This is a genomic window from Arthrobacter sp. ISL-85 (genome assembly GCF_018613675.1).
GTDB lineage: Bacteria > Actinomycetota > Actinomycetes > Actinomycetales > Micrococcaceae > Arthrobacter.
The window spans coordinates 1-112,865 of record NZ_JAGGPQ010000017.1; the positions used below are offsets into that span (position 1 = coordinate 1).

The window sequence follows — 112,865 nt, forward strand, 5'->3', positions numbered from 1 at the left end:
TCACCGCCGCCCTGTCCTCCCTGAACGCCGGGCTCTACTCCACCGGCCGGATCCTGCGCTCCATGTCCGTCAACGGCTCCGCCCCGCGCTTCGCGTCCCGCATGAACAAAGCAGGCGTCCCCTACGGCGGCATCGCCATCACCGCCACCGTCTCCCTCCTCGGCGTCCCGCTGAACTACCTCGTCCCCGCCGAAGCCTTCGAAATCGTCCTGAACATCGCCTCCGTCGGCATCGTCATGACCTGGGCCACCATCGTCCTCTGCCAAATCCAACTCAAACGCTGGGCCGACAAAGGCTGGGTCGAACGCCCCTCCTTCCGGATGTTCGGCGCCCCCTACACCGGCTACCTCTCCCTGCTCTTCCTCGCCGGGGTCCTCATCATGGTCTTCATCGACTCACCCCTGACCATGCTCGTCACCGCCATCGCCTCCATCCTCATGATCGCCGGCTGGTACGCCTGCCGCACCCGCATCCGCCAAATCGCCGAAACCCGCGACGGCTACACCGGAACCTCCCCCGTCATCGCCAACGCACCGGCTGACACCTTCAAGAAGTAACTGCCTCAAAACGTCCGACGGCGGCACCTGGGCTCTGGAATCCGCAGAGCCCAGGTGCCGCCGTCGGGGTTTAACGGTGGTTCCTGCCCGTCACTTCGACGGCTTGACCACCACAGCCGATCCGCCCCCACGCCTGACCGGCTCGGCTGCGGCCAGGGTCCGCCCGTCCTCCAGGAACTCGATGGCGGTGGCTGCCCCGATCTCCGAGGCGGACGTGAACGAGTCGCCCGATGGCGTCAGCGTGTGGCCGAAGCGCGATGTCAGGGCCTGTCCGTACTTGTCGATGAACGCCGGCTCAGCAGTGACGCTGGCAGTGTTGCGCTGGGACGCGCGGGGCGCCGCAATGGCGTCGGGGGTGCTCATGCCCAGGTCAATGCGGTTGACGATGGTCTGCAGGACGGTGGTGATGATGGTGGAACCGCCCGGGGAGCCCAACGCCAGGAACGGCTTGCCGTCCTCCAGCAGGATGGTGGGCGACATGGATGAACGCGGCCGCTTGCCCGGCTCAATCCGGTTGGGGTCCGTGGCGCTGTAGACCGTGGAGAAGTCGGTGAGCTCGTTGTTGAGGAGGAACCCGCGGCCGGGAACAACCATCCCGGAGCCGCCGGTCTGTTCAATGGTCAGCGTGTACTCCACCACGTTGCCCCACTTGTCCGAGACCGTCATGTTGGTGGTGGAGATGTTCTCCGTGTCCTTTTCATCGGCGAGCGCGGCCGGTTTCGCCGGGCAGGTTCCGTCGTAGGAGCTGACGTTACCGGCCTGCACCGGCTTGGTTGCCGCGTGGTTGGGGTCGAGCTCGCAGGCGCGTTCCTTGCCGAAGATGGAATCAGTCAGGGCCTTCGTGGGGACCTTCACGAACGCGGGGTCGCCGACATACTTTGCGCGGTCCGCGAAGGCGAGGGCGCTGGCCTCCAGGTAGTGGTGCAGCACGGCCGGCTGGTCGGCCTTCAGTGCCGGCAGGTCGAACACGTCCAGGATGTTCAGCGACTCCCCAACGGTGGTGCCGCCGCTGCTGGAGGGCGCCATCCCGTAGACGTCATAGCCGCGGTAGTTCACGTGGGTGGGGTCCTGGTCCAGCGCTTCGTAGTCGGCCAGGTCCTCCGTGGTCATGGAACCTTTGGGGACGGGGAGGGTAGTGTCCTTGGACTTGGGCGGGTTTTGCACGGTCTTGGCGACCTCTTCCGCCAGAGGCCCGTTGTAGAACGCGCCCATGCCCTTATCCGCCAGAAGCCGGTAAGTGTCGGCGAGGTCGGGGTTCTTGAACACCGACCCCACCTCCGGGAGCTTCCCGTCGTGCAGATACAAGTCCTTCGTGGATGTAAACGCTGCGAAGCGCTTCTGGTTGTCCGCCGTCTGCTGGCGGAACGTATCATCCACAACAAAACCGCGGTCAGCGACCTCGATGGCGGGTTCCAGGGCCTTCTTCAAACTGAACTTGCCCCAACGCTCCAAGGCGCGCTCCCACGTTGCGGGCGTACCCGGAACGCCCACGGAGACACCGCTGGTGACGAGCTCGGGGGTAAACGGGTAGGGCTTTCCAGTGGCGGGATCGATGAACGCATCGTGCTTGATCCCTGCCGGCGCCGTTTCCCGTCCGTCGATGGTACTGACCTTCCCGGACTTGGCGTCGTAGTAGACAAAGTAGCCGCCACCGCCGATTCCGGCGCTGTACGGTTCGGTGACTCCGAGGGTGGCTGCCGCGGCAACGGCGGCGTCGACGGCATTTCCGCCATGCCTGAGGACGTCGATGGCCGCCGCTGACGCTTCCGGGTCTACAGTGCTGACGGCGCCGCCGTAGCCGGTGGCTGTGGGATTCTTGCCGGTGTGGCGCTCGTCGCCTTCATGCTGATTTGTTGCAACGGCAGGGCTCACGGCCCCGGTGGTGACGCTTATGGCCAGCGCCGCAGTAACAGCTGCGAGCCGGCGTCCGAGGTGTGGCATGGTGGCTCCTAAAGGGATGTCGAGTGATGTGGGCCACGCTACTCTTCGGGTATGACACACTCAACGAACACCGGAAAGGAAGGGCATCATGCCAGGATCCAAGCTCGCAGTGGTGGGCGCCGGGAGTGTCGGGACCTCGTTGGCATATGCCGCCCTGATCCGCGGTTCGGCCAGCAATATCGCGCTCTATGATGTCAACACCCCAAAGGCGGAGGCGGAAGCCCTGGACCTGGCGCATGGCAGCCAGTTCGCAGCGGCGTCGGCGACCGTCACCGGGGGCGGGGATATCGCCGTGACGGAAGGTGCCGACGTCGTGGTCATCACCGCGGGGGCAAAGCAGAACCCCGGCCAGAGCCGCCTGGACCTTGCCGGCACCAATGTGCGGATCCTTGAGCAGCTGATGCCTCCGTTGCTTGAGCGGGCACCGGACGCCGTCTATGTCCTGGTAACCAACCCCTGCGACGTCCTGACCGTGGCCGCCCAGCGCATTTCCGGCCTGCCCCCGCAGCGGATCTTTTCCTCCGGCACGGTGCTGGACACGTCCCGGCTGCGCTGGCTGCTGGCCCGCCGGGCCGGGGTTTCCGTCACCAGCGTCCACGCCAGCATGGTGGGCGAGCATGGCGACACCGAGTTCCCGCTCTGGTCCGGCGCCACCATTGGCCCGGTACCGATCCGCGACTGGACGGCCGACGGCGAGCGGATCTTCACGCCCGAATGCCTCGCCGACACTGCCAAGGAAGTGGTGCAGGCCGCCTACAAGGTGATCGCCGGCAAGGGGGCCACGAACTACGCCATCGGCCTGTCCGGTGCCCGGATTGTGGAGGCGCTGCTCCGCGACGACAACGCCGTCCTGCCCGTCTCCACCGTACTGTCGGGGCTTCACGGAATCTCCGGGGTGGCGCTGTCCCTCCCCAGCGTGGTGGGGCGGGGCGGCGTGCACCGCGTCCTGGAAACACCCATGGACGACGTCGAGCTGGCGGCGCTGCGGCATTCCGCGGACACCCTGCGTCACACCATGGACGCGCTGGGCCTCTGAAAGACCCCCATGCAACGCCGCTGCAACCCTTCCGGACGGCGGCTTCGCATAAGCTCACTTCCACGTGCCAAACGCTGACCCGAACACGGCTGGCTCAACGACGAACCAACAGGAGCAAGCATGACCAACTGGCGGATCAGGGATTTCCATTCGGCCGACCTGGACGGCATCCTGCACCTGTGGGAGACGCTGAAGGCCAACAACGTAGAACCGGTCTATGCCCTGTCCGAGGTCCTCGCCTCGTGCGAAAAAGACCACGCCGTGGTGGCGGTACAGGGTGACCAGGTGGTCGCTGCCGCCGTCGGACGTGCCGCGCACGACCAAGGCTGGATCGTGTTCCTTGCCACCCTGCCGGAGTACCGCGGCAGGGGCATCGGCACCTCACTGCTCGCCGCCGTCGAAAACCGCATGGCCCCGCACGGCCTGAACAAGCTCTCGGCACTGATGCCGGAATCCGAAACCCGGGTGGAGGCGTTCCTGGGCCGCGGCTTCGCGCTCAAGAAGAACCTCCGCTACTTCGAACGCACCATCCCGGTCCAGCGGCAGGAACTCGGCGCACTGGGGCAACTCGGCGGCCGCGTCCTGGCGCGCGACCTGTGGGAAAACGTCGCTGGCATGCGCAAGGAAAAGGAACTGCTCGAACGCCGCCTGGTGCTTCCACTCGCCGAGGCGGACCTGGCTGACGAGTTCGGCGTGGTGCCTCCGCGCGCCGTCGTCCTTTTCGGCCCGCCCGGGACCGGCAAGACCACCTTCGCCAAAGCCATCGCGTCGCGGCTGGAATGGCCTTTCGTGGAAGTGTTCCCTTCCCGCCTGGCCGGGGATCCGCAGGGGCTGGCCGGGGCGCTGCGCGAAACATTCCTGGAGATAGCCGAGCTGGAGCACGCCGTCGTGTTCATTGATGAGGTGGAGGAGATCGCCTCCCAGCGTGCCGGTGATCCGCCGTCGCCGCTGCAGGGCGTGACGAACGAGCTGCTCAAGATCATCCCGGCGTTCCGCGAACAGCCCGGCCGCCTCCTGGTCTGCGCCACCAACTTCATCCGCGCCCTGGACTCCGCGTTCCTGCGCCATGGCCGGTTCGACTACGTCATCCCCATCGGGCTGCCGGACCGGCAGGCCCGCGAGGCGATGTGGCAGCGGTTCATCCCGGCGGCCGTAGTGGATGCCGTGGACGTGGAGCTCCTGGTGGAACGCACCGAGGGTTTTTCCCCGGCGGACATTGAGTACGCTGCCCGCAGTGCCTCCCAGCGGGCGCTGGAAAAAGCGGTGTACGACGACGGCGGGCTGGCCTCAGGAGGCGAAGTTTCCGTCCGCGAGGCGGTGCGGAAGGGTCCCTCCACCCAGGACTACATCGATGCCATCGGTGACACCCGGACTACCGTGAGCCCCGAAGTGCAGGCGGATTTCCTGGAGGACATCGAGTCGCTGGGGCGGGTCTAAGCCCCGGGGCCGGCGTCGTACCGGAGGTTTTCGTAGTCGGTATCGTCCGCCTCGTCCAACTGCGCATCGAACTCCTCCAGCAGCCAGGGATTGACGCGGGCCAGGATCTTGCGGATCTCCTCCACTTCAACGGCGGCGTAAAGCACCGGCCGGGCATCCGGGTACTTGGTGACCGGCGGCTTATCCGGCCACTTTTCCGCCAGCGCCTGGACTCGCTCGGGCAGTGAGTTATGCGCATTGTCAGCGATCTTGACCAGCGCGGCATCATGGTCCTGGGCAATCTCGTGAATCCCCGACAGGTAGTCATCCGGGTTGCTGTGCAGCCGGTTGGTGACCCGTTCAATGATGTCCACCGAGCGCTCGGGGACGCCCATCTCCAACAGGGCCTGCCGGGTCATGGGTGTATCCTCGGCGATGTCGTGAAGGTATCCCGCGATGCGGATCTCATCGTCGAAGTCCGCCAGGGCGTCACCCACAGCCAGGACGTGTTCGCGGTACGGCCGCTTGAGCTTGTCCTTTTGGCGGTTGTGCGCCACCTCCGCCAAGACCTTGGCGGTCTCCACGGAGAACCTGGGGGCAGCGTTTTGATCCGGAATGTACTCGTCTGACATGCACCAAGCCTAAAGCTTGGGCTGGGCCGCTCCAGCCCAGACCCAGGGTTTCGCCGGCAGGCTAGTGGGGTCAAAAGCCGTCAAAGCGTGGTCCAGAGTTCCGGGAGGCAGTCCCAAGGAAGCGAGCAGCCGGTCCCGAACCTCCGCCAGCGGTGTTCCCGTCCTGGCAAGGTCCGCGAGCGTGACGGCACCGTCGCGTTTGGCCAGCCGCGCGCCGTCGCGGTTTACCACCAGGGGAACATGCGCATATTCCGGTACGGGAATATTCAGGAGGGACGCGAGATAGGCCTGCCGCGGGGTAGACGGGAGCAAGTCATCACCGCGGACCACTTGGTCTATGCCCTGCTCGGCATCGTCGACCACCACGGCGAGGTTGTAGGCGGTGACGCCATCGTTCCGCCGCAGCACGAAGTCGTCCACGACCCCGGTGAACTGGCCGTGGAGGACGTCATGGACGGTGAACTCAGCGACACCGGCGCGCAGCCGGAGAGCCGACGGGCGGATGGAGCGCTTGAACTCCAGCTCGGCGCGGCCCAGGTTGCGGCAGGTTCCGGGGTAAGCGCCCTGCGGGGCATGGGGCGCCGACGCCGCTTCCTGGATCTCCCGGCGTGTGCAGAAACACTCATAGGTCAGCCCGGCCGCCTCGAGCCTGGCGATCGCCTCAGCGTAGAGGGGGCCGCGCGCCGTTTGCCTCACCACGTCACCGTCCCCGGTCACGCCGATGGCGGCCAGGTCCCGCAACTGCTCCGCCTCCGCTCCCGCTCGGGCCCGGTCAAGGTCCTCCACCCGCAGCAGGAATTTCCGGCCGCTGGAGCGGGCGAAGAGCCACGCAAGGATGGCGGTGCGCAGGTTCCCGACATGCAGCTCCCCGGAGGGACTGGGAGCAAAGCGGCCGGCGGAGGTCATGGCACCACCTTAGGCGGAAGAACACAAGAGCCCCTCAGCTACCGAAGACTTCGTCAGATCCGACGCGTCGGTAGCTCAGGGGCTCTTGCCGTGTTTGCAGAGTGAGTTGGTGTGAACAAGCCTCAATCAGCGGCGGCCTCCTTGCGGGAAGCGGTGTCCAGCGCCCCGGGTGGTGTGCCGGGAACCTGTAGCCTGCGGGACCAGCGGTAGCTTTTGTCCTTGTTGCCACTATTCCAGCAGACCTCATACAGTTGGAACAACAAGCAGGGCTTGGATTAGTCACTCTGATCAAATCCTGCCGTAGAGCCAGGCAGGAAGTGATCAGATTGCAGGAGCTGGACGCCACGGACAAGCGCATCCTGAACGCCCTGGATGCGGACCCTCGCGTCCCCATCATGGTGCTGGCCCAGAAACTGGGCCTGGCACGCGGAACTGTACAGTCGCGCCTTGAGCGGATGACGGCGTCGGGCGCCCTCCGCCCCAACAGCAGCCGGGTACTGCCTTCTGCGCTCGGCCGCGGCGTGGCTGCAGCCGTCAGCGCAGAGCTCGACCAAAGCCACCTGAACGAGGCCATCGCCGCGCTGCGCAAGATCCCCGAAGTTTTGGAGTGCCACGCGCCGGCCGGGGACACCGACCTCCTCATCCGCGTGGTGGCCAAAAGCCCGGACGATCTTTACCGGGTGTCCGAGGAGATCCGCCTCTGCCCCGGCATTGTCCGCACCTCCACGAGCATGTTCCTCCGTGAGGTCATCCCGTACCGGACTGCCGGGCTGCTGGACAGCTGAAGACAGAGCACCGCCAAGGCTACACCGGCGGCCCGGCGTTGGACTTCAGGTTCTTCATGACCAGCGTTGACGTCAGCCGTTCCACGCCGGGCAGGGACGTCAGTTCGCTGTCATAAAAGCGCTGGTAGGCCGGCAGGTCTTCGGCAATGACTTTCAACAGGTAATCCGGCGAACCAAAGAGACGCTGTGCTTCCACGATGTTTGGGTTGTCCGCCACCCGGTTCTCGAAGATCTCCATGGTGGGCCGGTCCACCTGGCGGAGCGTGACAAAGACGATCGCCTCGAACCCCAGGCCAACAGCGGCCGGATCAATGTCAGCCTTGTACCCACGGATTACTCCGGACTGCTCCAGGTCCCGCAGCCGGCGGTGGCACGGCGCAACCGTCAAACCCACCTTCGCGGCAAGGGCGGTAGCCGTCATCCGGCCATCCTCCTGGAGGTGGCGCAAAATATTTCTGTCGATTCCATCAAGCACGCAATAAAGATACTGCCTCCATCGCGGTGGGAGCGAAAACAGGACAGCACTTTTGGCCGGATTCTTTCTATGGTTGCTCCTGAGAGCCCTTCGACAGGAGAAACCCCATGAATCCGCAGCTGTTCCTGGCCTTTTTGGTGGTGGCCGCAGCCCTTGCCTGCACGCCGGGAGTGGACTGGGCGTACACCATCGCGGCCGGCCTCAGGCAGCGCAGTTTTGTCCCCGCGGTCGCAGGGCTCTGCGGCGGCTACGTCCTCCACACCGCCCTGCTGGTGGCAGGCCTGGCCGCGGTGCTGGCCGGAATGCCCGGCGTCCTGGGCTGGATCACCCTCGCCGGCGCCGGCTACCTGCTGTGGCTCGGCGTGGGAACCCTGCGGTCCTGGCGCGCGGCCAGCTTCAGTGCGGACGCCGCCGTCGGTCCTGGAACGCAGCTGCGCACCTTCCTGCAGGGCATGGGCACCAGCGGTATCAACCCCAAGGGCCTGCTCTTCTACGTGGCCCTCATTCCGCAGTTCGTCAGCGCCGATGCCTCGCTGCCCGTGCCGGTGCAGTCAGGCCTGCTGGGGATGACATTCGTGGCGCTGGCCGGGGTGGTCTACACGGCGGTGGCCCTGCTGTCCCGCACCTTGCTGCAGAGCAGGCCCGGGGCCGCGCGGGCAGTGACCCTGGCCAGCGGCATCATCATGGTGGCGCTGGGAGCCGTGCTGCTCGGCGAGCAGCTGCTGCCATTCCTGGCCGGACGCGCCTAGCCTGCAGACGGTCCCCTAGTCGCCGCTGAGTTCCTTCCAATCCTGCTCCCAGATGCGCCGCATCTCCTCGTCCTTGCGGATGGGCACGGGCGCCTCGAGTTCGCGCTGCCGTTCCGCATCCCCGCGCCGGCGTCCCCAGTCGCGCGGGTTGAGGGACCGGCGGCTTGATTCCAGCACCAGCAGCGCCCGGTCCGTCAAAGCATCGTTGCGGAGCGCAAGGTGCGTCTTTCGCCGGCGCAGGACTTCGGCGATCGCCTGGTGCGCCGCGTCCAGCCGGCCTTCCCTGCGCAGGGCGCGGGCGCGGACCAGCAACAGGGCGGCGGAGAGATCGTCCGCGTTCAGCAGACCCTCCGTCCAGTCGATGACGGTGCGGCTTCGGCCAAGGCTGAGGGCCAAGGAGCACCGCGCCAGCGCCATGGGGAGCGACGGCGGCAGCCCGGTGAGCGCGTCGAGCGCGGCTTCCGTGCGTCCGGTCTCGCGTAACGAGTGGGCCAGGGCAAGGAACACCGATTCCTCGCTGAAGAGCACCGGGACCTCCACCCGCTCGGCAAGCTCGATCCGGGTGACAATCCGGGTGAGGTATGTGGATGAGTACCGATTCGCTTCGTCATCGTTCCTGGTGGTGAGCCCCCGCTGGAGGAGCTCGGAAGCACGCAGGTAGCCGCCGTGCTTGTACACCAGAAGCCCGGCCATCAGATAGCAAAGGCCGGCCCAGCCCGGGTAGGCACGGGCCAGGGTGATCAGCCGCTCCGGTTCGCGGCTGGTGAAGACGGCTTCGTGGACCACCTTGGCCGGCTTGGGCAGCAGCCGCTTGAGCCGCGGCACCTCGCCGTCGATGGACAGCAATGCCGGGTTGCGTCCGCCCAGGACACCTGTCAGCAGGCCGCCCACTCCCCCGGCAAGATCGTGGACAGGAGTGCGCAGCTGGGCCTGGCCGAAGGGGGTGAGGTCGCGGCTGTCCCAGTAAATCGGTGCGGTGTCCCCGGCGCTCATCCTTCCATGCTAACCGGCAGGGGTTCACAGCTGGATGCCCCGTGTCCCGGACGCATGAACGCCGAAGGCCTTGTCCCCGGCGTCATTTTCGGGAAGGGTGGCAAGCATCCTTAGTAATCACTGCGGTGAAGGAGAAACCCATGCAGATCGACAAGAACCAGATCCTCGAACTCCTGCGGTCGCAGGGAGACCAGGAAAAGGCCTCGCAGGCGGAGTCGGAGCTGCCGGACCAGGTGGACACCGAGCAGCATGCGGGACTGCTGTCCAAACTCGGCATCAATCCGGCCGACTTGCTGTCCAAGCTTCCCGGCGGGCTGGGGGACAAACTTCCGGGCGGCCTGGGAGACAAGCTCGGCGGGCTGGGCCTCTAAGCTACTGGGGCTCTGAGAGTCAGCCGTTGGCGGCGGCTATCCAGACCCCGATGACCCAGGTGCTGGCCGCCAGGCAGGCGAGCCCGAATTCGGCGAGCATCCCCAGGCCGGTGGCCTTCAATGCCGCCAAACTGGACCGCGCCGCCGTCGAGATGTTCCGCGTGCGGAGAAATTCGCTGGCCAGCAGGCCCCCGGCGAAGCCAGCAAAGAGCCCCACCACCGGGATGATGAACATCCCCACGACGCCCGCCACCAGGGCCACTGCGATGCTGCGGCCGGGAATGGCGTGCTGCTTCAGCTTCCTCCCCGTGAGGACAGCGCCGGCAGTCATCCCCGCGGCGACAAAGATCATGGCCACCGCGAAGACCACCCACCCGGCCGTCCCGGCACCGCCCCAGATGGCCCACGCCAGCAGGCTCACGCCGATCAGGACACTTCCGGGCAGGACGGGGATGATGGTGCCCGCCACCCCCACCAGGATCGCCAGGCCGCACAGGATGGTCACCACGGTCTCGGAGCTCATGGTCCCCAGTCTAGGGTCCGGTTCAGCGCCTTAACGCCCGACGGGAAGGGAGTCCTACTCCGCTTCCACCGCCGCGGCGACCGCGGCGGTGACGGCCGGAGCAACGCGCGGGTCCAGGGGGCTGGGCACGATGTAGTCGGCAGACAGGTCCTCAGCCGCGAGCTCTGCAATGGCGCGCGCCGCTGCAAGCTTCATTGCCGGGGTGATGCGGCGCGCACCGGCGTCAAGAGCACCGCGGAAGATGCCCGGGAACGCCAGGACGTTGTTGATCTGGTTGGGGAAGTCGCTGCGGCCGGTGGCAACCACCGCGGCGTACTTCACGGCAACCTCGGGCAGGACTTCGGGGTCCGGGTTGGACAGTGCGAACACGATGGCGTCCTGGTTCATGGTGGCCAGGTGTGCCTCGTCCAGCTTTGAGGAGGAGACGCCGATGAAGACGTCAGCTCCGGCCAGCGCCTCAGCGGGGCCGCCGGTGACGGCGCGGGGGTTGCTGCGGCCGGCGATGTCCGCCTTCTTGCTGGCCGGATCAGCCGCCAGATCGGGGCGGCTGCTGTTGATGACGCCGCGCGAGTCCAGCAGGACTACGTCGCTGGTGCCGGCTGCGAGCAGGATCTCGGCGACGGCGATTCCCGCCGCGCCGGCGCCGGACACCACTACCTTCAGCCCTTCCAGGCTGCGGCCGGTCACCTTGGCGGCGTTGGTCAGTGCGGCGAGGGCAACCACGGCGGTGCCGTGCTGGTCGTCGTGCATGACCGGGCAGTCAAGGGCTTCGATCAGCTTTTCCTCGAGCTCGAAGCAGCGCGGGGCGGAGATGTCCTCAAGGTTGACCGCGCCGAAGCTGGGGCGAAGGCGGACCAGGGTTTCCACGATCTCGTCCACATCGGTGGTGTTGAGGACCAGCGGGATGGAGTCAAGGTCGCCGAAGGTCTTGAAAAGCGCGGACTTGCCTTCCATGACGGGCAGCGATGCGCTGGGACCGATGTTGCCCAGGCCCAGGACGGCGGTGCCATCGCTGACCACCACCACCAGGCGCTCGGCCCAGGTCAGCGTGCGGGCGAGTTCGGGCCTGGCATGGATGGCGCGGCTGACCTCGGCCACACCAGGGGTGTAGGCGATGGACAGGTCCCGCTTGTTGGACAGCGGAACAGTGCTGGTGACGGACAGTTTGCCGCCCTGGTGTGCGCCAAAGATCTCGTCTTCGGTCAGGGCCGTGGCTGCTGAATTGTCGGTGGCTGTGGATGCGTCAATGGACACGTCATTGTCTCCTGGTGCTGGCCGTGGGCGCACGGCACATGGGGCTGGAGCCCGGGTGGGCCCAAGCAGGGAAGTAGTGCGACAGGAAACCCAGGGGTGGCGGGTCCGTAGGAACGCCGGGGATGTTTCCGCCCTGCCGCTCCGGTGCCTCCATGGTAGGCAGCCCCACATGGGCTTGTGGGCACGTCTTGAAGGGCACGGCACGCGACAAAACGTTTAGGCGGGGGAGATTGTGGCCCGCATCACGTGATTATGGCGGATTTAATACAGATCCGGTCTAGACCAGTTACGCGGATCGGCCCTCTGTTAACCGGATTCGGCAGCCGGGGAGAGACGGCCGCAGGCCTTTTTGAGGTCTTCCTCGGCTTCGAAGAGGGAGAGCCGGCGGTTCCGCACGGACTGGACCAGACCAGTGACCGTCAGGAGGAGGACTCTTGCGCCGACTGCGTCACCGCAGGCTCCGGCCACCAACTTCTCACTGAGCGCATCAATCTCGCGCAGGAGTTCAGTGGTGTCCTTTTCCGGGAGGTACACGCCCCGGCTGAGGCACTGCTCCACCGCGGGCTGCATGACCCGCATGTGAAAAATCTCCATGAGCAGGCCGGAAAGTGCGCGGCCCCGGAAGCGCTGGGACGAGCCACGGGAACCCGCCTGCAGCTCGTCAAGCTGCTGCCGGTACAGTGCCAGCATCAGATGGCTGGGGGATGGAAAGTAGCGGTAGAGCGTGCCCAACGGAACGTCTGCCTTTTCTGCGACCTCGGAGAGTTCCACGGCATCCAGGCCCGTGCGGGCAAACCCTGCAGCGGTGTCCAGGATCCGTGCGTAGCGGAGGCGCTGGCGTGGAGCGGACGGCCTGGCGGCCATGGGCGGATGGTCTGAAAAAGTCTCGGGCATCAGCATTCCGGGGTTGTGTCTTAGGGACTGCGGCCAGGAGCGCCCCCACTTCCGTACCGCCCTGCAGCCCGGCTCAACTATACGGCACCGGTCCATGCCCCAATTAGTCAGCGGCCTTATCTTCAGGTACCCAAAGCGTCAGTCGACGCCCCTGATCTTCACCACGAAGACCGCGCCCAGCAGCCCAATGACCGCTGCGGTAAGGAACAGTGTCCGGTACCCTCCCCCGTAGTTCACGGCCAGCAGCGCCAGGGCCGGAGCAACCACCTGCGGCAGCGAGTTGGCGACGTTGATGACGCCCATGTCCTTGCCCCGGCTGACGGCGAAGGGCAGCACCTGGGTCAGCAGCGCGAAGTCCACGGCCAGGTAGGCGCCGAACCCGATGCCCAGGACGGCAGCGCCGGCGAGCGCACCGGGCCACACGGGAAAGAACGCCATGATGGCGCCGGCCATGGCAATGGTGGCGGACGAGCCAATAACGAAAGGCTTCCGCCTGCCCACCCTGTCGCTCCAGGGTCCGGCAAGGACGGCAGTGATCATCACCATCACCGCGTAGATGCCGGTCAGGACCAGCACCCCGGCGGCTGGGTCCTCGTGGTGGATGATGTCCCGCAGGAAGAAGAGCAGGTAGACGATGGTGAGCTGGTTGCCCACGTTGACCAGGAAGCGGGTGAGCCAGGCCCAGGCGAAGTCGGAGTAGCGCCGGGGGCTGATCCAGAAGCCGCGCAGGAAACTGCCGATCCGGAACCTCGTGGGCGCGTCCTTCGGCAGCGCGGGGTCGTTCCGGTGCAACAGGTACGGCAGCACGGACAGCAGCAGAGCGCCCGCGCACAGCCAGTAGCCCACCATGAAGTTGCCCGACACCACCGCGCCGAAGACGGCTCCGGTAAGGATGCCAAGGGTCTGCCCCATGGCAGCGAGCCCGCCCACTCCCCCGCGCTGGGCCACGGGAACCCTGTCCGGGACGGCCGCCGTGATGGCTGCATAGGCGGCGTTTGCACCAAGCTGCACCAGGCACCAGAAAAGCACCATGAGCGCCACTGCACTTGAGAAGGACATGGCCAGGAGCGCCGCTGTGGCCAGCACAGCCCCGGCCAGCACCCATGGGGCCCGGCGGCCGAAATGCGAAGTTGTCCGGTCAGAGAGTGCGCCGAACAGGGGATTGGCCACCAGTGAAACAGCGGCCCCGCAGGCAGTCACCAGCGAGAGGATGGCCTCCTTGGCGGGAGCATCGATGCTGATGGCCTGCTGGCCGATGAAGACGTTGATGGGGCCGAAGAAGGCTGCGTTGATGCCCACGTTCACCAGCACCAGGCCGGTGACCCAGCGCGCGGTGACCTTTTCCCTGGGCTCGGCGAGCGCCGACGTCGTGCCTTCCCCTGCGGAGGCGCGCTCCAACGGCGCAGGCGTGTCGGACAGACTCATGGCGGGCTCCCCCTGGTGCGGCCGGTTTGCGGTGGGATCAGACTATCGTGGGCGGTACCTGGCCGCGCCGCGCCAGGTGCCGGATGTGCATAACCCACCACTACTGCGAGGAGAGCCCAAGTGAGCACAACAGCAGGAAACGGATCCGCTGCAACCGTGAACACCGCGGACCTCTATGATGAGCGCGGCGACGGGCTGGCATCGGTGTCCCTGCAGTTCCAGTCCCTGGGCGGCCGATCCCACTTCAGCGGTCCGGTCCGGACCATCCGCTGCTTCCAGGACAACGCCCTGGTGAAGTCCACGCTCAGCTCGCCCGGGAACGGGGCGGTACTGGTGGTGGACGGCGGCGGCTCGCTGGGCACTGCCCTGATGGGGGACATGATCGCGGAAAGTGCCGTGGCGAATGGCTGGGCCGGAGTGATCATCAATGGCGCCATCCGCGACCGGGTGGCCATCGCGGAACTGGACCTCGGCGTCAAAGCCCTGGGGAGCAACCCCAGGAAGAGCCACAAGGCCGGTGCCGGCGAGGTGGACGTGGACGTGGTGATCGACGGCGTGACCTTCCGTCCCGGAGCCGCCGTCTGGTGCGACCCGGACGGGATCCTCGTGGAACCCTAGCGAACGGCGGCCAAAGCTTCGCGGCGAAAAACGCGGAGCGGGGAATGGAAACAGCCGGTAAGATAGTTACTGAAAGCAACTATCGCTGCTTATATCCTTTTCTTCCCCTTGGAGCACCCATGTCCAAAGCCGCTGCCGCGCCACGCACCGGAGAAGTCCTGACACAACGCCAGATCGTCACCGTGATGGTCGGCCTGATGCTGGGCATGTTCCTGGCATCCCTTGACCAGACCATCGTCTCCACCTCCATTTACACCATCGCCAACGACCTGGACGGGCTCTCCCTGCAGGCGTGGGCCACCACCGCGTACCTGATCACCTCCACGGTCAGCACCCCGTTGTACGGCAAGTTAAGCGACATCTTCGGACGCCGCCCGCTGTACCTGACGGCGATCCTCATCTTCCTGGTGGGCTCGCTGTACGCCGGGTCCGTGCACTCGATGACCGAACTTGCCGTTGCCCGCGGCATCCAGGGCCTGGGCGCCGGCGGCCTGCTGGCCCTGGCGCTGACCATCATCGGCGACATCGTCTCGCTCAAGGACCGCGCCAAGTTCCAGGGCTACTTCATGTCCGTGTTCGGCATTTCCTCCGTCCTGGGCCCCGTGGTGGGTGGTGCGTTCGCCGGTTCCGCCAACATCCTGGGTTTTGACGGCTGGCGCTGGGTCTTCTTCATCAACATCCCCATTGGCCTCGCCGCGTTGACGGTGGTGTTCCTGTTCCTGCACCTGCCCGCCAAGCACCTGAAGCAGAAGATCGACTACTGGGGCGCTGCCGCCATCACCGTGGCCATCGTTCCGCTCCTCCTGGTCGCCGAGCAGGGCCGCACCTGGGGCTGGACCTCCCTGAACTCCTTCCTCTGCTACGGCCTGGGCGTGGTGGGCATCGCCTGGTTCCTGCTGGCGGAGAAGCGTGCCGGCGACTACGCCCTCATCCCGCTCCGGCTCTTCCACAACATCACGTTCGGGCTGTCGTCGCTGCTGAACTTCATCATCGGCATCGGCATGTTCGGCGCCATCGCCATGCTCCCGATGTACCTCCAGCTGGTGAAGGGCCTCACCCCCACCCAGGCGGGCCTGATGATGATCACCTTCACGGTGGGCATCCTGTTCGGTTCCATCACGGCCGGCCGAACCATCTCGGCGTCCGGGACGTTCCGCATCTTCCCCATCATGGGCACCGGCATCCTGACCGCGGCCGCCCTGGTCATGGGTTTCTCACTGGGGGTGGACACCGAACTGTGGGTTCCCGGACTCATCGCCGTCTTCTTCGGCGTCGGCCTGGGCTTCTGCATGCAGCCGCTCACCCTGGCCATGCAGACCTCGGTTCCGCCGCGGGACATGGGCGTGGGAACCTCCTCCGCTGCGTTCTTCCGCTCGATGGGCGGCGCGGTGGGCACCGCCGTCTTCATCTCGATGCTCTTCAGCCTGGCCGCCAACCGGATTGCCGACAGCATGAAGGCCGCCGCCACGGATCCGGCGTACCTGGCCGTCCTGAAGGATCCCGCCGTGGCGTCGGACCCCGCCAACGCCAAGCTGTACGACTTCTTCAAGAACGGGGCGTCAAACGATTCCCTGAATGACACCAGCTGGCTGCATACCGCCAACAGCACCCTCACCAGGCCCATTACGGACGGTTTTGCCACGTCCATCGACACCGTGATGCTGACGGCGGCGGCGCTGACGGGGCTGGCGTTCCTCATCAGTTTCGCCCTTCCCCGGAAGAAGCTGACCGACCAGAAGGCGTCCCCACAGGACAAGGACAGCGTGGAGATCCCGGCGCACTAGCCCGGGAACGCATGGGTCAGACGACGACGGCGGCACGGCCCGCCGTCGTCGTCTTCTTTGCGCAGGTCAACGGGGCGGCGGCATTCCCCCAGGTGGATCGAGGGGCCGCGGCATGGAACACTTGCGGGAGCACACCGGGCAGGTACCCGGTTCCGCAGCCGACGACGTCCGCGCAGAATCCACCACACCAAGACCCAGGGAGAACCATGCCCACTGCACAGGAGCAGACCAATACCGGGATACCACAGCGGGTGATCTGGCTGGCCCTTGCGGGGGCGGTGGGCGGATTCCTCTTCGGTTTCGATTCATCAGTGGTCAACGGTGCGGTGGACGCCCTGAAGGGGGAATTCGCCCTGTCCGAGGCCGTGACAGGCTTCGCCGTGGCCGTCGCCCTGTTGGGCTGCGCGGCCGGCGCCTTCCTTGCCGGCAAGGTGGCGGACCGGCATGGCCGCATCCCCGCGATGAAACTTGGCGCGCTGCTCTTCCTGGTCAGCGCCGTGGGAACCTGCTTCGCTTTCGGCGTCTGGGACCTGGTGTTCTGGCGCCTGGTGGGCGGCCTGGGCATCGGCCTGGCATCGGTGATCGCCCCGGCCTACATCTCGGAGATTTCGCCACGGCAGGTGCGCGGCCGCCTGGCCTCGCTGCAGCAACTGGCCATCACCACCGGTATCTTCGCCGCCCTGCTGTCTGACGCCCTCCTGGCCACCAGCGCCGGCGGGGCGGACCAGTCATTCTGGCTGGGCATTGAGGCGTGGCGGTGGATGTTCCTCGCTGCCGCCGTCCCCGCCGTCGTCTACGGCTGGATTGCCTTCACCCTGCCGGAATCCCCGCGGTTCCTGGTGTTCAAGGGGAAAGAGGATGAGGCCCGGAAAGTCTTCACCTCCATCGCACCCGCCGAGGACACCGACCGGCACATCCGCGAGATCCAGGAAGCCATCGAAGAAGACAAGGCGGCCGGCCAGAAGGGCTCGCTGCGCGGCAAGACCCTGGGCCTGCAGGCAGTGGTCTGGGTTGGGATCATCCTGTCCGTGCTGCAGCAGTTCGTGGGCATCAACGTGATCTTCTACTACTCCACCACCCTGTGGAAGGCTGTGGGCTTCCAGGAGAAGGACTCCCTGGCCATCTCGGTGGCCACGTCCGTCACCAACATCCTGGTCACCCTGGTGGCCATTGCCCTGGTGGACCGCATCGGCCGCCGGCCCATCCTGCTGGCGGGCTCCATAGGCATGGCCGTCTCCCTGGGCACCATGGCCCTGGCATTCTCTTCCGCCACCGGCTCAGGCGAGGACATCACCCTCCCGGGCGCATGGGGTCCCGTGGCACTGGTAGCCGCCAATGTGTTCGTGGTCAGCTTCGGCGCCTCCTGGGGACCACTGGTCTGGGTGCTCCTGGGCGAAATCTTCCCGTCCCGGATCCGGGCCCGGGCCCTGGGCCTGGCCGCTGCCGCGCAGTGGGTGGCCAACTTCGTGATCACCCTCAGCTTCCCGGTGATGGCCTCCGCATCGTTGCCGCTGACCTATGCCATGTACGCCCTGTTCGCCGCCGCGTCCTTCTTCTTCGTCATGTTCAGGGTGCCGGAGACCAACGGCATGTCCCTGGAGCAGGCGGAGACTCTGTTCGTGCCGAAGGGTTCGGCGAAGGCCAAGTAACGCCCCATCACTTTCCGCTTCTTTCCCCGCGACGCCCCATCACTTTTCGCAGGAAAACAACAAACCCTCCATCACAAGTCGTGATGGAGGGTTTGCTGATTCTTGCCTGACGCGCAGTGCTTACACCACGTGCGGTTCGTGCGAGGACAGGTAGCCACGGCCGCCGAACGCGATCAGGATGGCGATCACCATGGCCACGGCGCCGGCGAAGAACGGAACCTGCGGGCCAAAGTGCTCACCAAGCTGCGCCGCCAGGAACGGTGCCAGGGCGCCGCCCATCCAGCGGACAAAGTTGTAACCGGAAGATGCCACCGGGCGGGGCGAGTCCGAGACACCCATGGCCAGTTCGGTGTAGATGGTGTTGTTCACGCCCAGCAGCGCCCCGGCAGCGATCACCAGCACGACGACGGCAGGCACCGAGTGCCCCGCTGCCAGTCCCAGCCCGGCCAGGTCCAGCATGAGCAGGAACAGCGTGCCGGTCAGGACCTTGACGGCACCGAAGCGGGCCTGCAGCGGCGGCGCCACGAAGACGGAGAACACCGCCACAGCCACGCCCCAGCCGAAGAAGACGCCGCCGATTCCATACGCGTTCATGCCCAGGATGAACGGGGTGAAAGCCAGGATGGTGAAGAAGCCGTAGTTGTAGAACAAGCCGCTTGCCGCCGTCGTCCGCAGTCCCTTGTGGCCCAGGGCCAGCAGGGGATCGCGCAGCCGCACCTTGCGCTCAGGCAGCGGGGTCTTGGGCAGCAGGGCGAACAGGGCGATGAAGGCGGCGGCCATCAGGACGGCGGTGCCGAAGAACGGCGCGCGCCACTGCCAGCCGCCCAACAGGGCGCCAAGCAGCGGGCCGAGGGAGATGCCCAGGCCCAGGGCGGCCTCGTAAAGGATGATGGCAGTGCCGGCGCCGCCGCTGGCCACGCCCACGATCACGGCGAGGGCGGTGGCCACGAAGAGGGCGTTGCCCAGCCCCCAGCCGGCGCGGAAGCCCACCAACTCGCCGACGCTGCCGGACAGGCCGGAGAGCGACGAGAAGACGACGATGACGGCCAGGCCGATCAGCAGGGTTTTCTTGCCGCCGATCCGGGACGACACAAACCCCGTGATCAGCATGGCCAGCGCAGTGACCAGGAAGTAGCTGGTGAAGAGCAAAGACACCTGGCTGGGGCTGGCGTCCAGGTTGGCGGCGATGGCCGGGAGGATGGGGTCCACCAGCCCGATGCCCATGAAGGCGAACACTGCCGCGAGCGCGGTTGCCCACACTGCTTTCGGCTGCTTCAGGAATGAGGCCTTTTCCGCCTGCAGGGTTGATTCTGGTGCTTGCAGTGATTCTGCGAGCTGGCCGTCCATGGAGGGTACTCCTAAGTATGTGGCTGGTTTATTTCTGGAGGGATGCGTTGATCTTGTCGATGACCGGCAGCGCCTCCGCCAGGGCCTTGCGGTCCTGGTCGGTGAGGGTGCTGAGGATTTCGGCCATCACTTGGTTACGGCGCCTGTTGGCGGAGTCGACGGCGGCCCGGCCTTCGGGGGTGAGGATCACCCGCACAGCACGGGAGTCCGCCGGGTCCGGCTCGCGGCGGGCCAGGCCCGCGCGTTCGAGCTTGATGATCTGCTCCGTGGCGCTGGGCACGCGGACCCCGAGATTCCGGGCGATTTCGCCGACGCGCTGGCCCTCGCCGAGCAGCATCTTGAGGGTGCTGAGCTGGGCGGCGCTGAGTTCGCCGTCCGCGTCGAGGCGCCGGACCAGGTAAACACTGTGGCGAAGGGCTTCGCGGAACCCGGTGGCAAGTTCCTGCAGCTGGGGATCGGTGGTGTTCATCGTTAGGTAGCCTAACATTTAGGGTCCCTAACGGTCAACGGTTTAGAGGGGCAGCTTCATCCCCACGTGACTGGCCTCGAATCCCAGCCGCTCGTAGAACCGGTGCGCGGCTGTCCGGCTTTTGTGGGTGGTCAGCTGCATCAGTGTGCAGCCGCGTCGGCGGGACTCCGCGATGGCCCAGCCCACCATCAGCGCGCCCATGCCCTGGCCTCGAAGCGACGTCCCCACTCGGACGCCCTCCAGCTGCGAGCGCCAGGCCCCCTGCCGGGAGATGCCGGGAAGAAAGCTCAGCTGGAACGTGGCAACCACCGGTCCGGCCTCCCCGGCGGTCGGCACTAACTCACCCACCACCAGCAGATGTGACGGGTCGGCTTCAATCGCCGCGAAAGCTCGCTCGTAAGGCTCCATGTCCTTCGCGGTTTCGCGCCCGGCACCCAGGGCGTCATCGGCCAGCAGCCGGACCATGGCGCCCAGGTCCGCGCGGGTGGCGTGGCGGAGGCGGAACGTGCCGCCAGCGACGCCGGCAGTGAACAAGGCGGGAGGGACACCGTCGGTGGAGATCACCTGCCCAGCTTTGCACAGGATATGAGCGGGCGTTTCAGGAAAACACGCCAAACGTGAGCGGGCGTTTCAGGAAAACACGCCAAACGTGAGCGGGCGTTTCAGGAAAACACGCCAAACGTGAGCGGGCGTTGCCGGAAAGGGCGCCAAACGTGAGCGGGCGTTTCCGGGCCGGGAACGCACCACGCCGGCACCCGCCACTGGATGCAAGTGGTGGATGCCGGCGTCGTGGTTTATCCAGTACGTCGGTAAGTCCGGAAGGCGGAGCCGGTCAGGCGGGGGGGCTGGCCATTTCCGCCTGCCGCTCCTCCACCAGGGTGGCAACGGCATTGAACAGCGGATGGTCCTTCTCGAGTCCGGTGATCTTTGCGGTGGCATCGGCCGGGCTGGCCGAACCCAGGATGCCCGCCAGCTCGGTAGCTTCGGCATCCGCGGGATCAGTGAAACGCAGCGCGGCGGCGATGGCACCCAGCAACGCCTCCGGCACCACGCCACGTTCCGCCAGTTCGGCAGCCGGACCAATGAACCGTTCATGCCGGCTCAGCTTCCGCAGCGGAGCACGGCCCACCCGGTTCACGGTGTCCGGAAGGTACGGGTTGGAGAACCGGACCAGGATTTTCTGGACGTAGGCTTCCTGCTCGTCGTTGCTGAACCCATGCTTGGCCACCAGGAGCTGCTTGGTTTCCTCCAGCACCGCCCGTACGTCCTCGGCCACATCCTGGTCCGCCATGGCATCGGAGATCTTCTCCACGCCCGCTTCGAAGCCCAGGTACGCAGCAGAGGCATGTCCGGTGTTCACCGTGAACAGCTTCCGCTCGATGTACGGCGAGAGGTCGTCCACGAAGGTTGCGCCGGGAATCACGGGGGCGGAATCGCCGAACGCGCTGCGGTCAATGACCCACTCGTAGAAGGTCTCCACGGTAACGTCAAGGCCCTGCCCGGGCTCCTGGTTAGGCACGATCCGATCCACCGCGGTATTGGCGAACACCGCCTTGCCGTCGAGCACTGCGGCGGTGGCTCCCGGCTGGGAAGCCACCTCCTTGGCCAGGATGTCCGTGGCATTGATGGCGTTTTCACAGGCCATCACCTGCAGGGGCGCCAGGCCGGGCTCCCTTGCAACGATGCCCTTGGCGATCACGGGCGCCACGAACTTCAGGATGTGCGGACCCACCGCGGTGGTGACGATGTCCGCCGTCGCGATCTCCGAGACCAGCTCCGCTTCCTGCGCGTTGGAGTTCAGCGCCCGGAAGTTGTCCACCGTGCGCACGGCCGGGGTCTCCCCCACCTCGTGCACCGCGTAGCTGCTGGCCCCGGAGAGCCGGGTGATCAGTTCCTCCGCCACGTCGGCGAACACCACTTCGTAGCCGGCATCATGCAGGAGCAGGCCCACGAAGCCGCGGCCGATGTTGCCGGCACCAAAATGTACTGCCTTCACTATGCGTTGACCTTTCCGAAGAGGTCCAGGACTTCATCCACCGAGCCTGCGGCTTCCAGCCGCGCCACCTGCTCCTTGTTGGTGAAGACCTTGGCGATGGAGGACAGGATGTGCAGGTGCTCGTTGTTGATGCCGGCGACGCCCACCACGAATTTGACCTGCTTGCCGTTCCAGTCGATGCCCTCCGGGTAGCGGATGACCGACACCGCCGACTTGCGGATGTGGTCCTTGGCGGCGTTGGTGCCGTGCGGGATGGCCAGGAAGCTGCCCATGTAGGTGGACACAGATTCCTCGCGTTCGTGCATGGCAGCGATGTAGCCCTCGTCCACGGCGCCCCGGGCCAGCAGCAGCCGGCCTGCCTCGTCAATGGCGGCGTCGCGGGTGGTGGCCGAACCGGCCAGCACCACGCTCTCCCGGGCCAGGATGTCCTGGGAGCCCCCGGCGGAGGCAGCGGCAGCACCCGGCGCCGCGTCAACCCGCGCGTCGGCGGCGTGGGCACCGTGGGTGGTGCCGGCGCCGGACGCTGCCGCGGTTGCGGGCCCGGGCGCGGAGGCCCCGCCAGGCGTGCCCGCTCCTGCGTCGGGCCCTTCGGTTGCCGCGGCACCTTCGGTGTTGCTTTCGCGGACCAGCTCAACGATCTCGTCGTAGCGCGGGCTGTTCATGAAGTTGTCCACCGAGTAGTGCATGGCACTTGAAGTGACCGGCTTGGCGCGTTCGGTCAGGTCCTGGTGGGTGACCACCACATCGTAGGTGTCGCTGAGGCTGGCGATGGAAGCGTTGGTGACCTTGACGTCCGGGAAGCCGGCCGCCTTGATCTTGTTCCGCAGCACCGAAGCGCCCATGGCACTGGAGCCCATGCCGGCGTCGCACGCAAACACGATGTTCCGGACGGGCCCGGCCAGCACGGCCACCCCGCCGCGGCCAGCGGCGGCAGCACCTGCGCCGGCACCGGTCAGCGTGGAGGCAACGGAGCTCTTCTTCCCCTTCATCGCCTCCATGCGGGCCGTGGCATCGCCAAGGTCGGCCTCGTCGCTGTGCTTGGTGGTACGCAGGATCAGTGAAGAGACGAGGAAGGACACCGTGGCAGCCAGCACCACGGAGAGGATCACGCCGAAGTAGCTGTCCCGGGAGGTCTGTGCCAGGACGGCGAAGATGGAACCAGGCGCCGCGGGGGCCACCAGGCCGGAATTCGTGAGGGCCAGGGTGGCGATGCCGGTCATGCCGCCGGCGATCGTACCCAGGATCAGCAGCGGGCGCATCAGGACGTACGGGAAATAAATCTCGTGGATGCCGCCCAGGAACTGGATGATCGCAGCGCCGGGAGCCGATGCCTTGGCGGCGCCGCGGCCGAAGAACATGTACGCGAGCAGCAGGCCCAGGCCCGGGCCCGGGTTGGCTTCCAGCAGGAACAGGATGGACTTGCCCTGGTCCAGCGACTGCTGCACGCCCAGCGGGGTGAGCACGCCGTGGTTGATGGCGTTGTTCAGGAACAGCACCTTGGCCGGTTCGATGAAGATGCTGGTCAGCGGCAGCAGTCCGTTGTGCACCAGGAACTGCACGAAGTTTCCGGCGGCCGTGCTGAAGGCGGTCACCAGCGGTGAGATGCCGTAGAAGCCCAGCAGGGCCAGCAAGGCGCCCCAAATGCCGGCGGAGAAGTTGTTGATCAGCATCTCGAAGCCGGGGCGGATCTTGCCGTCCCACAGCATGTCGAGCTTCTTCATGGTCCAGCCACCCAGCGGGCCCATGATCATGGCGCCAATGAACATCGGGATGCCGGCGCCGACAATCACGCCCATGGTGCCGATGGCCCCCACAACGCCGCCGCGGACGTCATAGACGTTCTTGCCGCCGGTGTAACCGATCAGGAGGGGCAGCAGGTAGGTGATCATGGGGCCCACGAGGCCGATATTCGGCTTTCCGTCCGTCTCGCCGAAACCACCCAGCTGCGGAACGGGCAGCCACCCCTTCTCGATGAAGAGGGCGGTGATGATGCCCCAGGCGATGAACGCCCCGATATTGGGCATGATCATGCCGGACAGGAATGTCCCGAACTTCTGGACGTGCACGCGCGCGCTGGTGCGGGGTTTTGCAACTGTCTCTGTTGCCATGTGATTTCCTAACCGTCACTCCTGCTGCTCCGCAGGATTGGTCCGATGATTACGACGACGTACTGCTGGGTGATGCGGGTTGTGGGCTAACCGGCCGGGCTGGTGGAGATCCGGTGCAGCCATTCGAGGAAAAGCTTGAGTTCCGAGCTTGAGAGCTGGTCAGAGTGCGAAGCCTGAAGTGCGGCGTTCAGGGCGATCGCTGCCACCACTACCGAGGATTTCCCGTTGCCGCCCGGGGCCGGGCCGCTTGCCGGCTCGGCGGACACCGCGAAGATCATGGCGTCCCGGGTCATGGTGGACAGTTCAAGGTTGCGTTCGGAAGCGGGCTCCGCAATCAGCATCAGCGTCACGCCCACGTTGGCGGCCAGGATGGACCTGGCCGCTTCCCGCGGCTGGACATTCAGCTGGCCCGCTGCCGCTGCCTTGTTCAGCATCTCCTCCATCAGCGCCTCGGCATCCGCCACGATGGCGGGCCGGCTCTCCGGGCGGATGTTGCCGAACATCACCAGGTACAGCTCGGGCTGGTTCAGGCCGAACTGGACGTGGTTGTCCCACATTCTCCGGATGTCCTCAAGGGGCTGTCCGGAAGGGGCAAAGTCCCTTTCGCCCGCGACATATTCCTCGAACCCGGCGGCGACGACGGCATCGAACAGACCTTCCTTGTCACCGAAGTGGTGGTACAGCGTGGGAGCCGATACACCCGCCCGCTGGGTGATCTGGCGGGTGGAGACGGGAGCTCCCGCGGATTTTGCCAGCAGTTCCGCGGCAGCACGGAGCAGCCGCATTTTGGGGGGAAGCTGGCCATCCAAACTCATAACCGCTACCCTAGCACCTATAGCGTTGCTATATGAACTGAATCACATACAATTTTTTCAGGCACGTTTCCTGCCCTTGGACGTAGCAGTCCTCCGGCGGACCCCGGCAAGGCGCCGGAGAACCAGGCGGGCCTGTCTACCGGCAGAGAATGAGGACCTTCAGTGCAGAACTTCCCAGGAGTAGGCGTCAGCCCAGGCCGCGTCATCGGCACCGTCCGGCAGATGCCCAAACCCATCAGTGAGCCTCCCGCCGGTGAACAGCTGGCTCCGGACACCACTGCCGAGGAAGCCACCGCAGCGCTGAAGGCAGCCGCCCAGGCCGTGCACGATGAACTGAAGGATCGCGCCACGCATGCCACCGGTGACGGCAAGGCAGTCCTGGAAGCCACTGCACTGATGGCCAAGGACACCATGCTGATCAAGGGAGCGGCCAAGCTGGTGGCCCGGGGCGTCTCTGCCGAACGCGCCATCTGGGAGTCCGGCTCCTCGGTCTCCGAGATGCTGCACAACCTGGGCGGCTACATGGCCGAACGCGCCACGGACGTCCTTGACGTGCGCGCCCGGATCGTGGCCGAGCTGCGGGGCGTTCCCGCGCCCGGCATCCCCGCCTCCAACACCCCGTTTGTCCTGGTGGCAGAGGATTTGGCCCCCGCGGACACCGCAACGCTCGACCCCAACAAGGTCCTGGCGCTCGTTACGGCCGGCGGCGGCCCCCAGTCCCACACCGCCATCATCGCCCGTTCCCTCGGCCTTCCGGCAGTCGTTGCCGCCGTGGGCGTTGACGAACTGCGGGACGGTACCGAGGTGTACGTGGACGGCGCAGCCGGCAGCATCACCGCCGACCCCGACGAATCCCTCCGCTCAGCAGCGGAAGCCTGGGCAGCCACCGCGTCACTGCTGGCCGAGTTCACCGGCACGGGCGCGACGGCGGACGGCCACCAGGTGCCGCTGCTCGCCAACGTCGGCGGCGGCAAGGACGCTGAAGCGGCCGCAAAGCTCGGAGCCCAGGGTGTAGGCCTCTTCCGCACCGAATTCTGCTTCCTGGAACGTGACACCGAGCCCTCCGTGGAGGAGCAGGCGGCTGCCTACAAGAGCGTGTTCGATGCCTTCCCCGGCAAGAAGGTGGTGCTGCGCACGCTCGACGCCGGCGCCGACAAGCCGCTGCCGTTCCTGACCGACTCCACGGAACCCAACCCAGCCCTGGGTGTCCGCGGCTACCGCACCGACTTCACCACCCCCGGCGTCCTGGACCGGCAGTTGGAAGCGATCGCGCTGGCCCAGCAGCAGTCGCAGGCCGATGTCTGGGTGATGGCCCCCATGATCTCCACGGCGGAGGAAGCATCACGCTTCGCCTCCATGTGTGCAGATGCCGGCATCAAGACCCCCGGCGTCATGGTGGAGGTCCCCTCCGCGGCCCTCACCGCCGAAGCGATCCTCCGCGAGGTCGGCTTTGCCAGCCTTGGCACCAATGACCTCACGCAGTACGCCATGGCCGCCGACCGCCAGCTCGGCCCGCTGGCCAACCTGAACACCCCGTGGCAGCCCGCGGTCCTGCGCCTGGTTGGATTGACCGTCGAGGGGTCCCGCGCGGAGGGCCACGGCAAGCCCGTGGGAGTCTGTGGTGAGGCTGCCGCCGATCCCGCCCTCGCCGTCGTCCTTACCGGCCTTGGCGTCAGCACCCTGTCCATGACGGCGCGTTCACTTGCCGCGGTGGCCGCAGTCCTGAAGACGGTGACCCTGTCCGAAGCCCAGGAGCTGGCCAAGCTGGCCCTCTCCGCGCCGAGTGCCACCGAAGCCCGTGCCTGGGTGCGGGAGAAACTGCCGGTGCTGGAGGAACTGGGGCTCTGACGCCCCCGCGGGCACGCCGGCTGCACTGGGATAGGCTACGGCCATGGCACTGATAGCCCCCCGCGTCACGGCCGGCCTGCCCGCCGGTGAGGCCCGCGCCCTAACCCGCGCCTTTGAGGACAGCAATGACATCACCGTGTTCGTGGACGGCACCGTCCACCGCCTGCCCGGGCAGGCACGTGACGCCGTCGTGGATCTCCTCGCCAGGCTGGGCCGCGGTGAAACGGTGACCGTGAGCAGCGTGGAGGAAATGCTGACCACCTCCCAGGCTGCCGAGCTGGCGGGGATTTCACACACCTACCTGCGCAACATGACCGACCGCGGCGAGATCCCGGTGGAGTACCGCGGCTCGCACCGGCGCATCCGGACAGCCGACATCATGATGTGGCTCGAGAAGCAGAAGCTTGCGGAACAAAAACGCAAGCAGGGCAAGAACGCCGGGGACAACGCCGGCGCGGGCGAATAGTGCGGGCTGGCATGGCGTGGCCGCGGCGCCGCAAAGACGTTGCGCTTCACTCGGCCGACGTGGAAGCAAACGGCTCAAAGGGCCGCATCCTCTGGGCTGACGGGACGCCCGCCCCCGGACCGGACGCTGCGGCGGCCCCGGCAGCACCTGCCTACATCCTCATCCACGGCATCGGCGTTTCCCACCGCTACCTGCGGCGGCTCCATGGCGAGCTCGCCACCGCCGCCCCCACCTACTCGCTGGACCTGCCGGGCTTCGCCGCGACGCCCAAGCCCCGCACGCAGCTGTCCGTGGCGGACTACGGCGCTTTCATCGCCCAGGCGCTGAAGGCGAGCGGCATCAATTCGTACATCCTGGTGGGGCATTCAATGGGCGCGCAGTTCGCAATCGAGGCCGCGCTCTACGCACCTGCGCAGGCACGGCGGCTGGTGCTGATGGGACCCGTTGTGGACTCGCGGCACCGCAACGTCCGGCGGCAGGGCCTGGCCCTCTTCCTGGACGCGCTCCTCCGCGAAAATGCGTCCTCCAACTGGCTGGTCTTCTCGGACTACTTCCGCTGTGGGCCGCGCTGGTACTTCACCGAGCTCCCCGTCATGATGGCCTATCCCACAGAGTCGCGGCTGGCAGGAGTGAACATTCCCGTCCTGGTGGTGCGGGGCAACCACGACCCTGTGGCTGGGGCCGATTGGTCGCTCCGGCTCTCGCAGGTAGTGGCGCAAGGGAGCTTCGTGGAGATTTCCCGGGCAGGGCACGTGGCACAGCACCTGCGTCCGCAGAAGGTGGCCGCGGCCATTAGATCCTGGGCCTCGCCGCCCACCGCCGCATCTTGAGTGCGGCGTGCAGTTCCAGCCGGGGAAGTCCTTTGAGGGGGTCCACTCCCAGGAGCTGCCGGATCCGCCCCAGCCGGTTGTAGATGCTGCTGCGGTGCAGATGGAGCCTGCTGGCCACGTCCTGGACCGATCCATCGTTGTCATAGAGCAGCTCCAGGACCGGGATGAGTTCGCCGTTGCGGTCATGGTCCTCGAGCATCCGGAAGTACACCGATCCCGAGTCCGCCCAGGCCCCCACACCTCCCCCGGCCGATGCCAGGAGCTGGTACACGCCGGTTGACCTGCAGTCCACCAACTCGCCCAGCTGCGGATCCACCGCCGCCGCCTGGGCTGCCACCCGCGATTGCCGGTAGGCCTCGGTAAGCTGGCGGGTCTTGGCGAAGCCCTCGCTGATGCCCAGGATGATCCGGTGGACGGGCCGGCCGGAGCGCTTGGCCAGCTCCAGCTGGTAATGGACCAGGACCTGGGCATGGTTGGCGCGGCCGGTCGACTCGCGGAACAGCACGACCGAATGGGTTTCAGTGCCGGCGCTGAAGAGGGCGGCATCCATGCCCACCGTTGCCTGCAGCGCGGTGGAGCGGTGGATCAGGGTGGATGCGATGGGGTCGGGGCCGCTGGCCCAGCCGTCGGCATCCAGTACCGTGACCATCTGCCACGGCCCCCGGCCCTGGACTTCCTTCCAACCGGCCACAGCTGCCACCGCGTTGGGTTCTCCGGAGCATGCCAGCAGGAACTCCCGTTCGCGGCCCCGCCGGAATTCGGATTCGGCTGTGTTTGAGTCGAGCAGGAGGCCGGAGAGCAGCTCAAGCTCGTGGTTGACGCCCGGCAGCTGGGTGAGGATCGCCGTCGGGCTTTCCTCCGCCGAGTCCTGCTGCACCCAGAGGTAGCCCACCCGGAAACCCCGGACCATGAGCGGGACGCAAACGCGGCCCAGCATGCCGAGGTCCGGATTGGCGGGCACAACAACCGGCCGCACGGCGGTGGCAATGCCGTGCGAGAGCTGCCACGCACTCACGTCCGCCGGGACCTTCTTGCTCAGCAGGAAATTCACCCGCACCCTGTCCGCGTGGGACTGGTTGGAGCTGTAGGCGAGGAGCAGGCCATCCAGGTCCTCAAGGGACAGGCCACGCCCCAGCTTCTGCGCCACCTGTTCGACGAGCTGTTCCACACCCTGCTGCTGCATGGGCCAACAGTACTGCCCCCACGGGCACCCGAACGAACGGACACGAGGCGACACCTGACGCTCCAGCGCTCGACAGATGTCGACTTCCGGCGGGCGAGAACCCCGGAATCATGCGGTTCCACAGTTCGGGCACCAGCACTCACATGTCGCCTGGCTCACAACGGGATTTATCGTTGAAACACGAAAACCCTTCCGCCTTTCCGGCCCACCGGCCCCAAAAACTGGAGCAGACGATGATCATCGGCGTCCCCAAAGAAATCAAGAACAACGAATTCCGCGTGGCCATCACCGCCGCGGGCGTGCACGAGTTCCTTACGCACGGCCACACCGTGCTGGTGGAGCGCGGCGCAGGCTTGGGCTCGGGCATCACCGACGAGGAATACTCCATTGCCGGCGCCGAAATCGTCAACGAAGCCGATGACGTCTGGGCCCGCGCCGACATGGTGATGAAGGTCAAGGAACCGATCGCCTCCGAGTACCACCGCTTCCGGAAGGGCCTGATCCTCTTCACGTACCTGCACCTGGCCGCCGAGCCGGAACTGACCAAGGAGCTCATCAACTCCGGCGTCACCGCCATCGCCTACGAAACCGTCCAGGAAGGCCGCTCCCTCCCGCTGCTGGCCCCGATGTCCGAGGTCGCCGGCCGCCTCTCCGTCCAGGTAGGCGCCACCTCCCTCATGGCACCCGCGGGCGGCAAGGGTGTCCTTCTCGGCGGCGTGCCCGGCGTGCGTCCGGCGAAGGTGGTTGTCCTTGGCGCCGGTGTGGCCGGCACCAACGCCGCAGCCATGGCCCTGGGCCTGGGCGCCGACGTCACCATCCTGGACATCAACATCAACCGCCTGCGCGAGCTGGACGCCCAGTACCAGGGCCGGCTGAAGACCGTTGCGTCCAACAAGTACGAGATCGAAAAGTCAGTGGTGGACGCGGACCTGGTGATCGGTTCCGTCCTGATCCCCGGCGCCAAGGCTCCCAAGCTCGTCACCAACGACCTCGTGGCCCGGATGAAGCCCGGCTCGGTCCTGGTGGACATCGCCGTGGACCAGGGCGGCTGCTTCGAGGACACCCACCCCACCACGCACCAGGAACCCACGTACAAGGTGCACAACACCATCTTCTACTGCGTGGCCAACATGCCCGGCGCCGTGCCCAACACCTCCACCTACGCACTGACCAACGTCACCCTGCGCTACGCCGTGTCCCTGGCCAACCTGGGCATCAAGGCCGCCTTCGACCGCGACCCCGCCCTCGCCGCCGGCCTCAACATCGCCGCCGGCCATGTGGCGCACCACTCCGTGTCCGAGGCCCACGGCCTGCCCCTCGTTGCCGACTGGCACGAACTGGTCTCGGCGTAGTCCCTTTCATCGATTGCTCCGTAACTGTCCTTTTGAACGCTCAGAACGGCACTTACGGAGCAATCGATGATTCTTTTAAGCCACTTCACGTGCCTTTTCGATGATCTTCAGAACCTCGACCGCGTCCTCCGGGTTTACTGGGAGGGGAAGGTTTGAGGCTGCTCCGCCGTCGAGGATCTTGTCTGCCAGGAGCCGGTAGAACTCCGGGTATGCGCCGCGCTCGGTAGGTAGGGCATCCAGGTGGCCGTCGCGGCCCAGGAGCCCTGCCCACTCGGGTGCCTCGACTCCGTACTCCTGGTCCAGGGGGCTCCCGCCGGCCGCGATATAAGGCTCCTGCGGGTCCACGCCGTTCTTGGTGAAGCCGCCAATCGAGCCCAGCACACGGAAGCGGGGCCCTTGCTGGGCGCACAGCATGTTCATGGCCAGGTGGCTGGTCACTCCGGAATGGTGCCGCAGGACCAGGAAGGCGTCATCCTCCGCGCGCTCGTCGGACCGCCGCGCCTGCAGGTCCGCGTGGAGGACATCGGCCGGGCCGAACAGCTGAAGCGCCTGGTCGATCAGGTGGCTGCCCAGATCGAACAGTACGCCTCCCCCGTCGGCAGCCCCGGCCCGCGCCTTCCAGGCCTTGGCGATGGCCGGAGACCAGCGCTCGAACCGCGACTCAAAGCGGGTCACCTTGCCCAGGGCCTGGGCGGCCAGCAGCTTCCGGAGGGTGAGGAAGTCCCCGTCCCACCTGCGGTTGTGGAATACCGTCAGTACCCGGCCAAGTTGCCGAGCCAACGTGATGAGTTCCTGGCCCTGCGCGCTGGTGACCGCGAACGGCTTGTCCACCACTACGTCCAGCCCCGCCTCCAACGCAGCCCTGGCGACGGGGTAGTGGGTCATGGGCGGCGTCGCCAGGACCACAAGGTCAAGGTCAGCTGCGCGCCTCAGGACGGCGGCGCCGTCGCGCACTACCTCCACTCCGGGATTCCGGGATGAGGCAGCCGCCTGCCGCCCGGCGTCGGACGTTGCAATGACCTCCAGCGAGTAGCTGGTGTCGGACGCCAGAAGCGGCGCGTGGAAGACGCTGCCGGCCAGCCCGTAGCCGACGACGGCGGTGCGGATGGTGCGGGGGGCGCCTTCTGTTCCGGTCATGGAAGCAACGCTACCTCCGGTCCCACGCGGTTAAAAGAGGCCGGCACCCTTGGTAAACCAGGGGTGCCGGCCTTCCACTATGCGGGCAAGCCCGCAGGAGCGGTGGCTACTTCTTTTCCCAGCCGAGGGTGGTCCAGTCCGGAACCTGGGACAGGCTCTGGAACAGGGACGGCCCGTAGTTGGCCAGGCCGGTGCGGACGAAGGAGATCTGCGGGCCGTTGAAGACCACGCCCATGGAGTAGTACTTGGCCATGTGCTCCTTTTCTACGTCCATTGCTGCCTTGTTGCGGGCAGCGTTGTCCTCGATGGAGGCGAGGTCGGCAATCTTCTTGTCCAGCTCCGCGTCGCCCAGCTTGTTCTCGTTGGTCTTGGAGTCGTAGTACTGCTTGACCGCATCCGTGGCGTCCGGGCCAACGGTGTAGCCGGAGATGCTGAGATCGAACTCGCGGCTGCCCAGGACCTTGCCGAAGTCGGCGGAGGCACGCTGGTCAATCCCGACGTCCATGCCGCCGGCCTGGAGCTGCTTCTGCAGGGTCTGTGCCACTGCCAGGGTCGTGGGGTCGTCACCGAAGTTGCTGATCTTGAAGGCGGCAGGCTTGCCGTCCTTCTCCATGATGCCGTTGGCGTTGGCCGTGTAGCCGGCATCGGTGAGGACCTTCTTGGCAGCGTCCGGGCCGGTTTCCTTGACGGGGTAGTTGTCCTGGTAGTACTCGGAGAACGGCAGGAGCATCATGGAGCCTGAGCTGGGCTCTTCCCAGTTGAGGCCGTTAAAGCGGACCTTCCGCAGCGCTTCACGGTCCACGGCGGCGAAGATGGCCTTGCGGACGTTGACGTCAGAAATGCGCTGGGCGTTCAGGTTCAGGCCGCCGGCAAAGAGCCGCTGGCCGCGGCGGATATCAGAGTCCTTGGTGCCGTCCAGCTGCTTGTACAGCGAGATGGTGTTGGCGTTCATCGCATCGATCTCGCCGTTCTTGAACGCGGCGATCTGGGCGCTGGTTTCCAACTGGCGGAATGTCACGTTGGACAGGACCGGCTTCTGGCCCCACCACTTGTCGTTGGGCACCAGGGTCACGGTCTTTGCAGCGGTGTCGTACTGGTCCAGCTTGAACGGACCGGCCATCCACTCGGGGTGCAGGTTGCCGTTGAAGCCCTCATTGAAGATTTCGGGGGTGTTGACCGCGGGGTGGATGAGGCCGAAGAAGAGCGAATCCACGGGGAAAACCGGGCGGCTGGTCTTGACGATGACCTCCTTGTCGTTGCTGCCGGCCTCGACGGAGTCAACGAACTCATAGGCGCCCGAGCTGACGATGTCGTAGCCGGCATCCGGGCTCTTGAGGATGTTCCAGGTGTTCTTGAAGGCCTTGACGTCGATGGGGGTGCCGTCGTTGTAGGTGGCCTTGGGGTTCACCTTGATGGTGATGGTCTGTTTGCCGTCCTTGACTACGCTGTCCACGGATTCGCAGAAGTCGGTGTTGGGCGTGACCTTGCCCTTGAAGTCCACCTTCCAGCAGCCGCCGATGCCGCCGCTGTTCATCCCCACGGGGTTCATGGGAACCTGCAGGGCGGAGTTGTCCGCGCTGTTGCCGTTGTTGGAGAACCCGTTGAAGTCCGGCCCAATGTTGCCCAGCGGAAGGGTGACCTTGCCGCCCTGCTGGAGATCGGCTGCCGGCTTCTCATTGATGCTGATCAGCTTGGAAAGATCGCTTCCCGAGCCCTGCGCCTTGGCCGTTTCGGGGCCGCTGGCACCGCCGCCACCGCAGGCGGTCAGCGCCAGGGCCGCAGCAACGGCTGCAGCTCCGCCGATCCTGTTCAGTTTCCTCATGGTTTTCCCTTCATCGTGGTGCGGGTGGTGATGCATGTGGGTCGCGAAGTCTTAGGGCGCATGGTGGTCCACGGTTTCGTGGACCACCAACATGTCCTCATCCAGTTCGCCGTCCGGGTAGAAGCAGGCGAACTGCTGGTCCCTGGAGCCCGTTGCGGCTTCCAGGGGCGGTTCGAGGGTGCGGCATTTTTCCTGCTTGGCCGGCGGCAACGCGGCGAAGACAGGACAACGGGTGGCAAAGTTGCAGCCCTTCGGTGCCTGCAGGGGTGAAGGCAGGTCGCCTTGGAGGATGATGCGTTCCCGGGTGCGCTCCAGCTGCGGGTCCGGCACGGGGATCGCGGAGAGGAGTGCGCGGGTATAGGGATGGCGGGGGTTATCGAACACCCGGTCCACAGCGCCGATCTCCACGATCTTCCCCAGGTACATGACGGCCACGCGGTTGGAGATGTGGCGCACCACCGAGAGATCGTGCGCCACCAGCAGGTAGCTCAGACCCAGTTCGGCGCGCAGGTGGTCCAGGAGGTTGATCACGCCGGCCTGGACCGACACGTCGAGGGCCGAGACGGGCTCGTCCAGGACCACCAGCTTGGGGTTCACGGCCAGTGCGCGCGCAATCCCGATCCGCTGGCGCTGGCCGCCGGAGAACTGGTTGGGGAAGCGGTTCACGTGGTCCGGCTGCAGGCCCACGAGCTTCATCAGCTCCATGATCCGCTTTTTGATGGCCGGCCGGTCCATGCCGACGTTCTGGAGGGGCTCGGCAAGGACTTCGTATACCGTGAACCGCGGGTCCAGGGCACCCGTGGGGTCCTGGAACACCATCTGGAGTTCGCGCCGCATCTTGCCTTTAGTCTTGGCATCAGCTGCCTGCTTGTTGCTCAGGCCGCCGATCACCACCTCTCCGTCCTGGTCTGGATGGAATTCCAGGATTTCCAGGAGCGTGGTGGTCTTTCCCGAACCGGATTCGCCCACGATGGAGAAGCATTCGCCTTCGCGGATATCGAAGCTCAGGCCGTCCACGGCCTTGACGGTGCCGATCCTGCGCTTGATCAGGGCCCCCCTGGTCAGCGGGAAGTGCTTCCGAACGTCCTTCAGCTGCAGTACCGTGGACCGCTCGGCCCGGGGGATCGCGTCGAAGCGGGACACCGCCACCGGCGGGGCGGCGAACACGCCGTGGACGTCCACGCTCCCGCCCAGGGAGCCGGACTTGATGCAGGCAGCCCTGTGCAGGGCTGCGCCGGCCACCGGTGCCAGTGCGGGTTCGCCGTCGAGGCAGGCGTCCGAGGCCAGGGGGCAGCGGGGCGCGAACGAGCACCCAGTGGGAGCGTGCAGCAGATTGGGCGGCATGCCCTCAATGGGAACGAGCGACGCTTTCTCCGCCACATCCACGCGGGGCACGGCCCCGAGCAGACCCATGGTGTAGGGCATCCGCGGGTTGTAGTAGATGTCATCAACGCCACCGGTTTCCACCGGTTTACCCGCATACATGACCATGATGTCGTCCGCCATCCCGGCCACCACGCCAAGATCGTGCGTGATCATGACGACGGCGGCGCCGGTCTCCTCCTGTGCCGTGTGGAGCACCTCGAGGACCTGGGCCTGGATGGTGACGTCCAAGGCGGTGGTGGGCTCGTCGGCGATCAGGACGCGAGGGTTGTTGGCAATGGCGATGGCGATCATGACGCGCTGGCGCATGCCGCCGGAAAATTCGTGCGGGAAGGCCTTCAGCCTGTCCTTGGGGCTGGGAATCCCCACCATGGCCAGAAGCTCGACGGCGCGGGCTTCTTTGGCTGCCCTGCTCATGGTGGGGTGGTGGATGGTCAGCGCCTCGATGATCTGGGTGCCCACCGTGAAGACTGGCGTGAGGGAGGAGAGGGGGTCCTGGAAGACCATGGCCAGCTCGTTCCCGCGGTACGCGCACATGGCTTTGTCGCTCAGTCCCAGCAGTTCCTGGCCCTTGAGCCGCACGGAGCCGGAAACCTGGGCCGTGGGCGGGAGGAGTCCCATGATGGCCAGGGAGGTGACTGACTTGCCGGAACCCGATTCACCCACGATTCCCAGCGTCTTGCCCGGCATCAGGTCGAAGTCGACGCCCCTGACGGCGTGGATCACGCCGTTCTCGGAGTTGAAGCGGACGTTCAGGCCTCGGACCGACAGGACTGCGTCGTTAGGGGCATGCAGTCCTGCCACATGCAGGCGCTCCACGCCATGCCGTGCGGGTTCGGTGGCTCCAGTGGTGGTTTCGCTGCTCATGCCGTCTTCTTTTCCGCGGTGATTTTCCGGGCCCTGGCCTTTTTGGCTTTGCCGGTGGAACTGGAGCTGGGGTCAAAGGCATCGCGCAGGCCGTCATTCATCATGGCCAGTGATCCGGTCAGCAGGAACATGACGGTGAGCGGAACCCAGAACATCCAGGGGAAGGTTGAGACCTGGGAGGTGGCCTGGCCGATCAGCACGCCCAGGCTCACGTCCGGGACCTTGATGCCGATGCCGATGAAGGAGAAGGCCACTTCCGCGAGGATGGCAGCGGTGACGCCGCGGGTGATGTCCAGGATCAGCAGCGAGCCGATGTTCGGCACCAGATGCCGCCAGACGATGCGGCGCGGCGGAACGCCCATGTACTGCGCCGCCTTGACGAAGTCACGCTGCATGAGGGACATCGACATGGAGCGGATCAGCCGGGCCGTGCCCATCCAGCTGAACACCAGCAGGACGATGATAAGCAGCAGCCACGAGGGAAGGTCGCGTTTCAGGCCCGCGGCTCCGCCGCTGGTGGCGACCGCAACTACCAGGAGCGCCGGCATCATGATCAGCGCCTCCAGGATAAACAGCATGACCTTGTCCGCCTTGCCGCCGAAATAGGCCATCGTGCAGCCGTAGACGGCGGCGATCAGGACCGATACCAGGCCCACCACCAGGCCGATCAGGATGGAAATCCTGGTGCCCTCCACGGTCATGGCGTACAGGTCGATTCCTGCCTGTGACGTGCCGAGGTAGTGGTCAGCGGACGGCCGCATCCCGATGCTGAAGGGATCGATGGTTTCCTTGTCCCACTGGGTGAAAAACCCCCCGATGAACGAGAAAACGGTCAGGGCCAGGAAGATGGCCAGGCCAGCCACAGCCGTCTTGTTGCGCAGGAAGCGGCGGAAGATGATGGTGGTTTTGCCTATGACGACGTCGGCGCTTTCCAAGTGCGCATCCTGCGCCACTGCTGCCGGGTCAACGGCGTTCAGGTTGGTCATGGCTACTGCACCCGCACTCTCGGGTCGACAAGCGTGGTGGCGAAGTCCGCCAGGATGGCGCCGAGGGCGAAGATCACGGAACCGTAGGCCAGCGTGGCCGTGGCCGCATTGACGTCCTGCAGTGAGATGGCATCGATGCTCCAGGACCCCACGCCCGGCCAGGCGAAGATCTTTTCGGCGAAGAAGCCTCCGGCGAAGATGGCCGGGATGGTGAAGGCGATGCTCTGGGCCACCGGGATGAAGGAAACACGTAGCGCGTGCCGGGCGATCGCCTGGTTCCGGGTCAGTCCCTTGGCCCGTGCGGTGCGGACAAAGTCCGCGTTCACGTTGTCCAGCAGGTATTGCCGCTGCGCAATCTGGTATGCGCCCCAGCCCACCAGTGTGATGGCCACCGTGGGCACCACGTAGTGGGCCAGCATGTCACCGAACTGGGCCCAGCCCGGCGCGAGGCCTGGGGTGGAGATGCCGGTGACGAAGAAGATCCGGTCCCCCACGGATTCGTTGATGTTGATGGCGCCCAGCTGCACCAGGAAGTAGGCGATGGGCGCCGGCACGATGTAGGCGAGGTAGCTGTAGGACGTGATGACCCGGTCCTGGACCTTGTACTGGCGTGCTGCGGAATAGACGCCGAGCGCGACGCCGATTACCAGGGTCAGGATGATGGACGCCAGGAAGAGCCGGGTGGAAATCCAGACCCGGTCCCCGAATTCGGCATTGATGTACGCGCCGTTGGGGCTGCGGCCCCAGTCCCAGCGGGTGACGATGCCGGTGAGCCAGTCAACGTAGCGCTCCCATGGGCTGAGATCCGGGTCCAGGCCCTTCAACCGCATCGAATTGGCAACCTGTTCCGGGGTGGGCCGGGGGATGCGTTCCTGCTCGAGCAGCGCCGGCTTGAGCGAGCTGACAGCCAGGAAGTAGCCGGCGGACGTGGTGAGGAAGATCATCACCACATAGGTGATGCCGCGCTTCGCGAGGTACTTGAGCATGGGCGCTGCTGGATCCTTCCGTCTTCCCCGGACGAGCTCGGGTTGTGCCGCCTCACCGGGTCCTGCGCCAGCGGGTAGCTGGTCTCCCGCAGCCCTCAGGGCAGGTCCTGGTGGACTATGTTGCGGGTCACATTCCAGAGGAAACTATCACAAGCCCCAAGCCGAAAAGCGCGGGAATCCCCTGAAATTGGACACGCCGTATCAGATCGTTATGAATAGTTCTGTGAAGTTGGTGTGACTGGACCCGGCTGCGCTCCGCCGCGGACCCTACGCGTCCGTGACAATCCGTGTCACAAGGTCGCGCCAGGACGCTGTCAGCCGCTCGGGTGTGACGCCGTGTTCACGGATGAGGTGCAGGAGCCGTTCGGGGTCGAGGGTGGCATTCAGGGATCCCGCCAACAGCCCTGGTTCCGGGGAGTCGATGCCGCCTTCGCGCAGCAGCATGTCCACATGCCGGTTCCAAAGAGCGGCGGCCGGGACTTCGAACCTTCCCCGGGAAGCATTGCCGGCCGCGAGGACCAGGTCCCCGTATTCCACCACGTAAGCGATCCGTTCGGCTCCGAAGGCGATGAGCCTCTCGAGTGGCGCAGCGCCTGGCCCCAGGGGCGGGGGGCCGAACAGGAAGCGGGCCTGGAAGGCGGCCTCCGAGTCGTTCAGCAGTGTCAGCATCAGACCGGCCCGGCTGCCGAATCGGCGGAAGACGGTGCCCTTGCCCACCCCGGCGTGCTCCGCCAGGCGGTCCATGGTGAGGGACGCGGCGCCGCCGTGCTCAATCAGTTCCCGGGCAGCCAGCAGGAGGCGTTCCCGGTTCCGGGCAGCATCGCTGCGTTCGGCGGCCGTTACCGGCGTCATTCCCGGCCGCACTGGGATGGAACTCACAAGGACAGTGTAGCCACGGGGAATACAACCGGACTACGGTCCGTTTACTCTGGTGAAGGCTCCACGAGCCCGAAGTTTGACCGAACGCGGCCCCGCCGCTTCCCCTAGCCAGGAGTTCCCATGACCAAGAGCACAGTACTCACCCTTGTCGGCAGCCTCCGCGCCGAGTCCACCAACCAGAAGCTGGCCGAAGCCATCCAGCTCAACGCCCCGGAGCAGGTGGACGTGGTGATCCACGAAAGCCTCGGCAACATCCCGTTCTACAACGAGGACCTCGACGTCGAAGGCCAGGTCCCGGCCGCCGCAGCAGCCCTGCGCGCCGCAGCCGAACAGGCCGACACCGTCCTGCTGGTCACCCCCGAACACAATGGCACCGTACCCGCCGCCCTGAAGAACGCCATCGACTGGCTGTCCCGGCCCTTCGGCGCCGGCGCCCTGGCAGGCAAGCCCACCGCCGTCGTCGGCACCGCGTTTGGCCAGTATGGCGGCGTCTGGGCCCAGGATGAGGCCCGCAAGGCCGCCGGCATCGCCGGTGCGCAGATCCTGGAAGACGTCAAGCTCGCCGTCCCCGGCTCCATGGTTCGTTTCGCAGAGGTCCACCCCAAGGACGACGCCGAAGTCGTGGAGCAGATCAAGGGCGTTTTCGACGCCCTCGCCGCAGCAGCTCCGGCAGCCTGACCCCGGCGACGCAGCGCCCGGCACGCGGTTTGCGTGCCGGGCGCTGCTGCGTCCAATCGCCGCCGTGACCAAGTCTTGTCCCAACCGGTACCGTGCGGACATCTGCCCCGGCAACGGCCGCCGTAGCGTTAATCCACTGGACCTACCGGATCGGATTGCGGTGCCGCATGGCAAAAAGATGGAGCTTGGGCGGGTATCGACGCGGCACCTTGGCCGTATCGGCCGCGGTTTGCCTGGCGCTGCTGCCTGCCGGTTGCACCCTCCCGGTTCCCCAGTCCGAAGGGTCAAGCGCAGCCCCGCTGGCCCTCCTTCCCGCAACGATGCCCGGCGATTCCCCTTTGGCGGAGGCCGGAAGAGCGGGCGGGAAAACCGAAGATCCACCGGCGGCGGCTTCGCCGGTACCGGACAGCAGCGCCGGGCCCACGGCGCCGCCGGTGACGGCATACTTCGTGCTGGTGGGCGACGGCGGACGGAACGGCGTCCGCTTTGGCTGCAATGACAGCCTGGTTGGCTACCCTTGGCCAGGAGGCACCGGGGATGCGCGGCTCCGGGCGGCGGTCGGTGCCCTGCTGGGAGACGGCCGGCAGCCCGGGAGCGCCTACAACGCCCTCGGCGCTTCGCGGCTGAAGTTCCTCTCTGGAAGCTTCGACGGCACCACCGTGACCGTCTACCTGTCGGGCACCCTGAACCAGGGCGGATCCTGCGACCTCCCCAGGATCGAGGCCCAGCTTACCCAGACCGCCCTCGAAGCCGTGGGTGCCATCAGGGCCGATATCTACATCAACGGCGAATCCCTGGCGGATTACCTAAAGCTGAAGTAACAGTCCCCCGGTGAATCAGGAATAAACAGGTGTTGCTTTCTTGGCAACAGCTGGTTGTATCCTGACTCTGTGACCCACGAAACACTTGACACTTCTGCCGGAACGCTGCCCGCCGAAGCCATCGACGCGATCGAGCGCGCGGCCACATCTGCCCACCGCCACGAGGAACTGTTCTCCGAGCGCGCGGCGAACATCCGCCAGTCGGCCGTCAGGGACGTCTTCGACATCTCAATGCGGCCGGGACTCGTTTCGCTGGCGGGAGGAAGCCCGTACCTGCAGTCACTCCCCCTGGACCGCCTGGCAGCGACAGCCGCGAAGATCATCGGCGAAGACGGACTCACGGCCCTGCAATACGGCGCAGGGCAGGGCACCGCGGAGCTGCGGGAACAGATCTGCGGCGTCATGGCCGCCGAAGGCATCCTGGATGCCCTGCCGCGGAACGTGGTCATCACTGCGGGCTCCCAGTCCGCCCAGGACGTGGCCACGAAGCTCTTCTGCAATCCGGGCGACGTGGTCCTGGTGGAGGACCCCACCTACGTCGGCGCACTGAATACTTTCGAGGCGTACCAGGTTCAGGTTGAAACGGTGGAGATGGACCAGTACGGCCTGGTTCCGGAACTGCTGGAGGCACGCATAGCGGCGCTGCAGCTCGCCGGCAAGAGCATCAAGTTCCTCTACACCATCCCCAACTTCAACAACCCCTCGGGCATCACCCTGGCCAGGGAACGGCGGCAGCAGGTGGTGGACATATGCCGCAGAGCGAATATCTTGGTTCTCGAGGACAACCCCTACGGGCTGCTCCGCTTTGAAGGTGAGCCATTGCCGCCCTTGCGGGCGGCCAACCCGGATGACGTCATCTACCTGGGCTCCTTTTCCAAAATTTTCGCGCCCGGACTACGGATCGGCTGGGCCCTTGTTCCCGAACACCTGCAGCGCCGCTACTACCTTGCCGCGGAATCCGTGACGCTCTGCCCGCCCGCCCTGAACCAGATGCTGGTCTCCGCGTACCTGCGAGACTACGACTGGACAGGCCAGATCGAAACTTATCGAGGGCTGTACGCCGAGCGGTGCCGCGCGATGCTGGCCGCCCTGAAGGAAAACATGCCGGCAGGAACCACCTGGACCAGCCCGCAGGGAGGCTTCTTCGTCTGGGTCACCCTGCCGGAAGGCATTGACACCTACCCGCTGCTGCACAAGGCAATCGACGCCGGTGTGGTGTTTATCCCCGGCGCCGCCTTCACGCCGTCGGACAATCCCTCCAACAAGCTGAGGCTCGCCTTCAGCGCCGTCCCACCCGACGCGATCGCTGAGGGAGTGCGCCGATTGGCGCCGGTGCTGCAGGAAGCCATGGCCGCGCTGTAGCGTAAGCCACACGAACGCCGAAAACCGAGCAAAGGAGCATGCATATGGGTGGAATCATCGTTGTAGGGGTTGACGGCAGCGAGACCGCGAAGAAGGCGGCCGAGTCGGCCAGGGACCTGGCTGCGGGGCTGGGCGCTTCACTCCACGTCGTGTCCGCCTTCGACAGCGACCGGACCGAAGTGTTCGGCAGCGGCAGCGACCGGTGGATCGTGTCTGACGCGGATGCCGCGGAGCAGGTGGCGCGGACAGTGGCGGAATCGCTGGGCCGCGAGGTCACGGTGACGTATTCGGCAGCCCGCGGACGGCCCGCCGACGCACTCATCAAGGAGGCAGGCCGCATGGACGCCCGCATCATCGTCGTGGGAAACCGGCGCATGCATGGCATCGGGCGGGTCCTTGGCAGCGTGGCCAACAGCGTGGCCCACAACGCCCCGTGCGACGTGTACATAGCCAACACCTACGACGCCGACTGAGCCGCCCAACCGGCTGAGGTAACGCAGGACACCCCCTGTGGTGGTGGACATCGCTGCGGGGGGTGTCGGTTCTCACCGCGATTTCGCCGTTTCAGTTGCTGGCGCAACGATAAAATTGGATGGGCCCCCAAAGGCGTGGACACTGACGAATCCACCCCAGCGAAGGGCTCCCCTTGATCACCATGCAGCGCCGCCAGCTTGTTGGCCACGACATCCTCCTGGCCCGCCACGGCAACCACATCAGCTCCATGCGGCTTGACCGCAGCAATGACAGGGTGGTTGCCCTGCTCGATGATGGCAGCCTGGACAGCGCACCGAACCTCATCTCTCCCGGCCTCCAGCTTCCCCAGACCGTGCGAAGCGTCCTCCGCGAGGACTGGAAGCTCCTGAGCGCCTGGGCCGGCATGGCTGCGCTCACGGGTGGCCTGATGACTGCCGCCGCGGTTGCCTTGGGAACCACCGCGGATCCGGCCATACTCGAGGCCTTGACCGCGTACGCCGCCAACTAGGCCACCAGCCCGCTGCCCGGCGCGAACGTTCAGCCCACCAGCCAGCCCTGCAGCAGCCACCAGATCCCGGCCATCACCACGCCGCCGAAGAGCGAACCGGCCACCACCTGGGCCAGGGAATGGGCCCGCAGGACCACCCGTGACCAACTGACCGCCGGGATCAGGAGCAGCAACGGAGCCCACGCGGCGCCAAGCATCAGCACCACGACGACGGCGGCGCAGGACGCGGCAGCGGCGTGGCCGCTCATCTTCCAGAACGGGCTGACCACGGCCAGTACCGCGACGCCGCCCACCACCGCCAGGACCATCGCAACGACGCTCGCCGGCGCGTCCACCGCACCCAGCACCAGCAGCCCTACAGCGATGCAGCCCAGCGCCATCAGCAGCACAGGTGCGCGCTGCTTCCGGTCGCTGACATGGTGGTCCGTGACCTTGCCCAGCCTGACCAGGACCAGCAGCACCACCAGTGGAAGCACGCACACGAAGAGGGCTGCCAGCGCTCCGTAGCCGATGGTTCCCGGGAATCCTGCCTGGGCCACGGGGCTGATCAAAAGCTGCAGGGAGACCACCACAGGGGGCTGGAAGACCTCCGTCAGCCACTTGGCCGCCCGGTTTTTGACCCGGATCGACCCGTTGTTTTCCACCACGTCCGGACTCAGCACACCTAGTCCAGGAGGAGCGCCGGCTCTTCCAGGATGGCCGCGACGTCGGCCATGAAGCGGGCTGACAGATCACCATCCACCACGCGGTGGTCGAAGGATCCCCCCAAAGTGGTGATCCAGCGGGGAATCACCTCTCCGTCCAGGACCCAGGGTTTCTGCTTGATGGTTCCGAAGGCAACGATGGCCACCTCTCCCGGATTGATGATGGGCGTGCCTGTGTCGATGCCCAGGGCACCGATGTTGGTGATGGTCAGCGTACCGCCCTGCATTTCCGGGGGCTGGGTCTTCCCGGCCCTGGCGGTGGTAGCCAGGTTGTTCAGGGCCAGCGCGAGTTCCTTGAGGGACAGGTCCTGGGCGTTCTTGATGTTGGGCACCATGAGCCCGCGCGGGGTGGCTGCGGCGATGCCCAGGTTCATGAAGTGCTTGACCTGGATCTCGGCTGACCCGTCTTCATTGTCCACCCAGGAAGCGTTCACGCTGGGGTTCCTCGCGGCGGCCCAGATGACCGCCTTGGCCAGGATGAGCAGCGGAGATACCTTGATGCCCTCGAAGTCCCGGGAGGTTTTGAGCCGCTTGACGAATTCCATGGTGCGGCTGGCGTCGACGTCCACGAAGATGCTGACGTGCGGCGCTGCGAACGCCGATTCCACCATCGCTTTTGCCGTGGCCTTGCGGACGCCCTTGACCGGAATGCGCTCCACGCGCTGGTCCTGCGGCTTGCCGGCCTTGCCCCAGAAGCCGTCCGCTTTATCCAGCTCGGCGTCGCGCTGCGCCTGGTAGCTGACCAGGTCCTCGCGCGTCACCTCGCCGCGGGAACCGGTGGCAACGACGTCGGCGAGGTCGATGCCCAGGTCGCGGGCAATCTTGCGGACGGGTGGCTTGGCCAGCACGCGGTTGACCAGGCCCGTGATGGTGCCGCCAAGGGTTGGCCGGTTGTCGACGGCGGCTGTATGGCCGGCGGTGACCTCGGCGGCCGTGCGGGGCTGGACAGGTTCAACTTCGGGAGCGTTCACGGTCACGGCGGCCGCCGGTGCAGTCTTCCGGGGACGGCGCTTGACGGCATCGGCTTTGGGCCCCGAACCCACCAGGGGAGCATTGAACGGGGCACCGGCGGTGTCCTCCCCTGCGTCCACGGGCAACTTGCCGTAGAGCGGCTGGGCGGGAACATCAGGGGCAGCCTGGGGCGGGCGGACGTCGGCAGGCGTTGGGTCGCCGGTAATTTCGTCGCTGACGCTGATGATTGCGGTCCCGACGTCGACCGTCACGCCTTCCGCCACCAGCAGTTCGGTGACGGTCCCCGCAAAGGGGGATGGGAGTTCCACGATCGACTTTGCGGTTTCGATCTCGCAGATGACGTCGTTGATGGCGACGGTATCGCCTGGCTTGACCTTCCAGGAGACGACTTCCGCCTCGGTGAGGCCCTCGCCGACGTCGGGCAGATTGAACTTGTTCAGGGTCATGGTGTCCTCAGTAGGAGAGGGCGCGGTCCAGCGCCTCCAGGATGCGGTCGATGTCCGGAAGGTAGTCTTCCTCCACCTTGGCAACGGGGTAGGGCATGTGGAACCCGCCGACGCGGATGACGGGCGCCTCGAGGGAGTGGAACGCCCGCTCGCTGATCCGGGCCGCGATCTCGCCGCCGATTCCGCCGAACGTGGGGGCTTCGTGCGTCACGATCAGCCGGCCGGTCTTTTGGACCGAGGCGGTGACGGTGTCGAAGTCGATTGGGGAGATGGACCGGAGGTCGATGACTTCGACGCTCCTGCCGTCCTCCTCCGCAGCGTTGGCGGCCGCCAGCGCCACGGGCACCAGGGGGCCGTAGGCCACGATGGTGGCATCGGTGCCTTCCCGGAGTACGTGGGCCTTGAACGGATCCTCCGACGGCCCGGGCGTCTCGACATCAACATCGCCCTTGAGCCAGTAGCGGCGCTTGGGTTCGAAAACGATGACCGGGTCCTGGCACTCCACGGCCTGCTGGATCATCCAGTAGGCGTCGTGGGGGTTGGACGGGGTGATGATGCGCAGGCCCGCCGTGTGGGCGAACAGTGCCTCCGGGGATTCTGAGTGGTGTTCAATGGAGCCGATGCCACCGCCGTACGGGATCCGGATGACCACGGGCACGCTGAGGTTGCCGTTGCTGCGGGCATGGATTTTGGCGAGCTGGGTGGTGATCTGGTTGAAGCCGGGGAAGACGAACCCGTCGAACTGGATCTCGCAGACCGGGCTGTACCCCCGCAAGGCCAGGCCGATGGCGGTGCCGATAATTCCGGACTCGGCCAGCGGGGTATCCACCACACGGTCCGGGCCGAACTCGCCGATCAGTCCGTCGGTCACCCGGTAGACGCCGCCCAGGGGCCCGATGTCCTCGCCCATCAGCAGCGATTTGGGATTGGCGGCCAGGGTGGCGCGAAGGCCCTCGTTGATGGCCTTCGCGATGGTCATGGTGGTCATCAGTGGCCTGCCTCCTCTACCTGCCCGGCGTACTCTTCCCCGCCGGCGAATCCTGCGCTGTATTCCTCGAACCACGCCAGTTCCTCGGCCACCAGCGGGTGGGCCTCCTTGTAGACGTTGGCGAAGGCCTGCCGGATATCCGGGTCTTCAAGATCGTGGGCGGTGCGCCGGACGTAGGCGGCCAGCTCGTCGCCGTCTGCCTTGACCTTGGCGAAGTAGGCATCGTCCGCCAGGCCCTCGGCCCTCAGGTACTTCTCCAGCCGTGCCAGGGGATCCTTGGCGCGCCAGGCATCCTCCTCCGAAGACTGCCGGTACTTGGTGGGATCGTCGGCAGTAGTGTGGGCCCCCACCCGGTAGGTGAAAGCTTCGATGAGGACCGGCCCCTTACCTTGGCGGGCGTGCTCCAGCGCCCACTCGGTGACGGCGTGCACGGCGATGACGTCATTGCCGTCCACGCGGATGCCGGGGAAGCCGTAGCCCTTGGCGCGGTTGGAGAGCGGTACGCGGGACTGGACGTTGGTGGGCACGGAGATGGCCCAGTGGTTGTTCTGGCAGAAGAACACCACAGGAGCTTTGTAGGAGGAAGCGAAGACCATGGATTCATGGACGTCGCCCTCCGAGCTGGCGCCGTCGCCGAAGTAGGCGATGACGGCGGCATCCGGCTGCTTGCCTGCTGCATCCGACGCGGCCGCTAGCTTCTGGTCGCGCTGGATTCCCATGGCGTAGCCCACGGCGTGAAGGGTCTGCGCGGCCAGGACCAGCGTGTACAGGTGGAAGTTGGTGTCCTTGGGGTTCCAGCCGCCATTGGAAACACCACGGAACTGGCGCAGGAGTTCAGCCAGGTCCACGTTCCGGGTAAGGGCAACCCCGTGCTCCCGGTAGGTGGGGAAGATGTAGTCCTGCGGCTGGCTGGCCCTGCCCGAGCCGATTTGCGCTGCTTCCTGCCCGGTCAGCGGTGGCCACAGTGCCAGTTGGCCCTGGCGCTGGAGGGCGGTCGCCTCGACGTCGAACCGCCGGATGGCGGCCATGTCGGCGTACAGGCCACGGAGGTCCTCCGGGGTGAGTTTGTCCGCGTAGTCGCTGAAGACCGGATCAGTGCCCAGCTTCCCGTCAGGGCCGAGCAACTGCACCATTTGGGCAGCGGGCTCGCCCAAGACGGCTTCAGCATCAGCTTCCCGCTGGTCGTCTACCGCTGTTCCGTCGAACTCGGTGGAAGGCAGATGAGTGCCCATACCGTTCTCCTTGCTTGCCGCATCCGGATGCAATGCAATGTCGCTGGGATATATGCCGCACGAGGAATACATTCCCGGCACGGCATACATTGGCTTATTGATCCTAACTTTATCTTCGGTAAGTAGCAGGAGGGCTACTTGTTAAGTGCTAGGAAGTTGCCGGTGCCTTTGTATAGTCGGCACACAATTGGAGGAACCGGGTGTTGGCCTCGGGTTCCCCGATACTGACCCGTACGCCTTCTCCCGCGAACGCCCGGACGGAGAGCGCGCGTGTCCCTGCCATCTCCGCGAAGGCCGCACTTTCAGCACCAAGGGCAAGCCAGACGAAGTTGCCTTGGGCATCAGGGATGGCCCAGCCGAGGTCCCGGAGCCCGGCGGTCAACCGCGCCCGCTCGTCCACGAGCTTTTGTACCCTTTCCACAACCTGCCCGTAATTATCCAGGGAAACAATTGCTGCCTTTTCAGCTATCTGGGATACGGCGAAGGGGGTTGCGGCAACCCGCAGGTACTGAGTCAGTTCGGGGTGGGAGACGCTGTAGCCAACCCGGAGCCCTGCAAGGCCATGCGCTTTGGAAAAGGTCCGGAGCACCACCACGTTGGGGTATTTCCGGTAAAGGTCGATCCCGTCCACGGCGTCCCCGGCCCGCACAAACTCCTGGTAGGCCTCATCGATGACCACCACCACGTCTGCCGGAATGGATCGGATAAAAGCTTCGGTTTCGCCAGCGGTAAGGGCCGGGCCGGTGGGATTGTTGGGCGTGCAGAGCAGGATGACTTTGGTGCGCGCGCTTACGGCGGCGGCCATGGCGTCCAGGTCATGGCGCCCGTCGGCGGTCACCGGGATGCGAACGCTCTCGGCGCCTGCCAAACCCACACTTATGGGGTACGCCTCGAAGGAGCGCCACGCATAGATGACTTCGTCCGCCTTGCCGTCCTCGTTCTGGCCGGCAAAGGCGGCCAGAATCTGGTTCAGGGCGCCCAGACTTCCCGCTCCGGTGACGATGTCGGCGGCCGGTACGCCCAGGAACTCCGCGAGCGCCGCGCGGAGCTTGCTGCTCAGCGGGTCCGGGTACCGGTTGAAGTCTGTTTGGCCGGCTATGGCCTCAAGCACGGCCGGGATGGGCGGCAGCGGGTTTTCGTTGGAGGAGAGCTTGTAGCTGGCAAGACCGCTGACGGCGGCCGGCGGTTTTCCTGCCGCGTAGCGGGGCAGGCGGTCCAGCACCGGGCGCGGTGCGATCCCGCCCGCCCTGGTATCAGATGAAGTCATGGCTCCTAGCCTACGTCCAAGCCCCCATGGGAATCCGGGGAGCGAACCGCCAAACACATCAGGTCTAACCGCCATCCACCCACGAGGGAAGGTATGGAAGCATGGTGCCATGGGTTCATTCATCCTTCGGGTCATCGTCAATGCCGCAGCCCTTTGGGTGGCCAGCTGGATCCTGCCGGGAATGGACATCTCGAGCACGGCGGCATCTGATGTTGTGGCCAGGACCGGCATTTCGCAGGACACCGGGACCGTCGGCATTATCCTGGCCTACCTCTTTATCGGCCTCATTTTCGGCGTGGTCAACGCCTTCGTGCGGCCGCTGGTACGGCTCCTCGCGCTTCCCATTACCGTCCTGACACTTGGCCTGTTCGCCATCGTCATCAATGCCGCCATGCTTTACCTGACGGCCTGGATCAGCAGCTACACGCCGGTGCACCTCACCATCGATTCCTTCTTCTGGACTGCGCTCCTGGCCGCGATCATCATCTCCCTGGTGTCACTGGTGGCGGGTTTGCTGCCGGGCGGCAGGCGCTGACTTCCCGGAACCGTTGCCTCCCTGTCGAGTAGGCCCTCCCTCCCAGGAAGCCCTCCCACCCAAGTAGCAGGGTGGCAGTGGGCAGGTACCCTTAGGTGCCGTTCCCCGGAACAGCAGCAAAAACTTCAGTACCCACCACCCATGACCCCTCCCGGACCAGCCGCTTAGGCTGCAAATCGGGCCCCAAAAGGCCCCTTGCTGTCAGTTCCGGAAAACGGGGGCCCAAATGAAGCCCATAAAATTGCTGCTCGCTGCCTGCCTGCTTTTTACCTTGCAGGCCAGCCCCGCGCACGCAGATACAGAGCCGACGCCGCTGAGCTCCGTTGGGCTGGGCAACGACATTTCGTGGCCTCAGTGCGGGCGGGTTCTTCCCGCGCCCCCGGCCTTCGCGATCGTGGGCGTGAACGGGGGACGGCCGGACACGGTTAACCCGTGCCTGGCTTCTCAACTGGCGTGGGCGGACCAGACCGCGGACGGAACCGCCGGCACACCGGCGGCGGTCTACGTCAATACCGCCGCAACGGGACCTGTGCCGTCCATGTGGTGGCCGGCAGACAACACCTACGGGGGCGCTGATGTCACCAACCCCTATGGTAGGTGCGACGACGCCGCGTCTCCGGCCTGCGCCTACGTGCACGGCTACGGCATGGCCGCCACTGCCGCCGATGTCCTGCAGGAAACCGGGCACAGTGTGGCACACCGTATGTGGTGGCTCGATGTCGAGTTCGGAAACAGCTGGTTATGGGACAGGACAGTCAATGCAGCCGAGCTGGAGGGCATGACGGCGTATCTGCAGGGCGCCGGAGCAGAAGTGGGCATCTACTCCACGGGGTACCAATTCAGCCAGATTGTGGGCGACGTCGGTCCCGGCAGCAATCTCTACAGACTTCAAAACTGGCTGGCGGGCGCCTATTCCGCAGAGTCAGCACAGGAGTATTGCGGGGGCGCCCCCTTGACGCCAGGCGGAACTGTCACCACGACACAGTTCACGGAAAACGACCTCGACTACAACTACCGGTGCCCCGCCGCCACCGCCCCGGCACCGGCTCCACAGCCCACTCCGCAGCCCACGCCACCACCGGAAAAGACTCGCTCGAATCTCTACGCTGAACTGCACGCCGCCCAGATTTCATGAGTCCTGCAAAGGGCGGGGACAAACGCCGATTCACTTGGCACCCGGTTGCGCTTGCCCCGAAAAGGGATCCCTCCGGTCCATCCGAGGAGTGGGTGGTGAAGGCTTAGACAAGGAAAAGCGGGTGGCAACAGCAGCACCGCCGGTTCCCAAGACCCCACCCAGCACGGCGGTGGACTGCACCAGGGACGGATCCTTGCTGGCGCCCACCAGGCGCGCCGCATCCTCATAGCCAGTGAGGCGGTGTCCAGGCCCCAGGCCTGCATCTTCTCCCCCGCGCACGTAAAGGTCATCAGTCACGGTCACGGTGACTTGATTCCGGGCGTCCTGGTTCGGTAGTCCATCACTGCCCGGCACCCAGTCCGTGCGGTGTTCCAGGTGCAGTGTGCTGACCTCCGGCGGAGGCGTTATGCGGGAAACGGGTGACCCGGCAGTCAGGACATATTTCATGCGGTACTCCCTGAGGAAGTCCTCATCTGCCGCCAGATTCATGGCGTGGATACCGCCCTGGCTGTATCCCACGGCCACCACGTCCGCTCCCGGTTCCGCGCCGGCAGCCCGGAGGGCCTGGAGAACGGCGGCATTCACCTGCTCCGAATTGCTGCCCATCCCGTCAACAATGCCGGAAAGATCGAAAGGATTCGTGCCTTCGTCGGCGTCGTTCACCTGCGTCCCGGGAACCACCACGATGTATGCCCTGCCGCCACTGGTGTCCACCTCGATGATTTCGATGTAGCCGCTGCCCCGCTCCTCGATCAGCCTGACCCGCTCCAGCAGCCCGGCAGGAGTGGCGTCGAGATCGATGGGCATACTTTCTTCCCGACTGACCGTCACCGGACCGGGGCGCAGCGAGGGGATGAGCAAGCCAACCCCCGGTTTGATCATGGGAAGGACCGCCACGGCATTGCCCAGCAGCGATTCAGTGGCATCACCGTTGAGGAAGCCTGTGCGCCAAAAGTCGACGTGCTTCTGAAGCTCGACCGCTGGTTTCGATAGGCCGGGCATCCACTGCATGTGGGCAGTGGATTCGGCCACCTCGTAATCCCACCTGCAACTGCGCACCTGCCCGCTGATCCGCTGCAGTTCCTTGCGCACTTTCTGGACCGCATCCCGTGCCTCCCCGACAGCAATAAGCGCGGCTGTTCCCGTGGAGCGGGGTTGATTCTGGTACGAACCAAGCTCCTGCCAGGCGCCGAAAAGCTCCGACTCGACGGCGCCGAGCCGTCCGGCGAGTCCATCAAGCTTCGCGGCTCCCGCCTCCAGTTCCTCCAGCTGAACGGTTATGCCGCCCACGCCTCCGGAAATTGTCAGGATGCCATCCGGGGGTGGCGGCGCAACATGGAGGGGACCGCCTGATCCGGAGGGGGTCGCGTCAGCCATCAGATCCGTCCGTCAGCCGAACAATCAGCTGTCAGTGCTGCGCGCGCGTGGACGGCCACTGCCGCGGAAGCCTCCCGGATCCGGTCCAGCGCGCGCCGTACCGCCACCGCCTGCAGGCTCACGGAATCACGGTATGCCTGTCCAGCCGGTGATTCCCAGTCCACCAACTGAATTGCGTGGAATCCCGCCAGAACCTCTTCAGTCCTGTCGGAACACTGCGCCACCTTTCTGCCCACCTCCTGGACTCCAAGGCTGGCGCCCAGCCCGCTACCCCATATCCCGTCCATCGGATCGTTCCCCATGCCAGCTTCCCCTCACAGCCTCCCCGGCCGGATAACCGGCCCACCTTTGCCGCTCCCCACGCTAGGCAGGCGCCCGTACCCGGGTAAGCGCCGCCGTCGGCTATGTGGACAAGTAACCTGGACGGCGCACTTAAGCCGCCGACAGACTTCATGAAAGAATCAACACATGCCTGAAACTGCCGCCACAGCTGATACCCGTACGCCCTCAGGACGCCTGGCCCTCGCCGCGTCACCGGAAAGAATTGCGCTCGGACCCCTCGACGGCCGTTACCAGCCCACAGTCGCGCCCCTCGTGGACTACCTGTCCGAAGCCGCGCTCAACCGGGACCGCGTGGCCGTCGAAGTCGAATGGCTTATCCACCTGACCAGCAACAACGTCCTTCCCGGCGCCGGTCCTTTGAGCGAAGAACAGCAGGAGCAGCTCCGCGCCATCGTCACCGAATTCGACGCCGCTTCCGTGGCGGAACTGGCTGAAATCGAAGCCGTCACAGTCCACGACGTCAAGGCGGTGGAGTACTACATCGGCCGCCGCCTCCCCGCCATCGGCATCGAAAACCTGACTGCCATGGTCCACTTCGGCTGCACATCCGAGGACATCAACAACCTCTCCTATGCGCTGGGCGTCAAGGGCGCCGTGGAGGACGTGTGGCTGCCTGCAGCCCGCGCCCTCGTGGCCCAGATCAGCAGGATGGCGGAGGACAACCGGGCTGTTCCCATGCTCTCCCGCACCCACGGCCAGCCGGCCACGCCCACCACTTTGGGCAAGGAACTGGCCGTCATCGCGCACCGCCTGACACGGCAGCTGGACCGCATCGCCAGGACCGAATACCTGGGCAAGATCAACGGCGCCACCGGCACCTATGCGGCCCACGTGGCCTCCGTCCCCGGCGCCGACTGGCAGCAGGTTTCCAGGTCGTTCGTGGAGGGCCTGGGCCTCACCTGGAACCCCCTCACCACCCAGATCGAAAGCCACGACTGGCAGGCCGAGCTCTACGCCGACGTGGCCCGCTTCAACCGCATCCTGCACAACGTCTGCACTGATGTCTGGAGCTACATCTCCATCGGCTACTTCGCGCAGATCCCGGTGGCCGGCGCAACCGGCTCGTCCACCATGCCGCACAAGGTCAATCCCATCCGCTTCGAGAACGCTGAGGCCAACCTCGAGATCTCCAACGGCCTGCTGGACACTTTGGCTGCCACCCTGGTGACCTCCCGGTGGCAGCGCGACCTCACCGACTCCTCCAGCCAGCGCAACATCGGGGTGGCGTTCGGCCACTCCCTGCTGGCCATCTCCAATGTGGCCAAGGGCCTGGAGCGCCTCGACGTGGCCGAGGACGTCCTGGCAGCGGACCTGGACACCAACTGGGAGGTCCTGGGCGAGGCCATCCAGATGGTCATGCGCGCCGAGGCGATTGCCGGCGTCGAGGGCATGGAAAACCCCTACGAGCGCCTCAAGGACCTCACCCGCGGCCAGCGCGTGGACGCTGCCCGCATGCAGGAGTTCGTCCAGGGCCTGGGCCTTTCCCCCGAGGCCGAAGCGCGGCTGCTCTCCCTCACGCCCGGAAAGTACACCGGCATCGCCAACCAGCTGGTGGACCACCTGAAGTAGCCCCCGCAGCAGGGCAGGGCAGTACGACGGCGGCGCCGGGCTTCGAAGAGGTCCGGCGCCTTCCTGATGCCCTGGCCTTCCTTATGCCCTGGCCTTCCTTATGCCCCAGCAGCGGGGGGACGGCCAGGAAGCACGCCTGCGCCGCCAGGGGTGGGAAACTGGGAACATGAAGCTGCTCCTTATCCGCCACGGCGAAACCCCCGGCAACGTGCTGGGCCAGCTGGACACCGACCACCCAGGCCCCGGATTGACCGAACTCGGCGAACGCCAGGCAGAGGCCATGGCCCGGGCTCTTGCCAACGAACGCATTGGCGCGCTGTACGCGTCCACGTTGATCCGGACGCAGATTACTGCCGCCCCGCTGGCACGGCTGCACACCCTTGATGTTGAGGTGCTGGACGGGCTGCACGAGATCGAGGCCGGATCACTGGAGAAGCTCACCGACCACGAATCACACAAGCGCTACATGGGGACGGTCATCTCCTGGGCCGCCGGCGACCTGGACCGCCGCATGCCGGCAGGGCCGGACGGCCACGAATTCTTCGAGCGGTTCGACGCTGCCATTGCGCACGCGGTGGAGCGGGCGGAACGCCAGCAGCACGGCACCATTGCCGTGGTTAGCCATGGCGCCGCCATCCGCACTTGGGCGGGGCTCCGGGCCGAGGGCGCAGATCATGAGTTCGCTGCCCGCCATGTCCTGGCCAACACCGGAATCGTGGCTCTGGAGGGCAGCCTGGCAACCGGCTGGAACCTGATCCACTGGGACGGAAGCCCGGTGGGAGGCCTTGCCTTGGCGGACCCTACCGCCGAGGATCCGACGGGTCGGGACGTAGCCGCCCCTTAGGCCTGCTGCCGAAGGCGCCGGGGCGAAAAGGCCCGCAGCGCGGGACACGGACGTGCATCCAGGTGGCTGCCGCGGGCGCCTTGAATGCTTTGGCTGCGGGACGGGACCCCTGGGATAAGCCGCGCTGCCATCGCTGCGGCATCTGCCGCCGTCGGCCGTTCCCACGGGTCCATAGCCGTCAGGGACCGCAGCAAGGGGCGCCAGTCGCCGAGGTGGTCCGGGACTTCCGGTGACCGCAGGGTCCGGGCCACGAGGGATTCGATGGCGGTGCCCGGGAACGCCTTTGCGCCCGTGAAGAGTTCCAACAGGACCAGCCCCATGGCGTATACATCCCAGGAGGGTGAAGCTGCCCCTCCGGATGCCTGCTCGGGACTCATATAGTGCACCGTGCCGGACGAAATTCCTGGTTCGGGCGCCGAGCCGGTTGCGGCAGCAATGCCAAAATCGATAATCCGGACAGGGCTTCTCCGCAGGCCGCTCAGCATCAGGTTTGCGGGCTTGATATCACGATGCACAAGCCCGCGGGAATGAAGGTGTGCCAGCGCACCGAAAAGGCCGCGGGCCCAGGCCGCCACATCACCGGACGTGGGTTCCGCAACCCGGATGGTTTCGGCCAGGCTGGCCCCCAGGGCCAGTTCCTCCACGAGATATGGGCGCCCCGAATGGGAACCGCTGCCGGCCACGACGCCCTGGGCCACAAGCCTCACGATGGACGGGTGGTTGAGACGTGCAAGGACGGCAGCCTCGGTGCGGATCCGCTGATGCTGCTTCCGGCTGTCAGCTGCCGCGATCTTCACAGCAACCTCTGGACCGCCCTCCAGGTCCACCGCACGAAAGACTTCGGCAGCGGAGCCCCTGCCCAGGCGTTCCCTCAGCTGGTAGCGGCCCGCCAGGGGCACGCCGGAGTTCAGCGGCGAATGCGGCAGCGTATCCACCGCCGTGCAGCCGTGCCTCATGCGGAGAGGGCGGCGGAAGGGTGAGCGGCGGGGGCGTCAGGTGTCCACGCATCGAGCTGAAACCCACAAGCGCACCGCCACACAGCCGGAAGTTCGGTATCTCCGGCATCGGTTGGAGCAAATGTGTAGCTGGCACGCTCCCACCGGAGCGCCGGCGTTACCAGCTGCATTGGAGAGCCGCAATGGCGGGCAGCCTTTCCCTGCGGCGCTGCGGTGCCGTCCAGGGTTGATCGCCTCAGGTCCAGGTTGCCGTCCGGGATCGTGGCACCCATGCCGGACCCACGCGGTGAAACTTCGGTGGAAGAAACCAACCCACTCACGACTCCATTGGAAGAAACTTCGGGGACGATCGTAAGCCTACATATAACTAGCCGAGCTAGCTAGTCAGGCTAGTGAACTTTTAATTCTTCGCCATCGCGAACGTTTAGCGCCTCAGTCATGCGCTGCAGGAAGTCGACCACAACGCGCGCTTCCCCGGCAGTGAGGCCCTCCGCAACCGCCATCATGCGGCGGTGCATGGCGCCGAGGGTTTCCCGGACCTCGTTGTCCGACTCAACGGTGGGGACCACTACCACCGAACGGCGATCGGATGGATGCGCTTCGCGGCGGACGTGCCCGCTGGCCACAAGGCGATCGATCAGCGACGTGGTGGAAGCGCTAGTAATATTCAGGAACTTGCTCAGGTCCCTGGGGACAACCTGCTTGCCCGACGCCTGCGCCCTCAGCAGGTACCTCAGGGCAAGGATGTCCGTTTCCCCCATGCCCATGGAGTCCCTGGTGCTGCGGCGGATGTCGGTCTCGGCAGCCCGGTAGTCCCGGAGCGCCTTCAATACCGCTGCACTGTAGTCCAGTTGTCCGTCGGGCCCGTACCAGTAGCCGGAACCCTCGTTGCCTGTAGAAGCCATGCCATCATTTTAGACCGGCTGGTAACTAGACCGCCAAGTAACTTCCTCCTGGCGGCCCCAGCATTGGCGTTATCGAGGTGCTAACCGCGAGGAAACACCTGCGTAACTCCCGGCGCCTAGCCTTGTCAGGCATACCCCTCCGGCGAATCGAGGCAGAGATGCAAACCAACCCCCGGCTGAACATCCGGCAGGTCTCCTGGTCCAACCCCGTTGGCGCCGACCTTCGCCGCGCCCAGCAGGCCGAACTTGACGCCCGCTTTGGCCGGCCTGACCACGAGCCCGGCCCGCCGCCGTCGGGCGCCGACTGCGCCGTGTTCCTCGTGGCGTATGACAAGGGGTCGGGGCAGCCCGTGGGCTGCGGTGGGCTGCGTCTCCTGGATGGATCAACGGCGGAAATCAAGAGGCTCTACGTGCTGCCGTACACCCGGGGCTCCGGCGTTGCCAGCTCCATCCTCGCGGCCTTGGAGGCAGAAGCGTTCAGCCAGGGCATCACCCGCATCAAGGCGGAGGCCGGATCAGCCCAGCCTGACGGGCGGAACTTCTACGAAAATTCAGGATTCGAGCCCATCCCCAACTTCGGGCCCTACATCGGCGTGGAGCACTCGCACTGCTACGCCAAGCGCATCAACGCCCATAGCGCCGCGCAGACTGCGATGGCCTAGGGACGGGCCCGTCACACTGGGATTGCCGGCAGTGCCTTCGGCTAGTCTCGGCCTATGGAATCAGCAGACATCACCTTCCGGACCCGCAAGTGGGTCCGCCCCGAGGACCTCAACGCCAACGGGACCCTCTTTGGCGGCAGCCTGCTGAAGTGGATCGATGAAGAGGCCGCCATCTACGCCATCCTCCAGCTGGGAAACGGGCGCGCAGTCACCAAGTACATTTCGGAGATCAACTTTGTCAGCTCCGCCGTCCAGGGCGACCTCATCGAGATGGGCTTGACCGCCACCCGGTTTGGCCGGACCTCACTGACCATGCGGGCCGAGGTCCGCAACATGATCACCAGGCAGAGCATCCTCACCATCGAGGAGATCGTCTTCGTGAACCTGAGCCAGGACGGTAAGCCAGCGCCGCACGGCTATACCGAAATCACCTATGACCGGGACCGGATCCCCACCCACCACCTCAGCGGGACCGCAGTTCAGGACTAGCGCCGTCCAGGACCAAGATTTCCCCTCGGTTTACGCACAGGTCCCCAGCCGTTTCCCGAACTGGTCCAAAGTGGGCAGCCGGGCTGTTTATCGAATCGATAGCTATAACACCCCGATTTTTGCCATGCCCGGCTATAGGCTGTGCGGACATGCTCCGATTCCAGTCCAGAAATGAGTCCTGATCGTGCGTAAATTGCAGACTTTGGTTGCCGCCGCTGTCGCCGCCACCCTTCTCGCCGGCTGCGGTGGTGCTTCCACCCCGCCGGCTTCAACCGGCGAAGCCTCCGGAGCTCCGGCAGGTGCGTCAGGTGACACCCTGGTTGTCTACACCAACTCCAACGGCGAAGGCCGTGGCGATTGGCTGGCCGCAAAGGCGGCCGAGGCGGGGTTCAAGATCGAGATCGTGGGGGCCGGCGGCGCCGATGCCACCAACAAACTCATTGCCGAAAAGAACAACCCCATCGCCGACGTCGCTTTCGGCCTGAACAACATGTACTTCTCGCAGGTCAAGAATGAGGGCGCGTTGGAGGCCTACCAGCCCGCGTGGGCCGGCGAGGTGGACAAGGGCCTTGGCGACGGGGAGACGTACTGGCCCCTGGTGAAGCAGGCCATCCTTTTGGGCTACAACTCGGACAAGATCAGCAAAGACGCCGCGCCAAAGGACTGGACCGACCTGTGGACCAAGGACGAGTTCAAGAGCCGCTACGAGCGGGTCACCGGCCTGGGCACGGCCACGGCGCAGCTGGTCTTCGCCGGCATCCTCTCGCGGTACCGGGACGACTCCGGCGATTTGGGGATTTCCGACGACGGGTGGAAGCAGGTTGAGCAGTACTTCAAGAATGGCAGCCCCGCCGTAGCCAAAACTGACCTGTTCGCCCGCATTGCCTCCGGCGAAGTGGACATGGGCCAGATGCCGTCCTCGATCATTGCCGACCGCGAGAAGTCCTTCAAAGTGAACGTGGACACGGTCATCCCTTCCGTTGGAGTCCCGCTTGCAGTTGAGCAGATAGCCCTGGTGAAGGGAACCAAGAAGAAGGAGCAGGCGCAGAAGTTCATCGACTGGTTCGGCAGCGCAGAGGTCCAGGGCGAGTTCGCACAGAAGTTTAACGCCATGCCGGTCAACAAGGGTGCGCAGGCGAAGGCGAATCCCGAGGTAGTGGACTTCTTTGCCGGCCTTAAGCAGCAGGACATCGACTGGGGCTTCGTCCAGAAGAACATGGGCGCCTGGGTGGAGAAGATCGAACTTGAGTACATGACGTAACCCGTACTGCCAGCCGCCGTTCCCGCGTTCCATCAGACAGGGTTGCCATGATCCGCTTGGAAAACATCGAAGTTACCTTTGGCGATTTCACCGCCATTCCGCATCTGGACCTGCACGTGCGCCCGGGCGAGTTCTTCACCCTCCTGGGGCCGTCCGGGTGCGGAAAGACGACGGCGCTGCGCACCCTGGCCGGCTTCATCCAGCCGACCAAGGGTACGGTCCGGGTGGACGGGAAGGATGTGACCCGCCTCCCAAGCGACAAGCGGCAGGTGGGCATGGTGTTCCAGAACTATGCCCTGTTCCCCAGCATGAGCGTGTGGGAGAACATCGCCTTCGGGCTGCGGGTCCGGAAGGAAAAACCGGCAGACAGCGACCGCCTTGTACGGGACATTGCACGGCGTGTGGAGCTCAGCGATGAGCAGCTGGCCAAGAACGTGGCCGAGCTGTCCGGTGGCCAGCAGCAGCGCGTGGCGGTTGCACGGGCCCTCGTGCTGCGGCCAAAGATCCTGCTGCTGGATGAGCCACTGTCCAACCTGGACGCCAAGCTCCGCCACCAGTTGCGCCAGCAGCTCAAGGACCTGCAGAGCGAGTTCGGCATCACCACCGTGTACGTCACCCATGACCAGGACGAGGCCCTTGCCATGAGTGACCGGGTGGCGGTGTTCAACAAGGGAGTGATTGAACAGGTCGGGACACCCCAGGAAATTTACGACCATGCCGCCACGGAGTTCGTCTGCAACTTCATCGGTGACAGCTCAGCCCTGACGCCGGACTTCGTGGCCGAGGTCAACCGGCTCTCCGGCGCCGGCCTCAGCAGCGAGGCGAGATCCTACCTGCGCGTGGAAAAGGCCTCCCTGGACCAGCCCGCGGACGGAGGAAGCGCCGTCGGACTACCCGCTACCGTGGTATCCAGGACGTACCACGGCCTGCACAGCCGGTATATGGTCCGCAGCCATGGCGCGGACATCCGCCTCCTGGTCAGGGAAGACGGAGCAGCGCACCCGGCGGCGGGCACCGCCACTACGGTCTACGTGCAGCCCGGGCACATCCTTCAGTACCATCCGGGTACTGGCGCCTCTCTGGCGCTGGACCAGGCGGTTGCCCTGCCATGAGCGGCAACATCACGGTGCGCACTATGGCCCGCTCGCCTTTCGTCCTGGTGGTCGGCGCCGTTCTCACCTGGTTCATAGCCGCGTTTTTGGTATGGCCCAACGTGAACATCCTGTTGGCCACCTTTTTCCCTGACGGCAGCTTTTCAGGCAGGGCTGCGGAGAAGCTGTTCTCCTCGCAGCGGGCAATGAAGGCGCTTGGCAACAGCTTCCTCCTGGCCGTCGCACTGTCCGTCACGGTGAACCTGGTGGGCGTCTTCATCGTTTTGGTGACGCATTACTTCCGGATCCGTGGCTCGCGGATACTCTTCCTTGGGTATGCCTCCACGTTTATCTATGGCGGCATCGTGCTGGCGGCGGGGTACAAATTCATTTACGGCGACAAGGGCATCGTCACGTCGTTGCTGGTCCGGCTGTTCCCCGCGATGGACCCCGGTTGGTTTTCCGGATTCTTCGCTGTGCTGGTGGTCATGACCTTTGCCACCACCACCAACCACATGCTGTTCGTTGCCAACGCCCTCAAAGGCATCGATTACCAGACCATCGAGGCGGCGCGGAACCTTGGTGCCTCCACCTGGACCATTCTGCGGCGCATCGTCCTTCCCATGCTCAAGCCCACGCTGTTCGCCGTGACCATCCTGTCCTTCCTCACCGGTTTGGGCGCGTTGAGCGCCCCACAGGTACTGGGCGGCCGCGATTTCCAGACCATCACGCCGATGATCCTGACGTTCACCAACAGCCCCACGTCGCGGGACCTGGCGGCGCTGCTGGCCGTGATCCTTGGCCTGGCCACCATGCTGATGCTCGCGGTCATGTCCAGGCTGGAGAAAGGCGGCACGTACTTTTCGGTGTCAAAGGTGTCGTCCGAGCTGCAGAAGCAGGACATCACCCACCGCGGCGCCAATCTGGCCGTGCATGCTGTGGCATATCTCCTCTTTGCCATCTACACGCTTCCGGTGGTGCTGATTGTGCTCTATTCGTTTGCTGACGGCGCGGCCATCCAGACCGGCCAGCTCTCGCTGGCCAACTTGACACTGGACAACTACGTCCGCGTCCTCACCCAGCAGTCCGGGCTGCGGCCCTTCATCGTCAGCGTCGTGTACAGCGCACTGGCGGCGGTCATCGCGGTGGCCGGCCTGCTCTTCGTGTCGCGCCTGCTGCAGAAATACAAAAACTGGGTGGCCTCAGCATTCGAGTACCTGCTCCACATCCCGTGGATCCTGCCCTCCGCGCTGCTGGCCCTGGGCCTGATTGTCAGTTACGACCACCCCAATCCGCTGGTGGGCGGCGCCGTCCTCACGGGAACAACGGTGATTCTGCTCATCGCCTTCGTCACGGTGAAGATCCCGTTCACACTCCGGATGCTCAAGGCGTCCTTTGCGGCCGTGAACTCTTCCCTGGAGGAGGCTGCCGCCATCATGGGCGCCAAGACCCTGTACGTCTTCCGGCGGATCCTCCTGCCGCTGGTACTCCCTGCGGCGGCAGCCATCACGGCCCTGAATTTCAACAGCCTGCTTGACGATTACGACACCGCTATCTTCCTGGCCCATCCGCTGGTGCAGCCGCTGGGCCTGGTGATCAAGGCCAACACCGACGGGGCCGAAGGAACTGAGGGAATCGCGAACACCTTCGTTTACACGGTGCTCCTCATGGTCATCACGGGAGTGACGATGTATCTCGTGTATGGCAGGTCGGGGCGGCAGAGGAATAGGAAGCGTCTGCCCGCGGCTCCTCCCCGCTCGCCGGTCCCCGGCACTGCACTTCCCGCTGCACAGGCCCCGGGCGAGGACGATGCCACGCGTCCGGCCGCTGCGGTCCGCTGACTACTTTCCCGCACCGCTGCCGACGGCGGCCCGTGAGTTTCGGCGTCGGACCAGGCTGAGCAGGCGGTCCCGCAGCGGCTGGGCACGGTCGGCGAGCGCTACGCGCCCAAGCGCCGAGGAGGCCAGGCTCACGGCGCGGGTGCGAAGTCTCCGTTGCCGGTTGTAGGCGCGCAGCGCCTGGTCCCCGGGCAGGGTGTTGAGGAGGTCGGCCAGTGTCACCGCGTCCACGAGGGATTCGCAGGCGCCGCGGCCAAGGGTGGGCATCATGGCGTGCGCGGCATCTCCAATGAGCGCAATCCTGCCACTGACGTAGGAGCTCAGATGCGGCACTGTCCACAGGCGCTGGACCAGGCATTCCTCGGGTGTGGCTGCGGCCAGGGCTCGCCGGATGGCAGGTGCGTGGCCGGAGTAGCGCTCCCGGGCCTGTTCCAGCGCTGCCGAAACATCAATTCCGTAGGGGCCGAGTCCTGAACGGTAACTGGCGTACCAGAAGGAGCCTCCCCGGGCAGCGGCCATTCCGAACAGGTCGCCGCGGCCCCAGTACTCGCCCGCCTCGTCCGGACCGACCGGAGCAGGGAGGGTACCGCGAAGGGCAAGGTAGGGAGTGAGGCGGGCGTCGGAGGCGGTGCCCCAGACCACCCGGCGGACCATGCTGTGGACGCCGTCGGCCCCCACCACCAGTCCGCCGTCATGGGGCAACTCGTGTATCTGGGCGGTGGCCCGGCGAACGGTTTCCGGCACGGCACTATCCAACAGCCGGAGCAGATCAATCCGGGAAATACCGAACATCTCCCCGGCGTCAACGGTGATCCAGGGTTCTCCCTGGGCGTTCCGGACCGATCCGCTGCCGAGGACCGGGCTGACCGTCCGCGCTTCCTCAAGGATCCCAATCCTCGCCAGCGCCCGCTGGGCGTTGGGCCACATTCCCAGCGCGTTGCCGACCGCGGGCAGTTCCGGGCGTTTCTCGTATACGGTCACCTCGAAGCGGTTGGAATCCAGGGCCCCCGCGAGGGCGAGCCCGGCGATGCCGCCGCCAACGATCGTGATCGTTTCCATGCAGCAATTTTACTACTTTTGTAGTGAATAGGAAGGAGTCCTCTTACACTGAACGCATGCCGGACCGCCGCACCCAACTGCTTGATGCCGCCTTGGCCGTGGTGGCGGAGAAGGGGATGAAGGGCCTCACCCACCGCGCGGTTGACGCGGCAGCAGACGTCGCCGAGGGAACCACCTCGAACTACTACCGCAACCGCGCAACCCTGGTTGAAGCCGTCCTGGACCGGCTGCTGGAGCTGGACGCTGCCCTTCTGGCGGACCAGTCGCCGGCAGGACCGCCGCGGGACACGGAACAACTGGCCAACCAGATGGCCGCAATGGTGCTGGCCCTGGCCGGACAACATGCCGGCCTCACCCGCGCCCGCCTGGCACTGTCCCTGGACAAGCCCGGTTCCGTGACCGCCGGCCACTTCCAGCTGGTGGGCGGCCTGGAACAGGCCCTTGCCGGGCTGGGCGTACCGGACGCGCGGGCCCGCGCACGGGATGTTGCCGACTACGGCGACGGGGTGCTGCTGCACCTGCTCACCGTGAGGCGGGACGAGCAGCCCAGTGCTGCCGCCATCGCAGCGGCTGTCCGGCGGCTCCTGGCACCGTAAACCCAAACCAGCCACACGCCGTCGAACTTCTCCAGTGGCGCTAAGCGGAGGCGGGCCAGCCCGTGTAGGCCTCGGCCAGGTAGGCCCTGCCGTGGCGGGAGGAGACCACTGAGTTCAGTTCGCCGAGCTGGCGGGCGCGGGAGAAATCGTCGGCGTCAGCGGGGGTGTGGAGCATGGTGGTCATCCAGTAGGAGAACTGCTGGGCCTTCCACACCCGGTCAAGGGCGCGGTCACTGTAGGTCTCCAGGAGCCGGTCCGAGCCGGAGTTGTAGTGGCTGTCCAACCCCTCGAAGAGGACCTTGACGTCATTGATGGCCAGGTTGAGGCCCTTGGCGCCGGTGGGCGGAACGGTGTGGGCGGCATCGCCTGCGAGGAACAGGTTGCCGTAGCGCATGGGAGTGTGGACGAAGCTCCGGAAGGGCAGCACCATCTTCTCCAGGACCGGGCCTTCCTTGAGCTCAAAGCCGTTGCCGTTGACGCGGCTGCGGAATTCGGCCCAGATCCGGTCGTCATCCCATTCCGCCACGCTTTCCTTGGGGTCGCACTGGAAGTACATCCGCTGCACAGTCTCCGTGCGCTGGCTGATGAGGGCGAAGCCGTTGGCCGAGTTGGCGTAGATCAGTTCATCTGAGCTGCGCGGGGCCTCGGCCAGGATGCCAAACCAGGCGAACGGGTATTCGTGGAAGTACCACGTGCGGTGGGCTTCCGGAATCTGGAACCGGCAGTGGCTGCGCGAGCCGTCCGCCCCCACCAGGAAATCGGCCTGGATCTCGAACTCCACGCCATCGGCGTCCCTGAACCAAACTTTTGGCTTGCCCTCCAGATCATGGACGGTAGTCTCCGTGACGCTGTAGCGGACGTCGCCGCCGTAGTCCTTCCGCCGTGCGGCGAGGTCCAGGAAGACGTCCGTCTGCGGGTACAGCCACACGGACTCGCCCACCAGATCCTTGAAGTCGATGCGGTGGCTCTCGTTGTTGAAGCGCAGCTCGATCCCGTCATGCCGGTCGCCGTCCTGGAGCACCCGGTCTGAGACGCCGCTGTCCACCAGCAGGTTGACGGTTCCGTGCTCCAGGATGCCGGCGCGGACGGTGTGGGAGATTTCCTCGTGGCTGCGGATCTCGATCACGGTGGATTCGATGCCTGCCTTGGCCAGCAGATGGGAGAGCATGAGCCCGGCCGGCCCGCCTCCCATGATGGCTACTTGGGTGGTGATGACTTTTCGTGCCATGGCTGCGTCTCGCTTCGTTGCGGGGCCCGGCAAAGGGCCGGATGGGTTGCCTGGCTTCAGTGTGCGGCAGGACGGGTGACCGGCGTTACAGAAATTCCGTTCATCGGAACAGGCTTAGGGCAATCAGGACTCAGCCAGGCCCCGGGCGATACCGCGGGCCGCCGTCTGCAGTGCAGGGACCAGGGCTTGCAGCCGCATTTCACGCAGGGGAACCACGACGCCGAGGGACGCCACCGCGCGGTGGCGGCGGTTGAGGACGGGAACGGCTATGCCGCAGGTGTCCGGATCCACCACGCCTTTCAGCTGTGCGAAGCCCTGCCGTGAGGTGTCGGCGAGCAGGGTGCGCACGTCGTCCGCAGCCAGTTTTCCGTACGGGTCGGCGAACTGGCGCAGGTACTCCTGCTGCAGCGCCTTGTCCTGATGGGCCATCAGCGCCAGCCCGGCGGACGAGATATGAATGGCCATCCTGCCTGCCACCTGGGCCCGGTTGGCCACGGAGCCCCGCCGGGAAAGCCGCTCCACGAACAATGCCTCCCAGCCGTCCAGCACCGCCAGGTTCACGTTCTGGTTCAGCACCTGCTGGATATCCTCCATGAAGGGCATCGCCGCCTGCCGCAACGCCAGCGCCGGTGAGGCGCGGTTCACCAGTTCCCACAGCCGAAGCCCCGGCCGCACCAGTCCGCCGGGGGCGGTCTCCAGCAGCCCATGCCGGGCAAGCTGGCCCACCAGCCTGTGCGTGGTGGTCAGCGGAAGGCCCGAACGCTCCGCAAGTTCCGACAACCGAAGGTCGGTGGCGTCCTGCGGGAAGGCGGAAATCAGCCGCACAATCCGGTCCACCACCGAATCGCCCGAGCTCGAGTTCGCCACCGCCGCCACCTTCCGTTGAACGGGAAGTCCAGCGTACCGCGCCGGTGCGGCCATAGGGTGTGGCCGGGGAGGCGCTCAGGCCGCCGCCGGCCCCTGACCCGCCCTGCTCCGCAGCCGCCGCCACGCGCCGGGGGCAAGCACCACGGCAATGCCGACGGCGGCGCCGATGACTGTCTCGATAATGCGGTCGCGCAGCAAAATGGACGCCGAGGCCGGGACCACCAGCAGTGTTGACACCAGGGCAAGGGGCGTGACGAACACCTGGGCCACCAGGTACTGGCGGATGATGAACATCTCGGCGCCGAACTGGCAGAGCGCCATTACCAGCACCGTTTGCCAGGGCTCCAAGCCCAGCAGCAGGACGGCCGCCAGCACCAGCAGGCCCAACACCGTGCCGATGATCCTCTGGATGCCGCGGCGTACCCGGTGTCTGGTGGTGTGGCCCACCAGGGGAACCACGGCGGCCACCATCGCCCAATAGTTGTGGCCGAATCCAAGCCGGCCCCCTGCCCACGTAGCCAGTGAACCGGCCAGGCCCGCCGCCACCAGGTAGCCGAACCCCTCAAGCCACGCCGTCCGCTTCTCCGCCGGGGTGCGCCGGATGCGGGGCGGCCTGGCCCAGGGGGTGCGGTGGCTGGGAAGGACCCGGGACGAGAAGCCGATGAGGAGCGCGAACACCGTGGTGAGGACCGACACCAGCATGCCCTGCCACAGCGGCGGCTGGTTGGGGATGGATGCGATCGCGGCGAAAGCGAAGATGTGGAAGAGCGACCCTGCCGGGCGCAGCCGCAGCCAGGAGATTGCGACCGAACAGGCGCCGGCCACCAGGGTGGTGGCAAGGACCAGCAGCCACGTGTGCGCGGCGGCATCAAGGCCCAGCGCAGGACCCAGCCGCGCCGCGAGGGCGGCCAGGAAGACCACCAGCAGCATCAGTAGCCCGGCCCGCAATTGCAGCACAAAGCGCACGGCGTGCGGCTCACCGCGGCCGTAGATTCCGGTGAAGGCGCCGAATGACGCGAAGATCGCCAGGTCCAGCCTGCCCAGCAGCACAAGGGTGATCAGGGGTACGAAGACGCCGACGGCGCACCTGAGCGCCGGGTGGTGGTCCTTGTTGCCGGGGCCGATGCTGAACATTTCAGCAAACATCTTCACGGGGGCAGCGCCTTCCTTGGGGTGGATTCAGGTGGCGGCCGCGCTGACGTTCCTGGTAAATCCTACGGCCCCGACCCCCGGCACTGCCCGGCACGTTCCCATGAACGGAATCAGGAGGCAACGCGGCGGAAACAACGCCACATGATGCTTGAGTCATGAAGCGCCCTACGCACAACACGCCCGCCGCTGACCTGAGCTGCGAAGTCTGCGGCCAGATGCCGGAGCCGCCCAAGGCGCGGCTTACCCTGGCCAACGTGGCCGTTATGCTGCCCATCGAGCTTCTGGTCCATGCGTTGGTAGTGGAGACCCCACTCCCCTACGTGGCGAAAGTATTGGTACTGACGCTCACCGCCACCGTTCTGGTCATCTGGGTGGCCGAGCCGTCCGCCGCCCGGATCCTGCGCGGCTGGCTGCATGCCCCGGCGTTGCGGCACCGCAGGCAGCTGGCAGCGGCCCCGTCCTTGTGGCGGGCGCGGACGCTGCTCCAGGACCAGCCCGGATCGCTGCAGCGGATCACGCGGGCGCTGGCGCGGCTGGATACCAACATCCTTGGAATCCACGTCCACCCGGTTACGGGAGGCGTCCTGGACGAATTCGTGCTCTCGGCTCCGGGTGACGTGGGCGAGCGGGAGCTTTTGGATGCATTGCGCGACGGCGGCGGGAGCGGTTCGCACGTTTGGCCCACCACGGCGCTTGCCATGGCTGACGGGCAGACCAGGGCATTGAGCCTTGCGTCGAGGATCGCTGCCGCCCCGGAAGAACTGCCCCTGGCGGTGGCCGAGCTGCTGCACGCAAAGATTGTGCCGGCGTCGGACACCCGCCCTAAAGCGGACGACGACAGGACCAGCCTTAAGATCCCCACGGCATGGCACGGCCCCATCACCTTCTCCCGGCCAGGCGAGCCCTTTACCCCCGCGGAATCGGCCCGCGCGCACCGGCTGGCGGAGCTGGCTGAGACTGTTTCGCACCACCGGGCGGGCTCGCCCTCGTAGGCCAGCGCGCAGTCACAATCCGTTTGCGGGACGTCCCGGCCAGCCGGAGAGGAAAAACCCTTGACAGTGGCGGGAGTCACTTCTACCTTTGATTTTGGGATCCCAAATTGGGATCCCAAAAATGGGTTTCCGCTCCGCGCTCCGGATCGTCCAGCGGCTGCTCCCTCTGTAGGCAGGCCAGGCCCGCCGACTACGAACCACGCATCTTTTTTGCCCCTCCCCATCCGTAAACTTCCCCGTGAAGGAGAAGCCGTGTCCATCCCAAACACTGAAACAACGGCACCGTCCGACGAGGCCGCTCCCGGTATTGCCGAAAAGCCCGGAAAGGACGGCACGCAACGGCGCAGCGCCGTCCGCTGGCGGCTGTTCCTGCTGCTCCTGGTCCTGGTGTCGGTCAACTACATCGACCGCGGATCCATCTCCGTCGCCCTGCCCATCATCCAAAAGGAATTCAACCTCGCTCCCGAACTGGTGGGCCTGCTGCTGTCCGCCTTCTTCTGGACCTACGCCCTGATGCAGGTTCCCGTGGGCTGGCTGATCGACAAATTCGGTCCACGCAAGGTCATGACCGCCTCCTGCCTCGGCTGGGGCGCTGCCACAGCGGCGTCCGGCATGGCCGGCGGCTTCCTGAGCATGTTCATCGCCCGCCTTGGAATCGGCGTGACCGAAGCCGGCGTGATGCCTGCCGGCGGCAAGCTCAACGCGATCTGGATGCACAGGTCCGAACGCGGCCGCGGCGCTACCATCCTCGACGCCGGTGCGCCCTTGGGAGCAGGCCTTGGCGGCATCATCATCGCCAGCCTCATCGCCTCCACCGGCAGCTGGCGCTGGTCCTTCGTGATCGCCGGCGCCGCCACCGTCCTCATGGGACTCGCCGTCTGGTGGTACGTGCGGGACAATCCCCGCCAGCACAAGGGCGTCAACGACGCCGAGGCCGCATATATCGAAGCCTCACACAAGGCAGAGGACGCCGAAGCAGCCGCGGCCGGCAGCACGGGCAGGCGCGGCCTGCTCCCCTACCTCAAGTTCCGGTCGTTCTGGGCAATGTGCCTGGGCTGGCTGGGCTTCAACGGCGTCTTCTACGGCCTGCTGACCTGGGGCCCGCTGTACCTGGCCCAGGCCAAGGGCTTTGACCTGAAGACCATCGGCTGGTCCACGCTGGTGATCTTCGGCGCCGGGTTCGTCGGCGAAATCATCGGCGGCACCATCGCCGACAAGTGGCGGGCCTCCGGCGCCTCAGCCAACCTGGTGATGCGCACCCTCCTTGGCATCTCCAGCGCAGTGGTGATCGGCGGACTGGTGGGCGTCACGGTGGTCCCTGACGCCACCACCGCCGTGGTCCTGCTCTCGCTGGTCCTGTTCTTCCTGCGCTGGGTGGGCCTGTTCTGGAGCATCCCCGCCATCCTCGGGGGACGCGCCAACGCCGGCGTCCTGGGCGGTGCGATGAACCTCAGCGGCAACATCTCTGGCTTCGTCACCCCCATCGTGGTCGGCCTGATCGTTGGAGCCACCGGCTCCTACACCTGGGCGCTGCTGTACTTCGTGGGTTCCGCGGTGATCATGGGCGCATCAGTCCTGACGCTGAACTACAACAAGCGGCTTCCTGTCTAAGCTGACCCTCGCAGGGAAACTTGCAACCAACGCCCCCGCAGCCGGGAGCAGTGCCGCACAAAATCCGAATGGAGCATCATGCTGACCGCCGCAGAAGAGACCCAGGACAAGGACCGCCCCCTCCGCGAGACTGTCCGGGACACCCTCCGCACCCGGATTTTCGAAGGACACTACGCTCCCGGCACGCGGTTGGTGGAACGCGACCTGGCCGCCGAATTCTCCGTATCCCGGCTGCCGGTCCGCGAGGCCCTGCGGATGCTCCGGCAGGAAGGGCTCATCAGTGACCGCGGCGCCCGCGGGGCTGAAGTAAGCAGCCTCAGCCCCAAGGACGTTGAGGACCTCTTCGACGTCCGCCAGTCCTTGGAGGTATTGGCTTGCCGGCTCGCTGCCAAGCGGGCCACCAAGGCCGACCTCGCCTACCTCAAGGCATTGCTGGACAATGCGGAGGCGTTCCTGGCCAAGGGTGCGGTGATGGAGGCGCACCGCTCCAACAGCGAATTCCACGACGCCATCACCCGCATCGCAGACAACAACTTCCTCAAGTCCGCCCTGGAACCCCTCCAGGGCCGGATGCACTGGCTGTTCCGGCACGTCAGCGACCTGCCCGAACTCATCGCCGAACACCGCGAGCTCTACGCCGCAATCGCAAGCGGCGATCCGGACAAGGCAGCCGCCCAGTCCGCATCACACATCGGAAAGTACCGGGAGCAGTTCCCGGAGGACTTCCAGAAGACCGAACCAGAATTCCACCGGAAGAGAAAATGAAACTCCTGGTCATCAACCCCAACATCAGCGCCGATGTCACCGCACTGATCGAATCCGAGGCGCGCCGATCCGCCTCCCCCGGCACCGGACTGCTGGTCCGGACGGCCGGCCACGGGGTCGAATACATCGAGACCCGCTTCGAATCCCTCATTGCCGCCGGCGCGGTGGCCGAGATCATCGTCGAACACACCCGCCCCGGAACAGACCCCGTGGATGCGGTGGTGGTTGCAGCCTTCGGTGATCCCGGCATGCCGGCCCTCAAGGAACTGGCGGACGTACCCGTCATCGGCATCACCGAAGCCGCGCTGTGCGCAGCGGCGCTGCAAGGCCATCGTTTCTCAATTATCGCCATCTCGGACCGGATCAAGCCTTGGTACCGCGAGTGCGTGGAGCGTTTCGGCCTGTCCGGCAGGCTGGCTTCCATCCGCTCCATCAATGATTCCCTCAACAGCATCGCCTCCGTCCAGCAGGACTTCCGCGAAACCCTGCTGGCGCTCAGCCGGCAGGCCGTGGCCGAGGACGGAGCCGACGTCGTCATCCTTGCCGGCGCCCCGCTGGCCGGGCTGGCCCGCGAGCTCACGGGACAGATTCCCGTCCCCGTGGTGGACGGCATTTCCGCCGGCATCCGCATGGCTGAGGCCGTGGCCGGGCTGCAGTCAGGAACCCACCGCGCCGGCGCCTTCGCGCCGCCCCCGGCCAAGGACCGCAAGGGACTGTCCGGCAGCCTGGACGCCGCCCTCGCCGCCCGCCAGGAGCACGCCCGCGCCCCGCAGCCAACCGCCTGAATCCGACTTCACCAACCCAGACTTCACCAACCCAGGAGGACACCGATGTCCCACCAGCCAGACCTCGTCATCGCCAACGCCACGGTCGTCAACAGCACTGGCCGCCAGGAAGCCCACATCGTGGTTTCCGACGGCCGGATCGCCGCCCTTGTGGACGCCGCCCAGCCAGTCCCGACGGCGGACCGCACCATCGACGCCACGGGCAAGCTCGTGATTCCCGGCGGCGTGGACGGACACTGCCATGTGGCGCAGGTGACCGGCCGCTTCCGCACCCTCGACGACTACCGGACCACGTCCACCGCCGCGCTGTGGGGCGGCACCACCACCATCATCGACTTCGGAATCCCCCGCGACGCCCAGGAAACTCCCCTGGCCGCCGTCCTGCACAAGAAGGAACTCGCCACCCAGTCCCGCTGCGACGTCGCCCTCCACGGCGCCGTGGTCAGCTGGGATGAAACGGTGCCGTGGCAGCTGGAGCAGCTGGCCGCCGAAGGCGTCCGTTCGGTGAAGATGTACACCACCAACCGCGGCACCACCATGGCCGACGGCGGCACCATCCTTAAAGTCATGCGCGAAATGGTGCGGCTGGACGGCCTGGCGTACATCCACGCCGAACACGATCCCATCATTGCCGACTGCACCGAACAGCATGCCCAGGACGGCAGGATCGGCATCGAACACCTGCACAGGACCCGGCCCGAGCTGGCCGAGGAGATCTCCGTGAAGGAGACGCTGGCCATGGCCGAATACACGGGCGCGCCGGTCTATTTCGTCCACCAGTCCACGCCCGGCGCCGTGGATTTGGTGTCCGAGGCGCGGGACCGGGGGCTGGAGGCCTACTCCGAAACCTGCCCGCACTACGTCACCCTGGACGACACCGTCTACGCCTCCACGTTTCCGGAGTGGTTCGCCTGTTGCCCGCCCATGCGCAGCGCGGAAACAGTGGCAGCCCTCAAGGAGCGGCTGGTTTCCGGCGCCATCCACACCATGTCCTCCGACCACTCCTGCTATGACCTGTCCCAGAAGCGCGAGCGCACCGATGACCTACGTGCCATGCCGCATGGACTGCCAGGAGTGGAAACGCGGATGCCAGTCACCTTCACCGCGATGATTTCCGCCGGTGCAACCGTGGAACAGTTCGTCAGCGCCTTCGCTTCGGAACCTGCGCGGATCAACGCTGTTCCCGGCAAGGGCCGCATCACCGAGGGATTCGACGCCGACCTGGTGGTTTTCGATCCCGCCGAGGAACGCACGGTGGACGGCGCAGCCCTGCACATGGGAACGGACTTTTCACCCTTCGACGGGAACGCACTCACGGGCTGGCCCGCCGTCGTGGTTTCCAACGGACGCGTGGTCCTGGACGCGGCCGGCTTCCACGATCCCGGCACCGTGGGCCGCTTCATCAACCGCAACGGCTTCCGGCAGCACCAGTCTGCCGCCGAAGCCACCCAACTCCCCGCAGCCGCTCTCTAGGAGTCCCCATGCCTGCAACCACACGCCCACGCAGGATTGGCATGATCGTGCCGTCCTCGAACACCTGCCTGGAGCCACAGACCTACCGCCTCCTGGGGGGCCGCACCGATGTCACCGTGCATTCCACCCGGATCCCCGTAACCCGCATCGCCCTGGACGACTCGTCCAACCGGCAATTCGATCCCGCGGTCATGCAGGAGGCAGGACGGCTCCTGGCGACGGCGGATGTGGACGTGATCGCCTGGAACGGCACGTCAGGTTCGTGGCTGGGTTCCGAGCACGATAAGGAACTGGCCGGCGGGATCACGGCCGCCACCGGGATCCCGGCCACCACCTCCACCCTTGCCTACCTCGAGGCCTTCCGGACGTTCGGTACCGAACGGATCGGCCTCTTCACGCCTTACACAGAGGACGTGAACCACCAGGTCATTGCCTCGTACGAGCGCGAAGGCATCAAGACCGTGGACCACCGGGCCCTGGGCCTGAGCGACAACGAGTCCTTTGCCCGGGTCACCGACGAGGAAATGCGCCCGGGGTCCCTGGAACTCGCCGCCGCGGCTCCCGATGCCCTGGTGTACCTGTGTACCAACCTGTACGGGGCAAACATCACGGCGGAGATCGAGGAAGCCACCGGGGTTCCCGTGCTGGATTCCGTGGCGGTGACGCTCTGGCACGCCCTGAAGCTGGCCGGTGCGCCGCTGCTGGACCCGCGCTGGGGCCGGCTGCTGGGGTAGCTGGCCCCAGCAGCCGCAGCCCCTACATCCGCAGCGTCAGCGCTCCCGGCTCCATGGCCATCAGCACGTGCTTGCCTTCGCCTTCGTGGTCGCCGTCCAGCTGGTAGTCGTCGTTGTGCTCCAGGGTGATCTCTACAGTCTTGCCCTGGAAGTACTCCACGGAAGTGTCCTTGTTCTTGCCCTTGCCGATGATGCCGGCGAGCACGGACAGCCAGCCCAGCTTGCCGTGGTGCGGCGCCAGGACGGCAATGTCCAGCAGGCCGTCGTCGATCTTGGCATCCGGGAAGATCTCGAGGCCTCCCTGGACCTTGCCGCAGTTGCCCACCATCACGCTGCGGACACCCCGGTGGACTACCTCTTTGCCGTCAATCACCACGGTTGCCTTGACCGGTTTGCCGGGAAGGTTCCGGATGCCGGCGTCCACGTAGGCCAGCCAGCCCACCTTGTGCTTCAGCTCCTGGTTGGTGTCCGCCATGATGGTGGCGTCGTAGCCCATGCCGGCCATCACCAGGAACAGCTGCTCTTTGTCAGGGTCGCTGCGGCGGGCGCGGACTACGTCGATCTTCCTGTCGGTGCCCACAAGGGCTCCTGAAAGGGCACTGTCATAGTCGGTCACGTCGATGCCCAGGTTGCGGGCCAGCAGGTTTCCGGTCCCCAGCGGCAGCAGGCCCATGGGGATATCGCCGCCTGCAAGAACCTCGGCCACGCAGCGGACCGTCCCGTCGCCGCCGGCCGCGATTACCAGATCCGCTCCCTGGGCCAGGGCCTCCTTGGCCTGCCCGACGCCCGGGTCCTCCTCGGTGGTCTCGAACCAGAGGGTTTCGCCCCAGCCGTTCTCCTCGCAGTGCTTGGCCATGAGTTCGCGTACGTCGACATCCACCGTCTTCGCGGGGTTGATCACAATGGCGGCGCGTTTTGGCGAAGTGGAGCTGGTCTCAGTCATGGCGTCCTCTAATGGCGGATGGAAAGCAAGCTTCTGAGAGAAGGGTATCCCGGCGCGGGGGCCGTTCCACGACTACAGCGCCTTGACCGCGCCCAGCACCTGGGCCAGGGAGTCCTTCGCGTCTCCGAACAGCAGGGAGGTCTGGGGCTCGTACAGCAGGTCGTTCTCGATGCCGGCGAAGCCAGGGCGCATGGAACGCTTGAGGAACACCACCTGCCGGGCCTCCGCCACTTCGAGGATGGGCATCCCGTAAATCGGGGACCCGGAGGAAGTCTTGGCGGCCGGGTTGACCACATCGTTGGCGCCGACCACCAGGGCAACATCGGTGGTCTTGAACTCCGGGTTGATTTCGCCCATCTCCTTGAGTGACTCGTATGGCACGTTGGCCTCCGCCAGGAGTACGTTCATGTGGCCGGGCATCCGGCCGGCCACGGGGTGGATGGCGAAATCCACCTCGATGCCCCGGGCTTCCAGTGCCAGGGCCAGTTCAGCGGCCGTGTGCTGGCCCTGTGCCACCGCCAGCCCGTAGCCGGGGACGATGATGACCCGTTGGGCGTATCCCAGAAGAACTGCCACGTCCTCAGGTGAGGACGATCGGACCGGACGCTGACTCACGGCGGTGGAGCCCGCCGTCGAACCTCCCCGGAAAGCCCCGAACAGGATGCCCGCCACGCTCCGGCCCATCGCGGCCGCCATGGCCCGGGTCAGGATGGTGCCCGAGGCGCCGACCAGGGTGCCGGCCACCACCAGCAGAACGTTGCCCAGCACCAGGCCGGATGCCGCGACGGCCAGGCCGGTGAAGGCGTTCAGCAGCGAGATGACAATGGGCACGTCGGCGCCGCCTACGGGCAGGACCAGCAGGATTCCGGAGGCCAGGCCCAGCACCAGCAACAGGACCGCAAGGGGCAGCGACCCGGTGAGGACCACAGCCGCCCCGGCGGCCACCGCGGCGAGGAGGACCAGGGACATCACCACCGGCAGGCCGGGGAACACCACGGGCCGGGTGGTCATCAGTTCCTGCAGCTTGGCGAACGTGACGCCCGATCCGGCGAATGACACGGCACCCACCAGCAATGTGAAGACGATCGCCACCCGGACCCACGCATTCTCGGCATGGCCCAGCTCCAGGAGCGCCACCAGGGCCGCCGCACCGCCGCCCACTCCATTGAACAGCGCCACCAGCTGCGGCATCTGGGTCATCTTCACCCGCCGGGCCACCGGTGCCGCCACCGCGGAACCCACGGCCATGGCGGCCAGGATCCAGGGGATGTTCTCCAGCCGGGCGGACAGGAAGACGCTGGCGACGGCGATCAACGCCCCGAGTGCCCCCACGAGGTTGCCGCGCCGGGCCGTCCGCGGGGAACTGAGCCCGCGCAGGGCCAGGATGAAGCACACCGCCGCGGCGAGGTAGAGCAGGGAGGTCCAGACGGGGTCGAGGAGGCTCACTTGCTGCCTCCCTTGGGTCCTGTGACAGTCCGGGCCGCGTCCTTTTTGGCATGGAACATGTGCAGCATCCGGTCCGTCACCACGAACCCGCCCACCAGGTTCGCCGTGGCAAGCACGACGGCGAGCAGCGCCACCGCCAGGACCCAAGGGTCCGCTGCCTGGCCGGCGACGATGATGGCCCCCACCAGGATGATCCCGTGAATGGCGTTGGCACCGGACATCAGCGGCGTGTGCAGGGTGCTGGAAACCTTGGACACCACCTCGAAACCGACGAACACCGCCAGCACCGTAATAGTCAGCAGCGCTGTTCCGTCCATCAGGGCGCTCCTTCCTGCCCGGCCACAGCCGTGGCCGTCCGGACCGCCAGCAGGTCCGCAGTGGGCTGGTGCCGCACCTCCCCGGCGTGGGTGAGGCAGGCTCCGGCCACCACTTCGTCCTCGAAATCCAGCGTGAGGTTTCCGTCCCGCACCAGCAATGCCAGCAGGTTCGCCACGTTCTTGGCGTAGAGGCGGGAGGCATCCGATGCCATCGCGGAGGCCGGATCCTTCAGCCCCACCAGCGTGATGTGTCCCGTCCCGTCGGCCGTGGGAATCAGGACGTCCCGCCCCGGCACGGAGCCCTCGACGTTGCCGCCGGACTCCGCTGCGAGGTCCACCACCACCGAACCGGCGCGCATTCCCTGGACCATCTCGCAGGTCACCAAAAGGGGTGCCGGCCGCCCGGGGACCGCCGCCGTCGTAATCAATACATCCGATTGCGCCACGTGGGGTGCCAGCAACTGCCGCTGCCGGGTGCCGGCGTCGGAACTCAACTGCCGTGCATAGCCGCCCGCCGCTTCCACGGTCTCAAGGTCCAGCCGGACGAAGGTGCCGCCCATCGAAGCGACCTCGTCAGCGGAGGCGGGGCGGATGTCGTTGGCAAAGACCCTGGCACCCAGGCGCTTTGCGGTGCCGATGGCCTGCAGCCCCGCCACGCCGGCGCCGAGCACCAGGACGCGGGCCGGGGGGACGGTTCCCGCCGCGGTCATGTACAGCGGAAAGAACCGGGGAAGCCTGATGGCGGCCTCCAGGACGCAGCGGTACCCGGCCACCAGGGCCTGGGAGGTCAGGGCGTCCATGGACTGGGCACGGGATATCCGGGGCACCAGTTCCAGGGCAAAGGAAGTCACGCCGTTGTCCGCGAGCGCCTGCACGGCCGGCAGCTCGGACGACGGCGAGGCAAGCCCCACTGTCACGGCTCCCCTCTGCAGGGACGCAGCAGTGTGCGGGTCCAGGGGCCGGACGTGGGCCAGGATGTCGAGGACGGTGGTGTCCAGTTCCGGGACGATGGTGGCGCCAGCCTGCTGGTAGCCGGAATCGGCGTGCCCGGCGCCGTCCCCTGCCCCGGTTTCCACCAGGACGTCCAGCCCCATTCCCGCCAGCTGCCTGACGGTATCCGGAGTGGCTGCGACGCGACGCTCACCCTCCCGGCGTTCCCGCGGAATCCCCAGTTTCACCCGCCGACTCCTCTTCCTGACGAGCTGTGCAGCGGCTCTGCTGCACGCAGTTGGCTTGAGTCTAGAGCGCAGCGGGCCGTGACGGGAGTAGGCGGCGGAGACGGTGTGGGTAACGATTCACCTGTCAGCCCGAGTGCTCCCGGCGGCGTCCCTCCCGTTAGCACCCCCGCCGGCTCCGGCTGGCGCATCGAAGACTGCTACCCCCGGGCCGTGAGGTCCGCTGAAATCAGTTTGGCCGTGGCCACAATTTCCTCCGCCACGGAGGCCAGGTAGGCCTTAGGGTCCGGCTTGGCCTCCACGGACTGGGCCTGAAGCGATACGTTCACCGCGGCCACCACCTTGGGCCCGTCATACACCGGCGCGGCCACAGACATCAGCCCCAGCTCGAGTTCCTGGTCCAGCAGGCACCAGCCCTGGGCGCGGACGGTCTCCAGCACACCAAGCAATTCGGGCACGGTGCCCAGGGCGCGCGGCGTGAGCGGCTTGACCTCGGCGGCCGCCAGGTATGCCCTGAGGTCCGTGGGCGGAAGGTATGCAAGCAGCACCCGGCCCATGGACGTGGCATAGGCCGGGAAGCGGGTACCCACCGTAATGCCGACGGTCATGATTCGGCGGCTGGTCACGCGCGCGACGTAAGCGATATCGGTGCCATCCAGCACGGCTGCCGAGGTGGACTCGCCCAGCTTGAGGGACAACTCCTCCAGGTGCGGCTGGGCCAGCTGCGGCAGCGACAGCCCGGAAAGGTACGCGAACCCCAGCTGCAGGACCTTGGCGGTGAGCGCGAACGTCTTGCCGTCGGTCCGCACATACCCGAGCTCCACCAGGGTGTGCAGGAACCGGCGCGCCGTGGCCCGCGTGAGGCCGGTGCGGGAAGCCACCTCGGTGAGCGTCATCACGGGACGGTCGGCGTCGAAGGCACGGATCACTGCCAGACCCCGGGCCAGTGATTGGACATACTGGTCGCTGGCTTGTGGGGCGGGTTGAATGGCAGTCCCTGCGGCGTCGGTCATGGTGTCCAATCCTAGGTGCGGTGACGGGCGCAGGCTCATCCGGCGGCGGGCGCGGCCTTGAGCGGGACGGGGACCAGTTCCTGGAGTTCCTCGAGGGTGCAGCCGAAGGTTTCCCGGACGCTGACGCCTTCAGGTCCGGTGAGGAAGACGGCTTTGTCGGTGTAGACGCGGGTGACGCAGCCGACGCCGGTGATGGGGTAGGTGCAGGCCTCCACGATCTTGGAGGCCCCTTCGCGGGTCAGGAGGGTCATCATCACGAAGACGTCCTTGGCGCCGGTGGCCAGGTCCATGGCACCGCCGACGGCGGGAATCGCCCCGGGTGCCCCGGTGTGCCAGTTGGCGAGGTCGCCGGTGGCGGAGACCTGGAACGCTCCCAGGACGCAGATGTCCAGATGCCCGCCGCGCATGATCGCGAACGAGTCCGCGTGGTGGAAGTAGGACGCCCCCGGGAGCTCGGTGACGGGGATCTTGCCGGCATTGATGAGGTCGCCGTCGATCTGGTCGCCCTCGGCGGCGGGGCCCATGCCGAGCATGCCGTTCTCCGTGTGGAGGGTGATGTTCTGTTCCTCGGTGAGGTAGTTGGACACCAGCGTGGGCTGGCCGATGCCGAGGTTCACGAAGGATCCGGGTGCGATGTCCCTGGCCACCAGGCGTGCCAGGTCATCGCGGCCGAGCGGCGTCTCAGAAGTTTTGATGCTGGTGTCGGTGAGACTCATCTCAGGCCGCCTTCCCTGCCGTGCTGCCGCTGCCGGCAACTTTGACGATGCTGTTGACATAGATCCCCGGGGTGACCACGTTCTCGGGGTCGAGCCCGCCGGTCGGCACGATCTCGGACACCTGCACGATGGTGTGTTTCGCGGCAGCAGCCATGATGGGGCCGAAGTTCCGGGCGGTCTTCCGGTAGACCAGGTTGCCCTTGCCGTCGGCCTTGAGTGCCTTGATGAGGGCGACGTCGGCGTGGATGGGGGTTTCGAAGACCTGCCATTTGCCGTCCAGGAAGCGGGTTTCCTTGCCCTCGGCCAGCATGGTGCCGTAGCCGGTGGGGGTGAAGAACCCGCCAATCCCGGCACCGGCGGCGCGGATGCGTTCGGCGAGGTTGCCCTGCGGGACCAGTTCCAGTTCGATCTGCCCGGCCTTGTACTGGGCATCGAAGTGCCAGGAATCGGACTGCCGGGGGAAGGAACAGATCATCTTCTTCACCCGGCCCTCCTTAATCAGCAGCGCCAGGCCCTGGTCGCCCTGGCCGGCGTTGTTGTTCACCACGGTCAGGTCGGTGGCGCCGCATTCCAGCAGCGCGTCGATCAACTCAAACGGCTGCCCGGCGTTGCCGAACCCGCCGATCATCACGGTGGAACCGTCCTTGATCCCCGCCACGGCGGACTGGACCGAATCTACAAAACTCAGCATGCGCCTAGGCCTTTCCGTTTGAAGCGGTAACGTTTTCAAGCACGACGGCCAGGCCCTGCCCCACGCCGATGCAGATGGCGGCGACGCCCCAGCGTTCGCCCGAGGCCTGCAGGGACCGGGCAAGGGTGCCCAGGATCCGGGTGCCCGAGGCCCCCAGCGGGTGTCCCATGGCGATGGCGCCGCCGTGCCGGTTCACGATACCGGGATCGATGCCCCAGGCGTTGATGCAGGCCAGGGACTGCGCGGCGAAGGCTTCGTTAAGTTCGACGGCGCCCACCTCGTCCCAGCCAATCCCCGCCTTGGCGAGGGCCTTGTTCGCTGCCTCCACGGGGGCGTAACCGAAGTACTGCGGATCGTTCGCGTGCGCGCCGCGCCCGGCGATCCGGGCCAGCGGGTCCAGCCCCAGCAGCCCGGCGGCAGCCTCAGACCCGATCCAGGCCGCGGAGGCGCCGTCGGACAGCGGGGATGCATTGCCGGCGGTGACCGTGCCGCCTGCTTCGGCGCCCTCCGGTTCATTCCGGAACACGGTCTTCAGGGCAGCCAGTTTTTCAGCAGTGGAACCGGGGCGGATGCCCTCGTCCCGCACCAGGCCGGTGCCCGGAACCGGGGCCACCAGGTTGTCGTAGAACCCTTCATCCCAGGCGGCGGCGGACAGATTGTGGGACGCGGCGGCAAACTCATCCTGCGCCTGCCGCGTCACGCCATACTTTTCGCGCAGCCGCTCGGTGGCCTCGCCCAGCGAGATGGTCCACTCCGTGGGCATGGCCTTGTTCACCAGGCGCCAACCGAGGGTGGTGGACGCCAGGGTCATGTCCCCGGCCGGGTACGGCTTCTCCGTCTTCGGCAGCACCCAGGGGGCGCGGGACATCGACTCGGCGCCGCCCACCAGCATCAGGTCGGCGTCGCCAGCGTTGATCTGGCGGGAGGCGATGATGGCGGCATCCAACGAGGACCCACACAGCCGGTTTACCGTGGTGCCCGGAATGGACACCGGAAGCCCGGCCAGCAGGGTGCCCATCCGGGCGATGTTGCGGTTCTCCTCCCCGGCGCCGTTCGCGTTGCCAAAGACGACCTCGTCAATCCGCTCCGGATCCAGCGCCGGAGCGCGCTTCACGGATTCCCTGATCACGTGCGCGGCGAGGTCATCCGGACGGACGGCCGCGAGGCCGGAGCCGAACTTCCCGAACGGGGTGCGCACGGCGTCGTACACAAAAGCCTGGTTCATGGGGTGGTGTCCATTTCTCGAAAGACCTGCTGGGCCGTTTTGAAAGCTGTGTTGGCGGACGGGACGCCGCAATAAATGGCGGTCTGAAGCAGGATTTCCTTGATTTCGTCCCTGCTGAGGCCGTTCCTGAGCGCAGCGCGGATGTGCATGGCCAGTTCCTCCCAGTGCCCGTGAGCCACCATGGCGGTGATGGTCACCGCGGAGCGCATCTGGCGGGTCAGGCCCGGTCGGGTCCAGATTCCACCCCAGGCGATGCGGGTGATCATGTCCTGGAAGTCCTCGGTGAACGCGTCCTTGTTGGCGTTGGCCCGGTCCACGTGCGCGTCGCCAAGCACTTCGCGCCGGACCGCCATGCCGCCGTCGTAAATTTCCTGGCTGGTGGCACCTGGCTGGACAACGCCGTGGCGCTCCATGCCGTGGTGTTCAGTGCCCGGCTGTTCGGTGCCGCTCACTTGGTTGCCTGCCGTGATTCTGCCCAGGTGGCCAGGCCGCGCATCAGGTCGGCGACGTGCGCGGGTGCCTCCGCGGGCGCCAGGTGCGCGATCCCCTCAACCGTCACCGCCGTCGCGGTGCCGCCCCCGGCGGTGATTCCCGCTGCCACTTCCTCGGCCATGGCGGGCGTAGCCACGCCGTCCAGGGACCCGGCGATGACCTGGGTGGGGACGCCGATGCTGCCCAGCTCCTGTCGCACATCGAATGCCGCCAACGCTTCGCAGCAGAAGGCGTAGCTGAAGCGGTCGGCGTCGCGCAGTGCGTGCAGGAGCCGGCTGCCGAACTCGGGTTCCCGGTCCATGAAGCCGGGCGCGAACCAGCGCTCCGCGGATCCCTGGATCATCACGGGCGTGCCCTGGGTGCGGACGGTTTCGGCGCGCTCCAGCCAGCCTTCGGGGGTGCCGATCTTGGCGCCGCTGTTCTGCACGGAGAGGCTCTTCAGCCGCCCCCCGTGCTTGATGCCCAGCTGCAGGCCCACGGCGCCGCCCAGGGAGACTCCTGCATAGTGGAAGGTTTCGCCGGGGGCGATGGAATCAACCAGGTCCACCACTGCGTCGGCGAGCTCGCCGACGCCGAACGCTTCGGCGGCGGCGGGCGAGACGCCGTGGCCGGGCAGGTCCCAGGCCACCACGTCGTAGTCGTTGCCGAGCAGGGACGTCACCCTGTTCCACAGGATCGACGAGGTGCCCAGGGACGGACCCACCACTATCAGGGGATGGTCGCCCAGGGCTCGTTGGGGGGACAGCAGCGCTGCCTTCAAGGCTGGCTTAGCCACGGGAAGCTCCGTTCGCGTCAGTGGTGGTGGAAACAAATTCAGGGAAGGCAGCCAGGATGCGGCGGGCGATTTCGGCTGCCTGGCCCAGGTAGCTGGCAGGATCCAGGAGGTCTTCCAGCCGGGCGTCTGGAACGACGGCGGCGGGGACGGCTTCGCGGAGCAGCTTGCGGTAGGTCGCGGCTTGCTCCGTCGGCGGCGCCTCCAGCGTCCGATCCACCACCTCCTGCAGCTGCTGCTTGCCGCTGCGGCCGTCCTTCTCCTCCAACAGCGGAGCCACGGCGGCGTTCACGCCCTCGGCCAGCAGCAGCGGGCCGGACAGGTCAAGGTTGCGGCGCATGGTGTCCGGGAACAGCCGCAGCCCTTCGGCGAGTTCGCGGAGGTGGCCCGCGGCACCGAGGGCCAGGGCCAGCAGCTGGCGCAGGGCCGGCCATTCGGTGTGCCAGGCGCCGTCCGGGCGTTCGTCATTGAAGTTGGCGGCAGCCACGTGCAGCTGGGCGGCCAGCTGTGGTGCCTGCAGCGCCGCGCTGCGGACCAGGACGGACAAGACAGGGTTCTGCTTCTGCGGCATGGCGGAGGACACGCCCCGCCCGGCCGCGCGCGGTTCGGCGAGCTCAGCCACCTCGGGCCGGCTCAGGAACAGGACGTCGGCGGCGATCTTGCCGAAGGCGTCCAATACGGACGCCAGGGCATGCCCCAGGGACGTGATGGCCACGCGGTTGGTGTGCCAGGGAGCCGGGGCCGGTGCCAGGCCCAGCTGGGCTGCCAGCGCATCGGCGAGGGTGAAGGGTGTCGTCGGAGAGCCCTCCACCAGCACGGTTCCGGCCGCCAGCGTTCCTGCGGCACCGCCGAACTGGACCTGGAACTCCAGGGCCTCCAGCTGCCGGCCGGCGGCGGCCACGCCCTGGAACCACTGCGCAGCCCGCAGCCCGAAGGTGTAAGGAAGCGAATGCTGCGTCAGGCTCCTTCCCACGCACAGCGTCTCCGCGTGCTGCCCTGCCAGGCCGGCGAGCGCCGTCGTGATGCCTTTCAGGTCCGCGACTATGGCGTGGACTGTGTTGCGGGCCAGCAGCATCAGGGCGGTGTCCAGCACGTCCTGGCTGGTCAGGGAGTTGTGCACGGCCTTCCCGGCACCAACCCCGGCGGTGTCCAGCGCCGCCACGTTCCTCCGGAGGTCCGCCAGCAGCGGGATCACCGGATTACCGCCGCCCTGGGCGCGCAGCACAACATCGGCCAGGTCGTAGCGCCCCACCTCGGCAGCGGAAGCGACGACGGCGGCCGAGCCGGCGGGTGCCAGCCCGGCCCGTTGCAGCACGGCGGCCCAGCCGGATTCGACGGCGAGGATGGCCGCCAGCACTGCCCGGTCCCCCGTCAGCGCCGCCACCAACGGCAAGGCTGAGACGGGACTGAGCAGGCCGGCGTCGGCCTCCTCCGCGAAGGCGCGCAGATCTCCCAGGGCGGCGGCGTGGGTCACTGGAAGTCCAGAAAGACTGTCTCGCCCTCGCCCTGGAGGCGGATGTCCCAGGTGAGGCCGCCGTCAGGGTCGCGGCGGGCGATGAGCGTCTTGCGGCGCTCCGGGTCGAGCGAGCCCAGCAGGGGGTCGTTGGCCAGCGCCTCGGTGTCCTCCGGCAGGTAGATGCGGGTGAACAGGCGGTTGGTCAGGCCACGGGCAAAGAGCGCCACCGAGATGAACGGTGCGGCCCCCGGCTTGGTGGGGCCGGGGTTGACGGTGGTGAAGGTGAAGACGCCGGAGTTGCCCACGGCGCCGCGGCCCCAGCCGGTGAAGGTGTAGCCGTCACGGACCAGTGAGCCGGTGCGCTGGACGATCTTGCCGTCGGCGTCCGGCTGCCAGATTTCCAGGATGGCGTCCGGGATGGTGTGGCCGGCGCCGTCGTAGACGGTGCCCTGCAGGCGGATGGAGCCGGGGAAACCAGGGGGCAGGAGTTCGTTGTCCTTCTCGAAGGGGAGCGCGTAGCCGTAGAACGGGCCCACGGTCTGGCCGGGGGTGGGTACCAGTTTGGTGCTCATGTCTACTCCTCGTCGCCGGCGGCGCCGAGCGCCTCGTTTTCGGTCCAGGTCCGCTTGGGACCGGTCAGGACGATGTCCCAGTTGTAGCCCAGGGCCCATTCGGGCTCGGTGATGCTGTGGTCATAGGTGGCCACCAGCCGGTCTCGGGCGTCCTGGTCCACGATGGTCTGGTAGATGGGATCCAGCGGGAAGAGCTGGTCACCGGGGAAGTACATCTGGGTGATGATCCGCTGGGTGAACTCGGTGCCGAACAGCGAGAAGTGGATGTGTGCCGGCCGCCACGCGTTCAGGTGGTTCTTCCACGGGTACGCGCCGGGCTTGATGGTGGTGAACCGGTACGAGCCGTCCGGGCCGGTGATGCAGCGGCCGATGCCCGTGAAGTTGGGGTCGATCGGTGCAGGGTGCTGGTCGCGCTTGTGGATGTAGCGGCCGGAGGAGTTGGCCTGCCAGATTTCCACGAGCTGGCCCGCCACCGGGCGGCCGTCGCCGTCCAGGACTTTTCCGGACACGATGATCCGTTCGCCCAGCGGCTCGCCGTTGTGCTGGATGGTGAGGTCCGATTCCAGGGCATGCACGTCCTGGTGCCCGAACGCCGGCGAGTAGAGCTCGATGGTTTCCGGGTCCGCGTGCTGCAGGCTCTTGGTGGGGTGGCGGAGGATGCTGCTGCGGTACGGCGGGTAGTCGAGGCGCGGCTGGATTTCCGGCTGGCCACCGTCCTTGAGCGCCCGCCGGTAGGCCTCGCCGATGGCGCTGATCTCTGCGCTGAGGTCAGCCTGCGACTCGATGGCCTTGTCCAGGGGCTGGTGGGCAGCCTTGGGTTCGGCCGGGGGCACGAGTTCCTCCGACTCCAGCTCAGCGGTGATGTCTTCCGGCATGGCTGGCTCCTTTCTGATCTGTTGGGTTTGTTGCGTCTAGTGTTTTGCGGTCTGGCTGGTGCGGTGCAGCGAGTCGTACTGCACTGCGTGCCGCACCGGGGCATTGGGGGCGCCGTATCCGTCGTACCGGCCGCGGCGTTCCACCATTTCGAAGAACACACTGCCCACGGTTGCCGTATAGAAGTGCAGAAACTCGCCGTCGGCATCCCGGTCGAACAGCAGGTTGAGTTCCTGGAGGGTGGCCAGGAATCCCGGCTCAAGGTCGAACCGCGCGTCCAGGTCCTCGTAGTAGTTGGCCGGGATCTGCAGGAATTCCAGGCCGCGCTCCCGGGCAGCCCGGGCGGTGGCCACGAGGTCCGCCACGGCGAAGGCGATGTGTTCCTGGTAGGTCTTGCGGGCCTCGTTCCGTGCCCGCTGGATCGGGGCGAGGTTCAGGACAAGCCGCACCGCGGCGTCGGAGGTCTGCATGACCTGCGAGCGAACCAGGCCGCTGGGGCTGGGAACCTCAGCAAACGGCTGGGGCTCCAGGGCCAGGGCACTGGTGTAGAAGAGGACGGCCTCATCGAAGTGCTGCCACGGCTGGGCGAGGTTGACGTGGTCGATGACCGCCCTGGCTCCTGCGGAAGGGTGTTCCAGCCCTTCCCCGAATTCGTGCGTCCACGCCGCGGTGCCGTCCGGGCTTCCCTGGCAGAGGAAGATTTCGGTGGAGTCCGGCGCGGAGATGCCCTGGAACACTTCCTCGTCCGCCTGGACCTTGCGGGCCACCACGGGGGCCTTGAGCTGCTGGGCCCGGGCGGAGGCAATCACGGGGGAATCGACGTCGAATCCCAGCGCGGCGATGGCCGGTTCCGCGTGCTGCGCGGCCTGTTCGTTGATGATGACCCGCGCCTGGCCCATGGTCCACAGCTGGACGTCCTTGGTCCGGTGGCGGCCTTCGAACTGGAAACCGAGCTGGCCCAGGAGCTTCTCCAGCCGGGCAGTATCGTCCGCCTTCACCTCGGCAAAGTTGAAGCCGGCGGGTTCGTTCACCTTGGGCAGCGTGGCCAGTTCCATGGGATAACGACGGCGGGCGGCGGCAGGGGAGCCGGCGTCGGAACCGGCGTCGGTGCCTGCCAGCCATTTGGCGCTCTGCTCCTCGAGCCAGATCAGCGACCGCATGGCATCCACCGCCGTGCGCTCCACGTCCGACTGGCGGAACACGTCATTGAAGACCTCGAGCGATACCGGCCCGGTGTAGCCGGCCCGGACCACATGGCCCATGAACTTGGCCAGCTCAAACTGCCCCTCGCCCGGGAACACGCGGTAGTGGCGGCTCCACGAGAGGACGTCCATGGAGAGCTTGGGGGCGTCCGCCACCTGGACGAAGAAGATTTTGTCCGCGTTGATGTTCTCGATCGGCGCGGTGTCCCAATCGCGGGAAAGGATGTGGAAGGAGTCCAGGCACGTGCCCAGGTTGGGGTGGTCCACCATCTCCACCAAGCGGTAGGCGTGCTCGTAGTCGTTGACGTACTTGCCCCAGGCCAGCGCCTCATAGGCCACCTTAACGCCGTGGTCCCCGGCGAGGTTGGCAAGCTGTGCCAGTTGTTCGGCGCGGACGCCGTCGTCGTCGATGGTGGCGGTGGCAACGTTGGAGCACACCAGGATGGTGTCCATGCCAAGGCGCGCCATGAGTTTGAACTTGGCCTCCGCGCGCCGGAGGTTGGCCTTCAGCAGGTCAGGGGTGACGCCGTCGAAGTCCCGGAACGGCTGGTAGAGGTCCAGGCCCAGCCCCAGGTCGGCGGCCATCTTCCGTACGTCCTCGGGGCTGAGCGGTGAGGTGACCAGGTCCTGTTCGAAGATCTCGATGCCGTCGAAGCCGGCGATGGCGCAGGCCTGCATCTTCTCCTTCAGGGTCCCGGACAGGCAGACGGTGGCGATTCCGGTGCGCATCAGGCTGCCACCTCCTCTGCGGCCACGAGCTCCAGGAAGTGGCTGCGCATCCGGTCCGGATCCGCGTCCAGGCCTGTGAAGATCCGGAACGCGTCGGCAGCCTGGCCCACTGCCATCCGGCCGCCGTCCAGGACCTCGCAGCCCTTGGCGCGGGCGCCCCGGACCAGTTCGGTGTCGATGGGGCGGTAGACGATGTCCGCCACCCAGTGCCGGGGCTCCAGGAGGTCCAGGTCCAGCGGGACGCCGGGGTGGGCCGCCATGCCCACCGGGGTGCAGTGCACCAGGCCGTCGGCCCCGCGCATCAGCTGCGGCAGCTCCGCCGTCGTACGCGCTGCAACGGTGCTGTCCGGGAAGAAGCCCTGGAGTTCGGCAGCCCGTGCGGCGGCCCTGGCCGGGTCCATGTCCACGAGATCCAGCGTCTGCACGCCGGCAGTCAGCAAGGCGTAGGCGACGGCGGATCCGGCCCCGCCGGCGCCAAGCTGCACCACACGGTCCAGGCGTGCACCGGGCAGGCCGGCAGCCAACGCGGCAGCAAAGCCGGAGAAGTCGGTGTTGTGGCCGATGAACCTGCCGTCGCGGATCACCACGGTGTTCACGGCGCCAAGCCGGCGGGCATCGGTGCTCACTTCGTCCAGGTGCTCCAGGACCAGTTGCTTGCAGGGGTGGGTAATGTTCAGGCCGTTGAAGCCCAGGGTGCGGGCGCAGTTCAGGATGGCGCCCACGGACTCCCCGGTGAGCCCCAGCTCCAGGAGGTCGATGGGCCGGTACAGGTAGCGCAGGCCCTGGACGTCGCCTTCCCGTTCGTGCATGGGCGGCGTGAGCGATGGCATCACGCCATCGCCAACCAGTCCCACCAGGTAGGACTCAGTTTGATTGCTCATGCGTGCAGCTCCTTTGGTACGGCACCGGGCAGCAGCGGAACTTTGCCGCGCTGCGGGGTGATAGGGATTACGGTACAACAGATGTTCACTTATCGCACCAATGTTCGTGATGCGAACGACCTATTCCGCCGAGGTAACGCTTTTGGCGCCTAGCGCTGGGGAAGCCGTGCCGCCAGCTCTGCCGCGGCTTCCTGCAGCAGGGGAACGTGGGCCACCAGCTGGTCCAGGCCCAGCCGGAAGACCGGCACGGCCGTTGCCAGGGATGCAAACGCGTGCCCCTGGCTGTTGAGCAGCGGCACCGCGACGGCACGCATGCCGGCCTCGTTCTCCTCATCCATGACCGCGTAACCCTGCCGGCGGACCTGCGCGATCTCGGCCCTGAAGTCGTCACGGTCCGTGATGGACTTTTCAGTGAGCGCTTCGAGGGGCAACTCAGCCAGGAGCCTTTCCCGCTCCGGGTCCTCGGCGAATGCCACCAGCACCTTTCCCACGGAGGTGGTGGAAAGGGAGCCCAGATGGCCGGGGTCGCTGGTCACCCGGAAAGTCTGCGGGCCATCCACCTTGCTGACCGTCAGGTGGTGGTGGCCGTCCCGGACGCTCAGGATGGTGGCTTCGCCCGTTTCGGCAGTCACCCTGCGCAGCACCGGCATGGCGGTCCCGGCGAAACCGTGATGGTTGGAAACCCGCTGGCCCAGCTGGAAGATCCGGAGGCCCAGGTGGTAGCGGCGGCCGTCCGGCTCGTAGTCCACGAAGCCGTCGCGGGCCAGCGACCCCAGCAGCCGGTAGGTGGTGCTGAACGGCAGTTCGGCCCGGCGGGATATTTCAGCGGCGCTTGCCCCCCGGGGCTCCTCGCCCAGCAGCACCAGGAGGCCCAGCGCCTTGCCAACCATGTCCGTCCGGTCCGCCGCCTTCCTCCCGACCGCCTTGGCGTCAGCGTCCGGCTCGGCAGCCAATTCCGCGGGGTCAGGCTGAACATCATCGTTCACTGTGGCTTGGTTCACACTCATGCCTCGATATTGCCACAATGTGAGAGCTATTTCTAGATGGTGATTATTTTCTTGACAGGTGACTGCCCTCACAGTCATAGTTTCTATATCGCAAAAGTAGCTCCCACCATGTGGCTACAAATGCCCGGTCATTCCTACGGACTTCAGCCAGCCTCCCCCGCCCGCACCAAGGCAACGGCGGCTGCGGACCCTTCGATCCATCCGCGACAATGTCGTCACACCAAAGGAACACCATGAGCCACACACTTCCGTCCGCCGGGGAGGATGCCCTCACCCATGCCGGGACGCCCAAGAGGGCGGCCGTCGCCAGCTTCCTGGGCAGCGCCGTCGAGTATTACGACTTCTTTATCTTCGGCTCCGCTGCCGCACTGATCTTTCCGAAGGTCTTCTTCCCGGACGCCGACACCAACGCGGCGATCATGTCCTTCGCGACCTTCGGCTTCGCCTACGTAGCCCGGCCGGTGGGCGCTATCATCCTGGGCCACTTCGGTGACCGGGTGGGCCGCCGCAGGGTGCTGATGTTCACCCTGCTGCTCATGGGTGCCTCCACTTTTGTGATCGGCTGCCTGCCTGACTTCCACACCCTCGGCTGGTGGGCTCCGGTCCTGCTGGTGCTGGCCCGCCTCTGCCAGGGCCTCTCGGCCGCCGGCGAGCAAGCCGGCGCCTCCTCCATGACGCTGGAACACGCCCCGGACAACCGCCGTTCTTTCTTCACCTCCTGGACCCTCACCGGCACGCAGGGCGGCCAGATCCTCGCAGCCCTGGTCTTCATTCCCGTCCTGGCCCTGCCGGATGAAATCAAGTACGGCATCGGGTGGCGCATCCCGTTCTGGCTCAGCGCCGTGGTGGTTATTGTTGCGTTCCTCATCCGCCGCACGCTGCACGAACCGCCGGCCTTCGAAGAAGCCCGGAAGAACGCCCAGATCGCCAAACTGCCGGTGGCTGACCTCCTCAAGGGCCACTGGCGCGACGTCCTGCGCGTTGTGGCCTGCGCCTTCATCGCCGCCGTTTCCACCGTGTTCGGCACCCTGGCCATCAGCTATGCCAAGACCGTCGCCGGGGTTGACGGCACCACCACCCTGTGGCTCGTCGTGGGCGCAAACCTGGTGGCCCTTGGCACCCAGCCGCTCTTCGGCAAGCTCGCGGACAGGATCGGCCGCAAGCCGGTGTTCATCTACGGTGCAGTGGCCAGCGCAATCCTCACCCCGTTGTTCCTGCTCAGCCTGGAATCCCACAGCATCCCGCTGATGTTCGTTGCAGCCATCGGCTTCTTCTCCTTCGGCTACGCCGCCTCCAACGCTGTATGGCCCTCCTTCTACGCCGAGATGTTCAGCACCAAGGTCCGCTTCTCCGGCCTGGCCATCGGCACCCAGCTCGGCTTCCTGATGGCAGGCTTCGCACCGGCCATTGTCGCAGCCATGGGCGGCATCCAGCCGGGCGGCTGGGTGCAGATCTCCATCTTCACCGGGATCATCTGCGCCATTGCCGCCATCTCGGCACTGACCGCGAAGGAGACCTTCCGGACCCCCACCAAGCAGCTCGGCCTGAAGTAGCGCACCGCGCACAGACTGGCCCGGTTTTCAGGCCGGAGAGCCCGCCATTTTCGCCAAATGGCGGGCTCTACCCCGTTAAAACTGGGCCAGTTCGGCAGCTGCGCGCTATCCGCGGCCGGTCTCCAGCACCGACGCCAGGTCGAAGTTCACCGGCTCCTCCAACTGAGCGTAGGTGCAGGACTCCGGGTCCCGGTCCGGCCGCCAGCGGTTGAACTGGGCCGTGTGCCGGAACCTGTCACCCTCCATGTGGTCGTAGCGGACCTCCACCACCAGTTCGGGGCGCAGCGGCACAAAGGACAGGTCCTTGCCCGCACTCCACCTGCTGCCTTCCGCGTTCCGCGGGGTCCGTTCGCCTTCCTCCTGCTTCGCCCACGCCCACGGGTGGTGGTCGAAGTCCGTCACCAGCGGCTGGAGTTCCTGGAAAAGCTCCTGCCGGCGTTTCATCGGGAAGGCGCCGATCACGCCCACGCTGGCCAGCCCGCCGTCGTCCTTGTACAGGCCCAGCAGCAGTGATCCGATGGCGTCCGGCCCGCTCTTGTGCAGGCGGTAGCCGGCCACCACGCAGTCCGCGGTCCGCTCGTGCTTGACCTTGAACATCACCCGCTTGTCCGGCTCGTACCGGCCGTCCAGGCGCTTGGCCACGATGCCGTCCAGCCCGGCGCCCTCGAACTGCTCGAACCATTGCCCGGCCGTGTCCTTGTCCGTGGTGGCGGCGGTGAGGTGCACCGGCGCCCTGGTGGCCGCGAGCGCCTTCTCCAATGCCGCCCGCCGCTCCGAAAAGGGCCTCCCGGTGTAGTCGTCATCCCCCAGGGCCAGCAGGTCGAAGGCCACGAAGCTTGCCGGGGTCTGCTCCGCCAGCAGCTTCACCCGGCTGGCGGCAGGGTGGATGCGCTGCTGCAGGGTGTCGAAGTCGAGCCGGTCCCCGGAGGCCCCCACCAGGATGATCTCGCCGTCCACCACGCAGCGCGCCGGCAGGTTCTCCTTGAGCGCGGCCACCAGTTCCGGGAAGTAGCGGGTCATGGGTTTTTCGTTACGGCTGCCGATTTCCAGGTCGTCGCCGTCGCGGAAGATGATGGACCGGAAGCCGTCCCACTTTGGTTCGTAGCTGAGGTCACCGCCGCCTGGGATGCCGTCGATGCCGCTGACGGCCTTGGCGAGCATGGGCGGGACGGGCGGCATCACGGGAAGTTCCATGTGCCCATTCTTGCCCGGGCGGTGGCCGGGCGGTAGGGCGGCGCGCCCGGCGTCAGGCCGCCAGCAGCCAAACGATCAGCACGAGCACCGGCGCGGCAGCGGCCGTGGACAGCAGGATGGCCTCCCGCGCCACGGCCACGCCCCGCCCGTACTTGCTGGCGAACAGGAACACGTTCTGGGCCGAGGGCAGCGCCGCCATGAGCACGACGCCCAGCAGCATGTGGTGGTCCAGGTTGAACAGGAAGCGTCCGACGACGAACGCCACCGCCGGCATCACGGCGGACTTCAGTGCCGTGGCAGTAAGGATTTCGGCCGTGTGGCTGCCGCTCCGCAGCATCCGGGTGCCGTGCAGGGACATGCCGAACGCCAGCAGCACCACCGGGACGGCCGCGCCGCCCAGGAGGATCAGCGGCGCCATCACCGGGTCCGGGAACTGCACATGCAGCGCGGCCAGGACCACGCCCAGGAGCGAGGCGATAATCATCGGGTTGCGGAAGGGCTGCGTCAGCATCAGCCGGGGCGAGAAGCGGCCGGCCGCGGAGAGGTCCAGCAGGGTCAGGACCAGCGGGGCGAACAGGAGCAGCTGGACCAGCAGGACCGGGGCCACGGGGGTGGCGTCCCCCAGGGCATAGAGCGTGATGGGGATGCCGATGTTGTTGGCGTTGACGTAGGAGCCCGCCATTGCGCCCACTGCCGTTTCCGCCAGCGGCCTTCGGAACCAGATGCGGCTGGCGGCCACATACAACATGGCAGTGACCGCCGCGGTGATCATGGCAAGCGGAACATAGGCGGAGAAGACCACGGAGAGGTCCGATTTGAGCACCACCGTGAAGAGCAGTACCGGGTTGGTGATGAAGAAAGCGGTACGGGTCAGCGCCGAGATGGTGGGTTCGTCGCCCAGGCCGCAGCGCGCGGCGATATATCCGACGGCAATGACGACGCCGATCACCGCCAGTCCAATCAGCACACCTCCCACGCGGGGTACTTCCTTCCGGTTCTGCCGTGCACCACCGCAGGAAGGCAGTACCACAAGTTCACAACTTATCGAATAAGGAGCCTTGCGCCAGCACGCGTCCACGGACTGGCCACCCCCGCCGCCCGTCGTCGTGCTTTGTGAAAAGATCAACCATGCGCGCCATGCAACACTCCAGCAAACTCCGGAATGTCCGCTATGAACTCCGCGGCCCCATCCTTGAGGCCGCCAAGAACATGGAGGCCGAAGGGCACCGGATCCTCAAGATGAACCTCGGGGACACGGCACCTTTCGGGCTCGAAGCGCCGGAGTCCGTGGTGGTGGATATGATCCACCACCTTCGCGGCGCCCAGGGCTACAGCGATTCAAAGGGCATCTTCACGGCGCGGACGGCCATCTCGCAGTACTACCAGACGCGCGGCCTGATGAACATCGGGGTCGAGGACATTGTGATCGGCAACGGCGTCAGCGAACTGATCTCCATGTGCCTGCAGGCGTTCATGGAGAACGGCGACGAAATCCTGGTCCCGGCACCGGACTACCCCCTGTGGACTGCCGCCGTGACCCTGACCGGCGGCAAGCCCGTGCACTACATCTGTGACGAGGCGGAGAACTGGTGGCCGGACATGGGCGATGTGGAGGCGAAGATCACCAGCCGCACCAAGGGCATTGTGATCATCAACCCGAACAACCCCACCGGGGCCGTGTACCCCCGGCACATCCTGGAACAGTTCGCGGGCCTGGCCCGGAAGCACAACCTGGTCCTGTTCTCTGACGAGATCTACGAGAAAGTGCTCTACGGGGAGGCCACGCACATCCACACCGCGGCCGTCGCCGAGGACGTCTGCTGCCTGACCTTCAGCGGCTTGTCCAAGGCCTACCGGATGCCTGGCTACCGCGCCGGATGGGTGGCCATCACCGGGCCGCTGGCCGCCACCGCCGCCTACCGTGAAGCCCTGGAACTGCTTGCGTCGCTGCGCCTGTGCGCCAATGTTCCCGCCCAGCACGCCATCCAGACCTGCCTGGGCGGTTACCAAAGCATCGACGCGCTGGTGAAGCCGGGCGGCCGGCTGCGCGAGCAGCGGGACCTTGCCCACAGACTGCTCACGGCCATTCCCGGCGTAACGTGCGTCCCGGCGTCGGGCGCCATGTACCTGTTTCCGCGCCTTGACCCGGAGCTGTACCCGATCGACAGCGACGAGAAATTCGTCCTGGACCTGCTACGGGACCAAAAGATCCTGGTCTCCCATGGCTCGGCCTTCAACTGGCCGGCAACGGACCACTTCCGCTTTGTCATCCTTCCCTCAGTGCTGGACATCCAGGAAGCCGTCCGGAGAATTTCCACCTTCCTGGCGGCCTACCGGAGCGGGGCAACAGCCTGAAACCGGGGCGGCGCGAAGAACTAACAGTGCCCTAACCGCGGCGAAACCGGTACGCAACATTCCCGGCCCACACTTGGTAGTGCAGGCAAGAGCCGGCACCAGCTCCAGCCAGGAGGTCCCGCGATGTTGAAGAAGGCGACCACGCATGTAACCAGAGTCCGCGCCCTGGACCAGCTCCACCGCGGCGACGAAATCGAAGCCCGCCTGTTGGTGGGGCCCTCCTATGACGACGTGGTGATCCGCCGCGGCAGTGTCCAGGAAACAGCTCCCGGCATCGGGGTGGTGTGGATCCTGGACCGCATCAGCGGTGTGCGCAAAGCAATCAATACGGACGAATGCAGCGTCTGGCGGGTGGCGTAGCCGGTCCGGGAGGTGGGTGGCGGGCGTAGTCAGGAAGGACTGCCCGCAACCCGTCCCCTTTTCAGCCTCCCGCAACGGACTGGATGACCAGCACCTCCTGGCCCGGCACCACCTCGGTGTCCAGGCCCTGCAGCCGCCGCACCTCGTCGCCGTCGACATAAATGTTGACGAATCTGCGGAGTGCGCCGGTCTCGTCGCGGAGCCGGCGGCCCAGCACGGCGTAGTCCGAGGCGACTGCGTCGAGCAGGGTTGCCACCGATACCGGCCCGGCGGCGGGCACGGTCAGTACGGGCTGCCCGCCGGCCAGGGGTTGGAGGACACTTGGCAGCAGCAGCGTTATTTCAGGCACCGGCCACCACTGCTGCCCGGACGCAGAGGACGTCCGGCAGGTGCGACGCCACTTCCCTGAAGGTCTCCCCTTCGTCCGCACTCGCGTAGACGGTCCCGCCCCGCGTGCCGAAGTAGACCCCGGCCGGTTCCGCGGTGTCCACCGACGCGGCGTCCCGGAGCACGCTGTTGTACTCATGCTCGGGGAGCCCGGCGCTGAGCCGCGTCCAGCTGTTCCCGGCGTCGTCAGTGCGGTGGACGGCAAGCTTTCCGTCGGGAGGGATGCGTTCGCCGTCGGCCTTCAGCGGAACCACCCAGGCGGTGCCGTCCCGGCGGGGATGGGTAAGCATTACGAAGCCGAAGTCCGCAGGCAGGCCCTCGGCGATGGAGTTCCAGCTGTCAGCGTTGTCGTCGGTCCGGTAGACCCCGTGGTGGTTCTGGGCGTAGAGGCGTCCTGCCACGGCGGCATCCGCGGCGATCTTGTGCACGCACTGGCCGAACTCCGGGTTGGGGTCCGGCATGAAGTAGGCCGAGATGCCCTTGTTGCGCGCTTCCCAGGAGGTGCCGCCGTCGAGCGAGCGGTAAACGCCGCCCGTACTCATGGCGACGTGCACCGTTTCGCCCGCAGGGTCCACCACGATCGAATGTGCCGCCGCGCCGCCATAGCCCGCTCCCCATTCGTTGCGGTGCGGGTGGTCCCACAGGCCGCGGTTCAGTTCAAAGTGCTCGCCGCCATCCGTGGATTTCCAGACCGAGATGGGCTCAGCCCCCGCCCACACAACTCCGGGACGGGACGCGGCGTCCGGGTGGATCTGCCATACGCGGTCCAAGGCGGCACCAGTGTCTTCAGGAAAGGTGATAGCGCCGTGCTCCGGCTCGGACCAGGTGGCGCCCAGGTCATCGGAGTGTGCAACCGTGGGTCCCCAGTGCGGGCTGCGGACCCCCACGAGAATCCGCGTGCGGCCCTCCCGGGTATCGATCCCGATGCTGGGAATTTCAGCCATGAGGAAATGCGGGCCTGTGAAAGACCATTCCCGCCTGTCCGGGCTCGTGGCGAGCCACAGCCCTTTCTTGGTACCGATTGCCAGGAGGAATGATTCTGCCGCCGTTGCCATGCGGACCATGCAACCACCGGTTGGGCCACCGCGCAACGGTCTTCAGTCCTGCCGGCTCCCTCATGGCATGTGGATGCGGATCAGTCCACGAATTCCGACTGCGTTTCAATGAAGTCCCAGTCAGCGGCGGTCAGTACGGCAGCAGGATTGCCCGGATGCGGTCCGCCCGCCTCCGCGATGCCCTGCAGCACCGGAAGCGGCAGTTCCTCCGCCTTCAGGTTTTGCCGCAGCCACTCCTTGCTGGCGAGGTCCAGGTCCAGCCACCACATGAAGATTTCCACGATTCCACCTCCTTGCCCTACTTAGAACGTTAGGCGCGGGCCAAGCGGCGGACAAGGTCCTGGCGCGGCGAAGCAGGCCGCCCGGCCGGCTTTAGGGTACTGGCAGGTAACTTGGCCCGCCCGAACCCGGGAAAGACGAGTACCCCCTACTGGCGACTGCCCCCAGGCGGGCCCCTAGCCTGAAATCTCAGCAAGCTGACCGTGTTGCTGGGGCATACGGCGCCACCGCAGGCCGCCCCCGCCATGGTCCGTTTCACACACACATATGGGGAGAAGACATGAAACGCACCTTAGCCACACTGGGGGTGGTCGGGCTCGGCCTGATCAGCCTCACAGCGCCTGCCATGGCGGCGAATGACCGGGTGGTGGTCTGCCACTGGGACGGCACTGCCCTCACGCAGATCGGATTTAGCGCCAGCGGTGTCGGCGGGCACGACCAGCATCCTGAGGACATCATTCCCCCCACAGACAAACTACCGGCGGGCAAGAACTGGACCAACGCCGGGAAGATCCGCTATGTCAACGAGTGTGGCGCGGCGCTGCCCCCGGGTGAGGTGATAGATCCGGTGGTTCCACCCGTCGTCGTCGATCCTCCCGTCGTGACGCCCCCCACCGAGCAGCCACCCGTGGTGACGCCCCCCACCGAGCAGCCACCCGTGGTGACGCCGCCCATCGAGCAGCCGCCCGTGGTGACGCCGCCCATCGAGCAGCCACCCGTCGTCGTCGACCAACCGGTGGTGCAGCCGCCCGTCGTCGTCGAGCAACCGGTGGTGCAGCCTCCCGTCGTGCAGCCGCCGGCGGAAATCCCGGCCGCGGAAACCCCGACCGCGGAGTCCCCCGCCGCTGTGGCCCCTGTCGCAGTCTCCGCCCAGCCTGTACCTGCCAAGCATGCCGCCGCCGCTCCAAAGGCAGCCCCCCAGGCTCCTCCTGCCGCTGCCCGCGCCAGTGTGGGAACGAACGAGGGCTTCAACGCCCAGACTGCGGTGGGTGCCGCTGAGGGCGGGCCAGGCTGGCTTGCAGGCGTGGGAGCGCTGGCAGCCGCAGGAGCAGTGGTCGCGGTGCGTCGCAGGCCCCGTCCAGTGCACACCGCCGGTTAGCCCACAATCCGCCACTTGCCGTGGCTTCGCGACAAGGAAGGCGTCCTGCCAGTGCCCGGCAGGGCGCCTTCCTTCCAATCCGCCCAACCCGTGAGGAATGCCATGCGACAGGACCGACGCCGGCACGCAGCACCCAAGCGACGCATCACCAACGGGCTAGCCGGAAAGCGGTGGAACCGGGGCGACGTGGCCATCCTTTGTTGTGGCGTCCTGGCCTTCCTGTCCTTCACCTTTGGCGCTCCCCTGTTCCACTCGGCAGCAACGCCGGCCGTCGGCAGCATCTCCTCTTCGGCTCCCAGGGTTCCCGGCGCTGCTGCCTCCGCCGGCACCGCGGCCCCGATTGCGCAGACTGGCGTGCCGAAGGCAACGGCCGCGCCCGCCCAAGCCCCGGGCACCCCGGCGGCGGCAGCACCTGACCTCCCACCGGCGGCCCAGCCACTCCACATTCGCTACCCGGCCGCCACCTTCGACGTAGCCATCCATCCGCTGGACCTGGACGGTGAAGCCCAATCCAGCCACACCATCGAGCCCCCTGCCACCAAGGACGGATACTGGCTTACGGCATTCGGGACGCCGGGGAAAGGCTCCGGCAACACCACCTACGTCATCGGGCACAGCTGGGAAGGCGCGGACGCCCCTTTCAACCACCTCAGTTCGGCGGCCGCGGTGGGTGACAGGCTTGATGTTGAGACCCCTGCCGGAACCATCAGCTACCGTGTGGACAGCGTCACCACCTACCTGAAGTCCAGCCTCAAGGACAGCCCGGTCTGGGACATGGTGCCCAACCGGCTGATCCTTATCAGCTGCTACACCGAGGATCTATGGGGCAAGAACGTGGTGGTCAGCGCTTCTCCCGCAGTTCCCTGAGGCCCCCGCCCGGTACGCCAGGGGCTGACCGGGCCTAACGTATCTGTTCACAGGGCATTGCTGGGGCGGACAATGGGCAGCATGACGTGGGAACACTTCGACGGGGCCCCGCTGCTGGTGGGAATCATGCCCAAACAGCACCCGGAGGTTCTCCAGACCGCGGCCACCCTGGCTGCCCGACTGGCCGCGCCCTTGGTCTGCGCCTACGTGGATGAAGCCAGCTACCTGGTGGAATGGGACCCGGCCCGCTCCGCCCACCGCCCTTCCCGGGACCAGGGAGCCGACGACGACATGCTGGCGCTGACAACGGAACTGGAGGCGCAGGTCCAGGCCACCGTGGACAAGCTGCCGGCGGACGGCAAACGCCCCGACTGGTCCTTCCGCACCCTCACCGGCGACCCGGCCCGCGCCCTGGGGCAGCTGGCAGCCGAAGTGAACGCCCCCATGATTATTGTGGGAACCTCAGAACGGGGTTTTTCCCATCGGCTCTCCGAGGCCCTGAACGGATCGGTGGGGGCTTGGCTTAGCCACCACCAAAGCCGGCCGGTGCTGCTGGTTCCCTACCGGATGCCCGCCCATGAAGACAGGCCATGAGTGGCGCGGATGGCGGCAAGACGCCTCCCCGCAGGGCCCGGCTAAAGTAAAGCGAAAGTAGTTATTCGCGGTGCTGGCGCAGTGCCGTACCAGCCAGTAAGCTGGTTCAAGCAAGGCCGGTCCACACGGGTGGTAGCCGGAATTGCCCAAAAGCTGCTCCGGAGTGCGTATCCCCCAATAACGCACTCCGGAGCTTTTTTGTGCCTCGACGGACCGGAAAACGTGCGCGGCCGCGGCCGCCCCCGCCATACCCCATGGGGGTACTTGTGGCCATACCCCTCCAGGGTATACTTTGGCTGCATGAACGCTATCGAAGAAGCCGTTGCAGCCGCTGGGCCAAACGCAGAGGATGGCACCGCCCCACAGCACGGGTACACCGCAAACAAGGACGCCTACCTGCGCCGCCTGAAGCGCATTGAGGGCCAGGTCCGGGGCATTGCCCGGATGGTGGATGAGGATAAGTACTGCATCGACATCCTTACGCAGGTTGCCGCCGTCACCAAGGCCCTGCACGCAGTCAGCCTTGGGCTGGTCGAGGAACATATCGGCCACTGCGTGGTGGGGGCAGCCTCCGAACCGGATCCCGCAGCACGCGCAGAAGCCATTGATGCCAAGGTAAAGGAAGCCGCCGACGCAATCGGCCGGCTGCTTCGCTAACACCAACCAACACCCCGCCCGGCCACCGCCGCCGTACGAAGGAGCAAGCCATGAGCACCATCTCCCCCACCACCACAACCATCAGTGTCTCCGGCATGACCTGCGGACACTGCGTGTCGGCCGTCAGTGAAGAACTTGAAGCCATCGAAGGCGTTGAAGCAGTGAACGTGGACCTGAACGCCGGCGGCGTTTCCACCGTGACCATCACCTCAGGCAAGGAACTCTCCCCTGCGGAAATCGGCGAAGCCGTAGCCGAGGCCGGCTACCTTGTGGTTGCCAACGAAGCCTAGTAACCCTTTCAATACCGGAAAGCTCACAATGACCCACCAGGAACTGCTCCGCCCGCCCGGAACCCGCGTCGTGGAACTCGACATCGAAGGGATGACCTGCGCGTCCTGCGTCAACCGGGTGGAAAAGAAGCTCGGCAAGCTCGACGGCGTGGCTGCAACGGTCAACCTGCCACTGGAATCCGCGTACGTCACAGTCCCGGAGGGTGTCACCGACGAGCAGCTGGTGGATACGGTCAACGCGGCCGGCTACAAGGCGCGCATCCGGCGCCAGCACCCGACGGGCGGCGACGCCGGGGACTTGCGGCAGCATGCAGAGCAAGCGTCCGGTGCAACCGCGCAGCTCCGCCCGCGGCTGATCCTGGCCGCCATCCTGACCGTCCCGGTATTCCTGGTCAGCATGGTTCCGGCGTTCCAGTTCCCCAACTGGGGCTGGGTGGTGGCGGTGCTGGCGCTGCCGGTGGTCACATGGGCAGCCTGGCCCTTCCACCGCGCGGCGGCCATCAACGCACGGCACCTTGCCTCCACCATGGACACCCTCGTGTCGCTCGGAGTCGCGTCCGCCTACCTGTTCTCCGCCTGGCAGTTGCTGGCCGATCCGCGCATGACCGAGCACCCGGGCATCGAGGACATGTCCGGTGGCCTGTACTTTGAGGTGGCGTCCGTTGTCACCACGTTCCTGCTCCTGGGCCGGTACCTGGAGGCCAACGCCAAGCAGAAGGCCGGCGACGCCCTCCAGGCCCTGCTGAACCTGGGTGCCAAGGATGCTACGGTCCTGTGCAACGGCAACGAAGAGAAGATTCCTGCCGACCTGCTGCAGGTGGGCGACGTCCTGGTGGTCCGGCCGGGCGAGAAGATCGCCACCGACGGCGTGGTGGTGGAGGGCGCTTCCGCCGTGGACGCCTCACTTGTGACGGGTGAATCAGTCCCCGTGGAGGTTGGACCGGACAGTCGTGTCACGGGTGCCACCATCAACACGTCCGGCCGCCTGCTGGTCAGGGCTACCCGGGTTGGTTCCGAGACCACTCTTGCCCAGATGGCACGGCTGGTGTCGCAGGCCCAGACCGGTAAGGCACCCATTGCGCGGCTAGCAGACCGGATCAGCGGCGTCTTCGTACCCGTAGTCCTGGCGCTTGCCGTCCTGACATTCGTGCTCTGGCTCCTCCTCGCGGGCCCGGCCGGGGACGGGAACCACCTGCGGCAGGCGTTTACGGCCGCCGTCGCCGTACTGGTCATCGCCTGCCCGTGCGCTCTGGGCCTGGCCACGCCGGTGGGCCTGCTGGCGGGCACCGGCCGGGGCGCCCAGCTGGGCATCCTGATCAAGGGCCCGCAGGTCCTTGAGGACACCCGCACCGTGGACACCGTCCTGCTGGACAAGACGGGAACGGTCACTACCGGCGTCCTGGCTGTGGACGCCACGGCCGCGTTCCCCGGCTTCCAGGAGCAGGATGTCCTCCAGCTTGCCGGAGTCCTCGAGGCCGCCTCCGAGCATCCGGTGGCCCGCGCCATCGCGGCGGCAGCAGCTGCCGCGATGCCGTCCCTTGGCGCAACGGACGACGCCGGCAGGTTGCCATCCGTGCAGGGGTTCAGTTCCGCCCCGGGCGGCGGAGTGTCGGGAACCGTTGACGGCAGGGCAGTGCTGGCTGGGCGGAGCGGCTGGCTGGAACAGAACGGGATTGTCTTGGACGAGGGCCAGCGCGCTCTGCTTTCATCAGCGGAAGAGGGTGGCGCCACAGCCATCTGCGTCGCCCTGGACGGGAAAGCCGCCGGAATCATCAGCCTCCGGGACACCGTCAAGGAAGGATCCGCTGCCGCCGTCGGCCGGTTGAAGGCACTGGGCCTGCGGCCCATCCTGCTGACCGGGGACAACGCCGCCGTGGCCGCGCAGGTGGCTGCCGCCGTCGGCATCGAGGCTGAGGATGTCTACGCCGGCGTCCTGCCGGAAGGAAAGGTGGAGGCCGTCCGGAAGCTCCAGGCGGGCGGCTCAACGGTGGCCATGGCCGGCGATGGCGTCAACGACGCCGCGGCACTGGCGCAGGCCGATCTGGGAATTGCGATGGGGTCCGGGACGGACGTGGCCATCGAAGCTGGGGACCTGACGGTGATGGGCAACGACCTCGCCCAGGTGGCACAGGCCATCGAACTGTCCCGGAAGACCCTGGGCACCATCAAGACCAACTTGTTCTGGGCGTTCTTTTACAATGCGGTGGGGATTCCGGTGGCCGCCCTGGGGCTACTCAACCCGATGATCGCCGGCGCGGCCATGGCCGCAAGCTCAGTCCTGGTGGTGGCCAACTCGCTGCGCCTGCGCAGCTTCGGCACATAGCGGCAGCTTCGGCACATAGCGGCAGCTTCGGCAAGTAGCCGCAGGCACCGGTCAAGCCGCGCCGTACCGCACTGCGGCCCGCGCCCGGGCCTTGGCCGCCTCTTCCTCGCGGTCCTTGGGCGGCGCCTGCGTCACCAGCGAATCCAGCAGGTGCTGAGTGATGTGCGCGATCTCATGGACCGCATCGTCAAAGGCCTCCTGGTTGGCCTTGGACGGTTTGGTGCTGCCGCTGATCTTGCGGACATACTGCAGCGCGGCCGCGTGCACCTCCTGGGAGGTGGCATGCGGCTCGAAGTTGTGAAGGGTTCGGATATTCCGGCACATAACGCCATGCTAGGCTCTTCCAACGCCTGGGATCGACCCCTTTTTGGGTCTCCGCCCGGCACGCATGGGGAGCCCGGCATGGGCAGGGCTGCCCATCGACACTGTTTGGGGGCCGGGATAGGTTTTAGGCAATGGATCTTCCGGATGAGCCGGGGGGCCACTGGGGATGCCGAGCTGGTTCGGATCCACCACGTAACAAGGAGAAACTGATGGCTATTTGGGGTGCAGACGTTGAGCAGCTTCGCCAGCTCGGCAGCAAGCTTCAGGCAGGGGCGTCCGAGATCGAGACGCAGAAGTCCACTCTCACCAAGGTTCTGAGCAGCACCAACTGGGAAGGCCCGGACGCCACCAAGTTCCGCAACGAGTGGTCCGGCACCCACACCGCGATGCTCACCAAGGTTGCCGAGGCACTGAAGGAAGCCGGCTCGCAGGCCAAGCGCAACGCTGAGGAGCAGAGCCAGGCCTCCCACTAGGCTTACCGCCGCTGGCGGGGGCAGGGACACCAACTGGTGTCCCTGCCCTTTTTATTGGCGTCCGACGGCGGCGCCCGGCTGTGCAGCGCCGGCGGGACAAGGCTGCGGGGACGCCCCAGCGGGGCCGCTTTAGGGGACGGGCTCGACGTCGTTCGCGTGCTCCAGGGGCGACGCCGGAACCGCGGCGCCCTTTCCGGCCGGGGGCGCAGCGGTGGCAGCATCGCGCAACTCATCCAGCCGGACCAGGATGACCCCGCCCACAATCAGCACACCGCCCAGGAGCTGAATGGCTCCGGGAAGTTCCCCGAGCAGAAGCCACGCCCACAGCACCGCGAACAGGACCTCCGTCAGTGACACAAAGGATGCCACCTTGGAACCGAGGGCCCGGGCCGCCATGATGCCCGAGACGTATGCCAGGACGGTGGCCAGTACCACCAGCCCCGCAAGGGACACCCACCATGGAGCAGTCCAAGGGCCAAGCGTGGTGTCAGCCGTACTGAAAGTCATGGGCAGCAGGCCGGTGGCGGCAGCAAGCCACATCACCGCCGCGCCCGTCATGAGTCCGCCTGAGGCAAGCACGATGGGCGGCAGGGTGTCGTTTTCCTTGGCCGTGATGAAGAAATAGATGGCCAGGCAGACCGCGGCCGCCATGCCCCAGAGGACCCCCACCAGGTCCACCTTCACCGCTCCCGTGATGTCAAGGACCAGCACCAGCCCGGCCAGGGACAGCAGCGTGCCGCCGAAGGTCAGCAGCCGGGGGCGCCGGCGGCTGGCAGCCCAGAGCCACAGGACAATGATCACCGGGGCCAGGTACTCGAGCAGGAGGGCCACTCCCACGGAAAGCCGGGCCACCGCGTTGAAGTAGAACAACTGGCACGCCGCCACCCCGATGAGCCCGAACAGAACGATGGTGAGCCAGTTGTCCCTCAACTGGTGCCAGCGGCCTTTGAGCGCGTACACAGCCGGCACGGCAAGGATCAGGGCGGCGCCCGTCAGGCGGGCCGTTACGGCGGCCCCGGGGGACCAGCCGGTTTCCAGCAAAGATTTGGCGAAGGAACCGGACAGGCCGAAGACGGCGGAAGAGAACAGTGCGATCCCGACGCCGGACGCCAGGAAGCCGCGCCGCCCGGTGGGCAGTTCTGTGGGGGTGTGGTTGGCGGCAGGCACCGTCGCCTCCTGTCAGGAGTAAAGTGGGGTAATGCTCATGACACTACGCCCGGGTGCTGTAAGGAGTCAACATGGTTTTTGCCCCTGACACCGAGGTGGCGCTGCGTACGGTGGTGAATCTCATCAATACGTCCGCGAATGGAAGGGAAGGGCTGGCCTCCGTTGCGGACCTGGACGCCTTCCTGGCCGCTGAGGGGTTTTCCGGGAGCCGGAGCCGGGATGCCGCGGAATTGGAAAGCGTTCTGCAGCTGCGCCGTGAACTGGCAGCTGTGTGGACGGCCGATGAGGGCACCGCCGTTGACACCGTCAACCGGCTGCTGCGGGATGCGAACGCCCTGCCGCAGCTGATGAAGCACGACGGCTGGGACTGGCATCTTCATGCAACGGCACGGGAGGCTCCCCTGGCGGACCGGATGAGTAGCGAGGCTGCCATGGCCCTGGCCGACGTGATCCGCAGCAAGGAGATGGAACGGCTCCGAATGTGCGAATCAGAGGACTGTGATGCCGCCGTGCTGGACCTGAGCCGCAACCGGTCCAAGCGGTATTGCGACACCGGCAATTGTGCCAACCGGGCCCATGTTGCCGCGTACCGGGCCAGGCAGGCAGCCACGAATTAGGCCCGGCCGGGGAATCGCCCTGCCGGCGCGGTTTTACCCCTAGCGTTGGGGTGTGCCGTCGGTGCCGTCGCCGGATGCCGGCGGTTCCTGGCTCCCGGGGGCACCGAAGCCGTGGCCGGACCCTGCATGCGGTGATGCTTTGGGCGCGGAACTCAGGTTCACGCCCGACCCCTTGCCCAGGTGTTCGGCGTTCTCCTTGTAGCTCATCGACAGCATGGCGGCGATCACCAGGGTGGCAATGAAGGCGATGCCGGCCGCGGTGAAGGCGAGGTCGAAGCGGGGTGTCCGGGCACTTCCCCCGGAGGCGAAAATGAGCACTGCCACGAAGGCTACGACGGCCCAGAATGCCGAAAACATCAGCGGCCCCTTCACCGAGGTCCGCAGCCTGCGCGGTTTTCCTTGATGCTGGTCAGCCACAGTGGTTCCTCCCTGCAGGCGGCGCACGGCCGGCCTGGTTTTACGAATGACGGTGTCGCACCGGATTTTCTACAGAAAGTAGAAGGGCGCTCCTCCTAGTTTACGGCTTTCCGGCGCCGGCACGGGCATCATGCCGCAGCGTCAAGCCGGACAGCACCCACAGGACACCGGAAATGATGGCCCCTCCACCGGCCACGCCCAGCAGGGCATGGGCACCAAGGCTGCTGAAGAACGGCAGCAGCACCGCTGTTCCAATCCCGATGACCCCGGACGCTATCCAGTCACGGGCCAGGACATGGCGGCCCCTGTTCTGCAGGCCGCAGGCAAGCTCGAGGACACCGGCCACGCCCAGCCCCAGGGCTGCGATCACCCCGAACAACAGGTCACTGTGCAGCAGGATCACCACCACTCCTGCGCCGGCCGCCGACGCGCCCGCAAAGGACAGCATTTTCCCCGGCACCGATTTTTGGGCGACTCCCGTGGCCGGGATGGCCCGGAGTGACACCACACCGGTGGCAAGGAGGTAGAGGCCCCCGGCCCAGCCCAGGACCTCCACGGAAGGCGACGTCCAGAAGACCGTCACCGCGCCAAACCCCAGCGCAGCAGCGGAGCGCAGCAGGACCGGCTTCCAGAGGTCATTGCGGGGGGTGGTTTCCGGAGCAGCACCGGCGGGGGTGGTTGGTTGCGTCACCGGTCCAGTTTAGTGGCGGCTGCCGGAAGGTCGAACCGGGCCGCTTTGTACGGCCTCCGGGCCGGGCTTCTCAGGCGGAGCCCAGCACCATCCACCGGTCAGAGCGGGCACGCAGGCCAAGGGTTACGGCGCGTGCCGCCATGTACCCCAGCCCGAAGGCCACCCAGAGCCACCCGAGCCCCTCGGCGCCGGTGGCGCCGGAGAATGCAACTCCAGCCAGCAGCGGCACGTAGACGGCGATGTTCACCAGCCCGGCGAGGGCGAGGTAGCGGGCGTCACCGGCACCAATCAGTACTCCGTCCAGGACAAAGACGTAACCGGCGATGGGCTGCCCGGCAGCCAGGACCCAAAGGGCAATGGTGAGTACTGACTGCACCTGGTGATCCGGGGTGAACAGGGCCCCCACCCAAGGGGCCACCGCGGCCAGCAGCAGGCCGGTCACCACGCCGAACCCGGCGCCCCACCTGATCATGGTGCCGGTCAGAAGCCGGGCCTTGCCGGCATTCGAAGCACCCAGCTCCTTTCCGATGAGCGCCTGCGCCGCGATGGCCAGGGCATCCAAGGCAAACGCCAGGAAGGAAAAGATGGTCATGGCCAGCTGCTGGGCGGCGAGGTTGACCTCACCCTGGGCCGTCACCACCAGCACCGTGGCCAGGATTGCCGCACGCAGGCTAAGCGTGCGCAGCATGAGCCAGGATCCAACGCGCGTCATGCTGCGGATGCCCCGCCAGCTGGGCAGTAGGCTGACGCCGTGCCGTACCGCGTTCCGCCGGACCATCACCAGATAGACCGCAGCCATGGCCCACTGGGCCAGGCTGGTGCCGATCGCAGATCCGGCCACCGACCAACCCAGGCCGTAGACAAGCCACAGGTTCAGCAGGATGTTGGCACCGAACCCGGCCGTCGCCACCACCAGCGGGGTCCGGGTGTCCTGCAGCCCGCGCAGCACGCCCGTGCCGGCGAAGATCAGCAGCATTGCCACCAGGCCCGGCAGGGACCAGCGGAAATAGTCCACCGCAAACATCCGGACACTTCCATCGGCGCCCAGCAGGTCGAGGAGCGGTTCGGCCGCGGCATACCCGGCCACCGCGAGGAGGACGCCGAGCAGCGTTGCCAGCCACACGCCGTCGCGCCCTGCAGCCAGGGCCTTGCCCAGCTGTCCGTCACCGATGGCGCGGGCCACGGCGGGAGTGGTGGAGTATGCCAGGAAGACCATAAGTCCGACGGCGGTCTGCAGCACGGCGGATGCCAGCCCCACCCCGGCGAGCTGGGCGACACCGAGATGCCCCACGATGGCGGAATCAGCCAGCAGGAAGAGGGGTTCAGCCACCAGCGCTCCGAAGGCAGGGATGGCGAGGCGGAGAATTTCGCGGGAAGGCCCGCGGACGCCGGCTCCGGCGGCAAGGGCAGGTTGTTGGCGCACGGTGCCAAGCTTAACCGCGGCCGCCGGCCGGGAGGCGCCGGGCATGACAAAGCCCACACCCGGGCCAAATTAGTTGACATTTCAACCATCGTTCCCGGACAGTGGAATCCATGAACAAGTCAGCACTGACCACTACCGCCCTTGCCGCCCTCCGCATCGTCCTTGGCTTCCTCTTCGCAGCCCATGGGTGGCAGAAGTTCAATGAATGGACCATCGCCGGCACCCAGGCCTCCTTCGCAAAGATGGGCGTCCCGGCCGCGGACGTCATGGCCCCCGCCATCGCCGTCCTGGAACTCGCAGGCGGCGTTGCACTGGTCCTGGGGATCCTCACCGGGGTAGTGTCCGCACTCCTTGTCCTGGATATGCTGGGCGCCCTCTTCCTGGTGCACGCTCCCGCCGGAATCTTTGCGGCTAACGGAGGCTACGAACTCGTTTTGCTGCTGGCCGCAGCATCCTTCGCACTGGCCCTCACGGGAGCCGGGAGGCTTTCCCTGGACCGCGCCCTCTTCGGCCGCCGTCCGGGGTCCCGGCTGGCCGCACTGGCGTAGCAACACCTTCAAAGCGTCCGACGGCGGCTGTCCACACAAAGTGGCCGGCCGCCGTCGGACTTTTAAGTGGTGCTTCCCTTTGTTGCAGCTCCAACCGGCCGGTAACCGGGGCCGCCAGTAGGATCGCACCATGACTGAGAACGGCCGGCCCAACTCCGTAACACTCCGCTTCCTCGCCGCGCCCACCGACGTGGGGCACAGCGGCTCGGTGGACGCCGGCACGGTGCTCGAGTGGGTGGACAAGGCCGCCTACGCCGCCGCGGTAGGTTGGGCGAAGTCCTACTGCGTGACCGCATATGTGGGAAACATCCACTTCGCCGATCCGGTCAACAGCGGAGACATGGTGGAGGTGGAGGCCACCATCGTTTACACCGGCCGGTCCTCCATGCACATCCACACCGTGGTTTCTTCCGGCGATCCAAAGGGCGGCCCTGCCACGATGCGCAGCCAGTGCATGGTGATTTTCGTGGCGGTCGGTGCAGACGGCACGCCCACCCCTGTGCAGCAGTTTGAACCGGCCACCCCTGCCGAGATTGAGCAGCGGGACCACGCACTGGCCAGGATCAAGGTCCGGGAGCAGATCGTGGAAGCTATGAACCGGCAGGAATATACCGACGCGGGTACGGCCGAACGCGTCACGCTGCGGTTCATGGCCGCTCCCACCGACGTGAACTGGGGCGGCAAGGTCCATGGCGGCATCGTCCTGAAGTGGATCGACGAGGCCGCCTATGTGTGCGCATCCCGCTACTGCGGCAGGGATACCGTCGCGGTCTTCTCCGGCGGCGTGCGCTTCTACAGGCCCCTGCTGATCGGCCATGTGGTGGAGGTGGAGGCACGGCTGGTGTACACCGGGACCAAGGGGATGCACATCGCCGTCCACGTCCGTTCCGGCGACCCCAAGGGCCGGGAGCTGAACCTGACCACGTACTGCCTCACGGTGATGGTGGCGCGCGACGACGAGGGCAACTCAGTGCCCGTGCCGGCCTGGGTTCCGGTCAGCGAGGAAGACAAGCGGCTCCACGCCCACGCCCGGGAACTCCTGGAGATCAGGGGCACGGCCCCCGGGAACCGCCTGCCGAACCATCTGCTCGCCGCCGGGACACCTGCCGGCGGCGGCGCATCCCGCTCCGGCAGCGAGGGCGCCTAGAAACCGCCACCGCCGGCGTCGCCCGCCATGTTGGCAAAGCGGGAGTAGTGACCCTGGAACGCCACCACAATGTCTTTGGTGGGGCCGTTACGGTGCTTGGCCACCAGGATGTCCGCTTCACCGGCGCGGGGTGACTCCTTGTCATAAACGTCTTCACGGTGGAGCAGTATGACCATGTCGGCGTCCTGCTCGATGGAACCGGACTCACGGAGGTCCGACACCATGGGGCGCTTGTCCTGGCGCTGTTCCGATCCACGGTTCAGCTGGGACAGCGCAATGACAGGGACCTGGAGTTCCTTGGCGAGGAGCTTCAGCGCACGGGAAAACTCGGAAACTTCCTGCTGGCGGGACTCCACCTTCTTGCCCGAGCTCATGAGCTGCAGGTAGTCGAGGATGACCAGCTTAAGGTCATGCTGCTGCTTCAGGCGGCGGCACTTGGCCCGGATTTCCATCAGGGACATGTTGGGGCTGTCGTCAATGAACAGCGGGGCATCGTTCATCCGGCCCATGGTGGTGGCGATCTTGGACCACTGTTCATCCTTGATCGTCCCCTTACGGAGATCCTGGAGGCCGATGGTGGCTTCGGCGGACAAAAGACGCATGGCGATCTCGTTCCGGCCCATTTCCAGGGAGAACATCACCGTGGCGAGGTTGTTCTTGATCGCCGCGGACCGGGCGAAGTCAAGGGCGAAGGTCGACTTACCGACGGCGGGACGCGCTGCGATGACGATCATCTGGCCGGGGTGGAGCCCGTGGGTCAGCTCGTCGAGTTCATAGAAGCCGGTGGGCACACCGGTCATGCCCTCCCCGCGGTGGCCCGACGCCTCGATTTCGTCCACCGTGGACTCCATGACGTCCTTCAGCACCACGTAATCCTCGGCGGTGCGGCGCTCGGCAACGGCGTAGACCTCGGCCTGGGCCTGGTTGACCAGGTCTTCAACCTCGCCGTCGGAGCCGTAACCCAGTTGCACGATCTTGGTGCCGGCGTTCACCAGGCGGCGAAGCACTGCCCGCTCGGCCACGATCTCGGCGTAATAGCCCGCATTCGCCGCAGTGGGCACGGTCTGGATCAGTTCGTGCAGGTAAGCCGGGCCGCCGATCCTGTTGATCTCGGCCCGCTTGGTCAGCTCATCGGAGACCGTAACGGCGTCCGCGGGCTCCCCGCGGCCATAGAGGTCGATGATCGCCTCATAGATCGTCTCGTGCGCCGGGCGGTAGAAATCCTGCCCGCGGAGGATCTCAACAACATCTGCGATGGCGTCCTTGGACAGCATCATGCCGCCCAGGACCGACTGTTCGGCAGGGATGTCCTGGGGTGGCTTTCGGCTCGCGTCCGATCCACGGGTAGCCTCGACCGGATCCAGATGTGCGATTGACAAAGCTGCCGTCCTCCATTTGTACCGGGCCTGCCGCCCGGTGATCCATCCTGTTCACGGCCTCCGATAACCGGATCCGCCGCCTCCAGGTCTACCCGGGGGCCCCGACAATTACGTGCCGGGGGTCCGGAAACCAGCTCCGATCCCGGGTTATCCCCAATATCCACAGCTTTTCCACAGAAGGGCTTTTTAGCCGGTGCCAGGTGGGCCAAAACCGAAACAACTGGCCCCGTTTCAGCTGCGGAGAACAGGTACCCCGCTACGCTAGCCGCCGTGGCGCCACCCGCAAAGCCAGCAAGCCGTGCGCGCTGTGGATAACCTGTGCAGTACAAGGCATAGCTTGTGCACAGCCTGTGGGGAAGCCTGTGGATACAAAGTTTTTTTGTTCCCCGTTTTCGGCCTGACCTGCGAAAACGCAGGGACCAGCATGTGGAGTAAATATTTCTTCTACGGAATTTCATCCACAGGTACGGCAGGCGATCGGCAGTGCGGGGAGCGCGGGAGAGCCCCGCAAAGTGCTCCCACGCAGGGTCGTGGCGCTCCTTACATTCCGAGTCGGTAGTTTGACCGCCCGCCGTCCAGCCCTGTATGCGGAGCGGTGAATATTGCTGTGGATAAACCCAACCTGGATTAGGCTCTACGTATGGGCGATCTCCTGCTGGTGCTGTTGCCGGCGATAATTTTGGTGGCGCTCATGTGGGGCGTCGCCACCGCGCTGCGGCCGCGTGACAGTGGGACGTCGGAGGCCGAGAAATACCAGCGCGAGCTTGCCGAACGGTCTGCCCGCCACTATGCAGCCCAGATTCAGGCAGCCACCGCCGCCCGCGCCCGCCTTGCGGCAGCCACGCACCCCAGCCAAAACGCCCAGCAGCACAACCAGCAGCAGGAATATATCCGGGCGGGGAACCAACAAGGCAACCGCACCTGGCGACGGCCAGAAAGTAAATAGAACGGCTCGTGAAAATGGAATCCCTTGTGGTCCCGGTCCTTATCCTGCTCGCGGTAATTGCGGGGGTCATGGTGGCGTACCGTGCCACGCGCAGGCGCAAAGCCGCGCGCGGCGGGGCGCAGTCCCATCCCGCCGCCACACCCCAGGAGCTGGCCCGGGCCGCGGCGGGCCGGTTGTCGGAAGACCAGCACCGGCGGATCTATGCCTTGATCGCACAGGGCCAGGCCATGGCCGCCATCAAGCTCTACTACGAGGTCACCGGTGAGGGCCTGCGGGCCTCGCGCGACGCCGTAGGCGCCCTGGCGGCCCACCCCCAGCCCTACCTGATGCCGGAGCCGGCACAGGTCGTCGAGGAGGACGACGAGGAGCCACAGCGGTTCCCGTACCGCTACCGGGCGATCGCCAGCAAGGGAGACGTAACCCGGGAGGTAAGCAGCAACATGCTCAATGATGAGATCTACGGCAGGATCCGTACGCTGGCCCGCAGCGGCGATACAGAGGCCGCTGCCACTGCCCTGACGCGGCACTCCGATATCTCCCTGAAGCAGGCACGGGAATTTATCGCGCTGCTGGACGACTAGCTGGACCCTGCAAGGTTGGGGCCCCGTCCTTCTGGACGGGGCCCCAACCTTCACTCCCTTGGCGCTTTGGCGCTAGCCCAGGGTAAGGACCAACTTGGGCGCTACGGTGCTGCCCGCCTCCTTAGAGTTGAGATCCAGGCCATCACTGCTGCTGGTGTCCATTCCTAGAGAGAGCTGAGTCCCCAACTCGCCGGCCAAGGCCGCGGTTGTGAGCGGAATACTGTAGTTGGTGTTGGTCGTCGTTGGACCAAGCGTTCCGATGGTGGTGCCGAGCGCCGGACGACTGTTATATGTGACCCCGCCCTCGGTCCAGCTGTCGTCCGTTACCAGCTTGACGTTCTGCTTGCCGGTTGACCCGCTCCCGGCGCTGCGCAGCTGCAACGTGGCGCTCTGGATCGTCTTGCCGGCGTACGGCGAAAGATCAAACTTCAGGTAGGCGATCTCCACCGGGCTGTTGTCAACACCCAGCATGGTGCTCGTTCCATAGTTCGTTCCCGTTGCCCCGCTCGACACATAGGTGTCGGCCGTGGCAGTGAGGGTTACGGTCTGTGGCGTGCCTCCTCCAGAGGCCGCAGCCGTCGTAAAGGTCCACGTCCGGTCCGCTGCCAGGGCATTGCCGGCGGCATCCTTTACTCCGCCACTGCCGCCCTTGATCGTGGCGGTGTACGTCGTACCTGCCGCCAAGTCCACGCCCGGGTTCAATGTGGCTACTTTGTTCGTGCTGTCATACGTCACAGCCGCTGGTACCGCCGTCGTTCCCGTCTGCAGGGTGACGGTGGAGGACGTGATCGTCGACGCGTCCATAGCCTCCGAGAACGTCCCCGACACGTTCGCCGCGACCGCCACGCCGGTGGCACCGGCAGCCGGTGATGTACCCGTCACGGTCGGGGCTGTCGTGTCAGCAGTGCCACCACCACTACCGGCGCTGGGGTCGTAGAAGTGCCAGTACCGGTTCGTGGCATTCACGTCGGCAAGTACCAGCAGGCCGCTGTTGGCTGTGCCGCGCGCGGAGCTGTTCAGGTTTTGCCTTGTTGACGTTACGTTGTGGACATACTGGTCAGCGTCCACGATGCGGGGCGTCTTGGTGGTGGTGAAGCTGATCGTGTCCAGCGGCGTCGACTTTTCATAAATCGCACCACCCGTGCTCGTGCAGACACCGGCGTTCGTCGTTCCACTCGGTTTCGGATAGGTGGCAAAGGTCCGGAGCTTCTGGGTGCTTTCGTCAATCAGGACGATCACACGGTTGGGGCATTCCGCCACAGTTGCGATCGTATGTGCAGACCACGCAGCCGTCGAGGTATCCAAGGCGAGCAGTTGGATCAGTGGCTGGGACGCTGACGTGTACGAGGTCTTGATTGCAGCAAAGACTCGATCTGTCGAAGCGTCCAGCCACTTCAGGTTCATGTGGTCGTCGCCGCTGCGCTGCCCCTTGACTGCCGCCACAGGGGTGGTCCAGGAAGTGTTCGAGGCTCCGTCAACGTGGTAACTCCAATACATGCCGTCGGTGGTGTCACCGACCTGCCGGCTCCACATCACCCCGACCTTATTCCCGCTGAACGCAATCACAGCCGAGTTATCGTCCACGGAGACGTGGCTCAGGGATGCAGGATGTGGAAATGGTGTTCCCCACGTAGCGCCATCCGTGGAAGTGACATTCAGATAAATCTGGTTTCCCTGCTGCCATGTGGCCCACACTCGGCCGGTCGAGTCCTTGTCAATTGACATGGTCTCGACCTTTTGGTTATTGATTTGCGTGGTTCCCAGAGTCGAGTACGTCTTGGTACTTGTGTTGTAGCTGAATCGCCGCATCGTCGTGGGGAAGTTGGGCTCGGCGGGCAAGCCGTCGTTGACAAAGCGGAAGCTCGCTACATACAACGTCTTCCCGTCCCACAAGACATCGTGATGCGTATTCGCCCGCGACTCCGTCACGACACCGGTGCTCGTCCACGAACTTGTCGCAGCATTAAACCGGAAAATGCGGAAACTGGAACTGCTGGCATCCCAGAGGTTCCCCCACCAGATCCCGTCGTTGAACCACAGAGAATTAGTTTGCCGTTTGGTTCCCGTCGGCGTCCCGGTCCCCGAGTGCGACGGGCCCTCAACGCCAACATCACCAGTAGCCGCCGAGGCGGTAATCGGCACCACCAGGCCGCTTCCGAGCACGAGGAGCAGCGCAGTCAACAGCGCCCGGAACCCCAGTTTCCGCGTTCCAAACAGTCGACGGCCGCGGCCGTCCGGACCTGGAACCCAGGGCCTGCTAAAGGGCCCGAACGCCCTGGGGACCCGCTCAAACTCGCCAGAATTATGTAGTGGATGGTCCATAAACGTCACTCCCCGGGTTGAATACTCTCAGCCAACCCCCAGGTTGTTCAGTGTTCGCGGTGGGGGTAGCAAAAACAACCCCCGGTGCGCCCCCTAACCCTGAGAAC

Annotated in this window: 111 protein-coding genes and 1 pseudogene; 49 read left to right on the forward strand and 63 right to left on the reverse strand. The window is 66.2% G+C overall.

Annotated features, from left to right (window positions below):
• A pseudogene (locus tag J7I84_RS13175) lies at positions 1-557 on the forward strand (amino acid permease); the annotation flags it as partial.
• Positions 558-647: 90 nt separating this feature from the next.
• On the opposite strand, the gene ggt reads toward J7I84_RS13175, so the two are convergent.
• Positions 648-2,498: a gamma-glutamyltransferase gene (gene ggt / locus J7I84_RS13180; protein WP_214945013.1), complete on the reverse strand. Its 1,851-nt coding sequence runs from the start codon at positions 2,496-2,498 to the stop codon at positions 648-650.
• A gap of 88 nt (positions 2,499-2,586) precedes the next feature.
• Between ggt and J7I84_RS13185 the strand changes: the two genes are divergently transcribed.
• Positions 2,587-3,534, forward strand: coding sequence for an L-lactate dehydrogenase (locus J7I84_RS13185; RefSeq protein ID WP_214945014.1), 948 nt, complete (start codon positions 2,587-2,589; stop codon positions 3,532-3,534).
• 120 nt (positions 3,535-3,654) lie between these two features.
• Positions 3,655-4,971 carry an ATP-binding protein gene (locus J7I84_RS13190; RefSeq protein ID WP_214945015.1) on the forward strand — a complete coding sequence of 439 codons (1,317 nt, stop codon included), beginning with the start codon at positions 3,655-3,657 and terminating at the stop codon, positions 4,969-4,971.
• Here J7I84_RS13190 and J7I84_RS13195 read toward each other — a convergent pair.
• Positions 4,968-5,582 carry a phosphohydrolase gene (locus tag J7I84_RS13195; RefSeq protein WP_214945016.1) on the reverse strand — a complete coding sequence of 205 codons (615 nt, stop codon included), beginning with the start codon at positions 5,580-5,582 and terminating at the stop codon, positions 4,968-4,970. The two genes, J7I84_RS13190 and J7I84_RS13195, sit on opposite strands and share 4 nt — an antisense overlap.
• A 9-nt stretch (positions 5,583-5,591) precedes the next feature.
• Entirely contained in the window at positions 5,592-6,488 is an 897-nt protein-coding gene (gene gluQRS / locus J7I84_RS13200; RefSeq protein WP_214945017.1) for a tRNA glutamyl-Q(34) synthetase GluQRS, read from the reverse strand.
• Positions 6,489-6,814: 326 nt separating this feature from the next.
• Here gluQRS and J7I84_RS13205 point away from each other — a divergent pair, with 326 nt between their 5' ends.
• Complete coding sequence (locus J7I84_RS13205; protein WP_214945200.1) at positions 6,815-7,273, forward strand: Lrp/AsnC family transcriptional regulator; 459 nt, start codon at positions 6,815-6,817, stop codon at positions 7,271-7,273.
• Positions 7,274-7,292: 19 nt separating this feature from the next.
• On the opposite strand, the gene J7I84_RS13210 is transcribed toward J7I84_RS13205, so the two are convergent.
• Positions 7,293-7,748, reverse strand: a complete 456-nt coding sequence (locus J7I84_RS13210) for an Lrp/AsnC family transcriptional regulator (protein ID WP_214945018.1) — start codon at positions 7,746-7,748, stop codon at positions 7,293-7,295.
• Positions 7,749-7,855: 107 nt separating this feature from the next.
• Here J7I84_RS13210 and J7I84_RS13215 point away from each other — a divergent pair, with 107 nt between their 5' ends.
• Positions 7,856-8,497, forward strand: a complete 642-nt coding sequence (locus J7I84_RS13215; RefSeq protein ID WP_214945019.1) for a LysE family translocator — start codon at positions 7,856-7,858, stop codon at positions 8,495-8,497.
• Positions 8,498-8,512: 15 nt separating this feature from the next.
• On the opposite strand, the gene J7I84_RS13220 is transcribed toward J7I84_RS13215, so the two are convergent.
• A complete protein-coding gene (locus tag J7I84_RS13220) occupies positions 8,513-9,490 on the reverse strand; it encodes a hypothetical protein (RefSeq protein ID WP_214945020.1) in 978 nt (325 codons plus the stop codon).
• A gap of 140 nt (positions 9,491-9,630) precedes the next feature.
• On the opposite strand from J7I84_RS13220, the gene J7I84_RS13225 reads away from it, so the two are divergent.
• Entirely contained in the window at positions 9,631-9,861 is a 231-nt protein-coding gene (locus J7I84_RS13225) for a hypothetical protein (protein WP_214945021.1), read from the forward strand.
• A gap of 19 nt (positions 9,862-9,880) precedes the next feature.
• On the opposite strand, the gene J7I84_RS13230 is transcribed toward J7I84_RS13225, so the two are convergent.
• The 4 genes from J7I84_RS13230 to J7I84_RS13245 form a co-directional block, all read right to left on the reverse strand.
• Entirely contained in the window at positions 9,881-10,384 is a 504-nt protein-coding gene (locus J7I84_RS13230) for a DUF456 domain-containing protein (RefSeq protein WP_214945022.1), read from the reverse strand.
• A gap of 54 nt (positions 10,385-10,438) precedes the next feature.
• Entirely contained in the window at positions 10,439-11,638 is a 1,200-nt protein-coding gene (locus J7I84_RS13235; protein WP_214945023.1) for an NADP-dependent malic enzyme, read from the reverse strand.
• Between the two features lie 306 nt (positions 11,639-11,944).
• Positions 11,945-12,532, reverse strand: a complete 588-nt coding sequence (locus J7I84_RS13240) for a TetR/AcrR family transcriptional regulator (RefSeq protein ID WP_214945024.1) — start codon at positions 12,530-12,532, stop codon at positions 11,945-11,947.
• Positions 12,533-12,670: 138 nt separating this feature from the next.
• The gene (locus J7I84_RS13245) at positions 12,671-13,957 is read right to left on the reverse strand and encodes an MFS transporter (RefSeq protein ID WP_214945025.1); all 1,287 of its coding nucleotides are present in this window, start codon (positions 13,955-13,957) and stop codon (positions 12,671-12,673) included.
• A 120-nt stretch (positions 13,958-14,077) separates the two neighbouring features.
• On the opposite strand from J7I84_RS13245, the gene rraA reads away from it, so the two are divergent.
• The 3 genes from rraA (at position 14,078) to J7I84_RS13260 (ending at position 18,008) form a co-directional block, all read left to right on the forward strand.
• A complete protein-coding gene (gene rraA, locus J7I84_RS13250) occupies positions 14,078-14,575 on the forward strand; it encodes a ribonuclease E activity regulator RraA (RefSeq protein ID WP_214945026.1) in 498 nt (165 codons plus the stop codon).
• 119 nt (positions 14,576-14,694) lie between these two features.
• Positions 14,695-16,359, forward strand: a complete 1,665-nt coding sequence (locus tag J7I84_RS13255; RefSeq protein ID WP_214945027.1) for an MDR family MFS transporter — start codon at positions 14,695-14,697, stop codon at positions 16,357-16,359.
• A gap of 206 nt (positions 16,360-16,565) precedes the next feature.
• Positions 16,566-18,008 (forward strand): sugar porter family MFS transporter, encoded by a 1,443-nt coding sequence (locus J7I84_RS13260; protein ID WP_214945028.1) that lies wholly within the window; start codon positions 16,566-16,568, stop codon positions 18,006-18,008.
• Positions 18,009-18,128: 120 nt separating this feature from the next.
• On the opposite strand, the gene J7I84_RS13265 is transcribed toward J7I84_RS13260, so the two are convergent.
• The 6 genes from J7I84_RS13265 to J7I84_RS13290 all read right to left on the reverse strand — a co-directional run bounded on the left by J7I84_RS13265 (position 18,129) and on the right by J7I84_RS13290 (position 24,743).
• A complete protein-coding gene (locus J7I84_RS13265; RefSeq protein WP_214945029.1) occupies positions 18,129-19,355 on the reverse strand; it encodes an MFS transporter in 1,227 nt (408 codons plus the stop codon).
• Between the two features lie 28 nt (positions 19,356-19,383).
• Positions 19,384-19,824: a MarR family winged helix-turn-helix transcriptional regulator gene (locus J7I84_RS13270; protein ID WP_214945030.1), complete on the reverse strand. Its 441-nt coding sequence runs from the start codon at positions 19,822-19,824 to the stop codon at positions 19,384-19,386.
• Positions 19,825-19,866: 42 nt separating this feature from the next.
• Entirely contained in the window at positions 19,867-20,358 is a 492-nt protein-coding gene (locus J7I84_RS13275) for a GNAT family N-acetyltransferase (protein WP_214945201.1), read from the reverse strand.
• A gap of 298 nt (positions 20,359-20,656) precedes the next feature.
• On the reverse strand, positions 20,657-21,820 hold the full coding sequence (locus tag J7I84_RS13280) for a mannitol-1-phosphate 5-dehydrogenase (RefSeq protein WP_214945031.1): 1,164 nt from the start codon (positions 21,818-21,820) through the stop codon (positions 20,657-20,659).
• Positions 21,820-23,928: a PTS mannitol transporter subunit IICBA gene (locus J7I84_RS13285; RefSeq protein ID WP_214945032.1), complete on the reverse strand. Its 2,109-nt coding sequence runs from the start codon at positions 23,926-23,928 to the stop codon at positions 21,820-21,822. Before J7I84_RS13285 ends, J7I84_RS13280 begins: the two co-directional genes overlap by 1 nt.
• A gap of 86 nt (positions 23,929-24,014) precedes the next feature.
• Positions 24,015-24,743 (reverse strand): TetR/AcrR family transcriptional regulator, encoded by a 729-nt coding sequence (locus J7I84_RS13290; RefSeq protein WP_214945033.1) that lies wholly within the window; start codon positions 24,741-24,743, stop codon positions 24,015-24,017.
• 162 nt (positions 24,744-24,905) lie between these two features.
• On the opposite strand from J7I84_RS13290, the gene ptsP reads away from it, so the two are divergent.
• The 3 genes from ptsP to J7I84_RS13305 are packed head-to-tail and all read left to right on the forward strand — an operon-like array spanning position 24,906 to position 27,887.
• Positions 24,906-26,591 carry a phosphoenolpyruvate--protein phosphotransferase gene (gene ptsP, locus J7I84_RS13295; protein ID WP_214945034.1) on the forward strand — a complete coding sequence of 562 codons (1,686 nt, stop codon included), beginning with the start codon at positions 24,906-24,908 and terminating at the stop codon, positions 26,589-26,591.
• 43 nt (positions 26,592-26,634) lie between these two features.
• Positions 26,635-27,057 carry a helix-turn-helix domain-containing protein gene (locus J7I84_RS13300; protein WP_214945035.1) on the forward strand — a complete coding sequence of 141 codons (423 nt, stop codon included), beginning with the start codon at positions 26,635-26,637 and terminating at the stop codon, positions 27,055-27,057.
• An 11-nt stretch (positions 27,058-27,068) separates the two neighbouring features.
• Positions 27,069-27,887 (forward strand): alpha/beta fold hydrolase, encoded by an 819-nt coding sequence (locus tag J7I84_RS13305; RefSeq protein WP_214945036.1) that lies wholly within the window; start codon positions 27,069-27,071, stop codon positions 27,885-27,887.
• On the opposite strand, the gene J7I84_RS13310 is transcribed toward J7I84_RS13305, so the two are convergent.
• On the reverse strand, positions 27,850-29,070 hold the full coding sequence (locus J7I84_RS13310) for a CdaR family transcriptional regulator (RefSeq protein WP_214945037.1): 1,221 nt from the start codon (positions 29,068-29,070) through the stop codon (positions 27,850-27,852). The genes J7I84_RS13305 and J7I84_RS13310 overlap by 38 nt on opposite strands.
• Before the next feature lie 233 nt (positions 29,071-29,303).
• Between J7I84_RS13310 and ald the strand changes: the two genes are divergently transcribed.
• Complete coding sequence (gene ald / locus J7I84_RS13315; protein ID WP_214945202.1) at positions 29,304-30,422, forward strand: alanine dehydrogenase; 1,119 nt, start codon at positions 29,304-29,306, stop codon at positions 30,420-30,422.
• 75 nt (positions 30,423-30,497) lie between these two features.
• Here the strand turns inward: ald and J7I84_RS13320 are convergent, their stop codons facing one another.
• The 6 genes from J7I84_RS13320 to J7I84_RS13345 form a co-directional block, all read right to left on the reverse strand.
• Positions 30,498-31,559, reverse strand: coding sequence for a Gfo/Idh/MocA family oxidoreductase (locus tag J7I84_RS13320; RefSeq protein WP_214945038.1), 1,062 nt, complete (start codon positions 31,557-31,559; stop codon positions 30,498-30,500).
• A 106-nt stretch (positions 31,560-31,665) separates the two neighbouring features.
• Entirely contained in the window at positions 31,666-33,381 is a 1,716-nt protein-coding gene (locus J7I84_RS13325) for an ABC transporter family substrate-binding protein (RefSeq protein WP_214945039.1), read from the reverse strand.
• Between the two features lie 51 nt (positions 33,382-33,432).
• Positions 33,433-35,631, reverse strand: a complete 2,199-nt coding sequence (locus tag J7I84_RS13330; protein WP_214945040.1) for an ABC transporter ATP-binding protein — start codon at positions 35,629-35,631, stop codon at positions 33,433-33,435.
• Positions 35,628-36,617 (reverse strand): ABC transporter permease, encoded by a 990-nt coding sequence (locus tag J7I84_RS13335; RefSeq protein WP_214945041.1) that lies wholly within the window; start codon positions 36,615-36,617, stop codon positions 35,628-35,630. Before J7I84_RS13335 ends, J7I84_RS13330 begins: the two co-directional genes overlap by 4 nt.
• Positions 36,618-36,619: 2 nt before the next feature.
• Positions 36,620-37,603: an ABC transporter permease gene (locus tag J7I84_RS13340; protein ID WP_214945042.1), complete on the reverse strand. Its 984-nt coding sequence runs from the start codon at positions 37,601-37,603 to the stop codon at positions 36,620-36,622.
• 267 nt (positions 37,604-37,870) lie between these two features.
• The gene (locus J7I84_RS13345; protein WP_396020068.1) at positions 37,871-38,482 is read right to left on the reverse strand and encodes a TetR/AcrR family transcriptional regulator; all 612 of its coding nucleotides are present in this window, start codon (positions 38,480-38,482) and stop codon (positions 37,871-37,873) included.
• 120 nt (positions 38,483-38,602) lie between these two features.
• Between J7I84_RS13345 and J7I84_RS13350 the strand changes: the two genes are divergently transcribed.
• From J7I84_RS13350 to J7I84_RS13370, 5 genes are all read left to right on the forward strand, one after another.
• Positions 38,603-39,160 carry an NAD(P)H-dependent oxidoreductase gene (locus J7I84_RS13350; protein WP_214945043.1) on the forward strand — a complete coding sequence of 186 codons (558 nt, stop codon included), beginning with the start codon at positions 38,603-38,605 and terminating at the stop codon, positions 39,158-39,160.
• Positions 39,161-39,345: 185 nt separating this feature from the next.
• On the forward strand, positions 39,346-39,981 hold the full coding sequence (locus J7I84_RS21595) for a GerMN domain-containing protein (RefSeq protein WP_251046595.1): 636 nt from the start codon (positions 39,346-39,348) through the stop codon (positions 39,979-39,981).
• A gap of 69 nt (positions 39,982-40,050) precedes the next feature.
• The gene (locus tag J7I84_RS13360) at positions 40,051-41,343 is read left to right on the forward strand and encodes a PLP-dependent aminotransferase family protein (RefSeq protein WP_214945044.1); all 1,293 of its coding nucleotides are present in this window, start codon (positions 40,051-40,053) and stop codon (positions 41,341-41,343) included.
• Between the two features lie 44 nt (positions 41,344-41,387).
• Positions 41,388-41,816, forward strand: coding sequence for a universal stress protein (locus J7I84_RS13365; protein ID WP_214945045.1), 429 nt, complete (start codon positions 41,388-41,390; stop codon positions 41,814-41,816).
• A 173-nt stretch (positions 41,817-41,989) separates the two neighbouring features.
• Entirely contained in the window at positions 41,990-42,325 is a 336-nt protein-coding gene (locus J7I84_RS13370; protein ID WP_214945046.1) for a hypothetical protein, read from the forward strand.
• A 29-nt stretch (positions 42,326-42,354) separates the two neighbouring features.
• On the opposite strand, the gene J7I84_RS13375 is transcribed toward J7I84_RS13370, so the two are convergent.
• The 5 genes from J7I84_RS13375 to J7I84_RS13395 form a co-directional block, all read right to left on the reverse strand.
• The gene (locus J7I84_RS13375) at positions 42,355-42,987 is read right to left on the reverse strand and encodes a phosphatase PAP2 family protein (RefSeq protein WP_311381142.1); all 633 of its coding nucleotides are present in this window, start codon (positions 42,985-42,987) and stop codon (positions 42,355-42,357) included.
• 2 nt (positions 42,988-42,989) lie between these two features.
• Entirely contained in the window at positions 42,990-44,447 is a 1,458-nt protein-coding gene (locus J7I84_RS13380) for a dihydrolipoamide acetyltransferase family protein (protein ID WP_214945047.1), read from the reverse strand.
• A gap of 7 nt (positions 44,448-44,454) precedes the next feature.
• Positions 44,455-45,435 (reverse strand): alpha-ketoacid dehydrogenase subunit beta, encoded by a 981-nt coding sequence (locus J7I84_RS13385; protein ID WP_214945048.1) that lies wholly within the window; start codon positions 45,433-45,435, stop codon positions 44,455-44,457.
• Entirely contained in the window at positions 45,435-46,667 is a 1,233-nt protein-coding gene (gene pdhA / locus J7I84_RS13390; protein ID WP_214945049.1) for a pyruvate dehydrogenase (acetyl-transferring) E1 component subunit alpha, read from the reverse strand. The genes J7I84_RS13385 and pdhA overlap by 1 nt, the downstream gene beginning before the upstream one ends.
• A 148-nt stretch (positions 46,668-46,815) precedes the next feature.
• Positions 46,816-47,934, reverse strand: a complete 1,119-nt coding sequence (locus tag J7I84_RS13395) for a histidinol-phosphate transaminase (RefSeq protein WP_214945050.1) — start codon at positions 47,932-47,934, stop codon at positions 46,816-46,818.
• 109 nt (positions 47,935-48,043) lie between these two features.
• Between J7I84_RS13395 and J7I84_RS13400 the strand changes: the two genes are divergently transcribed.
• Entirely contained in the window at positions 48,044-48,469 is a 426-nt protein-coding gene (locus J7I84_RS13400; RefSeq protein WP_214945051.1) for a phage holin family protein, read from the forward strand.
• 226 nt (positions 48,470-48,695) lie between these two features.
• Positions 48,696-49,604 carry a hypothetical protein gene (locus J7I84_RS13405; RefSeq protein WP_214945052.1) on the forward strand — a complete coding sequence of 303 codons (909 nt, stop codon included), beginning with the start codon at positions 48,696-48,698 and terminating at the stop codon, positions 49,602-49,604.
• 30 nt (positions 49,605-49,634) lie between these two features.
• Here J7I84_RS13405 and J7I84_RS13410 read toward each other — a convergent pair whose 3' ends face one another.
• Positions 49,635-50,981, reverse strand: coding sequence for a hypothetical protein (locus J7I84_RS13410; protein ID WP_214945053.1), 1,347 nt, complete (start codon positions 50,979-50,981; stop codon positions 49,635-49,637).
• Positions 50,981-51,103: a hypothetical protein gene (locus tag J7I84_RS21810; protein WP_285291224.1), complete on the reverse strand. Its 123-nt coding sequence runs from the start codon at positions 51,101-51,103 to the stop codon at positions 50,981-50,983. Before J7I84_RS21810 ends, J7I84_RS13410 begins: the two co-directional genes overlap by 1 nt.
• A 346-nt stretch (positions 51,104-51,449) precedes the next feature.
• On the opposite strand from J7I84_RS21810, the gene purB reads away from it, so the two are divergent.
• Complete coding sequence (gene purB / locus J7I84_RS13420; protein ID WP_214945055.1) at positions 51,450-52,892, forward strand: adenylosuccinate lyase; 1,443 nt, start codon at positions 51,450-51,452, stop codon at positions 52,890-52,892.
• A 166-nt stretch (positions 52,893-53,058) separates the two neighbouring features.
• Positions 53,059-53,736: a histidine phosphatase family protein gene (locus J7I84_RS13425; protein ID WP_214945056.1), complete on the forward strand. Its 678-nt coding sequence runs from the start codon at positions 53,059-53,061 to the stop codon at positions 53,734-53,736.
• Here J7I84_RS13425 and J7I84_RS13430 read toward each other — a convergent pair.
• Together J7I84_RS13430 and J7I84_RS13435 are read right to left on the reverse strand one after the other, a co-directional pair.
• Positions 53,733-54,692 (reverse strand): serine/threonine-protein kinase, encoded by a 960-nt coding sequence (locus J7I84_RS13430; RefSeq protein ID WP_214945057.1) that lies wholly within the window; start codon positions 54,690-54,692, stop codon positions 53,733-53,735. The two genes, J7I84_RS13425 and J7I84_RS13430, sit on opposite strands and share 4 nt — an antisense overlap.
• 389 nt (positions 54,693-55,081) lie before the next feature.
• Positions 55,082-55,597 carry a MarR family winged helix-turn-helix transcriptional regulator gene (locus tag J7I84_RS13435; protein WP_214945058.1) on the reverse strand — a complete coding sequence of 172 codons (516 nt, stop codon included), beginning with the start codon at positions 55,595-55,597 and terminating at the stop codon, positions 55,082-55,084.
• Positions 55,598-55,755: 158 nt separating this feature from the next.
• Between J7I84_RS13435 and J7I84_RS13440 the strand changes: the two genes are divergently transcribed.
• The 5 genes from J7I84_RS13440 to J7I84_RS13460 all read left to right on the forward strand — a co-directional run bounded on the left by J7I84_RS13440 (position 55,756) and on the right by J7I84_RS13460 (position 60,941).
• Positions 55,756-56,259, forward strand: a complete 504-nt coding sequence (locus tag J7I84_RS13440) for a GNAT family N-acetyltransferase (RefSeq protein ID WP_214945059.1) — start codon at positions 55,756-55,758, stop codon at positions 56,257-56,259.
• 54 nt (positions 56,260-56,313) lie between these two features.
• Positions 56,314-56,748 carry an acyl-CoA thioesterase gene (locus J7I84_RS13445; RefSeq protein ID WP_214945060.1) on the forward strand — a complete coding sequence of 145 codons (435 nt, stop codon included), beginning with the start codon at positions 56,314-56,316 and terminating at the stop codon, positions 56,746-56,748.
• A gap of 184 nt (positions 56,749-56,932) precedes the next feature.
• Positions 56,933-58,009 carry an extracellular solute-binding protein gene (locus tag J7I84_RS13450; RefSeq protein ID WP_214945061.1) on the forward strand — a complete coding sequence of 359 codons (1,077 nt, stop codon included), beginning with the start codon at positions 56,933-56,935 and terminating at the stop codon, positions 58,007-58,009.
• Positions 58,010-58,056: 47 nt separating this feature from the next.
• Positions 58,057-59,121, forward strand: a complete 1,065-nt coding sequence (locus tag J7I84_RS13455) for an ABC transporter ATP-binding protein (protein ID WP_214945062.1) — start codon at positions 58,057-58,059, stop codon at positions 59,119-59,121.
• Positions 59,118-60,941, forward strand: a complete 1,824-nt coding sequence (locus J7I84_RS13460) for an iron ABC transporter permease (RefSeq protein WP_214945063.1) — start codon at positions 59,118-59,120, stop codon at positions 60,939-60,941. The genes J7I84_RS13455 and J7I84_RS13460 overlap by 4 nt, the downstream gene beginning before the upstream one ends.
• On the opposite strand, the gene J7I84_RS13465 is transcribed toward J7I84_RS13460, so the two are convergent.
• On the reverse strand, positions 60,942-61,997 hold the full coding sequence (locus J7I84_RS13465; protein WP_214945064.1) for an FAD-dependent monooxygenase: 1,056 nt from the start codon (positions 61,995-61,997) through the stop codon (positions 60,942-60,944). It lies immediately after the preceding gene.
• A 56-nt stretch (positions 61,998-62,053) separates the two neighbouring features.
• Here J7I84_RS13465 and J7I84_RS13470 point away from each other — a divergent pair, with 56 nt between their 5' ends.
• Positions 62,054-62,593 carry a TetR/AcrR family transcriptional regulator gene (locus J7I84_RS13470; RefSeq protein ID WP_214945065.1) on the forward strand — a complete coding sequence of 180 codons (540 nt, stop codon included), beginning with the start codon at positions 62,054-62,056 and terminating at the stop codon, positions 62,591-62,593.
• A 40-nt stretch (positions 62,594-62,633) separates the two neighbouring features.
• On the opposite strand, the gene J7I84_RS13475 is transcribed toward J7I84_RS13470, so the two are convergent.
• From J7I84_RS13475 to J7I84_RS13485, 3 genes are all read right to left on the reverse strand, one after another.
• Positions 62,634-63,821: a 4-hydroxybenzoate 3-monooxygenase gene (locus tag J7I84_RS13475; RefSeq protein WP_214945066.1), complete on the reverse strand. Its 1,188-nt coding sequence runs from the start codon at positions 63,819-63,821 to the stop codon at positions 62,634-62,636.
• Between the two features lie 123 nt (positions 63,822-63,944).
• Positions 63,945-64,688, reverse strand: a complete 744-nt coding sequence (locus J7I84_RS13480; RefSeq protein ID WP_214945067.1) for an IclR family transcriptional regulator — start codon at positions 64,686-64,688, stop codon at positions 63,945-63,947.
• Between the two features lie 75 nt (positions 64,689-64,763).
• A complete protein-coding gene (locus J7I84_RS13485; RefSeq protein WP_214945068.1) occupies positions 64,764-65,840 on the reverse strand; it encodes an FUSC family protein in 1,077 nt (358 codons plus the stop codon).
• A gap of 155 nt (positions 65,841-65,995) precedes the next feature.
• Between J7I84_RS13485 and J7I84_RS13490 the strand changes: the two genes are divergently transcribed.
• From J7I84_RS13490 to J7I84_RS13515, 6 genes are all read left to right on the forward strand, one after another.
• Positions 65,996-66,832: an ACT domain-containing protein gene (locus J7I84_RS13490; protein WP_214945069.1), complete on the forward strand. Its 837-nt coding sequence runs from the start codon at positions 65,996-65,998 to the stop codon at positions 66,830-66,832.
• Between the two features lie 252 nt (positions 66,833-67,084).
• Complete coding sequence (locus tag J7I84_RS13495) at positions 67,085-68,443, forward strand: MFS transporter (protein WP_214945070.1); 1,359 nt, start codon at positions 67,085-67,087, stop codon at positions 68,441-68,443.
• 78 nt (positions 68,444-68,521) lie between these two features.
• Positions 68,522-69,208, forward strand: a complete 687-nt coding sequence (locus J7I84_RS13500; protein WP_214945071.1) for a GntR family transcriptional regulator — start codon at positions 68,522-68,524, stop codon at positions 69,206-69,208.
• Positions 69,205-69,993 carry an aspartate/glutamate racemase family protein gene (locus tag J7I84_RS13505; protein ID WP_214945072.1) on the forward strand — a complete coding sequence of 263 codons (789 nt, stop codon included), beginning with the start codon at positions 69,205-69,207 and terminating at the stop codon, positions 69,991-69,993. Before J7I84_RS13500 ends, J7I84_RS13505 begins: the two co-directional genes overlap by 4 nt.
• Positions 69,994-70,038: 45 nt before the next feature.
• Complete coding sequence (locus tag J7I84_RS13510; protein WP_214945073.1) at positions 70,039-71,466, forward strand: amidohydrolase family protein; 1,428 nt, start codon at positions 70,039-70,041, stop codon at positions 71,464-71,466.
• A gap of 8 nt (positions 71,467-71,474) precedes the next feature.
• The gene (locus tag J7I84_RS13515; protein WP_214945074.1) at positions 71,475-72,200 is read left to right on the forward strand and encodes an aspartate/glutamate racemase family protein; all 726 of its coding nucleotides are present in this window, start codon (positions 71,475-71,477) and stop codon (positions 72,198-72,200) included.
• Positions 72,201-72,222: 22 nt separating this feature from the next.
• Here the strand turns inward: J7I84_RS13515 and J7I84_RS13520 are convergent, their stop codons facing one another.
• From J7I84_RS13520 to J7I84_RS13595, 16 genes are all read right to left on the reverse strand, one after another.
• Positions 72,223-73,143, reverse strand: a complete 921-nt coding sequence (locus tag J7I84_RS13520; RefSeq protein ID WP_214945075.1) for a diacylglycerol kinase family protein — start codon at positions 73,141-73,143, stop codon at positions 72,223-72,225.
• Positions 73,144-73,215: 72 nt separating this feature from the next.
• On the reverse strand, positions 73,216-74,589 hold the full coding sequence (locus J7I84_RS13525) for an NAD(P)(+) transhydrogenase (Re/Si-specific) subunit beta (RefSeq protein ID WP_214945076.1): 1,374 nt from the start codon (positions 74,587-74,589) through the stop codon (positions 73,216-73,218).
• Positions 74,586-74,906 (reverse strand): NAD(P) transhydrogenase subunit alpha, encoded by a 321-nt coding sequence (locus tag J7I84_RS13530; RefSeq protein ID WP_214945077.1) that lies wholly within the window; start codon positions 74,904-74,906, stop codon positions 74,586-74,588. Before J7I84_RS13530 ends, J7I84_RS13525 begins: the two co-directional genes overlap by 4 nt.
• Complete coding sequence (locus J7I84_RS13535; protein WP_214945078.1) at positions 74,906-76,084, reverse strand: Re/Si-specific NAD(P)(+) transhydrogenase subunit alpha; 1,179 nt, start codon at positions 76,082-76,084, stop codon at positions 74,906-74,908. Before J7I84_RS13535 ends, J7I84_RS13530 begins: the two co-directional genes overlap by 1 nt.
• A gap of 197 nt (positions 76,085-76,281) precedes the next feature.
• A complete protein-coding gene (locus tag J7I84_RS13540; protein ID WP_214945079.1) occupies positions 76,282-77,094 on the reverse strand; it encodes an IclR family transcriptional regulator C-terminal domain-containing protein in 813 nt (270 codons plus the stop codon).
• Positions 77,095-77,129: 35 nt separating this feature from the next.
• A complete protein-coding gene (locus tag J7I84_RS13545) occupies positions 77,130-77,810 on the reverse strand; it encodes a 3-oxoacid CoA-transferase subunit B (RefSeq protein ID WP_214945080.1) in 681 nt (226 codons plus the stop codon).
• A 1-nt stretch (position 77,811) separates the two neighbouring features.
• Positions 77,812-78,501 (reverse strand): 3-oxoacid CoA-transferase subunit A, encoded by a 690-nt coding sequence (locus J7I84_RS13550; RefSeq protein ID WP_214945081.1) that lies wholly within the window; start codon positions 78,499-78,501, stop codon positions 77,812-77,814.
• Between the two features lie 4 nt (positions 78,502-78,505).
• On the reverse strand, positions 78,506-79,726 hold the full coding sequence (locus tag J7I84_RS13555; protein WP_214945082.1) for a thiolase family protein: 1,221 nt from the start codon (positions 79,724-79,726) through the stop codon (positions 78,506-78,508).
• The gene (pcaC, locus tag J7I84_RS13560; protein WP_214945206.1) at positions 79,723-80,139 is read right to left on the reverse strand and encodes a 4-carboxymuconolactone decarboxylase; all 417 of its coding nucleotides are present in this window, start codon (positions 80,137-80,139) and stop codon (positions 79,723-79,725) included. Before pcaC ends, J7I84_RS13555 begins: the two co-directional genes overlap by 4 nt.
• A gap of 35 nt (positions 80,140-80,174) precedes the next feature.
• Positions 80,175-80,993 carry an alpha/beta fold hydrolase gene (locus J7I84_RS13565; RefSeq protein ID WP_214945083.1) on the reverse strand — a complete coding sequence of 273 codons (819 nt, stop codon included), beginning with the start codon at positions 80,991-80,993 and terminating at the stop codon, positions 80,175-80,177.
• On the reverse strand, positions 80,986-82,464 hold the full coding sequence (locus J7I84_RS13570) for a lyase family protein (RefSeq protein WP_214945084.1): 1,479 nt from the start codon (positions 82,462-82,464) through the stop codon (positions 80,986-80,988). The genes J7I84_RS13565 and J7I84_RS13570 overlap by 8 nt, the downstream gene beginning before the upstream one ends.
• The gene (pcaG, locus tag J7I84_RS13575) at positions 82,461-83,018 is read right to left on the reverse strand and encodes a protocatechuate 3,4-dioxygenase subunit alpha (RefSeq protein WP_214945085.1); all 558 of its coding nucleotides are present in this window, start codon (positions 83,016-83,018) and stop codon (positions 82,461-82,463) included. Before pcaG ends, J7I84_RS13570 begins: the two co-directional genes overlap by 4 nt.
• Before the next feature lie 2 nt (positions 83,019-83,020).
• The gene (pcaH, locus tag J7I84_RS13580) at positions 83,021-83,893 is read right to left on the reverse strand and encodes a protocatechuate 3,4-dioxygenase subunit beta (RefSeq protein ID WP_214945086.1); all 873 of its coding nucleotides are present in this window, start codon (positions 83,891-83,893) and stop codon (positions 83,021-83,023) included.
• Between the two features lie 36 nt (positions 83,894-83,929).
• Positions 83,930-85,822: a bifunctional sugar phosphate isomerase/epimerase/4-hydroxyphenylpyruvate dioxygenase family protein gene (locus J7I84_RS13585; protein WP_214945087.1), complete on the reverse strand. Its 1,893-nt coding sequence runs from the start codon at positions 85,820-85,822 to the stop codon at positions 83,930-83,932.
• Complete coding sequence (locus J7I84_RS13590; protein ID WP_214945088.1) at positions 85,822-86,703, reverse strand: shikimate dehydrogenase; 882 nt, start codon at positions 86,701-86,703, stop codon at positions 85,822-85,824. The genes J7I84_RS13585 and J7I84_RS13590 overlap by 1 nt, the downstream gene beginning before the upstream one ends.
• Before the next feature lie 149 nt (positions 86,704-86,852).
• Entirely contained in the window at positions 86,853-87,710 is an 858-nt protein-coding gene (locus J7I84_RS13595; protein ID WP_214945089.1) for an IclR family transcriptional regulator, read from the reverse strand.
• A gap of 233 nt (positions 87,711-87,943) precedes the next feature.
• Here J7I84_RS13595 and J7I84_RS13600 point away from each other — a divergent pair, with 233 nt between their 5' ends.
• Entirely contained in the window at positions 87,944-89,263 is a 1,320-nt protein-coding gene (locus tag J7I84_RS13600) for an MFS transporter (RefSeq protein ID WP_214945090.1), read from the forward strand.
• Between the two features lie 105 nt (positions 89,264-89,368).
• Here the strand turns inward: J7I84_RS13600 and J7I84_RS13605 are convergent, their stop codons facing one another.
• Together J7I84_RS13605 and J7I84_RS13610 are read right to left on the reverse strand one after the other, a co-directional pair.
• Positions 89,369-90,457, reverse strand: a complete 1,089-nt coding sequence (locus J7I84_RS13605) for an ATP-dependent DNA ligase (RefSeq protein ID WP_214945091.1) — start codon at positions 90,455-90,457, stop codon at positions 89,369-89,371.
• Positions 90,458-90,509: 52 nt separating this feature from the next.
• Complete coding sequence (locus J7I84_RS13610) at positions 90,510-91,433, reverse strand: AEC family transporter (RefSeq protein WP_214945092.1); 924 nt, start codon at positions 91,431-91,433, stop codon at positions 90,510-90,512.
• 152 nt (positions 91,434-91,585) lie between these two features.
• Here J7I84_RS13610 and J7I84_RS13615 point away from each other — a divergent pair, with 152 nt between their 5' ends.
• Positions 91,586-92,812 carry a pyridoxal phosphate-dependent aminotransferase gene (locus J7I84_RS13615; protein ID WP_214945093.1) on the forward strand — a complete coding sequence of 409 codons (1,227 nt, stop codon included), beginning with the start codon at positions 91,586-91,588 and terminating at the stop codon, positions 92,810-92,812.
• Positions 92,813-92,935: 123 nt separating this feature from the next.
• A complete protein-coding gene (locus tag J7I84_RS13620) occupies positions 92,936-93,172 on the forward strand; it encodes a hypothetical protein (protein WP_214945094.1) in 237 nt (78 codons plus the stop codon).
• Between the two features lie 61 nt (positions 93,173-93,233).
• Here the strand turns inward: J7I84_RS13620 and J7I84_RS13625 are convergent, their stop codons facing one another.
• From J7I84_RS13625 to J7I84_RS13635, 3 genes are all read right to left on the reverse strand, one after another.
• Complete coding sequence (locus J7I84_RS13625) at positions 93,234-93,521, reverse strand: MoaD/ThiS family protein (protein ID WP_214945095.1); 288 nt, start codon at positions 93,519-93,521, stop codon at positions 93,234-93,236.
• Entirely contained in the window at positions 93,514-94,623 is a 1,110-nt protein-coding gene (locus tag J7I84_RS13630; RefSeq protein ID WP_214945096.1) for an exo-alpha-sialidase, read from the reverse strand. Before J7I84_RS13630 ends, J7I84_RS13625 begins: the two co-directional genes overlap by 8 nt.
• A gap of 71 nt (positions 94,624-94,694) precedes the next feature.
• Positions 94,695-94,895, reverse strand: a complete 201-nt coding sequence (locus tag J7I84_RS13635) for a hypothetical protein (RefSeq protein ID WP_214945097.1) — start codon at positions 94,893-94,895, stop codon at positions 94,695-94,697.
• A 278-nt stretch (positions 94,896-95,173) separates the two neighbouring features.
• Between J7I84_RS13635 and J7I84_RS13640 the strand changes: the two genes are divergently transcribed.
• The 6 genes from J7I84_RS13640 to J7I84_RS13665 all read left to right on the forward strand — a co-directional run bounded on the left by J7I84_RS13640 (position 95,174) and on the right by J7I84_RS13665 (position 100,723).
• Positions 95,174-95,992, forward strand: coding sequence for a hypothetical protein (locus J7I84_RS13640; protein WP_214945098.1), 819 nt, complete (start codon positions 95,174-95,176; stop codon positions 95,990-95,992).
• A 102-nt stretch (positions 95,993-96,094) separates the two neighbouring features.
• Positions 96,095-96,859, forward strand: coding sequence for a class F sortase (locus J7I84_RS13645; protein ID WP_214945099.1), 765 nt, complete (start codon positions 96,095-96,097; stop codon positions 96,857-96,859).
• Positions 96,860-96,940: 81 nt separating this feature from the next.
• A complete protein-coding gene (locus J7I84_RS13650) occupies positions 96,941-97,453 on the forward strand; it encodes a universal stress protein (protein WP_214945100.1) in 513 nt (170 codons plus the stop codon).
• A gap of 300 nt (positions 97,454-97,753) precedes the next feature.
• On the forward strand, positions 97,754-98,110 hold the full coding sequence (locus J7I84_RS13655; protein WP_214945101.1) for a metal-sensitive transcriptional regulator: 357 nt from the start codon (positions 97,754-97,756) through the stop codon (positions 98,108-98,110).
• A 50-nt stretch (positions 98,111-98,160) separates the two neighbouring features.
• On the forward strand, positions 98,161-98,400 hold the full coding sequence (locus tag J7I84_RS13660) for a heavy-metal-associated domain-containing protein (RefSeq protein ID WP_214945102.1): 240 nt from the start codon (positions 98,161-98,163) through the stop codon (positions 98,398-98,400).
• 28 nt (positions 98,401-98,428) lie between these two features.
• Complete coding sequence (locus J7I84_RS13665; RefSeq protein ID WP_214945103.1) at positions 98,429-100,723, forward strand: cation-translocating P-type ATPase; 2,295 nt, start codon at positions 98,429-98,431, stop codon at positions 100,721-100,723.
• A 51-nt stretch (positions 100,724-100,774) separates the two neighbouring features.
• On the opposite strand, the gene J7I84_RS13670 is transcribed toward J7I84_RS13665, so the two are convergent.
• On the reverse strand, positions 100,775-101,047 hold the full coding sequence (locus J7I84_RS13670; protein ID WP_214945104.1) for a DUF2277 domain-containing protein: 273 nt from the start codon (positions 101,045-101,047) through the stop codon (positions 100,775-100,777).
• Positions 101,048-101,256: 209 nt separating this feature from the next.
• On the opposite strand from J7I84_RS13670, the gene J7I84_RS13675 reads away from it, so the two are divergent.
• The gene (locus J7I84_RS13675) at positions 101,257-101,520 is read left to right on the forward strand and encodes a WXG100 family type VII secretion target (protein ID WP_110545130.1); all 264 of its coding nucleotides are present in this window, start codon (positions 101,257-101,259) and stop codon (positions 101,518-101,520) included.
• A 129-nt stretch (positions 101,521-101,649) separates the two neighbouring features.
• Here the strand turns inward: J7I84_RS13675 and J7I84_RS13680 are convergent, their stop codons facing one another.
• On the reverse strand, positions 101,650-102,687 hold the full coding sequence (locus tag J7I84_RS13680; RefSeq protein WP_214945105.1) for a DMT family transporter: 1,038 nt from the start codon (positions 102,685-102,687) through the stop codon (positions 101,650-101,652).
• Positions 102,688-102,758: 71 nt separating this feature from the next.
• Here J7I84_RS13680 and J7I84_RS13685 point away from each other — a divergent pair, with 71 nt between their 5' ends.
• Complete coding sequence (locus tag J7I84_RS13685) at positions 102,759-103,304, forward strand: CGNR zinc finger domain-containing protein (RefSeq protein ID WP_214945106.1); 546 nt, start codon at positions 102,759-102,761, stop codon at positions 103,302-103,304.
• A gap of 39 nt (positions 103,305-103,343) precedes the next feature.
• Here the strand turns inward: J7I84_RS13685 and J7I84_RS13690 are convergent, their stop codons facing one another.
• The 3 genes from J7I84_RS13690 to J7I84_RS13700 form a co-directional block, all read right to left on the reverse strand.
• A complete protein-coding gene (locus J7I84_RS13690) occupies positions 103,344-103,721 on the reverse strand; it encodes a hypothetical protein (protein WP_214945107.1) in 378 nt (125 codons plus the stop codon).
• 100 nt (positions 103,722-103,821) lie between these two features.
• Complete coding sequence (locus J7I84_RS13695) at positions 103,822-104,412, reverse strand: hypothetical protein (RefSeq protein ID WP_214945108.1); 591 nt, start codon at positions 104,410-104,412, stop codon at positions 103,822-103,824.
• 70 nt (positions 104,413-104,482) lie between these two features.
• The gene (locus tag J7I84_RS13700; protein WP_214945109.1) at positions 104,483-105,835 is read right to left on the reverse strand and encodes an MATE family efflux transporter; all 1,353 of its coding nucleotides are present in this window, start codon (positions 105,833-105,835) and stop codon (positions 104,483-104,485) included.
• Between the two features lie 110 nt (positions 105,836-105,945).
• Between J7I84_RS13700 and J7I84_RS13705 the strand changes: the two genes are divergently transcribed.
• Together J7I84_RS13705 and J7I84_RS13710 are read left to right on the forward strand one after the other, a co-directional pair.
• Positions 105,946-106,383, forward strand: a complete 438-nt coding sequence (locus tag J7I84_RS13705; RefSeq protein ID WP_214945110.1) for a DoxX family protein — start codon at positions 105,946-105,948, stop codon at positions 106,381-106,383.
• 130 nt (positions 106,384-106,513) lie between these two features.
• Positions 106,514-107,530, forward strand: coding sequence for an acyl-CoA thioesterase (locus J7I84_RS13710; protein WP_214945111.1), 1,017 nt, complete (start codon positions 106,514-106,516; stop codon positions 107,528-107,530).
• Here J7I84_RS13710 and dnaB read toward each other — a convergent pair.
• Entirely contained in the window at positions 107,527-108,909 is a 1,383-nt protein-coding gene (gene dnaB / locus J7I84_RS13715; RefSeq protein ID WP_214945112.1) for a replicative DNA helicase, read from the reverse strand. The genes J7I84_RS13710 and dnaB overlap by 4 nt on opposite strands.
• A 640-nt stretch (positions 108,910-109,549) precedes the next feature.
• Between dnaB and J7I84_RS13720 the strand changes: the two genes are divergently transcribed.
• Both J7I84_RS13720 and J7I84_RS13725 read left to right on the forward strand, forming a co-directional pair.
• Positions 109,550-109,855, forward strand: coding sequence for a hypothetical protein (locus J7I84_RS13720; RefSeq protein ID WP_214945113.1), 306 nt, complete (start codon positions 109,550-109,552; stop codon positions 109,853-109,855).
• A 14-nt stretch (positions 109,856-109,869) separates the two neighbouring features.
• The gene (locus tag J7I84_RS13725; protein ID WP_214945207.1) at positions 109,870-110,436 is read left to right on the forward strand and encodes a hypothetical protein; all 567 of its coding nucleotides are present in this window, start codon (positions 109,870-109,872) and stop codon (positions 110,434-110,436) included.
• A 72-nt stretch (positions 110,437-110,508) separates the two neighbouring features.
• Here the strand turns inward: J7I84_RS13725 and J7I84_RS13730 are convergent, their stop codons facing one another.
• Positions 110,509-112,617, reverse strand: coding sequence for an Ig-like domain-containing protein (locus tag J7I84_RS13730; RefSeq protein WP_251046599.1), 2,109 nt, complete (start codon positions 112,615-112,617; stop codon positions 110,509-110,511).
• Positions 112,618-112,865 lie beyond the last annotated feature (248 nt).

Bases quoted from the DNA above. Each gene is read 5' to 3' on its own strand.
- J7I84_RS13405 (WP_214945052.1), top strand. From the start codon at position 48,696: ATGAAGCCCATAAAATTGCTGCTCGCTGCCTGCCTGCTTTTTACCTTG.
- pcaG (WP_214945085.1), bottom strand. From the start codon at position 83,018: ATGAGCACCAAACTGGTACCCACCCCCGGCCAGACCGTGGGCCCGTTC.
- J7I84_RS13430 (WP_214945057.1), bottom strand. From the start codon at position 54,692: ATGAGGCACGGCTGCACGGCGGTGGATACGCTGCCGCATTCGCCGCTG.
- J7I84_RS13640 (WP_214945098.1), top strand. From the start codon at position 95,174: ATGAAACGCACCTTAGCCACACTGGGGGTGGTCGGGCTCGGCCTGATC.
- gluQRS (WP_214945017.1), bottom strand. From the start codon at position 6,488: ATGACCTCCGCCGGCCGCTTTGCTCCCAGTCCCTCCGGGGAGCTGCAT.
- J7I84_RS13255 (WP_214945027.1), top strand. From the start codon at position 14,695: ATGTCCAAAGCCGCTGCCGCGCCACGCACCGGAGAAGTCCTGACACAA.
- J7I84_RS13510 (WP_214945073.1), top strand. From the start codon at position 70,039: ATGTCCCACCAGCCAGACCTCGTCATCGCCAACGCCACGGTCGTCAAC.
- J7I84_RS13240 (WP_214945024.1), bottom strand. From the start codon at position 12,532: ATGCCCGAGACTTTTTCAGACCATCCGCCCATGGCCGCCAGGCCGTCC.
- J7I84_RS13325 (WP_214945039.1), bottom strand. From the start codon at position 33,381: ATGAGGAAACTGAACAGGATCGGCGGAGCTGCAGCCGTTGCTGCGGCC.
- pcaH (WP_214945086.1), bottom strand. From the start codon at position 83,893: ATGCCGGAAGACATCACCGCTGAGCTGGAGTCGGAGGAACTCGTGCCC.
- J7I84_RS13310 (WP_214945037.1), bottom strand. From the start codon at position 29,070: ATGCAGCAGCAGGGTGTGGAACAGCTCGTCGAACAGGTGGCGCAGAAG.
- ggt (WP_214945013.1), bottom strand. From the start codon at position 2,498: ATGCCACACCTCGGACGCCGGCTCGCAGCTGTTACTGCGGCGCTGGCC.
- J7I84_RS13340 (WP_214945042.1), bottom strand. From the start codon at position 37,603: ATGCTCAAGTACCTCGCGAAGCGCGGCATCACCTATGTGGTGATGATC.
- J7I84_RS13600 (WP_214945090.1), top strand. From the start codon at position 87,944: ATGAGCCACACACTTCCGTCCGCCGGGGAGGATGCCCTCACCCATGCC.
- J7I84_RS13585 (WP_214945087.1), bottom strand. From the start codon at position 85,822: ATGCGCACCGGAATCGCCACCGTCTGCCTGTCCGGGACCCTGAAGGAG.
- J7I84_RS13400 (WP_214945051.1), top strand. From the start codon at position 48,044: ATGGGTTCATTCATCCTTCGGGTCATCGTCAATGCCGCAGCCCTTTGG.
- J7I84_RS13665 (WP_214945103.1), top strand. From the start codon at position 98,429: ATGACCCACCAGGAACTGCTCCGCCCGCCCGGAACCCGCGTCGTGGAA.
- J7I84_RS13660 (WP_214945102.1), top strand. From the start codon at position 98,161: ATGAGCACCATCTCCCCCACCACCACAACCATCAGTGTCTCCGGCATG.
- J7I84_RS13335 (WP_214945041.1), bottom strand. From the start codon at position 36,617: ATGACCAACCTGAACGCCGTTGACCCGGCAGCAGTGGCGCAGGATGCG.
- J7I84_RS13475 (WP_214945066.1), bottom strand. From the start codon at position 63,821: ATGGCACGAAAAGTCATCACCACCCAAGTAGCCATCATGGGAGGCGGG.
- J7I84_RS13455 (WP_214945062.1), top strand. From the start codon at position 58,057: ATGATCCGCTTGGAAAACATCGAAGTTACCTTTGGCGATTTCACCGCC.
- J7I84_RS13425 (WP_214945056.1), top strand. From the start codon at position 53,059: ATGAAGCTGCTCCTTATCCGCCACGGCGAAACCCCCGGCAACGTGCTG.
- J7I84_RS13195 (WP_214945016.1), bottom strand. From the start codon at position 5,582: ATGTCAGACGAGTACATTCCGGATCAAAACGCTGCCCCCAGGTTCTCC.
- J7I84_RS13385 (WP_214945048.1), bottom strand. From the start codon at position 45,435: ATGACCACCATGACCATCGCGAAGGCCATCAACGAGGGCCTTCGCGCC.
- J7I84_RS13595 (WP_214945089.1), bottom strand. From the start codon at position 87,710: ATGAGTGTGAACCAAGCCACAGTGAACGATGATGTTCAGCCTGACCCC.
- J7I84_RS13675 (WP_110545130.1), top strand. From the start codon at position 101,257: ATGGCTATTTGGGGTGCAGACGTTGAGCAGCTTCGCCAGCTCGGCAGC.
- J7I84_RS13500 (WP_214945071.1), top strand. From the start codon at position 68,522: ATGCTGACCGCCGCAGAAGAGACCCAGGACAAGGACCGCCCCCTCCGC.
- J7I84_RS13470 (WP_214945065.1), top strand. From the start codon at position 62,054: ATGCCGGACCGCCGCACCCAACTGCTTGATGCCGCCTTGGCCGTGGTG.
- J7I84_RS13305 (WP_214945036.1), top strand. From the start codon at position 27,069: ATGGCGTGGCCGCGGCGCCGCAAAGACGTTGCGCTTCACTCGGCCGAC.
- J7I84_RS13350 (WP_214945043.1), top strand. From the start codon at position 38,603: ATGACCAAGAGCACAGTACTCACCCTTGTCGGCAGCCTCCGCGCCGAG.
- J7I84_RS13225 (WP_214945021.1), top strand. From the start codon at position 9,631: ATGCAGATCGACAAGAACCAGATCCTCGAACTCCTGCGGTCGCAGGGA.
- J7I84_RS13215 (WP_214945019.1), top strand. From the start codon at position 7,856: ATGAATCCGCAGCTGTTCCTGGCCTTTTTGGTGGTGGCCGCAGCCCTT.
- J7I84_RS13365 (WP_214945045.1), top strand. From the start codon at position 41,388: ATGGGTGGAATCATCGTTGTAGGGGTTGACGGCAGCGAGACCGCGAAG.
- J7I84_RS13465 (WP_214945064.1), bottom strand. From the start codon at position 61,997: ATGGAAACGATCACGATCGTTGGCGGCGGCATCGCCGGGCTCGCCCTC.
- J7I84_RS13460 (WP_214945063.1), top strand. From the start codon at position 59,118: ATGAGCGGCAACATCACGGTGCGCACTATGGCCCGCTCGCCTTTCGTC.
- J7I84_RS13505 (WP_214945072.1), top strand. From the start codon at position 69,205: ATGAAACTCCTGGTCATCAACCCCAACATCAGCGCCGATGTCACCGCA.
- J7I84_RS13705 (WP_214945110.1), top strand. From the start codon at position 105,946: ATGAACAAGTCAGCACTGACCACTACCGCCCTTGCCGCCCTCCGCATC.
- J7I84_RS13545 (WP_214945080.1), bottom strand. From the start codon at position 77,810: ATGAGTCTCACCGACACCAGCATCAAAACTTCTGAGACGCCGCTCGGC.
- J7I84_RS13395 (WP_214945050.1), bottom strand. From the start codon at position 47,934: ATGACTTCATCTGATACCAGGGCGGGCGGGATCGCACCGCGCCCGGTG.
- J7I84_RS13550 (WP_214945081.1), bottom strand. From the start codon at position 78,501: ATGCTGAGTTTTGTAGATTCGGTCCAGTCCGCCGTGGCGGGGATCAAG.
- J7I84_RS13655 (WP_214945101.1), top strand. From the start codon at position 97,754: ATGAACGCTATCGAAGAAGCCGTTGCAGCCGCTGGGCCAAACGCAGAG.
- J7I84_RS13520 (WP_214945075.1), bottom strand. From the start codon at position 73,143: ATGACTGAGACCAGCTCCACTTCGCCAAAACGCGCCGCCATTGTGATC.
- J7I84_RS13590 (WP_214945088.1), bottom strand. From the start codon at position 86,703: ATGAGCAATCAAACTGAGTCCTACCTGGTGGGACTGGTTGGCGATGGC.
- J7I84_RS13185 (WP_214945014.1), top strand. From the start codon at position 2,587: ATGCCAGGATCCAAGCTCGCAGTGGTGGGCGCCGGGAGTGTCGGGACC.
- J7I84_RS13230 (WP_214945022.1), bottom strand. From the start codon at position 10,384: ATGAGCTCCGAGACCGTGGTGACCATCCTGTGCGGCCTGGCGATCCTG.
- J7I84_RS13245 (WP_214945025.1), bottom strand. From the start codon at position 13,957: ATGAGTCTGTCCGACACGCCTGCGCCGTTGGAGCGCGCCTCCGCAGGG.
- pcaC (WP_214945206.1), bottom strand. From the start codon at position 80,139: ATGGAGCGCCACGGCGTTGTCCAGCCAGGTGCCACCAGCCAGGAAATT.
- J7I84_RS13300 (WP_214945035.1), top strand. From the start codon at position 26,635: ATGGCACTGATAGCCCCCCGCGTCACGGCCGGCCTGCCCGCCGGTGAG.
- J7I84_RS13605 (WP_214945091.1), bottom strand. From the start codon at position 90,457: ATGGAACTTCCCGTGATGCCGCCCGTCCCGCCCATGCTCGCCAAGGCC.
- pdhA (WP_214945049.1), bottom strand. From the start codon at position 46,667: ATGGGCACTCATCTGCCTTCCACCGAGTTCGACGGAACAGCGGTAGAC.
- J7I84_RS13270 (WP_214945030.1), bottom strand. From the start codon at position 19,824: ATGAACACCACCGATCCCCAGCTGCAGGAACTTGCCACCGGGTTCCGC.
- J7I84_RS13555 (WP_214945082.1), bottom strand. From the start codon at position 79,726: ATGAACCAGGCTTTTGTGTACGACGCCGTGCGCACCCCGTTCGGGAAG.
- J7I84_RS13380 (WP_214945047.1), bottom strand. From the start codon at position 44,447: ATGACCCTGAACAAGTTCAATCTGCCCGACGTCGGCGAGGGCCTCACC.
- J7I84_RS13220 (WP_214945020.1), bottom strand. From the start codon at position 9,490: ATGAGCGCCGGGGACACCGCACCGATTTACTGGGACAGCCGCGACCTC.
- J7I84_RS13620 (WP_214945094.1), top strand. From the start codon at position 92,936: ATGTTGAAGAAGGCGACCACGCATGTAACCAGAGTCCGCGCCCTGGAC.
- J7I84_RS13630 (WP_214945096.1), bottom strand. From the start codon at position 94,623: ATGGTCCGCATGGCAACGGCGGCAGAATCATTCCTCCTGGCAATCGGT.
- ald (WP_214945202.1), top strand. From the start codon at position 29,304: ATGATCATCGGCGTCCCCAAAGAAATCAAGAACAACGAATTCCGCGTG.
- J7I84_RS13515 (WP_214945074.1), top strand. From the start codon at position 71,475: ATGCCTGCAACCACACGCCCACGCAGGATTGGCATGATCGTGCCGTCC.
- J7I84_RS13490 (WP_214945069.1), top strand. From the start codon at position 65,996: ATGAAGCGCCCTACGCACAACACGCCCGCCGCTGACCTGAGCTGCGAA.
- purB (WP_214945055.1), top strand. From the start codon at position 51,450: ATGCCTGAAACTGCCGCCACAGCTGATACCCGTACGCCCTCAGGACGC.
- J7I84_RS13190 (WP_214945015.1), top strand. From the start codon at position 3,655: ATGACCAACTGGCGGATCAGGGATTTCCATTCGGCCGACCTGGACGGC.
- J7I84_RS13320 (WP_214945038.1), bottom strand. From the start codon at position 31,559: ATGACCGGAACAGAAGGCGCCCCCCGCACCATCCGCACCGCCGTCGTC.
- J7I84_RS13710 (WP_214945111.1), top strand. From the start codon at position 106,514: ATGACTGAGAACGGCCGGCCCAACTCCGTAACACTCCGCTTCCTCGCC.
- J7I84_RS13440 (WP_214945059.1), top strand. From the start codon at position 55,756: ATGCAAACCAACCCCCGGCTGAACATCCGGCAGGTCTCCTGGTCCAAC.
- J7I84_RS13615 (WP_214945093.1), top strand. From the start codon at position 91,586: ATGCGCGCCATGCAACACTCCAGCAAACTCCGGAATGTCCGCTATGAA.
- J7I84_RS13720 (WP_214945113.1), top strand. From the start codon at position 109,550: ATGGGCGATCTCCTGCTGGTGCTGTTGCCGGCGATAATTTTGGTGGCG.
- J7I84_RS13445 (WP_214945060.1), top strand. From the start codon at position 56,314: ATGGAATCAGCAGACATCACCTTCCGGACCCGCAAGTGGGTCCGCCCC.
- J7I84_RS13330 (WP_214945040.1), bottom strand. From the start codon at position 35,631: ATGAGCAGCGAAACCACCACTGGAGCCACCGAACCCGCACGGCATGGC.
- J7I84_RS13645 (WP_214945099.1), top strand. From the start codon at position 96,095: ATGCGACAGGACCGACGCCGGCACGCAGCACCCAAGCGACGCATCACC.
- J7I84_RS13685 (WP_214945106.1), top strand. From the start codon at position 102,759: ATGGTTTTTGCCCCTGACACCGAGGTGGCGCTGCGTACGGTGGTGAAT.
- J7I84_RS13670 (WP_214945104.1), bottom strand. From the start codon at position 101,047: ATGTGCCGGAATATCCGAACCCTTCACAACTTCGAGCCGCATGCCACC.
- J7I84_RS13435 (WP_214945058.1), bottom strand. From the start codon at position 55,597: ATGGCTTCTACAGGCAACGAGGGTTCCGGCTACTGGTACGGGCCCGAC.
- J7I84_RS13530 (WP_214945077.1), bottom strand. From the start codon at position 74,906: ATGGACGGAACAGCGCTGCTGACTATTACGGTGCTGGCGGTGTTCGTC.
- J7I84_RS13265 (WP_214945029.1), bottom strand. From the start codon at position 19,355: ATGGACGGCCAGCTCGCAGAATCACTGCAAGCACCAGAATCAACCCTG.
- J7I84_RS13540 (WP_214945079.1), bottom strand. From the start codon at position 77,094: ATGACCGACGCCGCAGGGACTGCCATTCAACCCGCCCCACAAGCCAGC.
- J7I84_RS13290 (WP_214945033.1), bottom strand. From the start codon at position 24,743: ATGAGTTTGGATGGCCAGCTTCCCCCCAAAATGCGGCTGCTCCGTGCT.
- J7I84_RS13285 (WP_214945032.1), bottom strand. From the start codon at position 23,928: ATGGCAACAGAGACAGTTGCAAAACCCCGCACCAGCGCGCGCGTGCAC.
- J7I84_RS13650 (WP_214945100.1), top strand. From the start codon at position 96,941: ATGACGTGGGAACACTTCGACGGGGCCCCGCTGCTGGTGGGAATCATG.
- J7I84_RS13725 (WP_214945207.1), top strand. From the start codon at position 109,870: ATGGAATCCCTTGTGGTCCCGGTCCTTATCCTGCTCGCGGTAATTGCG.
- J7I84_RS13410 (WP_214945053.1), bottom strand. From the start codon at position 50,981: ATGGCTGACGCGACCCCCTCCGGATCAGGCGGTCCCCTCCATGTTGCG.
- J7I84_RS13260 (WP_214945028.1), top strand. From the start codon at position 16,566: ATGCCCACTGCACAGGAGCAGACCAATACCGGGATACCACAGCGGGTG.